The sequence below is a fragment of the Mesorhizobium sp. CA14 genome (genome assembly GCF_020165195.1).
Taxonomy (GTDB): Bacteria; Pseudomonadota; Alphaproteobacteria; order Rhizobiales; family Rhizobiaceae; genus Mesorhizobium.
Genome location: NZ_JAIUHR010000029.1, coordinates 1 through 89739, shown reverse-complemented (window position 1 = coordinate 89739; position 89739 = coordinate 1). Strand labels below are relative to the sequence as shown.

The 89739-nt window shown below is 64.4% G+C and carries 78 protein-coding genes; 53 read left to right on the top strand and 25 right to left on the bottom strand.

Annotation, left to right across the window (positions count from 1 at the left end; all coding sequences use genetic code 11):
- Window positions 1-89: 89 nt before the first annotated feature.
- Genes LB565_RS24670 through LB565_RS24660 form a run of 3 tightly spaced genes read left to right on the top strand, consistent with a single transcriptional unit; the run spans window position 90 to window position 3707 of the window.
- Window positions 90-1466 carry an aspartate aminotransferase family protein gene (locus tag LB565_RS24670; RefSeq protein ID WP_224588522.1) on the top strand — a complete coding sequence of 459 codons (1377 nt, stop codon included), beginning with the start codon at window positions 90-92 and terminating at the stop codon, window positions 1464-1466.
- A gap of 11 nt (window positions 1467-1477) precedes the next feature.
- Complete coding sequence (locus LB565_RS24665) at window positions 1478-2884, top strand: glutamine synthetase family protein (protein WP_224588521.1); 1407 nt, start codon at window positions 1478-1480, stop codon at window positions 2882-2884.
- A 49-nt stretch (window positions 2885-2933) separates the two neighbouring features.
- Window positions 2934-3707 carry a UdgX family uracil-DNA binding protein gene (locus LB565_RS24660; protein ID WP_224588520.1) on the top strand — a complete coding sequence of 258 codons (774 nt, stop codon included), beginning with the start codon at window positions 2934-2936 and terminating at the stop codon, window positions 3705-3707.
- A gap of 275 nt (window positions 3708-3982) precedes the next feature.
- Here LB565_RS24660 and LB565_RS24655 read toward each other — a convergent pair whose 3' ends face one another.
- The 4 genes from LB565_RS24655 to LB565_RS24640 form a co-directional block, all read right to left on the bottom strand.
- Entirely contained in the window at window positions 3983-5242 is a 1260-nt protein-coding gene (locus LB565_RS24655; protein WP_224588519.1) for a glycerate kinase, read from the bottom strand.
- The gene (locus LB565_RS24650) at window positions 5239-5742 is read right to left on the bottom strand and encodes a heme-degrading domain-containing protein (protein ID WP_224588518.1); all 504 of its coding nucleotides are present in this window, start codon (window positions 5740-5742) and stop codon (window positions 5239-5241) included. The genes LB565_RS24655 and LB565_RS24650 overlap by 4 nt, the downstream gene beginning before the upstream one ends.
- A 79-nt stretch (window positions 5743-5821) precedes the next feature.
- A complete protein-coding gene (gene guaD, locus LB565_RS24645) occupies window positions 5822-7135 on the bottom strand; it encodes a guanine deaminase (protein WP_224588517.1) in 1314 nt (437 codons plus the stop codon).
- A gap of 2 nt (window positions 7136-7137) precedes the next feature.
- Window positions 7138-8364, bottom strand: a complete 1227-nt coding sequence (locus LB565_RS24640; RefSeq protein WP_224588516.1) for a urate hydroxylase PuuD — start codon at window positions 8362-8364, stop codon at window positions 7138-7140.
- Between the two features lie 283 nt (window positions 8365-8647).
- Here LB565_RS24640 and LB565_RS24635 point away from each other — a divergent pair, with 283 nt between their 5' ends.
- From LB565_RS24635 to LB565_RS24625, 3 genes are all read left to right on the top strand, one after another.
- The gene (locus tag LB565_RS24635) at window positions 8648-9568 is read left to right on the top strand and encodes a LysR family transcriptional regulator (protein WP_224588515.1); all 921 of its coding nucleotides are present in this window, start codon (window positions 8648-8650) and stop codon (window positions 9566-9568) included.
- A gap of 303 nt (window positions 9569-9871) precedes the next feature.
- A complete protein-coding gene (locus LB565_RS24630) occupies window positions 9872-10837 on the top strand; it encodes an LLM class flavin-dependent oxidoreductase (RefSeq protein WP_224588514.1) in 966 nt (321 codons plus the stop codon).
- Entirely contained in the window at window positions 10834-12084 is a 1251-nt protein-coding gene (locus LB565_RS24625) for an LLM class flavin-dependent oxidoreductase (protein ID WP_224588513.1), read from the top strand. The genes LB565_RS24630 and LB565_RS24625 overlap by 4 nt, the downstream gene beginning before the upstream one ends.
- A gap of 4 nt (window positions 12085-12088) precedes the next feature.
- Here LB565_RS24625 and LB565_RS24620 read toward each other — a convergent pair whose 3' ends face one another.
- Window positions 12089-12919 carry a PhzF family phenazine biosynthesis protein gene (locus LB565_RS24620; protein ID WP_224588512.1) on the bottom strand — a complete coding sequence of 277 codons (831 nt, stop codon included), beginning with the start codon at window positions 12917-12919 and terminating at the stop codon, window positions 12089-12091.
- 225 nt (window positions 12920-13144) lie between these two features.
- Between LB565_RS24620 and dps the strand changes: the two genes are divergently transcribed.
- Window positions 13145-13633, top strand: a complete 489-nt coding sequence (gene dps / locus LB565_RS24615) for a DNA starvation/stationary phase protection protein Dps (RefSeq protein ID WP_224588511.1) — start codon at window positions 13145-13147, stop codon at window positions 13631-13633.
- 28 nt (window positions 13634-13661) lie between these two features.
- Here the strand turns inward: dps and xdhC are convergent, their stop codons facing one another.
- From xdhC to uraH, 4 genes are read right to left on the bottom strand one after another with little or no spacing between them, the layout of a single operon-like run.
- Window positions 13662-14663, bottom strand: coding sequence for a xanthine dehydrogenase accessory protein XdhC (xdhC, locus tag LB565_RS24610; RefSeq protein WP_224588523.1), 1002 nt, complete (start codon window positions 14661-14663; stop codon window positions 13662-13664).
- A gap of 53 nt (window positions 14664-14716) precedes the next feature.
- Window positions 14717-17080, bottom strand: coding sequence for a xanthine dehydrogenase molybdopterin binding subunit (gene xdhB, locus LB565_RS24605; protein WP_224588510.1), 2364 nt, complete (start codon window positions 17078-17080; stop codon window positions 14717-14719).
- Complete coding sequence (xdhA, locus tag LB565_RS24600; protein ID WP_224588509.1) at window positions 17080-18555, bottom strand: xanthine dehydrogenase small subunit; 1476 nt, start codon at window positions 18553-18555, stop codon at window positions 17080-17082. Before xdhA ends, xdhB begins: the two co-directional genes overlap by 1 nt.
- A gap of 3 nt (window positions 18556-18558) precedes the next feature.
- Complete coding sequence (gene uraH, locus LB565_RS24595; RefSeq protein ID WP_224588508.1) at window positions 18559-18933, bottom strand: hydroxyisourate hydrolase; 375 nt, start codon at window positions 18931-18933, stop codon at window positions 18559-18561.
- A gap of 169 nt (window positions 18934-19102) precedes the next feature.
- Here uraH and puuE point away from each other — a divergent pair, with 169 nt between their 5' ends.
- The 15 genes from puuE (at window position 19103) to LB565_RS24520 (ending at window position 35178) form a co-directional block, all read left to right on the top strand.
- Window positions 19103-20527 (top strand): allantoinase PuuE, encoded by a 1425-nt coding sequence (puuE, locus tag LB565_RS24590; RefSeq protein ID WP_224588507.1) that lies wholly within the window; start codon window positions 19103-19105, stop codon window positions 20525-20527.
- Window positions 20528-20541: 14 nt separating this feature from the next.
- Complete coding sequence (locus LB565_RS24585; RefSeq protein WP_224588506.1) at window positions 20542-21402, top strand: bifunctional allantoicase/(S)-ureidoglycine aminohydrolase; 861 nt, start codon at window positions 20542-20544, stop codon at window positions 21400-21402.
- Window positions 21399-21890: an ureidoglycolate lyase gene (locus tag LB565_RS24580; protein WP_224588505.1), complete on the top strand. Its 492-nt coding sequence runs from the start codon at window positions 21399-21401 to the stop codon at window positions 21888-21890. Before LB565_RS24585 ends, LB565_RS24580 begins: the two co-directional genes overlap by 4 nt.
- Before the next feature lie 15 nt (window positions 21891-21905).
- A complete protein-coding gene (locus tag LB565_RS24575; RefSeq protein WP_224588504.1) occupies window positions 21906-22499 on the top strand; it encodes a nucleoside deaminase in 594 nt (197 codons plus the stop codon).
- Between the two features lie 85 nt (window positions 22500-22584).
- Complete coding sequence (locus LB565_RS24570; protein ID WP_224588503.1) at window positions 22585-24570, top strand: CocE/NonD family hydrolase; 1986 nt, start codon at window positions 22585-22587, stop codon at window positions 24568-24570.
- Between the two features lie 148 nt (window positions 24571-24718).
- The gene (locus LB565_RS24565) at window positions 24719-26308 is read left to right on the top strand and encodes an ABC transporter substrate-binding protein (protein WP_224588502.1); all 1590 of its coding nucleotides are present in this window, start codon (window positions 24719-24721) and stop codon (window positions 26306-26308) included.
- 97 nt (window positions 26309-26405) lie between these two features.
- Window positions 26406-27365 (top strand): ABC transporter permease, encoded by a 960-nt coding sequence (locus LB565_RS24560; protein ID WP_224588501.1) that lies wholly within the window; start codon window positions 26406-26408, stop codon window positions 27363-27365.
- A 58-nt stretch (window positions 27366-27423) separates the two neighbouring features.
- Window positions 27424-28245, top strand: a complete 822-nt coding sequence (locus LB565_RS24555) for an ABC transporter permease (RefSeq protein ID WP_224588500.1) — start codon at window positions 27424-27426, stop codon at window positions 28243-28245.
- Window positions 28245-29900: an ABC transporter ATP-binding protein gene (locus LB565_RS24550; RefSeq protein WP_224588499.1), complete on the top strand. Its 1656-nt coding sequence runs from the start codon at window positions 28245-28247 to the stop codon at window positions 29898-29900. The genes LB565_RS24555 and LB565_RS24550 overlap by 1 nt, the downstream gene beginning before the upstream one ends.
- 40 nt (window positions 29901-29940) lie before the next feature.
- Entirely contained in the window at window positions 29941-30102 is a 162-nt protein-coding gene (locus LB565_RS24545; protein ID WP_224588498.1) for a hypothetical protein, read from the top strand.
- An 81-nt stretch (window positions 30103-30183) separates the two neighbouring features.
- A complete protein-coding gene (locus tag LB565_RS24540) occupies window positions 30184-31023 on the top strand; it encodes an alkaline phosphatase family protein (RefSeq protein ID WP_224588497.1) in 840 nt (279 codons plus the stop codon).
- A gap of 280 nt (window positions 31024-31303) precedes the next feature.
- Window positions 31304-31870: a sigma-70 family RNA polymerase sigma factor gene (locus LB565_RS24535; RefSeq protein WP_224588496.1), complete on the top strand. Its 567-nt coding sequence runs from the start codon at window positions 31304-31306 to the stop codon at window positions 31868-31870.
- The gene (locus LB565_RS24530; protein WP_224588495.1) at window positions 31867-32532 is read left to right on the top strand and encodes an anti-sigma factor; all 666 of its coding nucleotides are present in this window, start codon (window positions 31867-31869) and stop codon (window positions 32530-32532) included. Before LB565_RS24535 ends, LB565_RS24530 begins: the two co-directional genes overlap by 4 nt.
- On the top strand, window positions 32522-33967 hold the full coding sequence (locus LB565_RS24525; RefSeq protein WP_224588494.1) for a S8 family serine peptidase: 1446 nt from the start codon (window positions 32522-32524) through the stop codon (window positions 33965-33967). Before LB565_RS24530 ends, LB565_RS24525 begins: the two co-directional genes overlap by 11 nt.
- Window positions 33968-34167: 200 nt before the next feature.
- Window positions 34168-35178: a hypothetical protein gene (locus tag LB565_RS24520; protein ID WP_224588493.1), complete on the top strand. Its 1011-nt coding sequence runs from the start codon at window positions 34168-34170 to the stop codon at window positions 35176-35178.
- 143 nt (window positions 35179-35321) lie between these two features.
- Here LB565_RS24520 and LB565_RS24515 read toward each other — a convergent pair whose 3' ends face one another.
- Window positions 35322-36668, bottom strand: a complete 1347-nt coding sequence (locus LB565_RS24515) for an NAD(P)/FAD-dependent oxidoreductase (RefSeq protein ID WP_224588492.1) — start codon at window positions 36666-36668, stop codon at window positions 35322-35324.
- A 141-nt stretch (window positions 36669-36809) separates the two neighbouring features.
- A complete protein-coding gene (locus LB565_RS24510; RefSeq protein ID WP_224588491.1) occupies window positions 36810-37832 on the bottom strand; it encodes a substrate-binding domain-containing protein in 1023 nt (340 codons plus the stop codon).
- A gap of 363 nt (window positions 37833-38195) precedes the next feature.
- Between LB565_RS24510 and LB565_RS24505 the strand changes: the two genes are divergently transcribed.
- From LB565_RS24505 to LB565_RS24485, 5 genes are all read left to right on the top strand, one after another.
- Window positions 38196-39551: an ABC transporter substrate-binding protein gene (locus tag LB565_RS24505; RefSeq protein ID WP_224588490.1), complete on the top strand. Its 1356-nt coding sequence runs from the start codon at window positions 38196-38198 to the stop codon at window positions 39549-39551.
- Between the two features lie 243 nt (window positions 39552-39794).
- Window positions 39795-40808 (top strand): carbohydrate ABC transporter permease, encoded by a 1014-nt coding sequence (locus LB565_RS24500; RefSeq protein ID WP_224588489.1) that lies wholly within the window; start codon window positions 39795-39797, stop codon window positions 40806-40808.
- 1 nt (window position 40809) lies between these two features.
- The gene (locus LB565_RS24495; RefSeq protein ID WP_224588488.1) at window positions 40810-41964 is read left to right on the top strand and encodes a carbohydrate ABC transporter permease; all 1155 of its coding nucleotides are present in this window, start codon (window positions 40810-40812) and stop codon (window positions 41962-41964) included.
- Between the two features lie 4 nt (window positions 41965-41968).
- Window positions 41969-43633, top strand: a complete 1665-nt coding sequence (locus tag LB565_RS24490; RefSeq protein WP_224588487.1) for an alpha-glucosidase — start codon at window positions 41969-41971, stop codon at window positions 43631-43633.
- Window positions 43634-43667: 34 nt separating this feature from the next.
- Window positions 43668-44780 (top strand): ABC transporter ATP-binding protein, encoded by a 1113-nt coding sequence (locus LB565_RS24485; protein ID WP_224588486.1) that lies wholly within the window; start codon window positions 43668-43670, stop codon window positions 44778-44780.
- A gap of 84 nt (window positions 44781-44864) precedes the next feature.
- On the opposite strand, the gene LB565_RS24480 is transcribed toward LB565_RS24485, so the two are convergent.
- From LB565_RS24480 to LB565_RS24445, 8 genes are all read right to left on the bottom strand, one after another.
- Complete coding sequence (locus tag LB565_RS24480) at window positions 44865-45098, bottom strand: DUF680 domain-containing protein (RefSeq protein ID WP_224588485.1); 234 nt, start codon at window positions 45096-45098, stop codon at window positions 44865-44867.
- Window positions 45099-45168: 70 nt separating this feature from the next.
- On the bottom strand, window positions 45169-45372 hold the full coding sequence (locus tag LB565_RS24475) for a DUF680 domain-containing protein (RefSeq protein ID WP_224588484.1): 204 nt from the start codon (window positions 45370-45372) through the stop codon (window positions 45169-45171).
- 467 nt (window positions 45373-45839) lie between these two features.
- Window positions 45840-46580 (bottom strand): ferredoxin reductase, encoded by a 741-nt coding sequence (locus LB565_RS24470; RefSeq protein ID WP_224588483.1) that lies wholly within the window; start codon window positions 46578-46580, stop codon window positions 45840-45842.
- Window positions 46581-46604: 24 nt separating this feature from the next.
- The gene (locus LB565_RS24465) at window positions 46605-47216 is read right to left on the bottom strand and encodes a sulfite oxidase-like oxidoreductase (protein WP_041003913.1); all 612 of its coding nucleotides are present in this window, start codon (window positions 47214-47216) and stop codon (window positions 46605-46607) included.
- Window positions 47217-47331: 115 nt separating this feature from the next.
- A complete protein-coding gene (locus LB565_RS24460) occupies window positions 47332-48870 on the bottom strand; it encodes a DegQ family serine endoprotease (protein WP_224588482.1) in 1539 nt (512 codons plus the stop codon).
- A gap of 188 nt (window positions 48871-49058) precedes the next feature.
- Entirely contained in the window at window positions 49059-49820 is a 762-nt protein-coding gene (locus tag LB565_RS24455; protein ID WP_224588481.1) for an MBL fold metallo-hydrolase, read from the bottom strand.
- Window positions 49820-50986 (bottom strand): diphosphate--fructose-6-phosphate 1-phosphotransferase, encoded by a 1167-nt coding sequence (locus tag LB565_RS24450; RefSeq protein ID WP_224588480.1) that lies wholly within the window; start codon window positions 50984-50986, stop codon window positions 49820-49822. Before LB565_RS24450 ends, LB565_RS24455 begins: the two co-directional genes overlap by 1 nt.
- Window positions 50987-51098: 112 nt before the next feature.
- On the bottom strand, window positions 51099-51869 hold the full coding sequence (locus LB565_RS24445; RefSeq protein WP_224588479.1) for a L,D-transpeptidase: 771 nt from the start codon (window positions 51867-51869) through the stop codon (window positions 51099-51101).
- 223 nt (window positions 51870-52092) lie between these two features.
- Here LB565_RS24445 and LB565_RS24440 point away from each other — a divergent pair, with 223 nt between their 5' ends.
- The 3 genes from LB565_RS24440 to xylB all read left to right on the top strand — a co-directional run bounded on the left by LB565_RS24440 (window position 52093) and on the right by xylB (window position 55576).
- On the top strand, window positions 52093-52716 hold the full coding sequence (locus LB565_RS24440) for a LysE family translocator (protein ID WP_224588478.1): 624 nt from the start codon (window positions 52093-52095) through the stop codon (window positions 52714-52716).
- Between the two features lie 4 nt (window positions 52717-52720).
- Window positions 52721-54040: a tetratricopeptide repeat protein gene (locus tag LB565_RS24435; protein WP_224588477.1), complete on the top strand. Its 1320-nt coding sequence runs from the start codon at window positions 52721-52723 to the stop codon at window positions 54038-54040.
- An 81-nt stretch (window positions 54041-54121) separates the two neighbouring features.
- Window positions 54122-55576, top strand: coding sequence for a xylulokinase (gene xylB / locus LB565_RS24430; RefSeq protein WP_224588476.1), 1455 nt, complete (start codon window positions 54122-54124; stop codon window positions 55574-55576).
- A 197-nt stretch (window positions 55577-55773) separates the two neighbouring features.
- Here xylB and LB565_RS24425 read toward each other — a convergent pair whose 3' ends face one another.
- The gene (locus LB565_RS24425; protein ID WP_224588475.1) at window positions 55774-56136 is read right to left on the bottom strand and encodes a nuclear transport factor 2 family protein; all 363 of its coding nucleotides are present in this window, start codon (window positions 56134-56136) and stop codon (window positions 55774-55776) included.
- A gap of 111 nt (window positions 56137-56247) precedes the next feature.
- On the opposite strand from LB565_RS24425, the gene xylA reads away from it, so the two are divergent.
- The 4 genes from xylA (at window position 56248) to LB565_RS24405 (ending at window position 59384) form a co-directional block, all read left to right on the top strand.
- The gene (gene xylA / locus LB565_RS24420) at window positions 56248-57573 is read left to right on the top strand and encodes a xylose isomerase (RefSeq protein ID WP_224588474.1); all 1326 of its coding nucleotides are present in this window, start codon (window positions 56248-56250) and stop codon (window positions 57571-57573) included.
- A gap of 171 nt (window positions 57574-57744) precedes the next feature.
- Window positions 57745-57948, top strand: coding sequence for a hypothetical protein (locus LB565_RS24415; protein WP_140647174.1), 204 nt, complete (start codon window positions 57745-57747; stop codon window positions 57946-57948).
- A 106-nt stretch (window positions 57949-58054) separates the two neighbouring features.
- Window positions 58055-58840, top strand: a complete 786-nt coding sequence (locus tag LB565_RS24410; protein ID WP_318012189.1) for a TIGR01458 family HAD-type hydrolase — start codon at window positions 58055-58057, stop codon at window positions 58838-58840.
- An 85-nt stretch (window positions 58841-58925) separates the two neighbouring features.
- Complete coding sequence (locus tag LB565_RS24405) at window positions 58926-59384, top strand: cupin domain-containing protein (protein ID WP_224588472.1); 459 nt, start codon at window positions 58926-58928, stop codon at window positions 59382-59384.
- 26 nt (window positions 59385-59410) lie between these two features.
- On the opposite strand, the gene LB565_RS24400 is transcribed toward LB565_RS24405, so the two are convergent.
- The gene (locus LB565_RS24400) at window positions 59411-60391 is read right to left on the bottom strand and encodes a GlxA family transcriptional regulator (RefSeq protein WP_224588471.1); all 981 of its coding nucleotides are present in this window, start codon (window positions 60389-60391) and stop codon (window positions 59411-59413) included.
- Between the two features lie 136 nt (window positions 60392-60527).
- Between LB565_RS24400 and LB565_RS24395 the strand changes: the two genes are divergently transcribed.
- From LB565_RS24395 to LB565_RS24335, 13 genes are all read left to right on the top strand, one after another.
- Window positions 60528-61451, top strand: a complete 924-nt coding sequence (locus tag LB565_RS24395) for a 3-keto-5-aminohexanoate cleavage protein (protein ID WP_224588470.1) — start codon at window positions 60528-60530, stop codon at window positions 61449-61451.
- 70 nt (window positions 61452-61521) lie between these two features.
- Window positions 61522-62145, top strand: a complete 624-nt coding sequence (locus LB565_RS24390) for an HD domain-containing protein (protein WP_224588469.1) — start codon at window positions 61522-61524, stop codon at window positions 62143-62145.
- A gap of 2 nt (window positions 62146-62147) precedes the next feature.
- Window positions 62148-63287: a carnitine 3-dehydrogenase gene (locus tag LB565_RS24385; protein ID WP_224588468.1), complete on the top strand. Its 1140-nt coding sequence runs from the start codon at window positions 62148-62150 to the stop codon at window positions 63285-63287.
- Window positions 63288-63291: 4 nt separating this feature from the next.
- Complete coding sequence (locus LB565_RS24380) at window positions 63292-64455, top strand: acyl-CoA dehydrogenase family protein (protein ID WP_224588467.1); 1164 nt, start codon at window positions 63292-63294, stop codon at window positions 64453-64455.
- Between the two features lie 64 nt (window positions 64456-64519).
- Window positions 64520-66598: an acetate--CoA ligase family protein gene (locus LB565_RS24375; protein WP_224588466.1), complete on the top strand. Its 2079-nt coding sequence runs from the start codon at window positions 64520-64522 to the stop codon at window positions 66596-66598.
- A complete protein-coding gene (locus LB565_RS24370; protein ID WP_224588465.1) occupies window positions 66591-67373 on the top strand; it encodes a carnitinyl-CoA dehydratase in 783 nt (260 codons plus the stop codon). Before LB565_RS24375 ends, LB565_RS24370 begins: the two co-directional genes overlap by 8 nt.
- 216 nt (window positions 67374-67589) lie before the next feature.
- Entirely contained in the window at window positions 67590-68531 is a 942-nt protein-coding gene (locus LB565_RS24365; protein ID WP_224588464.1) for an alpha/beta hydrolase, read from the top strand.
- Window positions 68532-68879: 348 nt separating this feature from the next.
- Complete coding sequence (locus LB565_RS24360) at window positions 68880-70844, top strand: hypothetical protein (RefSeq protein ID WP_411970689.1); 1965 nt, start codon at window positions 68880-68882, stop codon at window positions 70842-70844.
- Between the two features lie 11 nt (window positions 70845-70855).
- Window positions 70856-74692 carry a DUF11 domain-containing protein gene (locus LB565_RS24355; protein WP_224588462.1) on the top strand — a complete coding sequence of 1279 codons (3837 nt, stop codon included), beginning with the start codon at window positions 70856-70858 and terminating at the stop codon, window positions 74690-74692.
- Between the two features lie 290 nt (window positions 74693-74982).
- Complete coding sequence (gene rpe / locus LB565_RS24350; protein ID WP_224588461.1) at window positions 74983-75660, top strand: ribulose-phosphate 3-epimerase; 678 nt, start codon at window positions 74983-74985, stop codon at window positions 75658-75660.
- 261 nt (window positions 75661-75921) lie between these two features.
- Complete coding sequence (locus LB565_RS24345) at window positions 75922-76659, top strand: GntR family transcriptional regulator (RefSeq protein WP_224588460.1); 738 nt, start codon at window positions 75922-75924, stop codon at window positions 76657-76659.
- Between the two features lie 107 nt (window positions 76660-76766).
- Window positions 76767-78284 (top strand): malonate--CoA ligase, encoded by a 1518-nt coding sequence (locus LB565_RS24340; protein WP_224588459.1) that lies wholly within the window; start codon window positions 76767-76769, stop codon window positions 78282-78284.
- Window positions 78285-78644: 360 nt separating this feature from the next.
- Complete coding sequence (locus tag LB565_RS24335) at window positions 78645-78833, top strand: hypothetical protein (protein ID WP_224588458.1); 189 nt, start codon at window positions 78645-78647, stop codon at window positions 78831-78833.
- 159 nt (window positions 78834-78992) lie between these two features.
- Here the strand turns inward: LB565_RS24335 and nagA are convergent, their stop codons facing one another.
- Genes nagA through LB565_RS24315 form a run of 4 tightly spaced genes read right to left on the bottom strand, consistent with a single transcriptional unit; the run spans window position 78993 to window position 82835 of the window.
- Complete coding sequence (nagA, locus tag LB565_RS24330) at window positions 78993-80150, bottom strand: N-acetylglucosamine-6-phosphate deacetylase (RefSeq protein WP_224588457.1); 1158 nt, start codon at window positions 80148-80150, stop codon at window positions 78993-78995.
- Window positions 80147-81181, bottom strand: coding sequence for an SIS domain-containing protein (locus LB565_RS24325; RefSeq protein WP_224588456.1), 1035 nt, complete (start codon window positions 81179-81181; stop codon window positions 80147-80149). The genes nagA and LB565_RS24325 overlap by 4 nt, the downstream gene beginning before the upstream one ends.
- A complete protein-coding gene (locus tag LB565_RS24320) occupies window positions 81178-81957 on the bottom strand; it encodes a GntR family transcriptional regulator (protein ID WP_224588455.1) in 780 nt (259 codons plus the stop codon). The genes LB565_RS24325 and LB565_RS24320 overlap by 4 nt, the downstream gene beginning before the upstream one ends.
- A complete protein-coding gene (locus LB565_RS24315; RefSeq protein WP_224588454.1) occupies window positions 81954-82835 on the bottom strand; it encodes a BadF/BadG/BcrA/BcrD ATPase family protein in 882 nt (293 codons plus the stop codon). The genes LB565_RS24320 and LB565_RS24315 overlap by 4 nt, the downstream gene beginning before the upstream one ends.
- A gap of 200 nt (window positions 82836-83035) precedes the next feature.
- Between LB565_RS24315 and LB565_RS24310 the strand changes: the two genes are divergently transcribed.
- From LB565_RS24310 to LB565_RS24285, 6 genes are all read left to right on the top strand, one after another.
- Window positions 83036-83974: an N-acetylmuramic acid 6-phosphate etherase gene (locus LB565_RS24310; RefSeq protein WP_224588453.1), complete on the top strand. Its 939-nt coding sequence runs from the start codon at window positions 83036-83038 to the stop codon at window positions 83972-83974.
- A 125-nt stretch (window positions 83975-84099) separates the two neighbouring features.
- A complete protein-coding gene (locus LB565_RS24305; RefSeq protein WP_224588452.1) occupies window positions 84100-85359 on the top strand; it encodes an ABC transporter substrate-binding protein in 1260 nt (419 codons plus the stop codon).
- 256 nt (window positions 85360-85615) lie between these two features.
- On the top strand, window positions 85616-86545 hold the full coding sequence (locus LB565_RS24300; RefSeq protein ID WP_128259962.1) for a carbohydrate ABC transporter permease: 930 nt from the start codon (window positions 85616-85618) through the stop codon (window positions 86543-86545).
- An 8-nt stretch (window positions 86546-86553) separates the two neighbouring features.
- Window positions 86554-87393, top strand: coding sequence for a carbohydrate ABC transporter permease (locus LB565_RS24295; protein WP_224588451.1), 840 nt, complete (start codon window positions 86554-86556; stop codon window positions 87391-87393).
- A gap of 127 nt (window positions 87394-87520) precedes the next feature.
- Window positions 87521-88534, top strand: a complete 1014-nt coding sequence (locus LB565_RS24290) for a Gfo/Idh/MocA family protein (protein ID WP_263488634.1) — start codon at window positions 87521-87523, stop codon at window positions 88532-88534.
- Between the two features lie 17 nt (window positions 88535-88551).
- Entirely contained in the window at window positions 88552-89550 is a 999-nt protein-coding gene (locus LB565_RS24285; RefSeq protein ID WP_224588449.1) for an ABC transporter ATP-binding protein, read from the top strand.
- Window positions 89551-89739: the final 189 nt, after the last annotated feature.

The window sequence follows — 89739 nt, the reverse complement described above, 5'->3', positions numbered from 1 at the left end:
ACTGCCTACTGCCTACTGCCTACTGCCTACTGCCTACTGCCTACTGCCTACTGCCTACTGCCTACTGCCTACTGCCTGAGGGGGACTTCATGCATTCAATCCACCGGACTTCCATCGGCGGCATCGACATCGCCCGAATCGCCGAGTTGCGCGAGGCGGAAGCGGCCGCCTTCCGCAAGGCGCGGCCGAAATCCGAGGCGAAGCTCGGCAACGGCATTGCCGGCTTTCTCGGTGGCGTGCCGATGCACTGGATGACGGACTGGCCGACGCCGTTTCCGATCCTGGTCGACGGCGCCAAAGGCGCCACCATCACCGACATCGACGGCAACAAGCTCGACGATTTCTGCCTCGGCGATACCGGCTCGATGCTCGGCCATTCGCCGCCGGCCGTCGCCCGCGCCATCCGCCGGCAGTCCGGGCGTGGGCTGACCTATATGCTGCCCAGCGAGGACGCGCTGGCGATCGGCCCGCTCCTGCAGCAGCGCTTCGGACTGCCCTACTGGCAGATCGCCACCACCGCCACCGATGCCAACCGCTTCGCGCTGCGCGTCGCCCGCGCGGTGACCGGGCGCGAGAAGATCCTGGTCTTCAACGGCTGCTATCACGGCTCGGTCGACGAGACGATGGTGCGGCTGATCGACGGCAAACCCGTCAACCGGCCTGGGCTGGCCGGCGAATTCCGCGACCTGACGCGAACAACGAAGATCGTCGAGTTCAACGATGTTGCCGCATTGGAAGCAGCGCTGGCGGGCCGCGACGTCGCTTGCGTCATCACCGAGCCGGTGCTGACCAATTCCTGCATGGTGCTGCCGGAACCCGGCTTCCACGACGCGCTGCGGCGCCTGACCCGCGCGGCCGGCACGCTGCTGCTGATCGATGAGACGCACACCATTTCGACCGGCCCCGGCGGCTACACGCGCAAGCACGGGCTGGAGCCGGACCTGTTCGTGCTCGGCAAGCCGGTGGCCGGCGGCGTGCCGGCGAGCATCTGGGGCATGAGCGAAGAGGTCGCCACGCGCTACGGCGCCTACAACCGGGTGAAGGAGCCCGGCTATTCCGGCATGGGCACGACGCTGTCGGCCAACCCGCTGCAATTCGCGGCGATGCGCGCGACGCTGGAAGAGGTGATGACCGAGGCGGCCTACGCCCATATGGACCGGCTGGCGCGCCGGCTCGATGCGGGGCTCTCCGCCGTCATCGAGCGAAACAAGCTGCCCTGGCATGTGGCGCGGGTCGGCGCCCGCGTCGAGTTCATCTGCGCGCCCGGACCGCTCGGCAATGGCGGCGAGGCGGAGAAGGCGCATGCGCCGGAGCTGGAAGCCGCCATCCATGTCGCGCTGGTCAATCGCGGCGTGCTGATCGCGCCGTTCCACAACATGATGCTGATTTCGCCGGCAACGACTTCCGCGCAAGTGAGCCGGCTGATCGCCGCCTTCGCCGCGGTTGCGGCCAGGCTTGCGGCATGAGAAAAGCGGCGATGGACAATCTGAACGCCGTTACCACGTCTCCTTCCGGCTCGACGCCCGCCGAGGCGAAGGCTTTTCTCGACACGCATCCTGAGATCGAGGCGTTCGACATCGTGCTCACCGACGCCAACGGAATCGGCCGCGGCAAGATCGTGCGCCGGCACGAGCTCATGGGCATTTTCGAGAACGGCCGGCACCTGCCGATCTCGATCCTCGGCCTCGACATCACCGGCGAGGATGTGCACGAAACCGGACTGGTGTGGGACACAGGCGACGGCGACCTCAGGGCATGGCCGATCCCCGGCACGCTTGTGCCGCTCTTCGGCACCAACCCGCCGCGCGGCCAGGTGCTGATGTCGATGCACCATCTCGACGGCCAGCCGATGACCTCCGACCCGCGGCTGGTGCTGGCAAGGCAGGTGGAATTGCTGGCGGCGCGCGGACTGCATCCGGCGGGCGCCTTCGAGCTTGAATTTTTCCTGCTGTCCAATGAGCGCGACGCGGATGGCAAGGTTCAGCCTGCCCGCGCGGTGCTCGACGGCCGCCGCTCGGCCAAGACCGAGGTCTATTCGGTCGACCATCTGCATGGCATGGAGCCGCTGTTTTCCGACATCTATGCCGCGGCCAAGGCGCAGGGCATTCCGGCCGAAACCGTGATTTCCGAATACGCGCCCGGCCAATACGAGCTGACGCTGAATTACCGCAAGGACGTGATGCGGGCGGCCGACGACCTCGTCATGCTGAAGCGGCTGGTCCGGGCGCAGGCGCGCCGGCACGGTGTCACCGCCTGCTTCATGGCCAAGCCCATCGAGGCCTATGCCGGCTCCGGCATGCATTTCCACGTCTCGCTGCAGGACGACGCCGGCCGCAATGTCTTCACCGAGGGCGCCGGCGAGAAATGGTCATCAAAGCTGCTCAACGCGCTTGGCGGCCTGATCCACACCATGGCGGAATCGATGCTGGTGTTTGCGCCGCACGCCAATTCATGGCGCCGCTTCGTCTCGCAATCCTACGCGCCCGTGGCGCCCAGTTGGGGCGTCAACAACCGGTCGGTGGCGCTGCGCGTGCCGGCGGGCGACACCAAGAACCGCCGCATCGAGCATCGGCCGTCGGGCGTTGACGCGAATCCCTATCTTGTCGCCGCAACGGTTCTGGCCGGCATCGTCAAGGGCCTTGACGAGGGTCTGGACCCTGGTCCCGAGACGACCGGCAACGGCTACGAACAGGCAGCGGAGAAGTCGAGCATGCCGGCCGACTGGCGCGCCGCGATCGAGGCAGCCAGAGGCTCCGATTTCCTGAAATCGGCGCTCGGCCCCGACCTGCACCGGACCTTCGTGGCGATCAAGCAAGCGGAATATCTGCGCGTCGCGCGGACGGTCAGCGAACTGGACTATCATCTCTACCTGCATGAGGTTTGAGCACAGCGCCTGACAGGCGCGGCGATCTCGTTTTGCCCGACGGAAGGAGATGCCGAAGAAATATTGGCGGAACCTTCCCGAGGCCTCGCTCATTCCACATTTGATAGCAGGAGCAGACAGAGCCGCGTCAGAGATGATCGACCGGATGCCAACCACCCCAGCACCGCGCCATGCCAAGGTGAAGGCCAAGAATTGGCCGACGCCCGAGCCGGCCGATGTGGTGGCGCCTGAAGCCGAAGATATTCCGGAGTTGCGCGAAGAGGCGAAAGGCTGCCGCCGCTGTCCGCTTTGGCATGACGCAACGCAGACCGTGTTCGGCGAAGGACCGGAGAGCGCGGACGTAGTCTTCGTCGGCGAACAGCCGGGTGATCAGGAGGATCTGGCCGGCAAGCCTTTCGTCGGCCCGGCCGGCAGAATATTGGACGGCATTTTGGACGATGCCGAAGTCGACCGCCGCAAGGTCTACGTGACCAATGCGGTCAAACATTTCAAATTCGAGCCGCGCGGCAAGAGGCGCATCCATTCCAAGCCCAATGCCGGCGAAATCCAGGCCTGCCGCTGGTGGCTGGACAAGGAGCTAGACCTCGTCAAGCCGAACCTCGTCGTGGCGCTCGGCGCGACGGCGGCGCAGTCGCTGCTCGGCAAGGCGGTGCCGATCACCAAGATGCGCGGCGATCTGATAGAGCGCGAGGATGGCTTGCGCGTGTTCGTGACCATCCACCCGTCCTTCATCCTGCGCATCCGCGATCGGGAGGACAAGGAGGCCGAGAAGGAGCGGTTTTTGCAGGATATGCGGAAGGTGAAGCAGCTGATGGGGGCGTGATCAATTTAGGCGCCCGAACGAGCCTCGCGTAGACGCACGTATCCTGCGACTTAGATTGGCGGAAACGCTCGTCGCGTCGTCATCCACGGGCGGAGCAAGGAGCGAAGCGACGCGCGCAGACCCGAGGATCCATTCCGTGACATACGAGCGCCGCAACGGTGCAGAGTTCTGCTCCGCTGCATCCTACGGCTCAGGTCACGGAATGGATTCCAGGGTCTTCGCGACGGAGCTTCGCTCCTGCTTCGCCCTGGAATGACGACCTTTAAGCTTTGCCGCTAGCGGATGAGAATCGCCCTCAGATCATTCACATTCGTGCCTGTCGGCCCGGGCACGAACAGATCCCCGACCGCGTTGAACGCCGTCCAGGCATTGTTGCCGGCAAGCATCGCCTTGGCATCGACGCCTGCCGCGCGCATGCGCGCCACGGTCGAGCCGTCCGCGAAGGCGCCGGCGTTGTTCTCCGAGCCGTCGATGCCGTCGGTGTCGGCAGCCAAGGCATCGATGCCATTCACGGCGTCGATGCCGATCGCGAAGGCGAGCAGGAATTCGGAATTTCGGCCGCCCTTGCCCTTGGCGCGCAATGTCACCGTCGTCTCGCCGCCGGAGAGGATCAATACCGGCTTGGCGAAGGGGCGGTTGCGCGTCGCCACCTCGCGCGCGATCGCGGCATGGACGCCGCCGACTTCACGCGCTTCGCCCTCGATAGCATCCGACAGGATGACAGCCTCGATGCCTTGCCGCTTCGCTTCGGCGACTGCGGCTTCCAGCGACACGCCGGCCGAGGCGGTCAGGTGCACCTCGTTGCCAGCAAAGCGCGGATCATTGGGACGCGGCGCGTCCGCGGCCGAAGACTGGATATGCGCCATTGCCGAGGCCGGCAGCTTCATGCCATAGGCGGCGATCGAGGCCAGCGCATCCGCGCGGCTGCCGGTGTCGGGAACAGTCGGTCCTGATGCGACCAGCGCCGGATTGTCGCCCGGGATATCGGAGACGACCAGCGACACGACCCGGGCCGGGTGCGCCGCGGCGGCCAGGCGTCCGCCCTTGATGGTCGAGACATGCTTGCGGATGGTGTTCATCGCCGCGATCGGCGCGCCGGAGGCAAGCAGCGCCTCGTTGACGGCGATCTCATCGGCAAGCGTCAGCCCGGAAGCGGGCGACGGCAGCAGGGCCGAGCCGCCGCCGGAAATCAGCGCCACGACCAGATCGTCCGAAGTCAGCCCGCGCACTTTCTCCAGCAGCCGGCGCGACGCCTCGAGACCGGCGGCATCCGGGACCGGGTGCGCCGCCTCGATGATCTCGATGCGCTCGCATCTGGCGCCATAGCCGTAGCGGGTGACGACCAGCCCGTCGATCGGCCCGTCCCAGACCTTCTCGAAGGCCGCCGCCATCTGCGCCGAGCCTTTTCCCGCGCCGATGACGATGGTGCGGCCCTTCGGCTTTGCCGGCAAATGATTGCGGATCGTCTTTTCCGGGTCAGCAGCGGCGACGGCGGCGTTGAAGATCGATGTGAGGAAGCTTTTCGGGTCGGTCATTTTTCTTCCGGCGGCAGTGCGAGCCCGCTCGGGTCGATGCCAAGATGGGCGCAAAGCGCATCGACCACGACGCCATGGTCTTCGCGCTCCGGCAGGCCAGAGACCGCGATGACACCGATGACGCCGGCACCTTTCACCGTGACCGGAAAGCCGCCGCCGGCGAGCACATAATCGGCGATGTCCAGTCCTTCACCGACCTTGAAGGTGCGGTCGGGCCGTTGCTGCTCAAGCACAAGACGATAGGTGCTTCCGAGATAGCGCCTCACGACATTGATCTTGCGCCGCGCCCAATCGGGATTGGACGCGTTGGATCCCGGCATCGCGGCATAGAAGAGCGGCCGGTCGAAAGTCCTGATGTCGACGATGATCGGAAGATCTTCCTTCAGAGCCCGGTCCCTGATGGCAGAGCCGATCTTGAAGGCGACGGCCTCATCGAAGGCCGCAAAGACCAGCGTGGCTTCCTGTTTCTTGATCAGAGCGATGTCGTCGGCGAAGGCCATGGCGTTCCCCTGTCAAATGTCGACGCACGCTTTGGCCGATGGCTGACGCCGGGTCAAGCGCCGAGGGCATGGAATGGCGTTATGCCACAATGGCGCTCTTCGCCGGCCGGCCCGCCACATAGACCTCACGCACGACGCGATCGTCGCCCAGCGTCTGCAGCAGGAAGAGCTCTTCCGCCAGCGTCTCCACAGTCTCCATCCTAAGCCGCATGCCGGGCGTCGCATGAGCATCGAGCACGACGATATCGGCATCAGTGCCTTCATCCAGCGTACCGACCCTGTCAGCCACGGAAAGCGCCTCGGCATTGCCGCGCGTCAGCTGCCAGAAGGACTGGTACGGGTTGAGCTTCTCGCCGTTCAGCGCGATCACCTTGTAGCCCTCGTCCATGGTGCGCAGCATCGAATAATTGGTGCCGCCGCCGACATCTGTGGCGGCAGCGATCCTGAGCGGCTTCTCGCGCCGGCGGTAGCGCTGATAATCGAATAGGCCGGAGCCGAGGAAAAGGTTGGATGTCGGGCAGAACACGGCCACGGAGCCCGATTGCGACAGCGCATCCGCCTCGCGTTCCGACAGATGGACGCAGTGGCCGAACAGGCTCTTCTTGCCGAGCAGGCCGTAATGCTCATAGACGTCGGTGTAGTCGCGCGACCAGGGATAGAGCTCCTGGGTGAAGGCGATCTCGGCGTGGTTTTCCGACAGATGCGTCTGCATGTGGAGATCGGGATGGTCGCGGCAGAGCACGCCGGCCATCTCCATCTGCTCGGGCGTAGAGGTGATGGCGAAGCGCGGCGTGATGGCATAAAGCTGGCGGCCCTTGCCGTGCCATTCGGCGATCAGCGCCTTGGTATCGTCATAGCCGGTCTGCGGCGTATCGAGCACGCCGTCCGGCGCGTTGCGGTCCATCATCACCTTGCCGGCAATGTTCAGCATGTTGCGCTCATGCGACTCGGCGAAGAAGGCCTCGGCCGAAGATTTGTGCACTGAGCAATAGGCGACGACGGTCGTCGTGCCCTGGCGCAGCATCTCGTCGAGGAAGACCCTGGCGATGCGGCGGCCGTGCTGCGCGTTCTGGAACTTCGACTCTTCCGGAAAGGTGTATTTGTTCAGCCAGTCGAGCAGCTCGGCGCCGTAGGAGGCGATGATCTGCATCTGCGGCACATGAACGTGGGCGTCGAGGAAACCCGGCAGGATCAGATGCGGGCGATGGTCGATCGTCTCGACGCCGGCGCCCGCCTTCTTCAAGACCTCGGCATAGGAGCCGGCTGCGGCGATCCTGCCGTTGTCGACCAGCAGCCCGCCGTCTTCCTCGTAGCGCCAGGCGGAATGGTCGTCGATCGTTTCGGGCCAACGCAGGAAGGAGAGCGTGCGGCCGCGCAGAATTTTCGCTGTCATGCTTACTTTCCGGCGCCTTCGAACCAGGCGACCAGAAGGGCCCTTTCCTGGTCGGTGATCTGGGTGACGTTTGCGGGCGGCATGGCATGCGCCCGGCCGGCCTGGATGTAGATTTCGCGCGCATGCTCGGCGATGCGCTCGTCGGTGTCGAGCAGCACGCCTTTCGGCGCATGGTAGATGCCTTCATAGACCGGCTCCTCCGTATGGCACATGGAGCAGCGGCCAACCACGGTGTCGCGCACGGCCGGGAAATGCGCCGAGGCGATGTAGACCTGCGCGGCGGCGGTTGCGGCGGAGGTCTTCGGCTCGCCGGTCAGCACCTTCGGCACGGTCGACAGCCAGATGATGATCATGAACAGCACGGCAGCGCCGAGCCAGGTCCAGGTCGGGTTGCCCTTCCTGGCATGCACGGTGTTGAAATAGTGCCGGATCAGAACGCCGATGATGAAGACCAGCGAAGCGATGACCCAGTTGAACTGGGTGCCAAAGGCCAGCGGGTAGTGGTTCGACAGCATCAGGAACAGGACCGGCAAGGTCAGATAGTTGTTGTGCAGCGAGCGCTGCTTGGCGATCTTGCCGTATTTCGGGTCGGGCTTGCGGCCGGCTATCAGGTCGGCGACGACGATCTTCTGGTTGGGGATGATGACCATGAAGACATTGGCCGACATGATGGTGGCGGTGATGGCGCCAAGATGCAGGAACGCGGCGCGGCCGGTGAAAAGATGCGTCAGCCCCCAGGCGATGAACACCAGCACGCAATAGAGCACCAGCATCAGCCCGGTGTCGCTTTTGCCCAGCGGCGAGCGGCAGAGCAGGTCATAGACGATCCAGCCGACGCCGATGGTGGCCAGCGACAGGAGGATGCCGACCGGCACCGAGATGTTGAGCACGTTGGGATCGATCAGGAAGAGGTCGGCACCGGCGTAATAGACCACGCAGAGCATGGCGAAGCCCGACAGCCAGGTGGCGTAGGATTCCCATTTGAACCAGGTGAGGTGCTCCGGCATCTCGGCCGGAGCGATCAGATATTTCTGGATATGGTAGAAGCCGCCGCCATGCACCTGCCACTCCTCGCCGAAGGCGCCGGCAGGCAGGCCGGGCCGCTGGCGCAGGCCGAGGTCGAGCGCGACGAAATAGAAGGACGAGCCGATCCAGGCGATGCCGGTGATGACATGCAGCCAGCGGACCGCGAAGCTCAGCCAGTCCCAGAAAATCGCGAAATCCATCATTGCATTCGTCCCTGCCGATGAGAGCGACTTTACGGTCTGGCGCGCAAACGAAAAGAGGCGAGGTGCGCGATGACTTTCAAAAAAAAATGGAAAATACTAGGGTTGCCTAAGGTGTGTGAGGATTCAGGTCAGGCCGAGCCGAAAACAGCGGGTTCCGAGAACCGGAGCGGAGCGTACTTGAAGTAGGTGAGCACCGGAAGCGCAGGAACCCGGCGTTTGCAGGCCGGCATCACCTGAATCTCCACACAGCTTCGCGCAGCCGCTCAAGAGCCACGAAACCCGCATGGCCTATCTCGACAACATCGCTGTCTTCGTCCGTGTCGTCGAGCTGGGAAACCTGTCGGCGGCGGGGCGCGACATGCGAATCTCGCCCGCTGTCGCCTCCAACCGCATCAAGGAGCTGGAAAAACATCTGGGCGTCCGGCTGTTCAACCGCACGACCCGTCAGTTGATGCCGACGGAGCACGGCACGGTGTTCTACACCGGCGCCAAGCAGGTGCTGGATGCGATCACCGAGGCGGAAGCCGCGGTCGCAGCCCTTTCCGGCCAGCCGCGCGGCACGATCAGGGTTACGGCACCGCTCGGCCTCGGCCGCCGGCTGATCGCTTCCGGCATTCCGGACTTCCACGACAAATACCCCGATATCGAGGTGCGGCTGAGACTCTCCGACCACAATGTCGACATCATGAAGGAAGGCATCGACGTCGCCTTCCGCCTCGGCATCATCGAGGATTCCAGCCTCAGGATGCGCGGCATCATGGAATGCGAGCGCGTGCTGGTGGCCGCGCCGAAATATCTCGAAGCACGCGGCGAGCCGGCCGAGCCGCAGGAACTGGTCGGCAAGAAGCACGATTGCCTGATGCTGCGCTATGCCGGCGCGCGCGAATTCGTCTGGACCCTGCAGACGCCGGGCGGCGTGCAGAAATTCGAGGTGCACGGCCCTTACGACACCGACGACGGCGACGTGCTGACCGGCTGGGCGCTGTCGGGGCGCGGCATCATCAACAAGCCGCGTTTCGAGGTCGAGCCCTTCATCCGCGACCGGCGGCTGAAGGTGATCCTGGCCAAGACACCGCCGACACCGGTGCAATTCGCCGCCGTTTATCCGCACAAGAAGCTGCAGGACCCGAAGGTGCGGCTGCTGCTCGACTTCATGGCCGAGCGCTGCCAGCGGCTGATCAAGGATATCTTGGCGGGGAAGTAGCGTTGCACGGCTTGGGGACTGGCCGAAGGTTCCGTGACGTCGTCATCCACAGGCGGAGCGAGGCGAAGCGCTCCTTGCTCCGCCATAGAATGACGACGAGAGGGCGCTTCGGGCTAATCGCCAAAATTTATGACCGCCAACGCAACATTCGGGCCGTCAAGACATCTACGCCGAGGTACGCGACGCTGGTTGGCAAGTCACAGCCCGGTGGCCCACTTGTTCCCGTTGCCTTGCGCGAAAGCGCGCCTAGGTTGGTAGCCAAAGCGGCTGCCCCGATTTCAAAGGCAGCCGAAGGGCCACACGATGCATCTTGCCGTTTCGCTCAACATTGCCGCCGCCAACGGACAAGACATCCTGGACTTCGGCCAGATCAGCGCCTTCGTGCGGAACCTGGAAGCGGCGGGCGTCGACATGGTCATCATCTCCGATTCCGCGGATGCGCCATCGAACAGCCCGTTCGAAGCGACGACGTTGCTGGCCGCGCTGGCGACTGTGACTGACAGGATCGGCCTCGTCGCAAGCGCCTCGACGCTCGCGCATCAGCCCTACAATCTGGCGCGCCGGCTTGCTTCGCTCGACATCATCAGCCATGGCCGCATCGGCTGGAACGCTACGCTGAGGCAGAACCCGCGCGAGGCAGCGAACTTCAGCCGACCCGAAGGTTTCTCGGACGATGATTTTCGCCGTCGCGCGGAAGAATATATCGACATCGTTCAGGGCCTATGGCGCGGCTGGGATGCCGACGCCTTGCTGTTCGACAAGGCGGGCGGACGGTTCCACGATCCCGACAAGATGCATGTTCTCGACCATAAGGGCGAGTTCTTCGCGGTGCGCGGGCCGCTGAACATCGCCCGCTCGCCGCAGAACACGCCAGTGCTGGTCATGTCCGCCTCAGGCGGAGCTGATCGTGATTTTGCGAGCCGTGTCGCCGACGTCATCCTGATCGAGGAACAGTCGGCCGAGGCTGCCAATGCTGTTAGCGCCGACCTGAGACGCCGGGCGCTTGCCGCAGGCCGCAAACCGGCGGCCGCGAAGGTGCTGCTGACGGTCGCCATCGGATCCGAGCCCAATGTCGACAGGCGTCGAGCCTTGCCGGGCTCGAGCGGCTGCGATGGCCTTCATCTTGCTTTGCCGGCTGACGTTCAGGGGCTTCAGAGTTTTACTGACCGCGTTCTGCCGGAGATCCGCCGCCACGAGCTGGCCAGCCAGAGCCGGGAAGGCGCGACGCTGCGTGCCCGTCTCGGGCTCGGCGAAGGAGGCGCAAAATGAGCGCGCGCCAGATGAAGCTCGGCCTGTTTTTGTGGGCGACGGGCCATCACATCGCCGCCTGGCGTCATCCGGACGCGCATGTCACGGCTGGCACCGACATCGACCACTACGTACAACTTGCCCGCACGGCCGAAGCGGCGAAGTTCGACATGGTGTTCTGCGAGGACGCCGCCGGCCTGCGCGAAGCCGATGTCCAGATCGCCAGCCAGACGTCGCGCTCGATCGGCTTCGAGCCGATCAGCCTGCTTTCCGCCCTTGCCATCCAGACGGAGCGCATCGGTCTCGTGTCTACCGCATCGACCAGCTACAACGAGCCCCATGGCCTGGCGCGGACGTTTGCTTCGCTCGACAATCTGAGCGGCGGCCGGGCCGGCTGGAACCTGGTGACTTCGGCGAGCCCGATCGAAGCCGCGAATTTCGGCGCGACGGGTTTGAAGCCGCATGCGGATCGCTATGCGCGGGCACGCGAGTTCGCCACGGTGGTCACCGGCTTGTGGAATCGGCGCGTTGCGGGCCATGACGGCGAGAGCTTCTCGGTGCGCGATCCGCTCGACATACCGCCCTCGCCGCAGGGAGTGCCGGTGATGGTGCAGGCCGGCGCCTCCGACGACGGCAAGGACCTTGCCGCCCGCACGGCCGATGTCGTGTTCTCGGCGGCGCAGACTTTCGACGAAGCCAAGGCCTTCTATGACGATCTCAAAGGGCGGCTCGCCGCTTACGGACGCCAGCCGGACGATGTGAAGATCATGCCCGGCGTCGCGCCGATCGTCGCGGCAACGAAAGCCGAGGCGCAGGCGAAATATGATGCGCTGCAGGAATTGATCCCCGACGATGTCGGCGTGGCGCTGCTCTCCAGCTATCTCAGCATCTCCGACCTCTGGCGCTATCCGATCGACGGGCCGCTGCCTGAACTGCCGGAGAGCGAAGGCATGAAGAGCCGGCAGGCGCTGGTCATCGAGCAGGCGCGCCGGGACGGGCTCTCGATCCGCGAGCTCGCGCGTTACTTTGCCGGCGCGCGCGGCCATTGGCGCGTCGTCGGCACTCCCGAACAGGTCGCCGACGAGTTGCAGGCCCGTTTCGAAGGCGGCGCGGCAGACGGCTTCAATGTGATGCCGTCCTGGTTCCCGGGCGAGCTCGACGCCTTCGCGATGCTGGTGGTTCCGGAGCTGCAGCGGCGCGGCCTGTTCCGCAAGGAGTATGAAGGCCGTACGTTGCGCGAGCATCTCGGCCTCAAGCGGCCGATTTAGGGCTTTAGTCCATCAGCCGCGCCGTGCCGGAAACCCTGATCGAGCTGCCGGGAGCCGGTGGAATATCGGCATGAAGGCGTGAGCGCATGCCCATATCCTCGCCCTGGACGATATCGATGGCGCCGCCATGCGGCCAGCCGAGATCGCGTAGATAGCCGGCAAAGGCAGCGGTCGCGGCACCCGTCGCCGGGTCCTCGTAGACGCCGCCGGACGCGAAGGGATTACGCGTGTGAAAGAGGCGCGGTGTCTCGGCACAGGCGAGCAGGATCGTGACCAGGCCTTCGCGCCGCATGAAGGACTGGCCTTGCTTCAAGTCATAGGCCATGGCGGCCAGCGCCTCGCGCGACTTCAGCGCCAGCACGAGATGATCGGCGCCGCCATGGATGAGCGCCGGTGGAAGCGCGGGATCGAGATAGCCCGGCTGATAGCCAAACAAGGCGAGAGCCTCCCCGGCCAGTTCGGCCGACGCAGGCCTGCTGCGCGTCGGTGGCGACTGCAACGCGGCGGCAAAGTTGGCGCCATCGCGAAAGCCTTCGACGGTGATGTCCGCCTGATTGAGGGTCAGCTTGAAAATGCCGTCGCCGAATTTCCTGACCAGCGCCGCGCCGAGCGCGATGGTCGCATGGCCGCAGAACGGCACTTCCGACTCCGGCGAAAAGTAGCGCATGCGCCAGCCGTCGCCCTCGGGCGCCGCGAAGGCGGTTTCGGAAAAACCGACTTCGGCCGCGACACGCTGCATGTCGGCGGCGTCGGGCAGCGTCTCGCCGATCACCACGCCGGCGGGATTGCCGCCGGTGTTCCCGTCCGAAAAGGCTGCGATCCTCAATACGTCCATGTTCGTGGCCTCGTTGTCGCGCGAGGCGCAACAAACACGTTTCAAGCCGCTTTGGGAAATGAAGAAAGCGGCGAGCAGCGGTGAGCGCCAGTCACACCTGCAATCGGAATGATGCTATTCAATCCGATGAGGAACGAAATTCGACCCACCGCCGTTCTGACGGTTGGCGGTCGTTCGGGCCGCCTTCAGCTTTCATCAAGCGACGCAGCGGGACAGGAGCCGACCATGGACGCCATCGTCACCAAGAACGACCTCAAATCCGATGCCAAGAAGGAATCGATCGATCTGCTCAACGCCAGGCTTGCCGACGCCATCGACCTGGCGCTGATCACCAAGCAGGCGCATTGGAACGTCAAAGGCCCGCAATTCATCGCCATCCACGAGATGCTCGACGAATTCCGCGAGGAGATCGACGGCCATGTCGACATCATCGCCGAGCGCGCCGTGCAGCTCGGCGGCACCGCGCACGGCACCTCGCAGGAGGTGTCGAAGGCGACGAGGTTGAAGCCTTATCCGACCGACATCCACAAGACCAAGGATCATCTGGCAGCGTTGATCGACCGCTATGCCACGGCCGCCAAGCTGGCGCGCGAAGCGATCGACGAAGCGGACGACGCCGGCGATCGCGACACAGCGGACATCTTCACCGCCTATTCGCGCTCGCTCGACAAATTGCTGTGGTTCCTCGAGGCACACACGCAGGAAAAGGAATAGCCAGACTTTCCTTGCCCGGCCGGCTGGATCAGCCGGCCATCGCCTTGTCAACGCTGGCTGAGCTTGGCACTTCCGCGGCGTGCGACACCAGCGCCGTCATGATCTCGGCGGCCGCAAGTGCTGCGATCACCGATGGGCGCTTGTCCTTCACCGCATTGCCGCCGATCGGCGAGATAAGCCGGCCGAACTGCGCTTCGCTGCCCTCTGCGGATTTCAGGAACCAGCTCCTGAAGGTTGCCTTCTTGGTCTTCGAGCCGATCATGCCGACATAGGCGCTGTCGTCGCGCTTCAGCGCCTCGGCGACGATCAGGAAATCTAGCGCATGATCGTGGGTCAGGACAGCGAAGGCCGCGCCCGCCGGCGCATCGCGCACCACGGCTTCGGGCATTGGCGTCAGCCGCGTCTCCACCGTTTCCGGCATGCCTTCCAACGCCTCGGATCGGGTCTCGACGACGACCACATGGATCGGCAGCAGCGCCAGCGACGCGGCCAGCGCCTGGCCGACATGGCCGCCGCCGAAGAGATAGACATGCGGCAGATGCGCCTCTTCCGATTCAGCCTTGGCGATCAGTTGCTGCTCCAGCGAAGCATCGACGAGGCGGATCAGCACCTCGACGCGGCCGCCGCAGCATTGGCCGATTTCTGGCCCGAGGGGGACATCAAGCGTGGCGCAGACTTCATCAACCTCGATGCGGACCCCCCTCCCCCTCGAGGGGAGGGTGGCGGCGGAGCCGCCGGGTGGGGTCGCCCGCGCAGTGCTCCGCGCTTTGGCGGTGCCTTCTGTGGCGTCCCCCTCTGGCCGCTTCGCGGCCATCTCCCCCTCACGGGAGGAGAGCATCTGCCGCGCCTTGTCGATCGCCATATATTCGAGCTGGCCGCCGCCGATGGTGCCGAAAATCGACGATGCCGAGACAAGCATGAACGCACCGGCTTCGCGCGGCGTCGAACCCTTCGTCGCCGCCACTTCAACCAATACAGCCTGGCCGACCCGGCCGAGGAATTCCTTCAGCTGTTGTGCTTTCGAGTTCATCATCTGCATTTCCACTTGGGAAATATAGTGTTTTTCGGCCCGAATTGCACGTTTCAAGCCGGCTTCGCGGCTTCCCGCTTCAATCGCTCGATCGCCATCAGCACCCGTTCCGGCGTCGCCGGAGCATCGAGACGTGGACAGATCTTGTGATCCGCGACGCTCGCGACAGCATCCGAAAGCGCATGCAGCACTGACATGCCATGCGGCAGGGGCGGCTCGCCGACAGCCTTGGAGCGGTGGATGGTCGGCTCATAGGCCGAGGACCAGTCGGTCAGCTTGACGTTGAAGATTTTCGGACGGTCGGACGCGAGCGGGATCTTATAGGTCGACGGCGCGTGTGTGCGCAGCCGGCCGCTATTGTCCCACCAAAGCTCCTCCGTCGTCAGCCAGCCCATGCCCTGTATGAAGCCGCCCTCGACCTGTCCAAGGTCGATCGCCCGATTCAGCGAACGGCCGGCGTCGTGCAGGATATCGGTGCGCTCGACGACATATTCGCCGGTCAGCGTGTCGACCGAGACCTCCGAGCAGGCCGCGCCGTAGGCGTAATAGTAGAAGGCATGGCCGCGGCCCTTGCTGCGGTCCCAATGGATCTTGGGCGTCTTGTAGAAGCCGGCCGCCGACAACTGGATGCGGTTCATATAGGCCTGCTTGACCAGATCGTTGAAGGCCACTTCCTGATTGCCGATGCGCACCCGATTGGGCAGGAACACGACCTGGTCGTGCGGAACCTGATATTTGTCGGCGGCAAAATCGGTCAGCCGCTTGCGGATCTGGCGGGCGGCGTCCTGCGCGGCCATGCCGTTGAGGTCGGCGCCGGAAGACGCGGCCGTCGGCGAGGTGTTCGGCACCTTGGCGGTGGTGGTCGCGGTGATCTTTACGCGGTAGAGATCGATCTGGAACTCTTCCGCCACGACCTGCGCCACCTTGAGATGCAGGCCCTGGCCCATCTCGGTGCCGCCATGGTTCATATGAACCGAGCCGTCGGCGTAGACATGCACCAGCGCGCCGGCCTGATTGGCCTCCGTCTTGGTGAAGGAAATGCCGAACTTGACCGGCGTCAGCGCCAGGCCGCGCTTGATGAAGCGGCTGTTGTTGTTGAAGGCGCTGATCTCACGGCGGCGGCGCGCATAGCTCGCGCTTTCCTCCAACTCGGCCACGATGCGCTGGATGATGCAGTCCTCGACCTTCTGGTGGTACGGCGTGATGCTGCGCTCGCCGATGGCCTCCATCGGGTCGTAGAAATTGAGCTTGCGGATTTCGAGCGGATCCTTGCCGACGGCGAAGGCCACCTCGTCAATCACCCGCTCCGCGCCGACCATGCCCTGCGGACCACCGAAGCCGCGGAAGGCGGTGTTGGAGACGGTGTTGGTGTAGAGCGGCGCCGATTTCGCATGCACCGCAGGATAGAAATAGGCATTGTCGCAGTGGAACAGCGCGCGGTCGCCGACCGGACCGGAGAGGTCGGCGGAGAACCCGCAGCGCAACGCATAGGTGAAGTCGACGCCCAGGATATTACCCTCGTCATCGAAGCCGACCTCGTAGTCGATGGCGAAGTCGTGCCGCTTGCCGGTGGCGGTCATGTCCTCGTCGCGGTCGAGCCGGATCTTCACCGCGCGCTTCAGCTTCTTGGCGGCGATCGCCGCGATGGCCGCGCACTGGTTGGCCTGCGTCTCCTTGCCGCCGAAGCCGCCGCCCATGCGGCGCACTTCGACCGTGACCGCATGGCTCGGCACGCCGAGTGCATGGGCGACCAGATGCTGCGTCTCGCTCGGGCCCTGCGTCGAGCAATAGACGATGACCTCGTCGTCCTCGCCGGGGATCGCCAGCGAGACCTGGCCTTCGAGATAGAAATGGTCCTGGCCGCCGAGCCACATGCGGTTCTTGATGCGGCGCGGGGCGGCGGCGATCTCCGCGGCCGCATCGCCGCGCTTCAGGATCAGCGGCGTGGTGACCTGCTTGTCGTTGACCGGGTCGAGGTTCCAGATGTCGATGACGGCCGGAAGCTCGTCATACTCGATTTTTGCGAGACGCGCCGCGCGGCGCGCTTCCTCACGCGTCTCGGCAACCACGGCGAAGATCGGCTGGCCATAAAACTCGACCTTGCCTTCGGCAAGCACCGGATCGTCATGCATGTTGCTCGGCGAAACATCGTTCTCGCCGGGCACGTCGGCATAGGTCAGCACATCCACCACGCCCGGCGCCGAGCGCACGGCAGACAGGTCGACGCTCTTCAGCGTGCCGTGTGCGACCTTCGACAGGCCGAGGCCGATATGCAGCGTGCCGGCAGGCTCCGGCATGTCGTCGATATAGACGGCGGCGCCGCTGACATGCTTGTGCGCGGAATCGTGCCGCTGGTCGGTGGCGACACCGCCGGCGATTTTTTCCGCCTTGAGGTTGGGAGTGGCGTGCTTGTTCATCAGGCTGCCTCGTTGCGCGAGACCTGGAAGGGCGCCTTCGTTCCGGTCGTCTCGATATAGAAGCGTAGCAGAAGGTTCTTTGCCGCCAGCGCCCTGTATTCGGCGGTCGCGCGCATGTCGGTCAGCGGCGTGAAGTCGCTAGCGTATTCGGCCATCGCGGCCTCCACCGTTGCTTCGTTCCAGACCTTGCCGATAAGCGCCTTCTCGACCGCAGTGGCGCGCTTCGGCGTCGCCGCCATGCCGCCATAGGCGATGCGGATGTCTGCCACCGTGCCGTCCCTGGTCAAGATCAGGTAGAATGCCCCTAGCGTCGCCGTGATATCCTCGTCGCGCCGCTTGGTGACTTTATAGACGGCAAACTTTTCGCTCCGCGTCGGCACCGGAATATGCAGTGCTTCGACGAATTCGCCGGGCTGACGATCCTGCTTGCCATAGGCGATGAAGAAGGTTTCAAGCGGTATCGTGCGGCGCGCCTTGCCCTTGCGCAGCGTGAGCTGCGCCCCGAGCGCGATCAGCGGCGGCGGCGTGTCGCCAATCGGCGAGCCGTTGGCGATGTTGCCGCCGATGGTGCCCATGTTGCGAACCTGTTCGCCGCCGATGCGGTCGACCAGCGGTCCCAATGCCGGGATGCGCTTCGACAGCGTCTCGAAGGCTTCGGTGTAGGTGACGCCGGCGCCGATGGTGACGACGCCGTCTTTCTCCGAGGTCGCACGCAAGCCGTCGAGGCCGCCGATGAAGATCGCCGGCGAGATGTCGCGCATATGCTTGGTGACCCATAGGCCGACATCGGTTGAGCCGGCGACGATGGTGGCGCCCGGCGCTTTCTCGAGCAAGGCGGCGAAATCGTCGACGCTGGCCGGCACGATCAGCCGCGCCTTGCCCGACCCGATCTCGAGCCTGGCGCCATCGCGCAGTGCCTTCAGCCGCGCGGTAATGTCCTCGCGCTCCACGGCCAGCGGATCCTTGGCCGCCGTGCCATAGCTCGAAATGGCATGCGCGGCGCGCATGATCGCCTCATAGCCGGTGCAGCGGCAGAGATTGCCCTGCAGCGCCTTTTCGATCGCCGCGTTCGACGGGTCGGGCGTTTTCATCCAGAGCCCATAGAGCGACATGATGAAGCCCGGCGTGCAGAAGCCGCATTGCGAGCCATGGAAATCGACCATCGCCTGCTGCACGGGGTGCAACTTGCCAGGCTCGCCGCGCAGATGCTCCACGGTGACGACGTGGGTGCCGTCGAGCGAGCCCATGAAGCGGATGCAGGCATTCACGCTCTCATAGACGAGACCTTCGGCGGAGAGCTTGCCGACCAGCACCGTGCAGGCGCCGCAATCACCCTCGGCGCAACCTTCCTTGGTGCCGCGCAGCGAGCGGTTGAGCCGCAGCCAGTCGAGCAGGGTCGCATCGGGCGCGACATCGGTCAGCGCCACGTCGGCACCGTTCAGGATGAAGCGTATCTCGTTGCGGATCTCTGCCATGTCTCAGCTCCCCCGATAGGTCGAGTAGCCATAGGGCGAAATCAAGAGCGGGACATGGTAGTGGCGCGCTTCCGCCATGCCGAAGCGGATCGGCACGATGTCCAGGAAAGCGGGCTCAGGCAGGTTGATGCCCTGGCCGCGCAGATAATCGCCGGCGGCGAAGATCAGCTCATATTCGCCGGTGCGGAAATCGGCGCCGGCAAGCAGCGGCGCATCGCAGCGGCCATCATCGTTGGTGGCGACCGTCTTGAGATGCGTGCGGTTCTGGCCCTCGATGCGGAAAAGCCCGATCGACAGGCCCTTTGCCGGCCGGCCGGTCGCGGTGTCCAGCACATGGGTCGTCAGGCGCCCGCCATCGGCTTTCGACGTTTCTGCCACTGGCCGCCTCCCATCCCGGTTCAGTTTCAGGTCAATTGTGCGCCAATTAAAGGCGACGCATAAGCCCGGGTCGAGCGGAGTGCGGCAAAAAGCACTTTCAAAAATTTTCGGGGGAATGCAGCAGCACTCCTTTCGATATCTTCAATGCAGCAATCGGGCAGGAGCGGCAATGCGTTACGAACGGGACATGCGCGGTTACGGGGCTAATCCGCCGGATCCGAAATGGCCCGGCGGGGCCTATGTCGCGGTGCAGTTCGTCGTCAATTACGAAGAAGGCGGCGAGAACTGCGTGCTGCATGGCGACAAGGCTTCGGAGGCTTTCCTGTCGGAGATCGTCGGCGCGGCGCCCTGGGTCGGCCAGCGCCACTGGAACATGGAATCGATCTATGAATACGGCGCCCGGGCCGGCTTCTGGCGACTCCACCGGCTGTTCACCGAAGCGCACGTGCCGGTGACCTGCTATGGCGTCGCCACCGCGCTCGCGCGCTCGCCCGACCAGGTCGCGGCGATGCAGGAGGCCGGCTGGGAAATCGCCTCGCACGGCCTGAAATGGATCGATTATCGCGACCACGCGGCCGAGGATGAGAAGCGCGATCTCGAAGAGACCATCAAGCTGCATTACGAGGTGACCGGCGCGCGGCCGACTGGCTGGTACACCGGCCGCACTTCGGTGAACACCGTGCGGCTGGTCGCCGAGGAAGGCGGCTTCGACTATGTCTCCGACACCTATGACGACGAGCTGCCCTACTGGTTCGACCGCGACGGGCTGGAGAAGCCGCAGCTCATCATCCCTTACACGCTCGACGCCAACGACATGCGCTTCGCGACGCCGCAAGGCTTCAACTCCGGCGACCAGTTCTTCGCCTATCTGAAGGACAGTTTCGATACGCTCTATGCCGAGGGCAAAGCGGGCAGGCCGCGCATGATGAATATCGGCCTGCATTGCCGGCTGGTCGGCCGTCCAGGCCGTGTGGCAGCGCTCAAGCGCTTCGTCGACTATGTGAAATCGCATGACAAGGTTTGGCTGACGCGGCGCATCGACATCGCCAAACACTGGCGCGAAACGCACCCCTATGAGGCGCCGGCGCTGCGGCCGTCGCGGATGGGGTTCGAGGAATTCGTGCATGCCTTCGGCGGCGTTTTCGAGCATTCGCCCTGGATCGCCGAGCGCGCCTACGAGCTGGAACTCGGGCCCGCACATGACAGCGCCGGCGGCCTGCACAACGCGCTCTGCCGCATCTTTCGCGCAGCGACGGAGGCCGAACGGCTTTCCGTGCTCAACGCCCATCCGGACCTTGCAGGCAAGCTGGCGGCGGCCAAGCGGCTGACGCCGGAATCGGCCAAGGAGCAGGCCTCCGCCGGGCTCGACGCGCTGACCGACAAGGAGCGCGAGCTGTTCTCGAAACTCAACGCCGCCTATGTCACCACCTTCGGCTTCCCCTTCATCATCGCGGTCAAGGGCAAGACCAAGGACGAAATCCTGGCGGAGTTCGAGGCGCGGATCGGCAACAGCCGCGGCACCGAGTTGGAAACCGCCTGCAAACAGGTCGAGCGCATCGCACTGCTTCGCCTGAAAGACATGCTCCCGCAATAACGCCAGGGATCCCCATGGATATGATCAAGACTGCCGAGCGAACCTATTACGCCCCGCATGGCGGCCATCCCGGGCAGAACGAGCTTTTGACCGGCCGCGCCGTCTTCACCGAAGCCTATGCGGTCATTCCCAGGGGCGTGATGCAGGACATCGTCACCAGTCCGCTGCCCTTCTGGGACGAGACGCGGGCCTGGATCATCGCAAGGCCGCTCTCGGGCTTCGCCGAGACCTTCTCGCAATATATCGTCGAGGTCCTGCCGGGCGGCGGCAGCGACCGGCCCGAACTCGACGCCGAAGCCGAGGGTGTGCTGTTCGTCGTCGAGGGCGAGCTCACCGTTTCGCTTGCCGGCCAAAAACATGTGCTTGCCGCCGGCGGCTTCGCCTTCCTGCCGCCGTCGAGCGGCTGGACGGTGCGCAACGAAAGCGGCGCTGCTGCCCGCTTCCACTGGATCCGCAAAGCCTATGAGGCTGTCGAAGGCCTCGACGCGCCGGAAGCCTTCTTCTCCAGCGACCAGGACGTGGCGCCGAGCCCGATGCCGGGCACAGAAGGGCGCTGGGCAACGACCCGCTTCGTCGACCCGGCCGACATGCGCCACGACATGCATGTCACCATCGTGACGCTGAAGCCCGGTGCGGTCATCCCCTTCGCAGAGACCCATGTCATGGAGCATGGGCTCTATGTGCTGGAAGGCAAGGCGGTCTACCGCCTCAACCAGGACTGGGTCGAGGTCGAAGCCGGCGATTTCATGTGGCTGCGCGCCTTCTGCCCGCAGGCCTGCTATGCCGGCGGCCCCGGCAATTTCCGCTACCTGCTCTACAAGGACGTCAACCGGCATGCCAGGCTTGGCGGCTATCTTGGGGGCAAGGCGCGGTGAGCCGCATCGTCGCCCGACCGCTGACCCGCGAGAACTTCGCGCCCTTCGGCGACGTCATCGACATGGGCGGCGACAACCGCTACCCGATCAATGGCGGCAAGGCGATGCGCTATCACGACCTCGCCACCGCCGAGGCTGCGGGCCCGAATGCGCGCGTGCTGATCTCGATGGTGCGCGGCACGCCTTATGAGATGCCGCTGAAGCTCACCATGGTCGAGCGCCATCCGCTCGGCAGCCAGGCCTTTATCCCGCTGTCGCCGCGGCCGTTCCTGGTGGTCGTCTGCCATGATACCAAGGATGGCCCGGGTGAACCGCATGCCTTTCTCGCCGGCCCCGGACAAGGCATCAACTACCGCCGCAATCTCTGGCACGGCGTGCTGACGCCGATCGGCGAGGAACAGGATTTCCTCGTTGTCGACCGCGGCGGCGACGGCTCCAATCTCGAAGAGTTCTATTTCTCGCATCCTTACGAGATCCACCTTCCCTGAAAGCTTGCGATTGATATGACCGACATTTCGCTGATCGACCGCCTGCTCGATGTGATCGAGCACGACATCGTGCCGAAGACGGTGCAAGGCGTTGCCCATGGCAACAAGCTGTTCGGCGCCGCGATCCTCAGGAAGGACGACCGGTCGCTGGTGCTGGCCGAGACGAACAACGAGATGGAAAATCCGCTCTGGCATGGCGAGGTGCACTGCCTGAAGCGCTTCTACGAAATGCCCAAGGCCGAGCGCGTCGACACAAAGGAAGCGCTGTTTATAGCCACGCACGAGCCCTGCTCGCTCTGCCTGTCGGCGATCACGTGGACCGGTTTCGACAATTTCTACTACCTCTTCAGCCATGAGGATTCGCGCGACAGTTTTGCCATCCCGCACGATCTGAAAATCCTGAAAGAGGTCTTCACCCTGGATCCGGGCGGCTACAGTGCGGAGAACGCCTATTGGAAGAGCTTTTCCATCCGCCGGCTGGTCAGGGCTTTGCCCGAGGCTGAGCGCCAGCGGCTGGAGGCTCGGATCAGGAAAATCGGGGCGCGCTATGACGAGCTCTCGAACGCCTACCAAGCCGGCAAGGCCGAAAACGACATCCCGCTGAACTGACGTAGATTGACCAGCCGATTTCGTCGGCTGGCCCATGACGCGCTGTTGGTCGCCGCATCATGTGGCGACGCTTGGAGCGCGCCCTATGAAAACCGTCACCGAATTCCCCCGCAAAGTCGTCGAGTTTCCTGATATGGGCATCGTCATGCCGGATGGCTGCCGGCTGTCGGCGCGTATCTGGATGCCCGAGGACGCGACTGACGATCCGGTGCCGGCGATCCTCGAGCACCTGCCCTACCGCAAGCGCGACGGCACTATCTTCCGCGACCAACTGACCCATCCCTATTTCGCCGGCCACGGCTACGCCTCGATCCGCGTCGACATGCGCGGCAATGGCGATTCCGAAGGGCTGATGGATGACGAATATTCCGAGCAGGAATTGCAGGATGCCTGCGACGTCATCGCCTGGGCGGCCGCGCAGCCCTGGTGCAACGGCAATGTCGGCATGATGGGCATTTCGTGGGGCGGCTTCAACTGCCTGCAGGTGGCTGCCAAGCAGCCGCCGGCGCTGAAGGCAGTGATCAGCCTATGCTCGACCGTCGACCGCTATGCCGACGACATCCACTACAAGGGCGGCTGCCTGCTCTTGGAAAATTTCGGCTGGGCCTCGACGATGCTGTCCTATTCGTCGCGGCCGCCGGATCCGGCGATCGCCGGCGGCAACCGCTGGCGGGATTTGTGGCTTAGCCGGCTGGAGAGCCAGCCTTTCCTTCTGCCGCTCTGGCTCAGCCACCAGCATCGCGACGCCTATTGGAAGCGCGGCTCGATCTGCGAGGATTTTTCGGCTGTTCAGGCGGCCGTGCTGTCGATCGGCGGCTGGCATGACGGCTACCGCAACACGATCTCCAATCTCGTCACCAGTATCCAGTCGCCGGTCAAAGGCATCGTCGGCCCCTGGATCCACAAATACCCGCACTACGCCGGCCCCAAGCCGGCGATCGGCTTCCTGCAGGAGGCGCTGCGCTGGTGGGACCGCTGGCTGAAGGGCGCGGAGACCGGCGTCGAGGCCGATCCGGCCTACCGCGCCTATGTCATGGACAGCGTGCGGCCGGCGCGCTGGCACCCGGAACGGCCGGGCCGCTGGGTGGCGGAGCAGGAATGGCCGTCGCCGAACATCAAGATCGAGGCGATCGGGCTCATCCCCGACGGCGCCGACCCCTCGATCGTCGCTTCGCCGCAGACCTGCGGCCTTGCCGGCGGCGAATATTTTCCCTTCACCTTCGGGCCGGAACTGCCGGGCGACCAACGCCCCGACGATGCGCTGTCGGTGTGCTTCGACCAACCGCAGCTCGGCGAGGCGATCGACATCGTCGGCGCGCCGGAGCTCGAGGTCCGGCTTGCCTCCGATCGGCCGCAGGCCAACATCGCGGTGCGGCTTTGCGACGTGCATCCCGACGGCGCCTCGGAGCTGATCTCCTATGGCGTGCTCAATCTGACCCACCGCAACTCACATGAATTCCCCGAACCGTTGGTTCCCGGCGAGATGGTTTCGGCGCGCGTCGCGCTCGACCAATGCGCCTATCGGGTGCCGGCCGGCCACAAATTGCGCATCGCCGTTTCGACCGCCTACTGGCCGATGATCTGGCCTTCGCCGGAGCCGGCGCGGCTTGATCTCGCGCAGGCGACGCTGAAGCTGCCGCTGCGTCCACCGGCGAAAGGCAATGAGGCTTCGTTCCCAGAGCCGGAAGGCGCGACGCCTTGGGCGACCGAGACGATCCGGCCGGCGAATTCCGAACGCCATGTCGATCGCGACGATAAGACCGGTCTTGTCACGCTTTCCATAAGCGACGATTTCGGCGAGGTGCGCGACCTCGACCACGGGCTGGTCAATGGCAGCATCGTGCGCGAGACATGGACGATCCATCCCGACGACCCGCTGTCGGCTACCGGAGCCACGCATTGGACGCAGACCTTGTCGCGCAATGAATGGTCGGTGCGGACCGAAACCTTTGCCGGGATGCGATCGGACGCCGCAAACTTCATCGTCAGCGCCAGAATCGAAGCCTATGAGGGCGAAAAGCTGGTCTTCGAACGCGACTTCGAGCAGACGATTCCCCGCTCCATGGTTTGAGCCGAAGCAAGATTGGTCCAATTGCGACGTGCGATTTACGCCACCGTATGTCGCATTCGGTCTTGCCTGCCGCTTTCCCTTACGGTCATTATCTCCTCCAATAGCAAGAAACGACCATAAGGTCGGATACCCAGAGTGAGGAACCATAATGTCTAACGAACTCGACTATCTCAGCCGGCGAGTCGCGGCCGGAAAACTTAGCCGTCGCGACTTCCTCGGTCGCGCCGCGGCGCTCGGCATCACCGCGACCTTCGCCAATTCGCTGCTCTCCAGCGCCGTGCGCGCTGCCGGCCCGGTCAAGGGCGGCACGCTGAAGGCCGGACTGCAGGGCGGCGAATCCACCAACAGCCTTGATCCCGCGACCTTCCTTAGCCAGGTTCCGTTCGCCTTCGGCAAGTGCTGGGGTGAGACGCTGGTCGAGCTCGCGCCGGGCGGCGGCGTCGAATATCTCATCGCCGAGGAGATCGGCAGCTCCAAGGACGCCAAGACCTGGACGATGAAGATCCGCAAGGGCGTCCAGTTCCACAACGGCAAGGAAGTGACGCCGGACGACGTGGTGGCGACGCTGAAGCGCCACAGCGACGAGAAGTCCAAGTCGGGCGCGCTGGGCGTCCTGAAGAGCATCGACACCATCAAGGCCGATGGCGGCAATGTCGTGGTCACGCTGAAGGACCCGAACGCCGACATGCCGTATCTGATGGCGGACTATCACCTGATCATCCAGCCGAATGGCGGCATGGACAAGCCGGACGCCGGCATCGGCACCGGCCCGTACAAGGTCACCGTCAACCAGCCCGGCGTGAAACATGGCGGCGAGCGCTTCGCCAATTACTGGCAGGCCGACAAATACGGCCATGCCGACCAGGTCGAGATCGTCGTCGTCAACGACCCGACCGCGCGCATGGCGGCGCTGCAGGGCGGCCAGGTCAACATGATCAACCGCGTCGAGCCGAAGATCGTCGACCTGGTCAAGCGGCTGCCCGGCGTGAAGATCCGCGCCGCCTCTGGCCGCGGTTTCTATCCCTTCAACATGTTCTGCGACACCGCGCCCTTCGACAACAACGATCTCCGCATGGCGCTGAAGCTCGCCATGGACCGCGAGGAGATGCTGACCAAGATCCTGCGCGGCTACGGCGAGGTCGGCAACGACATGCCGGTCAACAAGGCCTATCCGCTGTTCGCGGGCGATTTCGAGCAGCGCAAGTTCGATCCGGAAAAGGCATCTGCGCATTACAAGAAATCCGGCCACAGCGGCTCGATCCTGCTGCGCACTTCGGACGTCGCCTTCCCGGGCGCCGTGGACGCCGCGCAGCTCTATCAGCAGAGCTGCGCCAAGGCCGGCATCAAGATCGAGATCAAGCGCGAGCCGGGCGACGGCTACTGGACGGAAGTCTGGAACAAGCAGCCCTTCTCGCTCTCCTACTGGGGCGGCCGCCCGACCCAGGACCAGATGTACTCGACCGCCTATCTGTCGACCGCCGACTGGAACGACACCCGCTGGAAGCGCCCAGATTTCGACAAGATGGTGCTTGCGGCGCGCGGCGAGCTCGACGAAGCCAAGCGCAAGAAGATCTATCGCGACATGGGCGAGATCATGCGCGACGAAGGCGGCCTGATCGTGCCGTTCTTCAACCAGTTCGTCGACGCGACCGGCAAGGGCGTCGAGGGCTGGGTCGACAACCCGGCGCAGGAACTCAGCAACGGCCATGCCCTGATCGAGTGCTGGCTGCAGGCTTGACGAAGGATAAGGAAGGGCCGGCGCGAGCCGGCCCTTCCCGGCTTCATGGCCCGCCCGAAGGCGGGCGTAATCCCTTCTTCACCATTGCAGGTAGCCGATGTCGTCTCCGATCCTGAGATTGGTCGCTCAGCGCATCTTGCTGGGCCTGGTTCTTCTTTTGGCCGTTTCGGTGCTGATCTTCGCCGGCACGCAGATCCTGCCGGGCGATGTCGCCCAGGCGATCCTCGGCCAATCGGCGACGCCGGAGGCTCTGACGAACCTGCGCGAGCAGCTCGGGCTCAACGACCCGGCATGGCTGCGCTACGTGCACTGGCTGTGGGGCATCCTGCATGGCGATTTCGGCACGGCTCAGTCGAGCGGGCTCGACATTGCGAGCTCGATCGGCACCCGGCTGAAGAACACGCTGTTCCTGGCCGCCTGCGCAGCAGTCGTGGCAGTGCCGCTGGCAGTCATTCTCGGCCTGATCGCGGTGCGCTATCGCAACGGCTTTGTCGACAAGCTGATCTCCGGCCTGGCGCTGGCCTCGACATCGTTCCCGGAATTCTTCATCGGCTATGTGCTGATCTTCCTGTTCGCCGTGCACTGGCAGATTTTCCCGAGCATCTCGACGGTGGATGATTCCACGCCTTTCCTCGAAAGGCTGCAGGCCGTGGTGCTGCCGGCCACGGCGCTCACCTTGGTGGTGCTCGCTCATATGATGCGCATGACGCGCGCGGCGATTCTCAACGTCATGCAGTCGGCCTACATCGAGACGGCCGAGCTCAAGGGGCTGAAACCCTTCGACATTATCCGCAAGCATGCTTTCCCGAACGCGATCGCGCCGGTCGTCAACGTCGTCATGCTCAACCTCGCCTATCTCATCGTCGGCGTCGTGGTGGTCGAGGTGATCTTCGTCTATCCCGGCATGGGACAATATCTGGTCGACCATGTCGCCAAGCGCGACGTGCCGGTGGTGCAGGCGGTCGGCCTGATCTTCGCCGCGGTCTACATCACGCTCAACATCGTCGCGGACATCGCCGCCATCGTGGCCAATCCGCGGCTGAGGCATCCGAAGTGACGGGAGCATCCGAAATGACGGGCCGGATGCAAGACGACCAGAAGGGGAACTGAGGCGAATGGCGCTACGACAAATCCCAGTCACCGCCTGGATCGGACTGATCCTGACCGGCGCTTTCGCGTTCTGCGCCATCTTCGCGCCCTGGGTCGCGCCGCATGGCAATGGCGAGATCGTCGGCGACGTATGGGAGCCGATGTCGGCGGTGCACTGGCTGGGCACGGACAATCTCGGCCGCGATCTTATCTCGCGCATGATCTACGGCGCGCGCATCACCATGGAGATCGCGGTGGCGGCGACGGCGCTGTCCTTCTCGCTGGGCTCGATCCTCGGCTTCACGGCGGCGGTGTTCGGCGGCTGGTTCGACACGCTGCTGTCGCGCTTCGTCGACCTTCTGATGTCGATCCCGACGCTGATCTTCGGTCTCGTCGTGTTGTCCGTGCTGCCGACGAACACGCTGACTCTGATCCTGGTGATGGGCATCCTGGATTCCACCCGCGTCTATCGCCTCTCGCGCGCTGTCGCCGTCGACATCAACGTCATGGATTTCGTCGAGGCGGCGAAATTGCGCGGCGAAGGCAAGGGCTGGATCATCTTCCGCGAGATCCTGCCCAATGCGCTGTCGCCGCTGGTGGCCGAGCTCGGCGTGCGCTTCATCTTCGCGGTGCTCTTCCTGTCGGCGCTGTCCTTCCTCGGCCTTGGCGTGCAGCCGCCGGATTCGGATTGGGGCGGCATGGTCAAGGAGAACAAGGACGGCATCGTCTTCGGCATTCCGGCGGCGCTGATCCCGGCGGCGGCAATCGCTGTGCTGGCAATCTCGGTCAACCTCGTCGCCGACTGGGTGCTCAACCGCACGACGAGCCTGAAGGGAGGGCGCGGCTGATGGCCGACACCAAGGCAAATTCAGGCAAGCTCCTCGACATCCGCAATCTGCGCATCGAGGCGACCGTCTACCCGCCGGGCGAAGCACCGAAGACGATCACGCTGGTCCATGACGTCTCGCTCACGCTTGAGAAGGGCAAGGTGCTCGGCCTGATCGGCGAATCCGGCGCCGGCAAGTCGACCATCGGCCTGTCGTCCATGGCCTATGGCCGCGGCGGCGTGCGCATTACCGGCGGCGAAGTGATCCTCAATGGCCGCGACATCCTGAAAGCCGGACCGAAAGGCGTGCGGGCGTTGCGCGGACGCGAGGTCTGCTATGTGGCGCAGTCGGCGGCCGCCGCGTTCAATCCGGCGCACAAGCTGATCGACCAGGTGGTCGAGGCGGCCATGCTGCATGGCACCGCGACCCGCGCCGAGGCCGAGAAGCGAGCCGTTGCGCTGTTCAAGAAGCTCAGTCTGCCCAATCCCGAAACGATCGGCGAGCGCTACCCGCACCAGGTCTCCGGCGGCCAGTTGCAGCGCGTGATGACGGCGATGGCGCTTTGCTCGGAACCCGACCTCATCGTCTTCGACGAGCCAACCACGGCGCTCGATGTGACGACGCAGATCGACGTGCTTGCGGCGATCAAGGACGCTATCCGCGACACGCATGTGGCGGCCCTCTACATCACCCACGACCTTGCCGTCGTCGCCCAGGTGTCGGACGAGATCATGGTGCTGCGCCACGGCAGGCTGGTCGAGTGGGGCGGCACGCAGCAGATCATCAAGGAGCCGCGCCAGGAATACACCAACGCGCTGGTTTCGGTGCATGAGATCGAGCACCAGGAACAGCAGCCCGGCACAACGCCCTTCCTGTCGGTGAAGAATGTGACCGCCGCCTATGGCGGCGGCCACGTCAAGGTTCTGAAGAACGTCTCGGTCGACATCTATCCGGCACAGACGTTGGCCGTCGTCGGCGAGAGCGGTTCGGGCAAGTCGACGCTGGCGCGCGCCATCACCGGCCTGCTGCCGCCCGAGCAGGGCACCGTCACCTTCGACGGCAGGTCGCTCGCCAACAGGCTGGCCGACCGGCCGAAGGAGGATCTGCGCCAACTGCAGATGATCTATCAGATGGCCGACGTGGCGATGAACCCGCGCCAGACGGTGGGCACCATCATCGGCCGGCCGCTGGAGTTCTATTTCGGCATGAAGGGCCGCGAGCGCGACAAGCGCGTCGCCGAGCTGCTCGACGAGATCGAGATGGGCAAGGGCTTCGTCGATCGCTATCCGGCCGAGCTGTCCGGCGGTCAGAAGCAGCGCGTCTGCATCGCCCGCTCGCTCGCCGCCAAGCCGAAGCTGATCATCTGCGACGAGGTGACCTCAGCGCTCGACCCGCTGGTCGCCCACGGCATCCTCAAGCTTCTGCTGAACCTGCAGCAGCATGAAAAGGTCGCCTACCTGTTCATCACCCACGATCTGGCGACGGTTAAGTCGATCGCCGATTCGATCGCGGTGATGTATCGCGGCGAGGTGGTGCGCTACGGATCCAAGAGCAAGGTGCTGACGCCGCCCTTCGACGCCTACACCGACCTGCTCCTCTCCTCCGTGCCCGAAATGGAAATCGGCTGGCTGGAAAAGGCTATCAGGGGCCGGCGCATGGAAAGCGCTGGAAACTGAGGCACCAGACTTTTCGCGGCAATGCTGCCATGCGACTGCAATGCGAAGCGGAAAAGATGCGCGACGAAGCGCCTTGATCGTGCCGTTCTTCAACCAGTTTGTCGATGCCGCCAACACCAAGAAGGTCGGTGGCTGGGTGAAGAACCCCAATGGCGAGATGATGGACGGCTACGCGCTCTGCGAGTGCTGGCTGAACGCCTGATATCAGGCTATCCAAAGGAGCGCCGCGTGTCCGCGCGACACGCGGCGCTTCTGTTTCGAAGAACAACCACAGGGACGTTCCGTGGCGCTCAAATCCAAACTGCTGCTCATCATACTCGACGGCGTGCCCTACCGGAACTGGCGCCGGCTGATGGGCAATCTCGAAGGCTGGGCGCAATCGGGCGAGGCGCGGGTGTGGAAGATGCGCTCGGTGCTGCCGTCGACGTCCGCCTGCTGCTACGCCTCGATCCACACCGGTGTCACGCCGCAGGTGCACGGCATCCTTTCCAACGAGAACCGCTTTCGCGTCACGCAGCCGGACATTTTTTCGGAAGTGAGCAAGGCCGGCGGCAAGACGGGCGCGGTGACCCATTCCTACTGGTCGGAGTTCTTCCGTTCGTATCCGTTCGACCTTGTCGAGGACATGGAGTTCGACGAGCCGGGCGGGCCGATCACGCATGGCCGCTTCCACACCATGACCGGTTACAATCTCAAGAACCAGATGACGCCAAGCGACGTCGACCTGTTCGCGACGCTGACGATGCTGACCAAACGCCATGGCATCGACTACGGCATCCTGCACACCTGCACGCTGGACTCGATGGGCCATCGCTTCGGCCATGACTGCCACGAGATGGATCACGCCTGCTACGCGATGGACGGCATGCTCGCCCCCTTCCTGCCGCAATGGCGCCAGGCCGGCTATGAAGTGATCGTGACGGCCGACCATGGCCAGACCGATCGCGGCCACCATGGCGGCCATGACGACGAGATGCAGGATTTCGCGCTTTATTATTTCGGACCGGCGAAAGGTCCCGAGGCCGGCACGCAGCTCGACCAGCTGCAGCTCGCGCCGACAGTGCTGAGCCGGCTTGGTGTGGAAATACCGGAGACGATGAAGGCCAAGGCGTTTTTGGGGTAAGCGCGGCCTTTCTTTCTCCCCTTGTGGGAGAAGGTGGATCGGCGCGCCAGCGCCGAGACGGATGAGGGGTGTTCCAGCGGAGTGAGACGTCGGCTCTCCCTGGAACACCCCTCATCCAGCCGCTTCGCGGCCACCTTCTCCCGCAAGGGGAGAAGGAGAAACCCTGCCCTCTGGCAACACTCACTTTCTTCGGTTAGCCTCCGAAAATCCTTGGCGGAGGGTGAACCTTTTTGGACCGATCAGCGACAGAGCTTCGAGGAGCCAGGCGGCTCGACCGGCCATGAATGCGGCGACCGAAACCGATCGCGCGCTCGTAGACCGGGTCGCGAAGGGCGACCGGGCTGCCGTTCGGCTCCTGTTCATGCGTCACCACGCGCGGATCTACCGCTTCGTGGCGCGCCAGACGGGATCGGAAATGATGGCCGACGATATCGCGAACGAGGTTTTTCTCGAACTGTGGAAGCAGGCGCCCGGCTTCGAGGGCCGTTCCGAAGTCTCGACATGGCTGCTCGGCATCGCCCGCTTCAAGGCGCTCTCCATGCTGCGCAAGAAGAAGGAAGACTGGATCGACGACGACGATGCGGCGCAGGTTCCCGACGCCGCCGACACGCCGGAAGTCGTGACCATGAAAGAGGACAAGGCAGCCGCCTTGCGCCGCTTCGTCGACGCCTTGGCCGAGGAACACCGCACGGTGATCGACCTTGCCTATTACCACGGGCAGTCGGTGAGCGAGATCGGCGAGGTGCTCGGCATTCCGGTCGCCACCGTCAAGACCAGGATGTTCTATGCCCGCAAGAAACTCGGCGAAGCCCTCAAGGCCGCCGGTTACGACAGGGGGTGGCCATGAGCGCCGCTGAAAAGATGTCGCGCCGCGACGAGATGGAAACGCTGCTGCCGTTCTATTTGAACGGCTCGCTGGAAGGCGCCGAGCTGGAGGCCGTCGAGGAATGGCTAGCGACCGATCCGGCGGCGCTTGCCGCCCTTGGCGAGGCCGAGGCCGAATTCTCCGGCACCGCCGCCGCCAACGAAGCGATCCGCCCGCCCGCCGATGCGCTCAGCCGTTTCACCAGGGCGCTCGACGCCGAGGCCGGGCCGGTGCGCGCGCCCGGCCAATCCTGGCTGGCAAAGGTCTTCGGCCGGGTGACGGCAATGCCTGCCGGCGTCGCCTGGGCGGCTGCCGCGGCGCTGCTTGCGCTGGTCATCGTGCAGTCCTTCGAACAGCTGGGCGGCAGGGGCAACAACTTCGAAGTGGCCGGCACCCAAGACGATCTGGCGAAGCTGCCTTTTGTGCTGGTCAAGTTCAAGCCGGATGCGAAGATGGCCGATATCGCCACCTTCCTCGGCCAGAACGGGTTGAAGATCGCCGGCGGCCCGACCGCGGACGGCGTGTTCCACCTGACGATCCCGGCCAGCACGGCGGCCGATTACGACAAGCTCGTCGGCCTTATTGCCGCCCAGCCTTTCGCTGAGGCTGTGGTGCAGGGAAGGAAACCGGCCGATGGCGGCTAAGGCGGTCATTCTTCATGCGGTGATCCTCGCGGCGGCTTTTGTCGCCGCGCCTGCATTCGCGCAGACCAACGACCCCAACCTGACGCAAAAGCAGCTCGATTGCCTGAGCCGCACGACGGCGGCCGGTGGCTGCGACAGGGACGGCGGCGCCAAGAACGGTGCTGGGACGCCGGGCCCGGCCGCGGGCGGCGCGGTGATCCTGCCGGCGCTGATCGTCGATCTCTTTCCGAACTCGCCGGCGCCCACGGTCCCGCAAACGCCAGCACCGCCCAACGGAACACCGTCGTCGAACGGTTCGAACAACACGCCGCCACCCGCTCCGGCGCCGAGCGGACCCGTCACGGTGCCGCAAGGCCTCAACCTGGCGGAGCCGCCGCGCGCGATCGCCGGCGAGTTCGTGCCCGACGAGGTGCTGGTGACGGTCGACGGCGGCGCCAGCGTAGTACAGCAGATCGCCAATTCCTTCGGCCTGCAGGTGCGCTCGCAGCGCCAGTCGCGGCTGCTCGGCACCACCCTGGTGCGCTTCGGCATCACCGACGGGCGGCCCGTCGGCGTGGTGCTGGCGCAGCTTGCCGCGGACGGCCGCACGCGGCGCCGCGAGCCCAACCATATCTACACGCTGCAGCAGGCGGCCGGCATCGTGAACTATGCCTTCGACCGCATCGCGCTCGACGCCAGCCAAGCAAGCGGCGAGAATGTGCGCGTCGCGGTCATCGACACCGGCATCGACGATACCAATCCCGCGCTGGCCGGCGTGATTGCCGGCCAATACGACGCCATGCCCAATGTGCCGATCGAGAAGCGCGACCACGGCACCTCTGTCGACGGGCTTATCGCCGGCGTCGGTCCGCTGGAAGGCATGGCGCCGGGCGCCAGGATCTATCACGCGCGCGCTTTCGAAGGCGGCAAGTCGACCATGGACGTCATCTTGTCGGCGCTCGATTGGGCGGCCGAGCAGAATGTGCGCATCATCAATATGAGCTTCGTCGGGCCGAAGAACGACCTGCTCGGCACCGCCTGCCGCAATGCGCGGGCGATGGGCATGGTGCTGGTGGCCGCCGCCGGCAACAACGGCCCGAAAGCGCCCTATGGCTATCCGGCCGCCTTCGACGGCGTGATCGCGGTGACGGCCACCGACGCCAAGGACGGGCTGATGCCGCAGGCCAATCGCGGCGCCTATGTCTTCATCTCGGCGCCGGGCGTCGAGATGGTGGCGCCGAGCGGCGCCGGATCGGACGTGGTGACCGGCACCTCCTTCGCCGCCGCAATCGTGTCCGGCGCCATCGCCAACCTGCTCCACGCCGCGCCGGACCGCACGGCTGACGAGATCGAGAAGGCGCTCGCCGCCACGGCCAAGGATCTCGGGCCCAAGGGGAGGGACAATGATTTCGGCTATGGGCTGATCGATACGAAGGCGGCCGAGGCGACGAAGTAGAGAACTTTGGACACTTGCATTAGGGTCAAGACTAGGCAACTTGCCGCCGACGTCTGTCGGTCCGCGATCGAAATCGAATTCAGTGGATTGCTGCATTCAGCAACCAACCTTTTATGAAACCTTCGGCTCTCCGCAAAAATGCCCGCTTCGAACCTGTATAGGAGATGGCCTTAGACAACGCGGCTGTGTATTTAAGGACTATGGCGGTTCCAGATTTCTCCAAATCAACGATTGATACTCTTGCCAGACGAGCACGCTTCCAGTGTTCGCATCCTGATTGCGGCGCTCTGACCGTCGGTCCGAACAGCGATCCCGCGAAAGCGACGACGATTGGCGAGGCTGCCCATATCATGGGCGCACAGCCGGGAGCGGTGCGCTACGATGCGACCATGTCAGACGTGACACGTGCGGCGATCACGAACGGCATTTGGCTCTGCCGAAATTGCCATGGACAGATTGATCGGGACGCGGCGAAGTATCCTGCCGAACTGCTCTTCGCTTGGCGGAAAGACCATGAGGACCGTGCCGCTCGCGAGCTAGGGACTCGCGGAGATCGCATTCGATACGAGACAGAGATGGCGTCCCTCGACTTCCTTGCGCGTTATCCACCTATCATTCAACGCATCGTCATCGACAAACCTGACGGGTGGGAGTGGCGCTTCGTCGCGGAGCTGATGAGGCATCTAAACAAGCCGCAGTTCAAGCGCCTTAAGAACCTCCAGTCCGGTCACTACTACATCCCGCAGGCTCGAGTACAACGCGACCAGTTCCTTAATTGGGTGACGGAACGCACACACATTATGTCGAACCTCGTCGGCCCTCTCGCAGCGCTTGTAGACCGGCTGACCGCAAGCTGGGGGGCCCCCGGGCAGCCCGCCGATATAGAAGAAATGCACGACGTCTGCGTCCTGATCCGGGACGCCGTTACTGCGATCGTCGATTGCGAGGAATCTCTGCATTTCGCGCATATTCCCGAGGAAGGCGAAGCCATACGAACGGTCCTGACGAACGCGCTCGGACGCAACGCAGCCAGGTTAGCTGAGATTCCTGGGAAGCTCGATGAGATGGTGGCGATGATCGGCACGGACCACGGAGGAACAGTCGAAGAGCCGCTAATTATCCATTGGACGCTCACCTTCGATCTTCCCGACGACTTCAGCGAACGCTTCAATGAAGCCTTAAAGCAGTACAAACGTGAAAGCTTGCAGTAATCCAAGGTCGACCGGCCGGACCTCGCCGCCCGCGCCTTCTTCCAACCCCGATGTACGAGCCGCCAATTGTTCAGCGACGCAGGCGTCGGCGAGGCGGATCGAGCAAATCCAAGACTGATCGGATAAAGCCACACGCGACCTATTCAAAGAGCCGGCCCTAACCGTACCGGGCTTCCATCGTAGAAGCGCGGCAGCCGGAAGCGGCTTAGATCGTGCCCGATGGCGTTTCCCCGGATCATGTCGGAGACGACGCGGCCGATGCCAGGCCCAATGCCGAATCCATGGCCGCACATTCCCGTCGCGACGAAAAGACCACCGATCGCCTGGACCCGATCCACCACGGGAACGACGTCGGGCATGGCGTCGATCATACCGCCCCAGCCGGCCTTCAGGCGAACCGTTTCGAACCGGGGGAAAAGCTGCTTGAAATTGCGCTCGATCGATCGAAGCTTTGCCGGCTCAGGGGCCGGACTGAGCACCCGCATTCTCTCGAATGGGCTCTCTGAATCCGGCGCCCAATCGCGCGGCGTCGACCAGCCATCGGGATAGCCCGACGGCGCGAAGGGGAAATAGCGCGTGCCGAACGGATTGTCCCTGAGGGCGGGAAGATATTGGGTGAAGTGCCGGAACGCGTCGGGCCCCAAATAAAGCAGGTGGCTGCCGCCGGCGGCGAGCGTGTATCCACCATCCTGCCTGCACCGGAAAGCGATGTGATCGTCGGCGGCCGCGCCTGCATAGATCTCGGGCAGGGGTTCCGTCGCGGCCACGGTTACCCGGACGCTCAGCTGGGGGATGGACACGCCGTGCCTCGCCAGGAACAAGGAAGACCACGCGCCGCCGGCGACCAGCACGGTGGAGGTCTCGATATATCCCGCCTCGGTCCAAACGCCCTTGATCCTGCCGGCCGCGATGTCGAGGGTGCGCGCGGCGCAACTCTCCACGATCCTGACGCCCTTTCGCACGGCAAGCCTGGCCAGCGCCGGCACCGCCAGCCAGGGTTCCGCGCGCATATCGGAGGGTGTCGTCATGGCGCCCGCGAATCTACGCGACATGCCGGTGATGAGTTTCGCGGTCTGGTCGGTGTCCAGAAGGCGCGTGTCGAGCTCATGGATCGCGGCGATCCTCATGAACTCTTCGAACTTGGCCATGTCCTTGTCGGCGTTCGCCAGGTAGGTCACGCCGGTCTGGTTCAGGCCGATGTCCTCGCCGCATTCGTCGGCGAGTTGCCGCCACAGGCGACAAGCCTCGATGACGATCGGCAGCTCATCCGCGTCCCGCCCCTGCTTTCTGATCCAGCCCCAGTTTCGCGAGGACTGTTCGGCCGCGACACGGCCTTTTTCCAGCAGCGTCACCGGAATGTTGCGGGAGGCAAGGAAGAGCGCCGTGGTTACGCCGATGATGCCGCCACCGACGATCACCACCTCCGAAGCCTTGGGCGGCGGCCCAGGGTGTTGGATTGGATCCGCTTCGGTGAACGGGAATGTCGGCAAGTGGCGCACCCGGCAGGATTGATTGACGGTTCTGGCTTACCGGTTGTCATCGCCCAAGATCAGGAGCAGCGGAAGGCGGACCGTTGTCCCACGACAGCAAAGATGGGCTTGAAACGGTTGGCGAAGCTGTTGGGTCCGGCCCTATACCGGCGCCCCGGCCACGGACCCTCGCACCACCAGATCGACCGGCCATACCTCGCCGCGCGCGCCCTCTTCCAGCCCCGATATGCGCGCCGCCAGCCGTTCTGCCACACGCGCGCCGGCGAGGCGGATCGAGGAGCGTGTCGTCGACAGCGGCACCGGGAAATTCTCCGGACGCAGCCAGGGGAAGACGTCGTCATGGGCAATCAGCGAGAGGTCGCCCGGAATGGTGAGGCCGAGATCGCGCACGGCGCGCACGACGCCCAGCGCCATGATCAGGCTGGAGCAGACGATCGCCGTCGGCGGCTCAGCCTCCTCGAGCAGGCGGCGGGCGGCGCGGTAGCCGTTTTCCTCGGTCATGGCCACCGAGCGGATGTGGCGCTCGCCGAGCGTCAGCCCGCTCGCGGCAAGCGCGCGGCGCATGCCGCGCTCGCGGTGGATGGCGAAGGTCTCGCGCTCGTTGCCGTTGATCAGCGCCAGGCGCTTGTGGCCAAGCTGAACCAGCAGGCGCGCCGCTTCGTGGAAGGCGCCCTCATTGTCGATGTCGAGATAAGGATAGTCGAAGTCGAAACCCTCGCTGCGGCCATGGACGATGAAGGGAATGCCGAGTGTGTTGACCAGCGCCAGCCGCTTGTCGGCCGGACGCGGCGAGGAGATGTAGACGGCATCGACCTGGCGGTTGGCGACGATGCGCCGGTAGGTCGTTTCCTCATCGTCGGCATCGGCGGGCGACAGCGCGAGGTCGAGCTCGTGCGAACGGGCATAGTCGCCGAGGCCGGAGAGGAATTCGACGAAGTGCGGATCGATGTCGACGGCGGCACCCGTCGGCATCACATAGCCGATCATTCCTGACTTGCCGGTGGCGAGCCGGCGCGCACTGGGGTTCGGCCGGTAGCCGTGGCGCTTGGCGGCATCCATCACCCGGCGCCGGGTTTCCTCATTGACCTCAGGATAGCCGTTCAGCGCCCGGCTGACCGTGGTTTGCGAGAGCGACAGCATGTGCGAGAGTTGCTTGAGGTTCATCGGAGGCCTCCAGCCTCAAAGCGCTTTCAAATATGGATCGATCCGATGATTGTTGGCAAAGCCGCCAAGCACAACTGGACTTTAGAGGTCTGCCTACGTTGTTTGAAGTAAAATTGCTGCTGCAGCGCCAAAAAAGCATGCTGCGGCGCACCCTTCTCGCAGCCGATTCCGTGAGATTTAAATCGATTAACGAACTCTCCCCCTTGACTCTCTGGCGATTCAATGGCGAGATCAAAATAGCCAAAGCGCTTTGGAAGCCTCTTCGAAAGGTTGCGGTTGCCCTTTCGTTGAGTCACAGTTCCGCGGGCGTCGGCGGACGAAATGGAGGTTTCGTCCTGTTTGTGACCACTGGGAGGACTTGCGATGAAGAAAATGCTTCTCTTGGGTGCGGCATTCGCGGCACTCACCCTCAGCCTGCCGGCGCAAGCCGAACTGAAGTTCAAGCCGGGCGAGGATCCGAAATTTCATTGGGCGAACTACGACGACCTCAAGAAGGTGGACCTCAAAGGCGAGACGCTGACCATCTTCGGGCCGTGGCGCGGCGAGGACGAGGCGCTTGTCCGTTCCGTTCTCGACTATTTCCAGGAAGCGACCGGCGCGGACGTGAAATATTCCTCGTCCGAGAACTATGAGCAGCAGATCGTCATCGACACCCAGGCCGGCAGCCCGCCCAACATCGCCGTCCTGCCCCAGCCCGGCCTCATCCAGGATCTTGCTTCCAAGGGCGTGCTCACCCCGCTGGGCGACGACGTCGCGGCCTGGATCAAGGAAAACTACGCCGCCGGCGACTCCTGGGCCAAGCTCGGCACCTATAATGGCAAGGACGGCAAGCCGGGCTTCTACGCCTTTCCCTACAAGATCGACGTGAAGGGGCTGGTCTGGTACTCGCCCGACAATTTCGACGAGGCCGGCTACAAGGTGCCGAAGACCCAGGAAGAGCTTGCCGATCTCGAAAAGAAGATCATCGCCGACGGCGGCAAGCCCTGGTGCATCGGGCTGGGTTCGGGCGGCGCCACCGGCTGGCCGGCGACCGACTGGGTCGAGGACATCATGCTGAGGACGCAGCCGCCGGAGGTCTACGACAAGTGGGTCAAGAACGAGATCCCGTTCACCGATCCGGCCGTGGTCAACGCCATCGACATCTTCGGCAAGATCGCCACCGACGACAAGATGGTGGACGGCGGCGCCAAGGCGGTCGCTGCGACCGACTTCCGCGACAGTCCGAAAGGCCTCTTCACCGTACCGCCCAAGTGCTACATGCACCATCAGGCATCGTTCATCCCGTCCTTCTTCCCCGAAAACGTGAAGCTCGGCCAGGACGCCGACTTCTTCCCCTACCCGCCTTACGCCTCCAAGCCGGAACTGGGCACGCCGCTGGAAGTGGCCGGAACGCTGGTGATGATCACCAAGGACTCCAAGGCCTCGCGCGAGTTCATCAAGTTCCTCGAGATGCCGCTCGCGCATGAACTGTGGATGGCGCAGAAGAGCTTCGTCACCCCGTTCAAGGCAGCCAACAAGCAGGCCTATGGCAGCGAGGCGCTGAAGAAGCAGGGCGAGATCCTGGTCGGCGCCACGACGGTCCGCTTCGATGGTTCCGACCTGATGCCCGGCAAGATCGGCGCGGGCTCGTTCTGGACCGGCATGGTCGACCTGGTCGGCGGCAAGTCCGCGAAGGACGTCGCCGCCGACATCCAGAAAAGCTGGGACGGCATCAAATAGGCCGCCGCGCGCGACCCAATTCCGGGCGAAAGGCTACGGCGCTGTCGCCCAACCTGGCCGTTACCGCTTCTCCTGGAATTGCTCTGAAATCCTCTTCATCCTCCACCTGGATCCGGGCCACGGCCCGGGTCCGACCGGCGGCCACGCCGGAAGCCTTCGCGTTTCGATTGTTCCGAATAACCGAAAGTCAGTGCATCCGATCGCCAGCCCCGGCTGGGCGGTCATGCGCAGGGAGAGGGACCAATGGCGGCTCAGATTTTCTCGGCCATATTCGTCATCATCATCGGCGTCGGCGGCTGTGTCGCCTATTTCTGGGGCGCAAACAGACTGCTCGACCTCATCTTCCCCTCACGCGGGGTATCCGGCGCCGCCGCCATCAACAATCTGCGCCGGCAGGGATATGTGCGGCCGTGGCTGTTCGTCGGCCCGGCGCTGATCATCCTTGCCGTCTACCTGATCTACCCGGTGGTCGCGACGCTGTGGCTCTCCTTCTTCGACCGCGGCGGCACCAGTTTCGTCGGGCTCGCCAACTATGAATGGGCGGTCGGCGATCACGACCTGCGCAACTCGATCTTCAACAACATATTGTGGCTGGCCGTGGTGCCGGCCGCTTGCACCTTCCTCGGCCTGATCATCGCCGTGCTCACCGACAAGATCTGGTGGGGCACCATCGCCAAGAGCCTGATCTTCCTGCCGCTGGCGATCTCCTTCGTCGGCGCCAGCGTGATCTGGAAATTCATCTACGAGTATCGCGGCGAGGGTCAGGTGCAGATCGGTCTGATCAACGCCATCATCCAGTATTTCGGCGGCCAGCCGCAGGTGTGGATATCGCTGCCGTTCTGGAACAATTTCTTCCTGATGGTGATCCTGATCTGGATCCAGACCGGCTTCGCCATGGTGATCCTGTCGTCGGCGCTGCGCGGCATTCCCGAGGAAACGCTGGAGGCCGCGGTGATCGACGGCGCCAATCCCTTCCAGATCTTCTGGAAGATCATGGTGCCGCAGATCTGGGGCACGATCGCGGTGGTGTGGACCACCATCACCATCCTGGTGCTGAAGGTGTTCGACATCGTGCTGACCATGACCAACGGCCAGTGGAACACCCAGGTGCTCGCCAATCTGATGTTCGACTGGATGTTCCGCGGCGGCGGCGATTTCGGCCGCGGCGCGACCATCGCCATCATCATCATGATCGCGGTCATCCCGATCATGGTCTGGAACATCCGCCAGGCCAACAAAGAGACGGGAGGGCACTGAGATGGCGACCAAGACCGGAAAGTCCTTTATCGGCCGCTTCGGCGTCCATATCGCCGTGCTCGTCTTCGTGGCGATCTGGACCATCCCCACCCTCGGCATCCTCGTCTCATCGCTGCGCGACAAGGACCAGATCGTCGCGTCGGGCTGGTGGAACTCCTTTGCCAGTTCCAGCCAGAGCGAAGCGGGACGGTTGCCGGGCGCGTCGGCGCAAACTCAGAAGGACGGCAAATACGTCATCGAGGGCAACATCTTCGGCGATGGCCCCAAGCGCGAGATCAGCGCATTCGGCGTAAAATCTTCGGCGCCGACGCAATACAAGGCGGGATCGGTTGCCGACCTCAATGACGGCGTCACGCTGCAGATGAATGCCGACGGCGGCTTCGTGCTGTCGTCATCGAAGGCCTTCGAGGGCGACCGCGGCCAGCGCGTCTATTTCGCTTCCTCAGCGCCGCCGAAATTCACCACGGACAACTACGATGCCGTGCTGTTTTCCGAAGGCATCGGCCGCTCGTTCATGAACTCGCTGACGGTGACCATTCCGGCGACCGTGATCCCGATCCTGATCGCCGCCTTCGCCGCCTACGCGCTGGCTTGGATGCGCTTTCCCGGCCGGGCGCTGCTGATCGCGGTCATCATCGGCCTGCTGGTGGTGCCGCTGCAGATGTCGCTGATCCCGCTGCTCAGGCTCTATAACGGCGTCGGCGCCTTCTTCGGCGTGCCTTCCAAGACCTATCTCGGCATCTGGTTGGCGCATACCGGCTTCGGCCTGCCCTTCGCCATCTACCTGCTCAGGAGCTATATCGCGGGCCTGCCGCGCGAGATCATGGAATCGGCACGCATCGACGGCGCCAGCGACTTCGAGATCTTCGTCAAGATCGTGCTGCCGCTGTCCTTCCCGGTGCTTGCCTCCTTCGCGATCTTCCAGTTCCTGTGGGTATGGAACGATCTGCTGGTGGCGATGGTTTTCCTCGGCACGGGGCCCGATCAGATCGTGCTGACGGCCAAGCTCAACGCGCTGCTCGGCTCGCGCGGCGGCAAGTGGGAGATCCTGACCACATCGGCGTTCATCACCATCATCGTGCCGCTGTTCGTGTTCTTCTCGCTGCAGCGCTATTTCGTCCGCGGGCTGCTTGCCGGCTCGGTGAAAGGAGGTTGAAGACATGCAATCGGCTTTGAAGGCGACGTCGCAACCAGACCCCGCCGTCGACCGCGACTGGTGGCGGGGCGCGGTGATCTACCAGATCTATCCGCGTTCCTATCAGGACTCGAACGGCGACGGCATCGGCGATCTGAAAGGCATTGTTCAGCGCCTGCCCTATGTCGCCTCGCTGGGGGTCGACGCCATCTGGATCTCGCCCTTCTTCAAATCGCCGATGAAGGATTTCGGCTACGACGTGTCGGATTATTGCGACGTCGACCCGATGTTCGGCACGCTGGCCGATTTCGACGCGCTGGTGGCGGAAGCCCATCGCCTGGGCCTCAAGGTGATGATCGACGAGGTGCTGTCGCACACCGCCGACATCCACCCCTGGTTCAAGGAAAGCCGTTCCAGCCGCAACAATCCGAAGGCCGACTGGTATGTGTGGGCCGACGCCAAGCCCGACGGCACGCCGCCCAACAATTGGCTGTCGATCTTCGGCGGCTCGGCCTGGCAGTGGGACACCAGCCGCCAGCAATATTACATGCACAATTTCCTGGCCGAGCAGCCGGACCTCAACTTCCACAATAAGGAGGTCCAGGACGCGCTGCTCGACATTACCCGCTTCTGGCTGGAGCGCGGCGTCGACGGCTTCCGGCTGGACACGATCAATTTCTACTTCCACAGCCAGGGGCTGGAGGACAATCCGCCGCTGCCGCCGGAAGAGCGCAACGACCAGACGGCGCCGGCGGTCAATCCCTACAATTACCAGGACCATCTCTACGACAAGAGCCGGCCGGAGAATCTCGGCTTCCTCGAGCGTTTCCGCGCGCTTCTCGACGAATATCCGGCGCAGGCCGCCGTCGGCGAGGTGGGCGACTCCCAGCGCGGTCTGGAGGTGGTCGCCGCCTATACCGCCGACAGCAAGCGCGTGCACATGTGCTATTCCTTCGATTTCCTGGCGCCGGAGAAGATCAGCGCCGCCAAAGTGCGCGCGGTGCTGGAGGCCTTCGGCCGGGTCGCCAGCGACGGCTGGTCGTGCTGGGCCTTCTCCAACCATGACGTGATGCGGGTCGCATCGCGCTGGGCCGCCAACGAGGCGGATCCGACCGCCTATCTGAAGGTGATCTCGGCGCTTTTGATGTCGCTGCGCGGCTCGGTATGCATCTATCAAGGCGAAGAACTCGGCCTTGGTGAAGCGGAGCTGAAGTTCGAAGACCTGCAGGACCCCTACGGCATCCGGTTCTGGCCGGAGTTCAAGGGTCGCGACGGCTGCCGCACGCCGATGGTGTGGGATGCGGCCGCCAAGAATGGCGATTTCTCGACCGCCAAGCCCTGGTTGCCGGTGCCGGGCAAGCACCTGTCGCAGGCCGTCAACGTGCAACAGGGGGATGCAAGCTCGCTGCTTGAGCACTATCGCCGCTTCCTCGCCTTCCGGCGCCAGCATCCGGCGCTGGCCAAGGGCGACATCGACTTTATCGAAAGCGATGGCGACACCGTCGCCTTCACCCGCCGCGAGGGCAATGAGCGGATCGTCTGCGCGTTCAACCTCGGCAGCAAGCCCGCCGAGGTCGATCTCGGCAAAGGTGCGCTGCAACCCTTGCCGGGACATGGCTTTTCGGGACAGACTGGCAGCGGGCCGGTCCGCCTCGGCGGCTACGGCGCCTGGTTCGGACGCATCGACTGAACTTGCAAACAGAGATCAACGGGAGAGGAAAAACATGGCCGATGTCACGCTCAACCAGGTGAAGAAATCATACGGCAACCTCAACATTCTCCATGGCATCGACCTCGATATCAAATCGGGCGAGTTCATCGTCTTTGTCGGGCCGTCGGGTTGCGGCAAGTCGACCTTGCTGAGGTCGATCGCCGGCCTTGAAGAGATCACTTCGGGCGAGCTGAAGATCGACGGCGAGGTGGTGAACGACGTGCCGCCGTCGAAGCGGGGCATTGCCATGGTGTTCCAGTCCTATGCGCTTTATCCGCATATGACGGTTTACGACAACATGGCCTTCTCGATGAAGATCGGCAAGGAAAGCAAGGCCGAGATCGACAAGCGCGTGCGCCAGGCGGCGGAGATCCTGCAGCTGACCAAATATCTCGACCGCCTGCCCAAGGCGATGTCGGGCGGCCAGCGCCAGCGCGTCGCCATCGGCCGCGCCATCGTGCGCAACCCGAAAGTGTTCCTGTTCGACGAGCCGCTGTCGAACCTCGACGCAGCACTTCGCGTCGCCACCCGCATCGAGATCGCCAAGCTGAAGGAATCAATGCCGAACACGACGATGATCTACGTCACGCACGACCAGGTCGAGGCGATGACGCTGGCGGACCGCATCGTGGTGCTGAAGGAAGGCGTTGTCGAGCAGGTCGGCACGCCGATGGAACTCTACAAGCGTCCAGGCAATCTGTTCGTCGCCCAGTTCATCGGCTCGCCGGCGATGAACATATTGCCGGCAAAGATCGAGAAGGCCGGCAATCCGACCGTGGTCAGCCATGTCGGTGGCCGCAAGGCGACGGTGCCGATTGCGACGCCCGTCTCGGCGAATGGCGCCGCGGTCAGCTTCGGCGTGCGGCCGGAGGATCTCGCGATCGCCACAGGTGCGGACTATCTGTTCGAAGGCAAGGTCGACTATATCGAGCAGCTCGGCGAGGTTCAGCTCGTCTATGTCGATATCGGCCGCACCGACCTGCCGCTGGTAACCAAACTGCCGGGCAATGTCGAGGTCAAGCGTGGCGAGACGCTGCGGCTCAACGCCGGCGCCGGCGATCTGCACATCTTCGATGCCGACGGCCATTCCTTCACGCTGCATCGCGAGGAAGCGAAAGCGGCCTGACGCCATCGGCAGACTGGCTTTCCCGGCAAATAAAAGAGCGGCGGGCCAAGCCCGCCGCTCTCTCCTTCAAATCACAGTCGGCTGTCAGCGGTTGCCGAAGTGGTCGCGGTCGCTGCCCTGGGGGGCCGACTTCTGTACGTCGCGCGACGAGTTCAGCAGCTTGTAGACAGGCGAGTCGGCGCTGATCGACGACGTAGGGGTTGTGTCGACCGCCGGGGCCGGATGGTTGACGCCACTGTGGTTGTAGTTGTCGCTGCCCGCAAAAGCGGCGCCGGAAACAGCCAACAGGGCGGCCGTAACAAGAACGATCTTCTTCATTTCAGTGCTCCTGAATCTTGTGATCCGACCGATGCGGCGGGCGAGCCCGCCGCCGGTTCAAGGCCGGTTGTTAGTTGTTGCCGAAAAGGTTGTGGTCGGCGCCCGTGGTGACAGGCTTCTGGTCGGCCGGTTCGGACTTGTGAACCGAAGCGGTGTACGACGAATCAACCGTGGCCGGCGGATTTGCTGCCTGCGAACCATAATTGTCGCTGCCAGCGAAAGCGCTGCCGGAAATTGCCAGAAAGGCTGCGGCAGTGAGAACAATCTTTTTCATTTTTGCTACTCCAGTATCTTTATATTCCGTCCGTCTAGCGGCGTGTCTTGGGAATGAAATCGCGTCGTTCGGACAGCGCTGATTTGGGTGAGCCGAGTGCCGGATTCCAATCACGAAGTTTTTCCGTCTGGACCATGAATCCGCCTCTTGAAGTTTTCATAAGCATGCCTATGACTTTATTTTTATCTAACTTAATCAATGTGTTATTCTGATCTGACAGTTGGCTCACCAAATGTATCTGAGCACCGGCGTTCACAGTGTCCTGCACGCACCGTCAACAGAAACGAACCGTTCAGTTCGATTTTAGAATCCGCTAATAGTCACTTTTCGATACTATTAACCATCCAACCCAGTTCCAAGGGGCGAGTCGGCTCGCTTCAATCCGCGTTCTGGCTGATAACCGAGGGGCTTCCTGCCGGATGGGGCAGCGGCGTGGCGCTGGGGGGTCGGCAGTCCAAGCTCTTCCATCAAACCCCATAGCGCTCGGTGCGGATAGTCCCTGCCGGAACGCCGGCGCCGATCAGGGCATCGGCGGCGGCCGAGACGAACGCGTTCGAACCGCAGACATAGGCGAGCTTCGGAGCTTTCGGCAGGCGCTCGACGGCCTGCGCCATCATGCGGGCGTCGATGCGTCGGGAATAGTCGGACGGCCGCCTTGCCGGTTCGCGGGTCAGCGTCAGCACCAGATCGAATCCGTCGCGGCGATCGTCGAGACCGATCAGCTCGTCGCGGAAAATCACCTCGTCCCAGACCCGCGCCGAGAACACCAGCGCAACGGGCACCGCCGTGTTGCCCAGCATACGATGGCGCACCATCGCCATCAGCGGCACGACGCCCGAGCCGCCGCCGACCAGAAGGACCGGCCCGCCGTCGCTCTCCTCCCAGATGAAATGGCCGCCCAGCGGCCCGCGCAGCTCGATCTCGTCGCCGACGGCAGCGACATCGTGGAAGAAGGGCGAGACCTCGCCGTCGTCGAGCCGCTCGATCGCCAGCTCGACGCCGCCACCCGGCGCCGAGGCGATGGAATAGGAGCGGCGCGCCTGATAGCCGTCCGGCGCCGTCAGCCTGACGTCGACATGCTGTCCGGCCAGATGGACGAAGGGCCGCGACGGTTGGAACCAGAAGCTGGTGACGCGCGGCGTGCGCTTTTCGATGCGGGTGATCGTGGCTGCCTGCCAGGGCGATTGCGGCGATGGCTCGGCACTCATCGATTGCTGCTCACAAATCGCCTCTCACGGGTCACTGGAATAGCGCTGCTCGCGCCAGGGGTCGCCATACATATGATAGCCGCGCAGCTCCCAGAAGCCCGGCTCGTCGCGCTCGGTGAACTGCAGCCCGTTCACCCATTTGGCCGATTTCCAGAAATAGAGATGCGGCACCAGAAGCCTCGCCGGCCCGCCATGATCGGGCGTGATCGGCTTGCCTTCATAGAGCAGCGCCACCATCGCCTTGCCGGTGACGAGGTCCTTGGTCGGCACATTGGTGGAATAGCCGTCAAAAGACAGCGCCAGCGTGTAAGCCGTCGGCGGCTCGATGCCGGCATCGGCGAGGATGTCGTCGATCATCACGCCCTGCCAGGGCGTGTTGAACTTGGTCCAGGCCGTGACGCAATGGATGTCGCGCGTCATCTTGCTTTGCGGCAGGGCATTGAACTCGGCCCAGTTCCATTTCTTGATCGGTCGCGGCCCCTGCTTCAAGGTGAAGGACCAATCCTCGGTGCGCACGCGCGGCGTCGGCCCGGCCGAGAGAACCGGGAAGCCTTGTTCCAGGTACTGGCCCGGCGGGATGCGCGCATCGGTGTCGGAAGGAGGACGCCGTCCGGAAAAGAAGCCGCGCGTGACCATCGAGACGTCTCCTGCACCGGATTTGGTCGATCGCGGGGAGTGTTCTCGAAGACGCCTTCCGGGGCAACAAGAATCTTGGCGACCCGCCTTGCACCGATAGGTCGCCACGAAGTCGTCAGCCGGCCGCGAAAGGCACTGCGACGAAGATCTGCTGGTCGCCGCGATCGACAAGCAGCAGCACCGACTTCTTGCCCGACTTGGCTGCCTCGGCGATCGCCTGGTTCGCCTGTCTGGCGTTCTTTACGGGCGTCTGGTCGACGCCGACGATCACGTCCCCCGGCTGGAGGCCCGCTGCCGAGGCCGCCTTGTCCGGATTGACACGCTCAATCACGGCGCCGTGCTGTTTGTCGGCAAGATTGAGCTCCTGCCGGATGTCGGGAGTGATATCGGTCAGCCCGAGGCCGAGCGACGGCACGCCCTGGCCCGCCGACGGCTTGCTGCCTTCGCCATTCGAGGCGGTCTGCACCTGGTCGGTGTTGCGGCCGACGTCTGCGGAGACCTGAACCGCCTTGCCCTTACGCCAGATATCGACCGTTTCCTTGTTGCCAGGCGGGACATCCGCGACGGCACGCGACAGGTCCTTCGGATCCTTGATCTCCTGGCCGCCGAAGCCGGTGATCACATCCCCGACTTCGATGCCCGCCTTGGCCGCCGGCGAGCCCGGCGTGACCGACGAGACCAAGGCTCCGGCAGGATGGTCGAGGCCAATGGCGCCGGCAACATCCGGCGTGACCGGCTGGATCTGCACACCGAGATAGCCGTATTCGATGTCGCCGCCCTTCATCAGCTTGGCCACGACTTTCTGGGCCTGGTCCGACGGGATGGCGAAGCCGACGCCGACGCTGCCGCCATTGGGCGAGTAGATGGCGGTGTTGATGCCGATCACATTGCCATGGATGTCGACCAGCGGACCGCCCGAATTGCCGTGGTTGATCGGCGCGTCGATCTGGATGAAATCGTCGAACGGCCCGCTATGGAGATCGCGGCCGCGCGCCGAGACGATGCCGGCGGTCACCGTGGTGCCGATGCCGAACGGGTTGCCGATCGCCAGCACCTGGTCGCCGGTCATCAGCTTGCTGGAATCGCCCCACTTGACGGTCGGCAACGGCTTGTCTGCCTTGATCTTGAGCACAGCTAGGTCATGCTTCGCATCGTGGCCGACAAGCTTTGCCGGAAGCTCGGTGCCATCGTCGAGCGTCACCTTGATCGAGGTGGCGCCGTCGATGACGTGGTTGTTGGTTACGATTGTGCCATCCGCGCTGACGATGAAGCCGGAGCCGAGCGCCTCGCTGCGTGGTGCTCGCTGAGGCGGGGTCTTCGGCATCGGCATGCCCTGGTCGCCAAAGAATTGCCGGAAATACTCGTCGAAAGGTGAGTTGCCGTCGAAGGGCGAACCCTCATTCATGGCGTCCGCCGGGCCCTTCATCATTGTCGTGACTGTCACGACCGCCGGCTTTGTGGTGGCAACGATGGGAGCGAAGGAGCCGTTAGGCGCAGTGACGCCGGCGGCGGGAGTTTGCGTGGTGGCGACGGCGTTGCTCAATCCGGCGTTGTTCGTGCTCTCGGCAAAGGAACCAATAACGGGAGAAATGATCAGCGCAGCGCCCAACAGGGCCGCGACGCGATGTCTGCGAAGAATGTTCATGGGTGACATGGTCGTTTCTGTCCGGGCGAGAGGTTGATCCGGCGCCCCGGATGGCTCTCGAAGCACGCATCCGTTGGCGTGTCGGCGACCGGATTGCCTGCCTCGCCTTGCATGGCAGCCGGCCGGATCGACAATCAAGATTTAGGGTGCGGAATGGCCTGAATCAGGGCCTTTGGATGACCTTACGAAGATTTAATTCAGAGAGCGCTTACGAACCGCTCTCTCCGGCGCAGATAAGCGGAAGCGATCTCACGCATTCGCTGGCCGGTAAAACTCGGGCCATGGCCGCCATGGCCGATGCGTACCGGCAGGTCGAGCAGCCGCCGCATGGTGCGGCAATAGGCGGCGCGGTCCGAATCCGGCAGATCGTCGATCAGCATGCCGTCATAGATGGCGTCGCCGGCGAGGAAGAGGCCATCGGCCTCGTCGAAAAGCGCGATCGAATCCGGCGAGTGTCCAGGCAGATGCAGCACACGGAACTTGCGGTCGCCGAGATCGACTTCATCGCCTTCGTCGAGCGTGCGGGTCAGCGGCGCGGATGGAATGCGGTAATCGGCAGCCCTCCAGTCCGGCGCCGGCAGCTTGGAGACCGCGCCGTCGAGATTGTGAAACATGTAGGCGTAGGTAGCGGCATCGTTCATGCCGTCGAACTGCGCCGCGCTCATCTTCGGCCCCATACGCAGCGGGAATTCATGCAGCGAGCCTACATGGTCGAGATGGATGTGGGTCGCGACGACAATCAGCGGCTTGCCGGGCGGAGTGTCGATCTCAGGCGCCAGCGGGCGGATACCCATGCCGGTGTCGACCAGCAGATCGGCGTCGCGGCCCTTCAGATGCCACATATTGGCGCGCACGAAATCATGCACGAAAGGCTCGGTCAGCATCGTCGTACAGGCATCGACTTTCGCCTTGCCGAACCAGTCGCCAACCGCAAGCTCGGGGATCGAGCCGCCGCCCATCAGACGAACGGCTTCCCGACCTTGTATTTTTCCGGCACCAGCCGCTTCAGATAGGCCATGCCGGCGTCCGAAAGCTGGTTGGCGTCCGGCTTCATGAAATCGTCGGGCATATGGCGGGTCTTGCCGGCCACCGCCTTCAGCGGCACCTTTTTCAATACCGTCTTCGACCCGTCATATTGCAGCGCGACCGAGCCGCCGCCTTCGCCCGCGACAGCAACCGCGAAAGCGCCGGCATCGAAGGCTTCCTTGGCGTCCACGGCGCTGATCGCGCCGACATAACCGCGCGGCATGTAGCCCAGCGCGTCGACCCGCGCGCGCTTGCCGGGCAGGCCTTCGGCCAAGGCCCGTTCGAGCGCCGCCGGCAGGTCGCTGCCCGACAATTTGACGTTACCGTGCTGGTCGCGCTCCAGCTTGTCCGGCGGCACCAGGCTTTCGACCAGCGCCTTGCCGTCGGCAGTGCTGACGCCCTCCGAGACGGCAACGATGCAGCGCTTGTGGCGGTCCAGCTTTTCGCGCACTTCCTCGATGAAGCGCTTCGCCGAGAAGGCGCGCTCGGGCACGTAGACCAGATGCGGTCCGCTGTCGGGATCGAGCTGCCATGCGGCCGCGGCGGCGGTCAGGAAGCCGGCATGCCGGCCCATGACGATGCCGACATAGATGCCGGGCAGGGCGCGGAAATCGAGGTCGACGGAGAGGAAGGCGCCGGCGACGAATTCGGCAGCCGAGATGAAGCCCGGCGTGTGGTCGTTCTCCTCGAGGTCGTTGTCGATGGTCTTCGGCGCATGCACGAACGCGATCGAGCCGCCGGCGGCATCGGTCAGGATCTGCTGCGTGCCCGAGGTGTCGTTGCCGCCGATATAGATGAAGGCGTCCGCGCCGACCTTCTTCAGGCCGTTGAGGATGACCTCGCAATAGGCGGCGTCCGGCTTGTCGCGGGTCGAGCCGAGGGCGGCGCTCGGCGTGCCGGCGATCAGCCGTAGCCTGTCCTCGGGGATGGCGGAGAGATCGACATAATTGCCGTCGCGAATGCCGCGCACGCCATGGAGCGAGCCCAGCACCTTGGCACCTGGATGACGCTTGCGGATTTCCAGCGTGGCGCCGACGACCGTCTGGTTGATGACGGCGGTCGGGCCGCCGCCTTGCGCGATGACGAAGGTTCCAGCCATGCTCGATTTCTCCCGAAGCGAAGGTTTTCAGGTACCTTGGCCTGTCTTGCGACCTCGCGCAACGGAAGAAACGGGATCTCGAAAAGGCGGCCGCACAGGTCGCCTGGAAAGATCAGACCACGACAACCGGGTTCTTCTTGGAAACGCGGCTGTAGAGGTCGATGATGTCCTGGTTGATCAGGCGCACGCAGCCCGACGACATCGCCTGGCCGATGCTCCACCATTCGGGCGAGCCATGGATGCGATAGCCGGTGTCCTTGCCGTTCTGGTAGATGTAGAGCGCCCGGGCGCCTAGCGGATTGGTGAGCCCGCCGGGCTGGCCGCCCTGCCATTTCACCAGTTCCGGCTTGCGCTGGACCATCTCCGGCGGCGGCGTCCAGACCGGCCATTCGCGGCCATACTGGATATTGGCGCGGCCAGACCAGCGGAAGCCGTCCTTGCCGATGCCGACGCCGTAGCGGATGGCATCGCCGCCCGGCTGGACGAGATAGAGCATGCGCTCCTCAAGATGGACGACGATGGTGCCGGGCGCCTCGCCGGTCTTGTCGACGACGATCTGGCGGCGGAACTGCGGCTTGACCTTCTGCCACGGCACGGCCGGAACCTGGAAGCCGCCATCGGTGAGCGAGGCGTACATCACATCGGGGCCGGTGACGTTCTTGTCGACGCTGATCGCCGGACGCATCGGGGGAACGGAACCGGTGACGGTGTTGTCGAGCTGCATCTGCGGCAGGTCGAGCGTGTCGGTGGTGCTGCAGCCGGCCAGGCCGAGCAGCGCGATGGCGCCCGCGCCGGAAAACACGGCGCGGCGGGAAAGCTGAATTTCGGTACCGATTGCGGCGCCGTCGGAAGGCGGCGTCAGACGTTGCGGCAACTCGCGCATGCACCAAACCCTACGCTGCCGGCGGGAAGCACGGTCCGGCCGGATGTGCGCATTTTCGCGATTCATGGTTGAAAAAGGGTGAAAGACCGGAAGCCCGGCTTAACCGCCGTTGCGACGGTCGATGGGCCCTAGGCCCTGGGCGTCGAAGATTTTTCCAGCGGCCCCTTTACATTCCCGACGACCCCAGGATTTATCCTTTTCTTTGCGCTCAAGGAGCAGGGAAATGTCCTTCGAAAACTGGGCCGCCTTCGCTGCCGCCTCTTCTATCCTTCTCGTCATTCCGGGCCCGACGATCCTCCTCGTCGTCTCCTACGCGCTGGGCCAGGGCTGGCGCACCGCGCTGCCGATGGCGGTGGGCGTGGCGCTGGGCGACTTCACCGCCATGACGCTGTCGATGCTGGGTATCGGCGCGCTGCTCGCGGCTTCGGCCACAGTGTTCACCGTGCTCAAGGTGATCGGCGCCGGCTATCTGATCTATCTCGGCATAAAGCTGTTCCGCGCCGGCGGCGCGCTGAAGGCGGAACCCCGCACCGACGCGGTCTCGGCAGCAAGGATGATGGCGCATGCCTGGCTGGTGACGGCGCTCAACCCGAAGAGCATCACCTTCTTCGTCGCCTTCCTGCCGCAGTTCCTCGACCGGCATGCCGATTTCTGGACGCAGATGCTGATCTTCGAGACGACCTTCCTGACCCTGGCCTTCCTCAACGCCTTCGGCTACGCGCTTGTCGCGTCCAGGGCCCGGGCGATCGTGCGCAACCCGAAGGCGATCCGCATCTTCAACCGCACCGGCGGCACGCTGCTGGTCGGCGCCGGCATCGCCACGGTGGCGATGCGGTCGGCCAACTGACGCTATGAAGGACGCATTCGGCCTGACTTACTCGGGCGCGACCGAAGCCGGATTTTCCTCCTACGCCCGCGCCGTGCATGAATTGCAATGCTTCATCGGCGATCCGGTCGGCTCCATCGACCGCGCCATTGCCGATGACCCTACGTTTGTCATGGCGCATGTGTTCAAAGGCTATCTGTTCGGCCTCGCCACCGAGCGGGATGCGATGGCGGTCGCCAGGTCAAGCCATCAGGCCGCGTTGCCCCTTGCCGCCACCGCGCGCGAACAGGCGCATGTCGCGGCGCTTGGCCATCTCGCCGAAGGGCGATGGCATGAAGCCGCCCGTATCCTGGAGGATATCGCGATCGACAATCCGCGCGATGCGCTGGCGCTGCAGGTCGGGCATCAGATCGATTTCTTCACCGGCAATGCGCGCATGCTGCGCGACCGCATCGGCCGGGCGCTGCCGGCCTGGCAGAAAGGCATGCCGGGTTACCACGCCATTCTCGGCATGCAGGCGTTCGGGTTGGAGGAAATGGGCGATTACGCCCGTGCCGAATCCCTGGGCCGAGAAGCCATCGAGATCGAACCGCGCGACGGCTGGGCGCAGCATGCGGTCGCGCATGTCATGGAAATGCAGAGCCGGCAACGAGACGGCATCGCCTGGATGCGGGCCAATCCCGACGCGTGGTCGACGGACAGCTTCCTCAAGATCCACAATTGGTGGCATCTGGCGCTGTTCCACTATGATCTCGGCGAGACGAACGAGGTGCTCAAGCTCTATGATGGGCCGATCTACGGCGACCGCTCGACGTTGGCGCTCAACATGGTCGATGCCTCGGCTATCCTGTGGCGCCTCACTCTCGGCGGTGTCGATGTCGGCGACCGTTGGGCGACGCTCGCGGCCAACTGGATGCCGAAAGCCGCCGCCGGCAATTACGCGTTCAACGACGCGCATGCGATGATGGCCTTTGCCGGCGCAGGGCTGGAAGCGCCGGCGAAAACGCTGATCGAGACGCAGCGTGAAGCGATGCGCGGCAGCGACGACAATGCGGCCTTCACGCGCGATGTCGGGCATCCGCTGACGCTTGCGATCAAGGCCTTTGGCGAAGGGAACTATGGCGAGGCTGCGCGGCTGATCCGGCCGATCCGCTCGATCGCGCACCGTTTCGGCGGCAGCCATGCGCAACGCGACGTGATCGACCTGACGCTGATCGAGGCCGCGTTGCGCGCCGGCGACACGGCGCTGGCGCGGGCGCTGACGGCTGAACGGCGGCTCGCCCGGCCCGACAGCCCGCTGTCGGCGCTGTTCTTACGCCGCGCATCCGATTTGTCCGAGAATTGACCCCAAGCGGATCTTGTCTTAAAAACTGCCGAGCCAGATTTTTTCGAGATCCGAAAAAATTAATGGCAATGGGAGGAAATCATGTATCTCGGCCTCGACCTGGGCACTTCGGGCGTCAAGGCGCTGCTGATCGACGACGGCCAGAAAGTCATCGGCTCCGGCCATGGCTCGCTCGACGTCTCGCGGCCGCATCCCGGTTGGTCGGAACAGGATCCGGCGCATTGGATCGAGGCCTGCGAGACGGCGATTGCCGAGCTCAAGGCTTCGCACCCGAAGGAGCTTGCCGCGGTCAAGGGTATCGGCCTTTCCGGCCAGATGCATGGCGCCACCCTGCTCGATACCTCGGACAAGGTGCTGCGCCCCTGCATCCTGTGGAACGACACGCGCAGCCATGTCGAGGCGGCGGCGCTCGATGCCGATCCGCGCTTCCGCAAGCTCACCGGCAACATCGTCTTTCCCGGCTTCACCGCGCCGAAGCTTGCCTGGGTGAAAGAACACGAAGCCGGGACCTTCGCCGCCATCGCCAAAGTGCTGCTGCCCAAGGATTACCTGCGACTCTGGCTGACCGGCGAGCACATTTCCGAAATGTCGGATTCGGCCGGCACCTCGTGGCTCGATGTCGGCAAGCGCCGCTGGTCGCCGGAACTGCTGGCGGCGACATCGCTCGACGAGAAGCACATGCCGTCGCTGGTCGAAGGCACGGCCAAGGCCGGCGCCTTGCGCGGCGAGCTCGCGTCGAAATGGGGGATCGCGGCGGGAATTCCAATTGCCGGCGGCGCCGGCGACAATGCGGCCTCCGCCTGCGGCATGGGCACGGTCGGCGCCGGGTATGCTTTCGTCTCGCTCGGCACGTCGGGCGTGCTCTTTGCGGCAAACGCCTCCTATCTGCCCAATCCGGAAAGCGCGGTGCACACATTCTGTCATGCGCTGCCCGACACCTGGCACCAGATGGGCGTGATCCTGTCGGCCACCGATTCGCTCAACTGGCTGTCGGAGATCACCGGAAAGGACGCCGGCGACCTGACCGGCGAGCTTGGCGACAAGCTCAGGGCGCCGACGGGCGTCACCTTCCTGCCCTATCTCTCGGGCGAGCGGACGCCACACAATGATTCCGCCATCCGCGGCTCCTTCACTGGCCTCGCGCATCAATCGAGCCGGGCCGTGCTGACGCAGGCCGTGCTCGAGGGCGTCGCCTTCGCCTTCCGCGACAGTCTCGAAGCGCTGAAGACGGCCGGCACGATACTGAGCCGGGTGACCGCGATCGGCGGCGGCTCGCGCTCGCGCTATTGGCTGAAGGCGATCGCCACCGCGCTGCAGGTGCCGGTCGACATCCCGGCCGATGGCGATTTCGGCGCCGCCTTCGGCGCGGCGCGGTTGGGGTTGATCGCCGCGACCGGCGCCGATCCGCTTGCCGTCTGCACCGCGCCGGCGACGGATGCGACGGTCGAGCCGGATGCCGGGCTGGGCAGCGCTTATGCCGATGCCTATCAGAGGTATCGGGCGCTGTATCCGGCAATAAGGGCTGTTACTGCGTGAGTATGCGCGAGGCCCCCCTCTCTGCCCTGCCGGGCATCTCCCCCTCAAGGGGGGAGATTGGCAGCTTCGGCGCTGCCGCGCTTTTTTCAATGCTGGCGATTGGCGAAGGTCCGCGTGACAGTCAATCTCCCCCCTTGAGGGGGAGATGCCCGGCAGGGCAGAGGGGGGTGCCTCGCGCCCCTCTTACCCATTTAGCCTCATTGCGCCGGCACCTTGTCCAAAAACCCGGTGACGCTCTTCAGCCGACCATCCTCGATGACGCCGATGTCGGTGCCTTCGATGACGGACTCGCTGCTTTCCGGTCCCAGATTCCACGAGAAGCGGATATTGTCGGCGAAACCGTCCGGCTCGCCTTTGAGCGAGAAGCGGAAGCCGGCGAAACGCTGCTGGACGCCGTCGATCAGCGCCGCGATGCCGTCACGGCCGTCGCCCTGCATGACCGGGTCGCGATAGCTGACATCCTTGGTGAACGCCGCGTCGAGCAGCGCCTTGCGGCGGGTCGCATCGCTCTCGTTCCAGGCGGCGATGTAGTTACGGGCGATCGTGTTGAGGTCGGTCATTGTCATGTTCCTTCGTTGTATCGTTTCGACATGACGCTTTTCGCGCCCCGCAAGAGCGAAACCAATTACGCCTGAGGTAATCAGGCAAAGCACCCGGAGAGGAAGGAAACCATGAGCAGCGGATTTTTCGGCGATATCAAGAAGATCAAATATGAAGGGCCGGATTCGACCAATCCGCTGGCCTACCGGTTCTACAATCCCGACGAGGTGGTAGCCGGCAAGCGGCTGGAAGACCATTTGCGCTTCGCCGTCGCCTATTGGCATTCCTTCGCATGGCCGGGCGGCGACCCGTTTGGAGGCCAGACCTTCGACCGCCCTTGGTTCGCCAAGCCGGGCGGCGTCGACACGATGGAGCTGGCCAAGCTCAAGGCCGACGTCGCCTTCGAAATGTTCGCGCTGCTCGGCGCGCCCTATTTCTGCTTCCACGATGCAGACGTGCGCCCGGAAGGCAAGGATTTTTCGGAGAGCGCCGCGCGCCTCGACGAGATCACCGACTATTTCGCCGACAAGATGAAACAGACCGGCGTCAAGCTGCTCTGGGGCACGGCAAACCTCTTCTCGCACCGCCGCTTCATGTCGGGCGCGGCTACCAATCCCGATCCGGATGTGTTTGCCTATGCGGCGGCGACGGTGAAGAGCTGCATCGACGTCACCAAGAAGCTCAAGGGCGAGAACTATGTGCTGTGGGGCGGCCGCGAGGGCTATGAGACCTTGCTCAACACCGACCTTGCCCGCGAGCAGGAACAGGCCGGCCGCTTCCTCAGCCTCGTCGTCGATTACAAGCACAGAATAGGCTTCAACGGCACGATCCTGATCGAGCCGAAGCCGCAGGAGCCGACCAAGCACCAGTACGACTATGACGTCGCCACCGTCTATGGCTTCCTCAAGCGCTTCGGGCTGGAGAAGGAAGTCAAGCTCAACATCGAGCAGGGCCACGCGATCCTTGCCGGCCATTCCTTCGAGCACGAGCTGGCGCTGGCCAACGCGCTCGGAATCTTTGGTTCGATCGACATGAACCGCAACGACTACCAGTCGGGCTGGGATACCGACCAGTTCCCCAACAACGTGCCGGAAATGGCGCTGGCCTATTACCAGGTGCTGCAGGGCGGCGGCTTCAAGACCGGCGGCACCAATTTCGACGCCAAGCTCAGGCGCCAGTCGCTCGACCCGGACGACCTCCTGATCGGCCATATCGGCGGCATGGATGCCTGCGCGCGCGGCCTCAAGGCGGCGGCCAAGATGATCGAGGACAAGGCGCTGTCCGGCCCGCTCGCCGAGCGCTATGCTGGCTGGAACACCGCCGAAGGCAAAGCGATGCTCTCGGGTGAGCGCACGCTGGAGGAGATCGCCGAGCGCGTGGTGAAGGACAAGATCGAGCCGCAGCCGCGCTCCGGCCGGCAGGAACTGCTGGAGAACATCGTCAACCGCTACGTCTGATCGCTCAGGCGGAACGCCCGACCGTATTGCATTCGCGCGGGGCAGAACTTCACGACAAGGTTTTGCCCCGAGCCGCCCCTTAATCGCCCCGCTCTTGCCTTCAAACAGCCGTCACGGAACTCGTATAAACGTGGCTCCTGTGGCGGGTGAAGAAGAAGGAGGCGAACCGATATGCAGCATGAACGCGAAATCGACGCCCTGCTTTCGTCCGGCGAGGCCGGATCGATCATCGACCGGCTGATGGCGTTGCCGCATTCGAAAGACGGCGGCCGCAAGACAAATGAATGGGACCGCGCGGTCGCCGCGCGGTTGGAAACGGCGCTGGCCAAAAGCATGCGCACGCGCATCGTCGGCGAAGGCCGCGACGCCGCCTGATTCTTCCGCGACTGATTCTTCCGTGGCCTGATTCTTCCGCGGCCCGATTCCTCCGCGGTTTGACGAACGCAGACTGTTTCTCCATCCTGCGTCTATGATACGCGCGGTGCTCCTGGATCTTCTAGGTGTCGTCTGTGATGGCGACACCCCGATAGCGGGAGCGGCGAAGGCAATTAAGCGTCTGCGCGATGCCGCCTTGCCGCTGCGTTTCGTCAGCAACACGACACGTTCACCGCGCAGCAAGATCGTCGCGCAACTTGCCGCCATGGGCATCAAAGTTGCGGACGAAGAATTGCTGACGCCGGCGCAGGCTGCGATCGAATGGTTGCGCAGGCACGGGTGCCAGCCGCATCTGCTCGTCCATCCCGATCTCGAAGCAGAGTTTTCGGGCCTGGAGGGAGGAAGCAGCAAGGCGGTCGTCGTGGGCGACGCCGGCGAGGCATTCGGCTATGCCAGCCTCAATCGTGCTTTCCGCGCGTTATCCGCCGGTGCCGATTTTGTGGCTTTGGCCACCAACCGCATCTTCAAGGATGCGGATGGCCAACTCAGCCTCGACGCCGGCGCCTTCGTTGCGGCCCTCGAATTCGCCAGCGGCCGAAGTCCCGTCGTGCTCGGCAAGCCGTCGGCGGACTTCTTCCTTTCGGCGCTCGCCGATTTGAACTGCCCTGCGGCCGATGCGGTCATGGTCGGCGACGACGCGGAGAGCGATGTCGCCGGCGCGCTCAGCGCCGGTCTCGGCGCGGCGCTGCTCGTGCGGACCGGCAAATACCGCCCCGGCGACGAAACGCGCTTCGATCCGGCTCCGACGGCGTTGGTCGACGATCTCACCGCCGCGACGGACTGGATACTTGAAGCGCGCCGTACTGAGACGTATCCGGCCGATGCGCTTTGAGTTTCATCTGACGCATGCCGTCCAGCGAGCGCGCTCGCATCGGCGGCACGGGAGCCGCTACAGCGACCCGAAAGGATGTGAGGCCATGCCGAAGATCAACGCAACCGCCTTGCCGTTCGTCGCGCGCGGCGGTTATCCGCCGCCGCACGACAAACTGGTCGCCGGCCGTTCGCGCAAGCGTCTCGGCGATGAGGCCGGCCTGACCCAGTTCGGCGTCAACCTGGCGAAGCTCGTGCCTGGCGCTTTCTCATCGCTTCGCCATTGGCACGAGAATCAGGACGAGTTCGTCTTTGTCATTGAAGGCGAGCTGACGCTGATCGAGGACGAAGGCGAGACCGTGCTGCGGCCGGGCGACGCGGCCGGCTTCAAGGCGGGCGTCGCCAACGGTCACCATCTGGTCAACCGCTCCGACAACGACGCCATCTATCTCGAGGTAGGAACGCGCACGCCGCGCGAACACGCGCACTTTTCCGACGTCGATCTGGTCGCCGTCGCCGACGAGACCGGCGTCCACTACAGCCGCAAGGATGGAGGGCGGCTATGAACGCTTCACTTTTTCCTGGAATTGCCCTAGCCGCGCCGCAGCCTGACCGGCGCCTCGCCGAAAGCTCTTGAAAATGCCCTGGAAAATGCCGCGGCGGACGAAAAGCCTGTACGCCCGGCAATATCCGCCATGGCGATGCGCGTGTCGACCACCAGGCGGCGAGCGGCGCTGAGGCGCAGCCTCAGATAATAGGCGCCGGGCGTCTCGCCGATCGATCTGCGGAAAATGCTTTCCAGCGTTCTTGCCGTGACACCGGCGCGTTTGGCGACGGCGTCGATGGTGAGCGGCTGGTCGACATGCGCTTCCATCAGCCGGATCGCCTGGGCAAGCCTAGGATCGTAGCCGTCGAGCCGGCCAAGCGAGACCAGCGGCTGCGCGTCGGTCGCGGCACGCGCCTGGTCGTAGATGAAGACGCTCGCGACATCGAGCGCGGCGGCCATGCCGAGCCTCGTGCGGATGAGATGCAGCATCAGGTCGAAGGTCGGCGAGGCGCCGCCGGAGGTGAAGACCGGCCCATCGATGACGTAGCGATCCGGCCGCACATCGACGCCCGGGAACGCGGCGGAGAAGTCCTCCATGTCCTCCCAATGCGTGGTGGCGCTGCGGCCCTCAAGCAGGCCGGCGCGCGCCACTAGCCAGGTGCCCGCCTCCACGCCGCCACAGGCGCGCGCGGCGCGAGCAGCGCGGCGCAGGCCGGCAAGCAGCGCCGACGTGGCGTAGTTCTGCGTGCCGAAGCCAGCGACGACGACCAGCATGTCGGTGGCTTCGGCCGCGTCGAAGCGGCCGCTGACGGCCACGGGAAGGCCGCATGTCGTGACCGGAGCCTCGCCGGTGAGCGAGACCAGCTTGAAATCGAACAGCGTCTCGCCCGAGATGCGGTTTGCGGCGCGTAGCGGGTCGACCGCCGAGGCCACGCACATGATCGAGGATCCCGAGAACACGAGGAACGTCACCTTGAGCGTCTCGCGTTCGGACCGAAAGATGGTCGGCTTTTCGCTTTTGATCATGAGGTCTTCGTAAAACGCAAAACAGTTTCCGACAAGTCGGTCATTCTTGGCCAGCTTCGGCGCATGTCGTCATACCAAAGCCGGTTTCCGACTTTTTGGTCGACATGGATGGCTGATCTAACTGGGAGGAAAGACTATGCCGCTTGCGATGAACCGCGAGGTCTTCATTACCTGTGCCGTGACCGGCTCCGGCGGTACGCAGGACCGCAGCCCGCATGTGCCGCGTTCTCCCAAGCAGATCGCCGATTCGGCGATTGACGCCGCCAAGGCGGGTGCGGCGATCGTCCATTGCCATGTGCGCGACCCCGAGACCGGCAAGCCCAGGCGCGACGTGCATCTCTACCGCGAGGTGACCGAGCGCATCCGCGAGGCCAATGTCGATGTGGTGCTGAACCTCACTGCCGGCATGGGCGGCGACATGGTGTTCGGCTCGCCGGAAGCGCCGCTGCCGCTGAACGAGAAGGGCACCGACATGGGCGGCGCCTCCAACCGCATGGAGCATGTGCGCCAGTGCCTGCCGGAGATCTGCACGCTGGATTGCGGCACGATGAACTTCGCCGAAGCCGACTATGTGATGACCAACACGCCCGGCATGCTGCGCGCCATGGGCGGCATGATGACGGCGTTGGGCGTGAAGCCCGAGATCGAGGCCTTCGATACCGGCCATCTGTGGTTCGCCAAGCAGCTGGTCGAGGAAAAGGTGCTCAACCCCGACGCGCTGGTGCAGCTCTGCATGGGCGTGCCGTGGGGTGCGCCGGACGACCTCAACACCTTCATGGCGATGGTCAACAACGTGCCCTCGACCTGGAACTGGTCGGCCTTCTCGATCGGCCGCAACCAGATGGCCTATGCGGCGGCGGCCGTGCTTGCCGGCGGCAATGTCCGCGTCGGCCTAGAGGACAATCTGTGGCTCGACAAGGGTGTGCTCGCCACCAACGCGCAGCTCGTCGAGCGCGCGGCCAGCATCGTCACCAATCTCGGCGCCAGGATTCTTGGGCCGGAAGACGTGCGCAAGAAGCTCAACCTCACCAAGCGGGCGCCGATCGCTGCCGCGGCTTAAGCATGATCCCGAAAAGTGGGTACCGGTTTTCGGACAAGATCATGCTCAAACAAGACACCGGGAGTTGAGCATGGCTACCGTCAAATTCACGGCGATGAAGGACGGCGACAGGGAAGACTACGAATTCCTGACCGCCCATGAGATCGACTATGCCGCCAAGACCGGCGACCGGCTGCTCGACGCGCTCGTGCAGCTGGACGAAGGTCTGTCGGGCTATAAGATCACCCGGCTCGGCCATTCGCTGCAGGCGGCGACGCGCGCCTGGAAGGATGGCGCCGACACCGACTGGGTCGTCTCAGCGCTGCTGCACGACATCGGCGACATCTATGCGCCCTACAATCATGACGAATATGCGGCTGCGATCCTGAAACCCTTCGTGCGCGAGCAATGCACCTGGGTGGTGGAAAAGCACGGCGACTTCCAGCGCCTCTATTACGCGCATCATCTGGGCGGCAACCGGCATGCCCGCGACCGCTTCGCCGGCCATCCGTATTTCGACGATTGCGACCAGTTCTGCGAGCGCTGGGACCAGTCGAGCTTCGACCCCGGCTACGAAACGCTGCCGGTCGAGTTCTTCCGGCCCTTCGTGCTCGAAGTGTTCGCCCGCAACGCCTACGATCCGGCCGTGATCCGCACCGGCGAGCGCGTGGCCCTCACAGATCCCGAAACAGCCAAGACGAGAACCGGAGCCTGACCATGAGCATCATCAACAAGGCGGCCGCCATCGGCGGCGGCGTCATCGGCGCCGGCTGGGTGGCGCGGCTGCTGCTGAACGGCATCGACGTCTCGATCTTCGATCCGGATCCGGAAGCGTCGCGCAAGGTTGGCGAAGTGATGAAGGGCGCGCGCCGCGCCTACAAGCAGATGCTGCCCGGCGGCCTGCCCAAGGAAGGCAAGCTGACCTACGCCAAGACCATCGCCGAAGCGGTCGCCGACGCCGACTTCATCCAGGAGAGCGTGCCGGAGCGCCTCGACCTCAAGCACAAGGTGCTGGCCGAGATCGACACGCATGCGCCGGCCAACGCCATCGTCGGCTCGTCGACTTCCGGCATCAAGCCGACCGACATGCAGGTTGCGATGAAGAAGCACCCGGAACGGCTGGTGGTCGGCCATCCGTTCAACCCGGTCTACCTGCTGCCGCTGGTCGAGATCGTCGGCGGCGAGCAGACCTTCCCCGAGGCGATCGAGGTGGCCAAGGAGCTCTACGCCTCGATCGGCATGAAGCCGGTGATGGTGCGCAAGGAGATCGAGGCCTTCGTCGGCGACCGCCTCCTGGAAGCGGCCTGGCGCGAGGCGCTGTGGCTGGTCAAGGACGGCATCTGCACCGTCGAGGAACTCGACGACATCATGCGCTATTCCTTCGGTCTGCGCTGGGCGCAGATGGGCATGTTCCAGGTCTATCGCGTCGCCGGCGGCGAGGCCGGCATGCGCCACTTCATGGCGCAGTTCGGACCCTGCCTGAAATGGCCCTGGACCAAGCTGATGGACGTGCCGGAGTTCAACGACGAGCTGGTCGACCTGATTGCCACGCAGTCGGACGAGCAGGCGCATGGCCTGTCGATCCGCGAGCTGGAGCGCATCCGCGACGACAATCTGGTCGCGATCATGGAAGCACTGTCGAAGCAGAACAAGGGCAAGGGCTGGGGCGCCGGGGCGCTGCACAAGGACTATACCCGGCAGCTCGCCAAGCTGGCGGCGAAGAAGACCTCCACCAAGGCTCCCGCAAAGGCCAAGCCGGCGAAGAAAGCCGCGAAGCCGGCAAAGGCTGAAAAGCCGACAAAGACTGGGAAGCCAGCCAAGGCCGATAAGGCGAAGAAGGGCAAGAAGAAGGGTTGAGGCGATGAATTTCGGTCTTTCGGAAGAACAGAAGCTCATCGTCGAGACGACCCGCGCCTTCGTCGAGAACGAGCTCTACCCGCATGAGCGCGAGGTGGAGCGCACCGGCGAGCTGCGCCGCGAGCTGATCGACGAATTGAAGGCGAAGGCGATCGGGGCCGGGCTTTATGCTGCTAACATGCCGGCCGATGTCGGCGGTGCCGGCCTCGATACGGTGAGCTGGCTGCTCTACGAGAAGGAGCTTGGCCGCGCCAATTACGCGCTGCACTGGACCTGCGTGGCGCGTCCGTCCAACATCCTGCTTGCCGGCACGCCGGAACAGCGCGAGAAATATCTCTTTCCCTGTATCCGCGGCGAGAAGTGGGACTGCCTGGCGATGACGGAGCCCGGCGCCGGCTCCGACCTGCGCGGCATGAAGGCGACGGCGGTGCAGGACGGCTCGGACTGGGTGCTCAACGGCACCAAGCACTTTATCTCGCATGCCGACATCGCCGACTTCGCCATCGTGTTCATGGCTTCGGGCGAAGAGGATTCGCCGCGCGGCAAGCGCAAGAAGATCACCGCCTTCTTCGTCGACAAGGGCACCAAGGGCTTCGCGGTGCGCGACGGCTATCGCAACGTCTCGCATCGGGGCTACACCAATTCGATCCTCGAATTCGACGACTGCCGGCTGCCGGCTTCCCAGGTGCTCGGCGAAGTGCATAAGGGCTTCGACGTCGCCAACTCCTGGCTCGGCGCCACGCGTCTCCAGGTTGGCGCCACCTGCCTCGGCCGCGCCGAACGCGCGCTGTCGCACGCCATAGAATATGCCGCGCAGCGCCAGCAGTTCGGCCAGCAGATCGGCAAGTTCCAGGGCGTGTCGTTCAAGCTCGCCGACATGGCGACGGAATTGAAGGCCGCGGACTTGATGGTCTTCGAAGCCGGCTGGAAGTACGATCAGGGCACCGTCACCGACCAGGACATGGCGATGGCCAAGCTGAAGGCCACCGAGATGCTGGCCTTCGTCGCAGACGAGGCCATCCAAATCCATGGCGGCATGGGGCTTATGGACGACCTGCCGCTGGAGCGCATCTGGCGCGACGCTCGCGTCGAGCGCATCTGGGAAGGCACGTCGGAGATTCAGCGACATATTATTTCGCGGGCGCTGCTGCGTCCGTTCGGAGCTTAGAGCATGATACGCCAAGGCCCGGATCCGGCCTTGGACAAGATCGCGCTCGAACGAAAAGATGGCCATGCATAAACTCGAACGTCTCCTGCGCCCGAAATCGATCGCCGTGTTTGGCGGGGCGCAGGCCGCCGCCGTCGTGGCGCAGTCGATCAAGATGGGCTTTGCCGGCGAAATCTGGCCGGTGCATCCGACCAAGGACGAGGTCGCGGGCCGCAAAGCCTACCGCTCCGTTGCCGACCTGCCGGGCGCGCCGGACGCCGCCTTTGTCGGCGTCAACCGGCATCTCACCATCGAGGTGATCAAGGCGCTGGCCGAGCGCGGCGCCGGCGGCGCCGTCTGCTTTGCGGCCGGCTTCCTCGAGACCGAGGCCTATGACGAGGACGGCGAGCGGCTGCAGGCCGAGCTCGTCGCCGCCGCGGGCCAGATGCCGATCATCGGTCCAAACTGCTACGGCCTGATCAACTATGCCGACGGCGCGTTGCTTTGGCCCGACCAGCATGGCGGGATCAGACTGGCCGAGGACGGCAAGGGCGTCGCCATCATCACCCAGTCGTCCAACATCGCCATCAACATGACGATGCAGAAGCGCGGGCTGCCGATCGCCTTCCTGATGACAGCCGGCAACCAGGCGCAGACGGGGCTTTCCGAAATGGCGCTTGGCCTGATCGAGGACGAGCGCGTTACCTCGCTCGGCCTGCATATCGAGGCCTTCGATTCGGTCGCCGGCTTCGAGAAACTGGCGGCCCGGGCGCGCGAATTGAAGAAGCCAATCATCGCCATGAAGGTCGGGCGGTCCGAACAGGCAAGGCAGGCGACGGTGTCGCACACCGCTTCGCTCGCCGGCTCGGACGCCGCCTCCGGCGCGTTCCTGAAGCGGCTCGGCATAGCGCGTGTCGATTCCATTCCGGCCTTCATCGAGGCGCTGAAGCTGCTGCACATCACCGGCCCCCTATCCGGCTACAAGCTTTCATCGATGAGCTGCTCGGGCGGCGAGGCTTCGGTGATGGCCGACAGCGCCGAGGGGCGCTGGGTGCATTTCCCGGCACTGACGGCCGAGCACCGCGCACATGTCAAATCGACGCTCGGGCCGCTGGTCGCCGTCGCCAATCCGCTCGACTACCACACCTTCATCTGGAACAACGAGCCGGCGATGACGGCCACCTTCACCGCGATGGTGTCGGGCGGCTTCGACCTCAACATGCTGGTGCTCGACTTTCCGCGCCCGGACCGCTGTTCCGACGTCGACTGGTGGGCGACGCTGCGCGCCTTCGAGGCGGCGCTGAAGACCAACAAGGCGCAAGGGGCGATCGTCTCCTCGCTGCCGGAAAACTTGCCGGAGGAATACACCGCCGGCCTGATGGCGCGCGGCATGGTGCCGCTGTTCGGCATCCCGGAAGCCATGGACGCCGCCCAGGCCGCCGCCTTCATCGGCTGGGCCTGGCGCGAGCCGCAGGCGCAGCCGGTCGACACCACGGCGGCAGGCGTATCCGAAGCCAAACGCGTGACACCGGACGAGGCCGAGGCCAAGGAAAGGCTGATCAAGGCCGGCCTGCCAGTGCCAAGGGGCGAGCGCGCCTCCAATGCGGTCGAGGCGGTGATCTCGTCCATGACGCTGGGCTTCCCGGTGGCTCTCAAGGCGCTCGGTGTCACGCACAAGTCGGAAGTCGGCGCTGTCAGGCTGAACCTCAAGGACGCCGAATCCGTCAGCGCCGCCGCGCATGACCTTTTGCCGCTCGGCACAGGGCTCTATGCCGAGCGCATGGTGCGCGACGGCGTCGCCGAGCTGATCGTCGGTTTCACCCGCGACCCGATGTTCGGCGTGGTGATGACGCTCGGCACCGGCGGCGTGCTAGTCGAGCTTTTGCGCGACAGCGTGACCCTGATGCTACCGGCAACGCGCGACGACATCGAGGCGGCATTGCGTGGGCTCAAGCTCTACCCGCTCCTCGAAGGCTATCGCGGCCGGCCCAGGGCCGACGTCGACGCCGCCATCGACGCCATCGCCGGCATTGCCGACTTCGTGCAGAAGAACGAAGGCGAGATCGAGGAACTCGACATCAACCCGCTGATCGTCTGCGCTAAAGGCAAGGGCGCCTGGATCGCGGATGCCCTGCTCGTGCTTGGAGAAAAGAAGAATGGCTGACGTCATCACCACCCGCCGCGAAGGCGCGATCCTCGAAGTCACGCTCGACCGGCCGAAGGCCAATGCGATCGACCTCAAGACGTCGCGGCTGATGGGCGAGACCTTCAAGGCGTTCCGCGGCGATCCCGAGCTGCGCGTCGCTATCGTCAAGACCGCAGGCGACAAGTTCTTCAGCGCCGGATGGGACCTCAAGGCGGCGGCCGCAGGCGACGCGGTCGACGGCGACTACGGCGTCGGCGGCTTTGCCGGGCTGCAGGAGTTGCGCGACCTCAACAAGCCGGTGATCGCCTGCGTCAACGGCATGGCGGTGGGCGGCGGCTTCGAGCTGGCGCTGTCCTGCGACCTCATCTACGCCTCTGACCATTCCTCTTTCGCGCTGCCCGAGATCCGCGCCGGCACGCTGGCCGACGCTGCGACCATCAAGCTGCCGAAGCGCATCCCCTACCATATCGCCATGGACCTTCTGTTCACCGGCCGCTGGATGGATGTTGCCGAGGCGCATCGCTGGGGCCTGGTCAACGAGGTGCTGCCCAAGGACAAGCTCGAGGAGCGCGTCTGGGAGATCGCAAGGTTGCTAGCCAGCGGCCCGCCGCTGGTCTTCGCCGCAATCAAGGAGACCGCGCGGGTGGCCGAGGCGCTGACCTTCCAGGACGCCATGAACAAGGTGACGCGCCGGCAGTTGCCGACGGTCGACAAGCTCTACGGGTCGGAAGACAACATGGAAGGGTTCCGGGCGTTCGCGGAGAAGCGCGAGCCGGTTTGGAAGGGCAAGTGATTCTGCGGAGATGACGGAGCGAGGCCCCCCTCTCTGCCCTGCCGGGCATCTCCCCCTCAAGGGGGGAGATCAGATGTCACGCCCGCTTTCGCCAATCGCCGACGTTGGGAAAGAAGTGCCGTCGATGAAACTGCCAATCTCCCCCCTTGAGGGGGAGATGTCCGGCAGGACAGAGAGGGGGGCCTGGGCGCAATCATCCAAAGTTGGTCATCCGGCATGACCGACTACAAAACCCTTATCGACGCAGAAACCTGGGCCTTCATCGAGAAGACCAATTCCTACTATCCGCCGGACACGATCCACTACACGATCGAAGAGCAACGCGCGGTCTACGACCGGATGTGCCGGGAGTTCTTTGCCGGATATCCGCAAGGGGTGACGGCGGAGACGACTGCCGTTGCCGCAGCAACCAACAGCATCTCGATCCGCATCTACCGCAACGCCGCCCCGAACAACGCCGCGACGGTGCTCTACCTTCATGGCGGCGGCTTCATCCTTGGCGGGCTGGACAGCCATGACGATGTCTGCGCCGAGCTTTGCGCCCGCACCGGCTTCGATGTGGTTTCGCTCGATTACCGGCTTGCGCCGGAGCATCTGCATCCGGCGGCCTTCGACGACGCCATGGATGCCTTCGAATGGGCCGCCGAAACCTATGACCGCGCGATCGTGCTCTGCGGCGACAGCGCCGGCGGCAATCTCTGCGCGGCGGTAGCGCATGCCACGCGCGGTCACGCCAAGAAACCTGCCGGCCAGATGCTGATCTATCCTAGCCTTGGCGGCGACCATTCGCGCGGCTCCTACGTGACCCATGCCGAGGCGCCGATGCTGACGGCGCGCGACCTCGACTTCTACAAGCATATCCGAACCGGCGGCGTGGACCGGACCGGCGACATCACGCTCTACCCGCTCGCCGACGCCGATTTCGCAAACCTGCCGCCAACGGTGCTGATCACCGCCGAATGCGACCCGCTGTCGTCCGACGGCGAGGCCTATCGCGACCGCATCGTCGCGGCCGGCGGACACGCAACCTGGTTCGAGGAGCCTGGGCTGGTGCATGGCTACCTCAGGGCCAGACACATGGTCGGCCGGGCGCGGACGAGCTTCACGCGCATCGTCGAGGCTGTTTCGGCGCTCGGCCGGGGCGACTGGATCTGGTAACACCCGACGGCGCTTTCCGCTTCGCCCATGAACCTTTCCCCGCCAGCCGGCGACTGACGGTCAGGCGCCGCAATGGCGCGGCCCGGAAAGGAAGCCGCCATGACCAGAAACCCAGAGACTTCGCAGTCTCCGGGAACAACGCGAACCCGGCGCGATCACCGCCTTCGGGAAGGGGTCGACGCGCTGGGCTTCCGGCTGATTCCGTTGACCCTGCCCAGCAGCCGGCGTATCGTCACAAAGAGGAAAACAGACACTACGATCGGGGAAGAACGTGCTGGAACGCCGCGCCTTGCCCTGGTTGGCGCGGTAGAGGCGGACGTTCCTTCCAGCGGCTTCGGGGGGAGTTCAATGTCTGGCGTTCGCGGCTCGTTCCTGCGTTCCCGTGGCCGCCGTTTGAGCCGCGCGATCGCAACAAGCAGCGGAATTCTCGCTTTCGCGCTGTCCGCCGGCTTGTGGCTCGGCGGCGCGGCGAAGGCGCAGGAAGCCCAGATCATCCATCCCGGTTCGATGGCGGTCACCGGCTTTCCGGGCACCACCATTCCCGATTTCGATCAGGGATTGCCGCCCGGCGCCGACCCGGTCGACGAGACCTTCATCGATACGTCCCGCGCCTCCTTGCGCATTTTCGACGTCTCGCATCTCGGCGGGCCGGCCTCCGGCCAGCTCGTCAACACGCGCCCGCCCTTCGAGGTGACGGCCGGGCAGATCGGCGAGGTGTTCGGCCTGACCTATGACGATGGCGTGCGCGACGGCGTGCCGTCAGGCGCTCCCAACCTCTACGCAGCTGCGACCTCGCTGCATGGCATCGAGATCGTCACCCCGGACGCCGACAGCGACGGCAGGCCGGAACGGCAGCGCCGCGGCGCCGCGGGCGCCACCTTCATGGACGGCCAATTCGGCACCGAGAATGGCGGCGGCCCAGGCACGATCTGGAAGATCGACGGCATCACGGGCGCCGTTTCCAAATTCGCCGACATCGACACCAACAGCGGGCCGGGCATCGGCAATCTCGCCTTCGATCCGACCCATCGCGAGTTCTTCGCTTCGGATCTCGACACCGGGCTGATTCACCGCATCGATATCGAGGGCAATCTGATCGACAGTTTCGACCATGGCGTTGCCGGGCGCCCGGTGCATGGGCTCGCCCCGGTCGCCGACGACGGCGCCGTGATGGACATCCAGGCTGCCGCTTTCGATAGCGAACACCCCGAGACCTGGGGCTATACGCAGGATGCGCGCCGCGTCTGGGCTGTCGCCTATCATGGCGGGCGGCTCTATTATTCCGTCGGCGAGAAGGCCGAAATCTGGTCGGTCGGCATTGCGAGCGACGGAAGTTTTGCCGGCGATCCGCGCTGGGAACTGACGGTCAGGGCAGACAAGGATTATGCCGTCACCGACATCGCCTTCGACAATAAAGGCTTCATGTATCTCGCCCAGCGCGGCCCGGTCGAGAACCGCTACGATTACAGCCGTTTCGCCGATTCCGGCAAAGGCGAGCTGATCCGCTACTGGCGCGAGGACCCGGACGATCCGGCGACGGAATCGGCTTGGGTCGAGGTGCCGCAGGAATATGCCGTCGGTTTTCCGCAAGGCAATCGCCAGTCGGCCGGCGGCGTCGACCTGCAATATCGCTATGACGCCGAAGGCAATCTCGACACTTCCGTCTGCACCGACACCGTCGTCAACACCGGCGACAAGTTGCGTGACAATCCCGAGCTTGCCGAGCGGCTTGCCGCCGGCGGACCGCTCGGCGTGCAAGGCGTGCAACTGACGCCGAGCGCGCTGGTCAAGCCGGCCAACGTGCCGCCTTTCGGCTCCTGGTTCGTCGATTTCGACGGCTATTTCGAGGACCCGGACGTCCAAGGCCATGTCGGCGACGTGAGGGTCTGGCGCCCCTGCGAGGGCCGCGCCGGCTATTACGAGGAAATCCCCGGCGGCGGCTATCTGCCTCCGTTCTATCCGCCCGACTTCCCGCCGCCCGGCAATCTGCCGCCCTGCGTGGATGTCGAGGACGTGCATTACTACTGCACGCCGCGCGGTCTGCGGGCCGAACTCTATCTCCATGACCATGCCGGCTTCGGCGGCGATTCGATCAAGGCGCAGTCCCAGACGCCCGGCGTCGGGGTGACAACCCCCATGTCGCATGTCCCGGGCAAGCCCTACACGGTCGACATCACCGGCCATGATCCGGGCGACACCGTCAATGTCGGGCTCTGCTTCTACCGCAAGTCCGACCAGGACAAGGGTGGCTACTATCCTTGCTGCAAGATGACGCTGCCGCTGAGAACGCCAGCCGTCAGCTGCGAACGTTGAGGGAGGGACAGATGACAAATCTCGCCCTTTCCCGCTCCGTCTCGAGCCGTTCGAAAACCGTCATGGAGACGATCATGAAGCCCCTGTCATATGCCAGGCGCGGCGCGCGCTGGCTGATGGCGGCCGGTATCGCGGTCGCCATGCTGCCGGCCTTGCCGGCGCTCGCCCAGGACCAGGCTCCGGCCACGACCAATCAGGCCGCCAATCCGGCGTCACGCGGCATCAATGCGGAACTCGCGCGGATCGTGCCCTTCTTCACCAAGAAAGGCAGTCAGAAAAGCTGCGATTCCGTCGAGTATGTCCTGAGCTTCGGCATCCATGGCGACCCGCAGGACTTCGACCGGCCAAGCGTGGCCGCCCTGCTCAAGGCGACAAGGCTCGATTTCAAGGACCAACTGCCGCACGGCCTGCAGATCGTCAGCGTCGATGTCTCCGGCGACGGCACCAGCGCCTCCGGCGGGCCGCTGCCTGCTGCTTCAATCGGCATGTCGGCCAGCCCGAACGACACGGCCAGCGTTTCCAACTTCCGCATCAGCGCTGCTAACCTCGATGGCGTCGGTGCCGCGAACGAACGCGTCATCACCTTCCGGATCACCGCCAAGATAGACCATGCGACCTTTCCCGTGCCGACGACGGTCGATAACCAGGGTGAGATAGAGGTGGCCTTCAGAGGCGGTCCGGCAACAACGATCCACTCGCAGGATCCGAACAGACCAGACGACGGCGATTTCCTGACCGGCGTGAAGACCTCGATCAACATCGACCTGACCAAATGCAACCCGCCGCCTCCGCCTCCCGGCAAGGAATGCTTCAAGGTCGAGCATGGCACGGTCGACTGCGTGCCCGGCGGCGGCGCCTTCATCTACCATATGCCGGTCGGACCCGAGATGGGCGGCAAAGGGGTGCAGGTGTCGACGACTACGCCCGGCATCAGCATCGTTCCCGACATGCAAAAGGTGCCGGTCGGCGGCGGCGTGCTGAACTGGAAGATCATCGGCGCTTCGCCGGGCGAGACCGTCCATCTCGTCGTCACCGGCATCGAAACCTATGCCGGGCCGAAGGAAGGCTGGGCGCTCTGCTGCACGCAGGTCATCGACATCGTCATTCCGCGTGATCTCAGATGTCCGCCGAAGGACAAGGAGCCGGACCTCAAGGTCGAGAAGCATGCCGACGTGCCGCGGTGCACGATGGCCGGCGGCTGCGACTTCACCATCACCGTCACCAATGTCGGCGACGCGCGCTATAACGGCAAGATCGTGCTCGACGAGGTGACGCTGCCGGCAGGCTCGGTGCTGACCTCCGGGCCGAACGCGCCCTGGGTCTGTGTGCCCGGCACGACGCCGATGACCTGCACCTATCCGGCGACGACGCTCAATCCCGGCGCCTCGGTCAACCTCAAGCTCGGCTTCAAGCCGGCGGGCGGCTGGCAGGGCGGCGCGCTGCGCAACTGTGCCGCCTATGACTACCAGGCCAGCGGCAAGCCGCTGTTCGGCAGCCAGCAGAACGACCGCGGCTGCGCCTCGATCCCGATCTGCCGCCGTGGCGATCGCGATCCGCAGTGCAATCCGCCGGTCGAGAAGAAGGTCGACCTGATCCTGAAGAAGCGTGCGCGCAGCCCGGTCTGCACGCCGGACGGCGCCTGCACTTTCGTGATCGATATCATCAACAACGGCACCGGCACCTATAACGGGCCGCTGACGGTGATCGACGCCTATCCCGGCGGCGCGCCGACCTCGTCGACCTTCGGGCCGAGCCCGCCATGGGCCTGCGGAACGAACGGCCCCGGCCAGTTCCGCTGCGACACTGCCGGCATCTCGCTACCTCCGGGCGCCTCGACGCCGATCGTCGTCAGAGCGGTGATGCCCGCAAACTACCGCGCGGACACGGTGGAGAACTGCGCCGAGGTGAAGGGCATTGCCGGCGAGGTCGACCTTGCCAACAACAAGACCTGCGCCACCGAGCGCATCCGCCATCCAAATGGCGGCCAGCCCGGCCTGCGCATCACCAAGACCTGCGACGGCTCGCTTGCCGGTGCCGCGGTTTCCTGCCGCATCACCGTCACCAATGCCGGCACCGCCGCCCCGACCGGCCCGGTGCGGGTCAGCGATGCCGCGACGCTGGTGTCGGGCGGAGCGCCTGTCCAGATTCAAACCGTCACCCCGGACAGTGCGGACTGGGCTTGCGGACCGGTGCCTGCCAACACGCTGTCGTGCCAGATTCCAGGCGCCGTGATGACACCCGGAACCAGCCAGCACGTCGACGTGACGGTGAGCGGCAATGGCGCGTTCGATAACTGCGCGCGCGGCTCCTACGGGCCGGCGCCGGGCGACGACATCGTCTACCCGATCGGTCAGGCCTGCGCGAAGGGCGGCGCCTCGACCATCCGTGTCGAGAAGACCGGCGATGCCGAATGCCGGCCGGGAGAACCATGCTCGTTCGAGATCACCATCACGAATGATGGGCCGAACCCCTTCTCCGGCCCGGTCCGCATCGGCGATGCGATCGGCATCGACGGCATCGGCAGGCTGGAAGGCGTCCGGATCACCGCGATCGAGCCGCCCTTCGGCTGCTCGCCGGAGCCGGCGATGCTGCCGGCGTCCTGCATCGCCAATCTGACGCTGGGTGCTGGCGAAAGCCGCAAGCACCATGTCACCGTGACCCTTCCCGGCGACGGGCGGCTTGCCGATCTCAAGGGCGCGGTCAGCGGGCAGAACTGCGTCGGCGTGCTCTCGCCGAACACTCCAGTGCAAAGCGGCGGCGACGTGCTGTCACGCATGCCGAGCGGCGTGCAGGGCGATCGCGGCAAGGCCTATGCGTGCCATCCCTTCACTGTCAGCCGAGAGGTTAAGAACCAGTGCTTGTATGGAATGGTGCTGAACTCGGCCGGCCGCTGTGTCTGTCCGGAAGGCACCACCTTCCGTGACGGCCAATGCTCGTCCGGCGGCAGCAAGCTTCTGCCGCTGCCGCAGCGTTGCGTCCTGCTGCAGGGCCAGATCCGCACCGAGGACGGACGCTGCGTCTGCCCGCGCGGCACCGAACTGGAGAACGGCAAATGCGTGCGGGGCGAAGAGCCGCAGGAGCCACAATGCACGCTGCGTCCCGGCCAGTACCGCGACCAGAACGGCAATTGCGTCTGCCGCCGCGGCGAGCTGGTGAACGGCGTGTGCCAGGTCGTCCCGCCGAAATGCACGATCCGTGGCGCAGTGCTGACGACAGACGGCTGCGTCTGCCCGAAAGGCACGCATCTCGACCGTGCCGCCAAGGCTTGCGTGCCTGACAGGGAGCCGCCCCCCCAATGCCGTATCCGCGGCCAGTCCCGCAATGCCGATGGCGATTGCGTCTGCCCGAGCGGCATGGAGGTGCGCGGCGGCGCCTGCCGGCCGATCGTGTCGAAGCAGTGCCCGGTCCGCGGCCAGGTGCGCGACGCCGACGGCAACTGCGCCTGCCCGGACGGCCTGGTGGTGCGGGGCAAGGCCTGCCAGCGGCCGAAGCCGAGCCAGGAGCAGTGCGCCATCCGCGGCCAGGTCCACAACAAGCGGGGTGACTGCGTCTGCCCGCGCGGGACCGAAATCCGCGACGGCGCCTGCCGCAAGGCGCCGCTGGAATGCGCACCGGGTGCGGAGTTCATCGATGGACAGTGCCAGCCGGTCTTCACCCGGCGGCGCTGCCCGGCCGGAACGGCCGGACAGTATCCGGATTGCTACCCGATCCGCAGGCGGCCGGACATCGAGATCAACCCCGGCATCCTGCTCAACCCGAATGTGCTGCAGCAACTGGTGCCGCAGCGCCAACCGCGGCGCATGCTGCAGGATCCGGCGGGCGCCAACATCCAGAACTTCAAGCCGTAATCTTGCGGCTGAAGATCGAGACCCGCCGGAGCGATCCGGCGGGTTTTCTTTTCCACATCGAAGAAAGCCTTACGGCAGGCGGGCCAATGCGCCCGTCGAAAGTTGCTTCCCCTTGGCCGGATCATGGTCCGGGGCGTTTCACCGTTTCACGGAAACGGTGAACGCCCTATCTCTTTGTTTTTACGCAATTCCGGACGGAAAAGCGCTCGCACTTTTCCTGGAATTGCTCTAGGCAATCGCCCTGACAGGCGCGCGACCACGCGCACAGGACCGCCGGGAGAATTTGCGCCATGAGCAAGAAGACCCTGATCGCGCCATCGGTGCTGGCGTCGGATTTCTCGAAGCTGGGCGATGAGGTCGAGGCCGTCGTAGCGGCCGGCGCCGACTGGATCCATCTCGACGTGATGGACGGCCATTTCGTGCCCAACATCACCTTCGGCCCGCCGGTGATCAAGGCGATCCGCAATCGCACCAAGGCCTTCTTCGACTGCCACCTGATGATTGCGCCGGCCGATCCCTACCTGGCGGCCTTCGCCGAAGCCGGGTGCGACGGCATGACGGTGCACGCCGAAGCCGGGCCGCATCTCGACCGCTCGTTGGAGACCATCAAGAGCCTCGGCAAGAAGGCCGGCGTCTCGCTCAACCCGGCAACGCCGGAAACGGCGATCGAATATGTGCTCGACCGGCTCGACCTGATCCTGATCATGACGGTCAATCCCGGTTTCGGCGGACAGGCCTTCATCCCGGCGATCATCGACAAGGTGAATCGGGTGAAGGCGCTGATCGGCAGCCGGCCGATCCACATCGAGATCGACGGCGGCGTCTCGGCCGAGACGGCACCGCTGGTGACCGCGGCCGGCGCCAATGTGCTGGTGGCGGGCGCCGCCGTCTTCAAGGGCGGCAGCGTCGAAGCCTATAAGGCGAACATCGAAGCAATTCGCACCGCTGCCGACAAGACCGCCAGTTGAACGCATAGCAGTCCGATCTCTCGCGGAAGTTGCGCAACCGAGGTAGAGATTGAACGACTGTTCAATATGTGAAGCAGTGTGGGAATATCAGCTTTTTTTATCGAGATTCTACTTCGTTCAATAAATAGACGGCCCGTCTTGTCTTAAAGTCGAATATCGTCATCTTCCGCTTGAGGCGCCATTGCCCGGATGTATGATACATGTACGGAATTGCTTCGCCGAGGGACCCTGGCAAACCAGGGGCAAGCAACAGGAGTTTGATTGGCAAACGGAAGCACCGAGCCGGGCCAAAGCAAGGGCGGCAAAAGCACGCTTGCCAGCTCGGTCTACCAGCAATTGCGCGACGACCTGCTGCGCGGAGCTCTGGAGTCCGAAACGAAACTGCGTGTCGAATGGGTCGTTTCCCGCTACGGCGCCGGCGCCTCGCCGGTGCGTGAGGCACTCAACCGCCTGGCCGCCGAAGGCCTGCTCGGCCGTCACGACCAGCGCGGCTTCTTCCTGATGCCGGTCAGCGCCGCGGAGCTGGAGGAATTGACGCGCACGCGCTGCTGGCTGGAGGAACGGGCGCTGCGCGAATCCATTGCCCACCGCACCGCCGAATGGGAAGAGCAGCTGGTGCTGGCGCTGCACCGCCTTGCGCGCGCCGAGCGCCGCCTGCCGGACGACCCGACAACCAACAATCCGGAGTGGGAGAAGCTGCACCGGGCCTTCCATCGCGCGCTGATCGCGGCATGCCGGTCGCATTGGCTGATCGGCTTTTGCGATCAGCTTTCCGATCAGGCCTCACGCTACCGCCTGATCGCGCAAAACGCGCCAGGCGCGGGGCGCGACGATCTCGGCGAGCACCGCATCATTGCCGAGCGCGCGCTGGATGGCGACGCCGACGGCGCGGTCGAGGCGCTTCTCAATCACTACCGCATCACCGCGGCGATGTGCATGGAACGCCTCGCCCAGGGCTATGACCCGAGGGCGGGCAAGTCCCAACGCGGCCGCAAATAGCGGATTGAAAAATCAACGTAGTTTTTGCTCCGGACGCCAAATCTGGTATTCGCTCAGGCGAGCGCAAGCATGTGCCATTCGGCCTTCGTCCGCCCTGAGGACATTTCATGACCAATCATCTCTTCAGCGCTTTTCGTTCCCGCATGCCGGCGCCCGGCCGGCTGCTGATGGAGACGGATGACGGCCGTTCGATCACCTATGGCGACATGCTGGCGAAATCGGCGCAGCTGGCGCATGCCCTGGCGCAGGCGGGCGTCGAGCCCGGCGACCGCGTCGCGGTCCAGGTCGAGAAGAGCCCGGAGGCGGCGCTGCTCTATCTCGCCTCGTTACGCGCCGGCGCGATCTTCCTGCCGCTCAACACCGCCTACACGCTGCCCGAGCTAGACTATTTCTTCCGTGACGCCGGGCCGAAGCTGATCGCTTGCGATCCGGACCGTCTTTCGGGCGTCGAACCGCTTGCCGCGGCGATCGGCGCCACGGTGCTGACGCTCGGCCGCGACGGACAGGGAACGCTGGCCAGCCAGGCTTCGCGGCAGGCGACGGATTTCAGCGATGTCGCGCGCGGGCCGGACGATCTTGCCGCAATCCTCTATACTTCCGGCACGACCGGCCGTTCCAAGGGCGCGATGCTCAGCCACGAGAACCTCGCCTCCAACGCCCGCGTGCTGGTGGAGCAATGGCGCTTCGGCGCGGACGACGTGCTGATCCATGCGCTGCCCATCTTCCACACGCATGGCCTGTTCGTGGCCACCAACGTCATCCTGATGGCCGGCGCGAAAATGCTATTCGAGCAGAAATTCGATCCGGCGCGCATCATTTCGCTCTTGCCGCGCGCGACCGCGCTGATGGGCGTGCCGACCTTCTATGTGCGGCTGTTGCAACAGGACGGCCTGACACGCGAGGCGGCGAAGACGATCCGGGTCTTCATCTCCGGCTCGGCGCCGCTCTTGGCCGAGACGCACAAGGCCTGGCGCGAGCGCACCGGCCACGCCATCCTCGAGCGCTACGGCATGACCGAGACCAACATGAACACGTCCAACCCCTATGACGGCGAGCGGCGCGCCGGCACGGTCGGCTTCCCCTTGCCCGGCGTTTCGCTGCGCATCACCGATCCCGAGAACGGCAAGTCGCTTGCCCAGGGCGAGATCGGCATGATCGAGGTCAAGGGCCCGAATGTCTTTGCCGGCTATTGGCGCATGCCCGACAAGACCAGGGCCGAGTTCCGCGACGACGGCTTCTTCATCACCGGCGACCTCGGCCTGGTCGATGCCGACGGCTATGTCCACATCGTCGGACGCGGCAAGGACCTGATCATCTCGGGCGGCTACAATGTCTATCCGAAGGAGATCGAGAGCGAGATCGACGCGCTCGACGGCGTCAGCGAAAGCGCGGTGATCGGCGTGCCGCATCCCGATTTCGGCGAAGGCGTCACCGCGGTGGTGGTGCGCAAGCCGGGCTCGGCGATCAGCGCCGCCGACATTGCCGGCGCCATCGCCGGACGGCTGGCGAAATACAAGCATCCGAAGCAGGTGATCTTCGTCGACGAACTGCCGCGCAACACGATGGGCAAGGTGCAGAAGAACGTACTGCGTGAGGCGTATAAGGATATCTATACGGCAAAATAGCGCCGGCTAATAACTATCGAGCCGCAGGCCTCGGCGACGGGCCAAGACGCCCATCGCCTCGTCATTCTAGGGCGTAGCAAGGAGCGAAGCGACGCGCGCAGACCTTAGCATCCATTCCGTGACGCTAAGGCGCTGCTAACCTTGCAGAATTCTTCATCGTTGCACCCTGTGACGTTGCCGATATTTTGAAAGGAGCGTTAACGGACGGGGAACCGCCGGGCAACGATAGCTTATTCTTCTATTGCCTAGGCGCTATTATTCCGATCATCGCGATTGTTGCACTATTTGCTTTGCAGACCATGTCGCGATGACATACATCTCTCGTGAGCGCTCTAATTTCGTGTTCATCGGAAGGCAAAGATGTCAGGGATCATAATCGATCAACTGGAACGCCTTAAAACGGCAAGAGGAAAGGAACTTCTAGCCGAGGATCGCCTGGAGGATGTAAAAGTTGCCAGTGTGGCACCTCCACCTATCCCTAGCGATGAACGCATCAAAATCGAGGTCGGCGAAGATGGCGCACCAAAGGTCACGGTACGTAAGCCTTAGCATTTCTATCTTCCGCGCATCTCTTTTGTCGCGAAACTCTCAAAAACTCTTTTGTCGCGAAACTCTCAAAAACCCGCGACACATTTTAAGGCCCGATAAGTAGCAGGCCTCAAATGTCTGTCCCGGTCAAACCTGCCCGAATATGACGAGAGGATGGGCCTACCCGCCGAAGACCTTCTCGCCGCCGATCCAGACGTTCTTCACATCCAGCCCCTCCGACAGCCTCACAATGTCGGCCGCTGTCCCGTTGGCGAAGCGGCCGAGCCTGTGGGCCTGGCCGATCACCTCGGCCGGGTAGAGCGAAGCCATGCGCAAAGCCTCGTCGAGCTCCAGGCCGACGACGCGATGGACGTAGCGCACGGCGGAAATCATGTCGAGATCGGCGCCGGCCAGCGTGCCGTCGGCAAGCCGCAGACTCCCGTCCTTGCGGTAGATGGTGCGTCCGTTGAGCGCGAAGGAGGTCATGCCGGTGCCGATGGTCGCCATGGCGTCGGTGACCAGCACGATCTTGCCAGGACCCTGCTTGCCGCGCAGCGCAAGGATCATCGTCGCCGGATGGACATGGATGCCGTCGGCGATGATGCCGGCGTACAAGCCGGTGTCGATCGCCGCGCCCGCCAGGCCCGGCTCGCGGTTGCCGATCTGGCTCATGGCGTTGAAGAGGTGCGTGACCACCGTCGCGCCGGCTTTGGCGAAGGCGGTGGCGGTCGCGTAATCGGTATCGCTATGGCCGAGGCTGACGACGACGCCGGCTTTGGCGAGCGCCGTGACGCGGGCCGGCTCGACCGATTCCGGCGCGATCGTGGTGAGCAGGACAGGAAGCTCGCTGCGCGCCGCGATCAGGGCCGCCTGGTCGGCGTCGGTCATCGGCCGGATCAGCGCCGGATCATGCGCGCCTTTGCGGACGATGGAGAGATGCGGACCTTCGAGATGCAGGCCGAGGAAGCCCGGCACCTGTTCTCTGGCCGCCTCGGCGCCGGCTGTGACGGCGGCGGCGGTGATCGCCGGCGTGTCGGTGATCAGCGTCACCAGCAGCGCCGTGGTGCCGAAAGGCGCATGCGCCCGGCAGATGGTCTCGATCGAGGCGACGTCGGGATGGTCGTTGAGCATCACGCCGCCGCCGCCATTGACCTGGATGTCGACGAAACCGGGCACCAGCATGCCGCCACCGGTCTCGACCGTCGCAACGCCGGACGGAACCGCCCCGGCGGGCAGGATGGCCTCGACGACGTCGCCCTTGACGACAAGGGCGGCGTTGTCATGCCAGTCGGCACCGTCGAAGATGCGGGCGCCGGTGAGTGCGAAACGGTCGCTCATAAGGTTTCCGTCACCTTGCGCAGGTTGCGCGGCGTGTCGGGGTCAAGGCCGCGATGGCGCGCGAAAGCCTCGACGAAGCCGTAGAAGGACACGATCAGCGGCAGGGGATCGGTCAGCGGATGGCCGGTGGCGACATGCGGCAGAAGACGCGCGGCTTTTGCCTTGTCGGAGGTGATGAAGGCGGCGGCGCCCTTGGCCGTCAGACCGTCGGCCGCTTCGGCGACCGAAGGTTCGGACGCATCGCGCGCGGCAAGCGCCAGGACCGGGAACCCCGGCCCGACCAGTGCCAGCGGCCCATGCATGACCTCGGCGGCGCTGTAGGCCTCGGCGTGCATGGCGCAGGTTTCCTTGAATTTCAGCGCCGCCTCGCTGGCGATCGCGAAGGACGGGCCGCGGCCGAGGATGAACAGCGATTGCGGGTTCTCCAGCGCGCCGGCGAGCGCCATCCAGTCGCAGGCGATGGCCTTCTCGAAATGGCCGGGCAGGCCGGCGAGCGCCTTAAGCAGTGCTTGGTCATCGGTGGCATGCGCCATCAGCGCAAGGCCGGCAACAGCCGAATTGACGAAGGTCTTGGTGGCCGCGACGGAGCGCTCCGGCCCCGCCAGGATGTCGATGGCATAGTCGGAGGCGCGCGCGAGCGGCGAGTCGGCCGTGTTGGTGATGGCGACGGTCAGCGCGCCGCCGGCCCGCGCGGTTTCGGCCATGGCAACGATGTCGGGGCTCTTGCCCGATTGCGAGACCGCCAGACAGGCCGAGCCCCGGAGTTTCAACCTGGCGCCATAGATCGACGCGATCGACGGACCAACGGAAGCCACCGCCAGGCCGGCCGTCAGCTCGACGGCATATTTCATGAATGTCGCGGCATGATCGGACGAGCCGCGCGCCACGGTGACGACAAAATGGGGGTCGCGCTCGCGCAGGCCGCGCCCCGCTTCGGCCAAAGCCGAGGCCGAGCCGTCGAGAAGGCGGGCGGCGGCTTCAGGGATCTCGTCGATCTCGCGCCGCATATGGGTAGCGGTGTTGGCGCTCATGGCCGGATCTCCTCTCCCGGCCCGGTCAGCCGGAGTTCCGCGACGAAATCATAGGCGTCGCCCCTGTAGACCGAGCGGGTGAACTCGATCACCTTGCCGCTCGCCAGATAGGAAATGCGCTCGATCTGCAGTCCGGCAACCCCCGGCGGCACCTCCAGCAGGCGCGCATCGGCGTCGCCGAGATTGGTGGCCGAGATGCGCTGCACGGCGCGGACCGGGCGATTGCCGGTCATGCCCAGCGCCGCATAGAGCGAGGAGCCGATCGCTTCGGGATCGGGCAGGACGCTGGCCGAGAGCGCCGCGCGCTCGATCGCCAGCGGCGTGTCGTTGGCGATGCGCAGGCGCGCGACGCGCGCCACCAGCTCGGTCGAGGAGAGGCCCAGCACCATCATCTCGTCCGGCGACGGCGCATAGAGGCCGCGGTCGAGCCACACCGAACGCACATTCATGCCGCGGCGCGCCATATCCTCGGTGAAGGAGGTGAGCCGCGACAGGGACTGCTCGACGCGCTCCATGCGCGGCGCGACGAAGGTGCCCGAGCCATGACGCTGGACGAGGATGCCGCCCTTGACCAGGTCCTGCACCGCCTTGCGCACGGTGACGCGCGAGATATCGGCCTTGCTGGCGATGTCACGCTCGGACGGCAGCGCGTCGCCCGGACCGATCAGGCCGCGATTGACCGCTTCCTCGATGCTGCGCCTGAGCTGCAGGTAAAGCGGCGCGCCGCTCTGCGAGGATTCTTTCAGCATGGCGAAGATCTGGTCGGCGGCGCTCATCGCGACGCCTCAGAGCCACCTGCGAAGATGCGCAGGGCCATCCGCACGGCGCCGCCCAGCGCGTCGTCGAGCGGGGCTTTGAGCAGCGCCTGATAGCGTGCCGACAGGCGCGGCGCATAAAGCGGCGCCAGGCCGCCGAGCAGGCAGAGCGGAGCATTGTCGGCAAGATCGAGCGCGCCGAGCGAGGCCTCGACATCGGCGACAGCCTTGTCGAGGATAAAATTGGCGACGAGATCGCCCTTTTCGGCATGCTCGAAAACCTTTGGCGCGAAGCCGCCGAAATCGCCGGGCTTGGCGTTGGTGGTGAATTCGACGACGTCTTCGGGATTGTTGCGGAAGACGGCGAGCATGGCGTCGGTCAAGGGCGAGCCCGGACGGATGCCGTCATAGGCAAGCAGCGTCTGTTCCAGCAGGTCGCGGCCGATGCGGGCGCCGCTGCCCTGGTCGCCGACCTGGAAACCCCAGCCGCCAATCGCTCGCGACTTGCCCTCTTTACGCGCCATATAGGCGGTGCCGGTGCCCAGGATCGCCATGGCGCCGTCACTGGGCCCGACCGCGCCCTCGAGCGCGATCTCCGCGTCGGTCTCGACGCGGCTCTTGCTGAAGGGCAGGATCGCTTCGAGCTGCTGCCGGTAGGTGCCGACATTGGCGCCGGCGAGGCCGAGAACGGCCGGTGTTTGCGGGATCAACTCCGGATCCTCGCCCGCGGCCAAGAAAGCCTGCCTGGCCGCCTCGACAATGTTGGCGCGGGCGCCAGTGAGGTCGGTGCGAATATTGGCGGCGCCGCTCTTGGCGCGGCCGAGGACGGCGCCGTCGACGGTCGCAAGGGCCGCCCTGCAGCTGGTGCCGCCGCCATCGATGCCAAGCACGAATTTCACGCGATTTCTCCTCGGGGCCGGATAATACCAATAAAATACCAATAGCCAAGAGTTAATTTAGGCTCAAAAAAGGTTAAGCCGTATTTTATTGAAAACCCACGCTAATTTGCCAACGAGCGAAGTCCGCAGCCGGAATTTCGTTAATGCGTGTGGACAAGTGGTATTTTTTTGGTATTGTTCGCTCAGTTGGAGGAAAATGGATGGCCGAGACGCGCACCGAAGCGCTCCACCAGAATGCCGAGGGGCTGGATGTCCAGGCCCCGGAAGCCATTCTGGCATTCCTGGCCAATGCCCAGATCGAGGCCAGCAAGGCCGTGCATGGCGCCATCCCGGCGATTGCCGTAGCCGCCGAACTCATCGCAAAGCAATTGAAGGGCGGCGGCAGGCTCGCCTATGCGGCGGCCGGCAGCTCCGGCCTGATGGCGGTGGCCGACGCGCTGGAACTGCCGGGCACCTTCGGCATTGCGCGCGACCGCATCGCCGTCCTGATCGCCGGCGGCGACGAGGCCTTCCGCACGCTGGCCGGCGGACCGGAGGACGACACCGAGGAAGCGGCGGCGGCGGTTGCCGCGGCTGCTATCGGCAAGGGCGACTGCCTGATCGCCATCTCCGCCAGCGGTTCCACGCCCTATGCCGTGCGGGCGCTCGAAGACGCGCGCAGCCGGGGCGCCGCCACCATCGCCATTGCCAACAACCGGGACGCCGTCCTGTTCAAGCAGGCGGACGTCGCCATCCTGCTCGAAACTCCGCCTGAGCTGATCGCCGGCTCGACGCGCATGGGCGCGGGCACCGCGCAGAAGATCGCGCTCAACATGCTGTCGACGCTGACCGCGATCCATCTCGGCCATGTCCATGACGGCTACATGGTCAATCTCACCGCCGACAACATCAAGCTGCGCGACCGCGCCGTGCGCATGGTCGCCGCCATCAGCGGCAAGAGCCGCGACGACGCCGCCCGCCTGCTCGAGGAAAGCGGCGGCGTCGTCAAAACCGCCATTCTGCTCGCCGCGGGCGCCGCCAACGCCGACGCGGCCGAGAAGATACTGGAAGGAGCCGGCCAGAAGCTTCGGCCGGCGCTTTCCGCGCTGGGGCATGATCCCGAAAGTGGAACCCGCTTTTCGGAAAAGATCATGCCCTAACAAAGAGGTAGGGCCTGTTTCATCCCGATTTCCATCGGGGTGAAACGGGCTTGCGAGGGGAGCAAGGGGCGCTGAGCCCCTGTTCTCAAAACCGAACCTGCAAAAGGTCAACAGGGAGACTGAAGATGAAGACCAAACTACTGACGGCCCTTCTGCTCGGCACAAGCATCCTCGGCACGACCGGGATGGCGCTGGCCGAGGACGTGACGCTCAACATCGAAAGCTGGCGCGGCGACGACCTGACCATCTGGAAGGACAAGCTCATTCCGGCCTTCGAAGCCAAGAACCCCGGCATCAAGGTGGTGTTCGCGCCTTCGGCCCCGACCGAGTATGACGCGGCGCTGGGCGCCAAGCTCGCCGCCGGATCGGCCGGCGACTTGATCACCTGCCGCCCCTTCGACAAGTCGCTCGAACTGTTCAAGAAGGGCAACCTTGCCGATATCAGCTCGCTGCCCGGCATGGAGAACTTCTCGCCCGTCGCCAAGGCCGCCTGGCAGACCGACGACGGCAAATCGAGCTTCTGCGTGCCGATGGCTTCCGTGATCCACGGCTTCATCTACAACAAGGACGCCTTCGACAAGCTCGGCATCAAGGTGCCGCAGACCCGCGACGAGTTCTTCGCGGCGCTCGACAAGATCAAGGCCGACGGCACCTACATTCCGATGGCGATGGGCACCAAGGACCTCTGGGAAGCCGCGACCATGGGCTACCAGAATATCGGCCCGAACTACTGGAAGGGCGAGGAAGGCCGCCTGGCGCTGATCAAGGGCAAGCAGAAGCTGACCGATCCGCAGTGGGTCGAGCCCTTCAAGGAACTGGCGAAGTGGAAGCCTTATCTCGGCGACGGCTTCGAGGCGCAGACCTATCCGGACAGCCAGAACCTGTTCACGCTCGGCCGCGCCGCCATCTATCCGGCCGGCTCGTGGGAGATCGGCCTGTTCAACACGCAGGCGCAGTTCAAGATGGGCGCCTTCCCGCCGCCGGTCGAGAAAGCCGGCGACACCTGCTACATCTCCGACCACACCGACATCGGCATGGGCCTGAACGCGGCCTCGAAGCATCAGGCAGAAGCCAAGAAGTTCCTGGAATGGGTCGCCTCGCCTGACTTCGCAACCATCTACGCCAATGCGCTGCCGGGTTTCTTCAGCCTGAACAGCAAGCCGGTGAAGATGGAGGACCCGCTGGCGCAGGAATTCGTCTCCTGGCGCGGCAAGTGCAAGTCGACGATCCGCTCGACCTACCAGATCCTGTCGCGCGGCACGCCGAACCTCGAGAACGAGACCTGGGTTGAATCGGCCAATGTGATCAACGGCACCGACACGCCGGAGGCCGCGGCCAAGAAGCTGCAGGACGGCCTCGACAGCTGGTACAAGCCGGCGAAGTAAGAGCATCGATCGCGATGCCGGTCGGGCACGCCCCGGCCGGCATTCGAACAGTTCCAGATAGCGATTGTCGGCGCAGCCTCCCGGTCTTACCCTCAGCTTGCGGGGAAGACGGAGCCGATCTGTCGCTGGTCCTGTTGTTCCTCGGTAGGGACGGGCGGGCCGTGCATCGAGGCGTCAGCTAGCATCACCTGAACTGGAACCCAGAGACGGCGGGGGAACCGAACTCATGGCTACCAAACTCATGGCTACCAAACTTATGGCTGCAGAAACGCGAGCGAAAAGACCGATCCGCTGGCATGTCGGCGTGTTCCTGGCGCCGGCGGTGCTGGTCTACACCGCATTCATGATCCTGCCGCTGTTCGGCACCCTCCAGCTCTCCTTGTTCCGCAACATCGAACAGTCCCAGGTCTTTGTCGGCCTCGGTAATTTCCGCACGCTGTTCGGCGATCCGAACTGGTCGGTGAATTTCTGGAATGCGCTGCGCAACAATGTCTGGTTCTTCATCATCCACATGCTGGTGCAGAACCCGATCGGCATCCTGCTCGCGGCCCTTCTTTCTAGCCCCAGGCTGCGCTTCACTGCGTTTTACCGCACGGCGATCTTCGTGCCGACGATCCTGTCTTTCGTCATCGTCGGCTTCGCCTGGAAGCTGATCCTGTCGCCGATCTGGGGCGTGGCGCCGCATCTGATGGATTTCGTCGGGTTGAAGAGCTTCTTCACGCCGTGGCTCGGCAAGGAGCAGTATGCGCTGACCGCGCTCAGCCTGGTTTCGGTCTGGCAGTTCGTCGGCATTCCGATGATGCTGATCTATGCGGCACTGCTGTCGATCCCCGACGAGGTGATCGAGGCGGCCGAATGCGACGGCGTTACCGGCATGGCGCAGTTCTGGAAGATCAAGCTGCCGCTGATCCTGCCCTCGATCGGCATCATCTCTATCCTGACCTTCGTCGGCAATTTCAATGCTTTCGACCTGATCTATACGGCGCAAGGGGCGCTCGCCGGGCCGAACTATTCGACCGACATCCTCGGCACCTTTCTCTACCGCGCCTTCTTCGGCTTCCAGCTGCAGGTCGGCGATCCCAACATGGGCGCCGCGATCGCCACGATCATGTTCCTGATCATCCTCGCCGGCGTCTGCGTCTACCTGTTTCTCGTGCAGACGCGCCTGCGTCGCTACCAATTCTGAGGCGCGCCATGAGCACAGCTACCCGTTCGCTTCCCCGCGCCCTCGGCGCGCATGCGATCCTTTTGACCTACACTGCGATCGCGCTGTTTCCTGTGATCCTGGTGGTGATGAATTCGTTCAAGTCGCGCGCGGGCATCTTCGGCGCGCCGCTGACACCGCCGACACCAAAGACCCTCGATCTGATCGGCTACACCACCGTGTTCGGCCAGGGCGACTTCATCCACTATTTCCAGAACAGCCTCGTCGTCACCGTCGCCTCGCTGTTCTTCGTGCTTCTGTTCGGCGCGATGGCCGCCTTCGCGCTCTCGGAATACCGCTTCCGCGGTAACACGATGATGGGACTCTACCTGGCGCTCGGCATCATGATCCCGATCCGCCTCGGCACCGTCGCCATCCTGCAGCTCATGGTGGCGACCGGGCTGGTCAACACGCTGACGGCGCTGATCCTGGTCTACACCGCGCAAGGCCTGCCGCTGGCAATCTTCATCCTGTCGGAATTCATGAAGCAGGTGTCCGACGATTTGAAGAACGCGGGCAGGATCGACGGACTGTCGGAATACACGATCTTCTTCCGGCTGGTGCTGCCGCTGGTGCGTCCGTCCATGGCGACGGTTGCCGTCTTCACCATGATCCCGATCTGGAACGATCTATGGTTCCCGCTGATCCTGGCGCCTTCGGAGGATACGAAGACCGTGACGCTCGGCGCACAGCTCTTTCTCGGCCAGTTCGTCACCAACTGGAACGCGATCCTGGCCGCGCTGTCGCTGGCGATCCTGCCGGTGCTGATCCTCTATGTCATCTTCTCGCGGCAGCTGATCCGCGGCATCACGTCGGGAGCGGTGAAGTGAGCGGAGCCCTACAACTCTCCGTCGGCGCATTCACCCTCTCAGGAAAAAGTGGAGCAGTCAGGTGAGCGATAAAACCCCTCTTCGTGTCCCAAATCCTCTACGGGTAATCGTCGCCGGCCTCGGCAATATGGGGCGCAGCCATGCGCTGGCCTATCATACCAATCCGGGGTTCGAGATCGCCGCACTCGTCAACCGTTCCGATGTGCCGCTGCCGGACGGGCTCGGGAGCTACGGCATAAGGCGCTCCTTGGATGACGCGCTGCGCGACGAGAAGCCTGACGTCGCGGCGATCGCCACCTATTCCGACAGCCATGCCGACTATGCGGTGCGGGCGTTCGAGGCGGGATGCCATGTCTTCGTCGAAAAGCCGCTGGCGACGACGGTTGCCGACGCGCAGCGCGTCGTCGACGCCGCCAAGGCCAACGGCAGGAAACTGGTGATCGGCTATATATTGCGCCACCATCCGTCCTGGATGCGGCTGATCGCCGAGGCGCGCAAGCTCGGCGGCCCCTACGTGTTCCGCATGAACCTCAACCAGCAATCCTCCGGCCATACCTGGGAGACGCACAAGCAATTGATGCGGACGACGTCGCCGATCGTCGACTGCGGCGTGCATTATCTCGACGTGATGCTGCAGATCACCGACGCGAGGCCGGTCGAGGTGCGCGGCATGGGTGTGCGGCTCAGCGATGAAGTGGCGCCCTCGATGTACAATTACGGCCACCTGCAGGTGCTGTTCGAGGATGGCTCGGTCGGCTGGTACGAGGCGGGCTGGGGACCGATGATCTCGGAGACGGCCTTCTTCGTGAAGGACGTGATGTCGCCCAAGGGCTGCGTATCGATCGTCATGAAAGAGGGCGTGAAGTCCGACGACATCGACACCCATACCAAGACATCGACCATCCGCCTGCACAGCGCGGCGACCGGACCGGACGGCAAATTCGCCAAGGAAGACCAACTGCTGTCGATGAAAGGCGAGCCGGGCCACCAGGAGCTCTGCGATCTCGAACAGGCCTTCCTGCTCAAGGCCATCCGCGAAAATATCGACCTCACCCGCCACATGGACGATGCCGTGAAGTCGCTCGCCGTCTGCCTCGCCGCCGACGAGAGCGTGCGCAGCGGCAACGCCGTCAAACTCTAGAGAACAGGAACGAAGCCGTGGGCTCGCTGAAGATCGAGAATGTGAAGAAGGCTTTCGGGCCGGTCGAGGTGCTGAAGGGCATCGACCTCGAAGTGACGGATGGCGAGTTCGTCGTCTTCGTCGGCCCGTCGGGTTGCGGAAAGTCGACGCTGCTGCGCGTGATCGCCGGGCTTGAGGATTCGACTTCCGGCCGCGTGCTGATCGATGGCGCGGACGTCTCGGTCACGCCGCCGGCGAAACGCGGCATCGCCATGGTGTTCCAGACCTATGCGCTCTACCCGCATCTGACGGTGAAGAATAACATGGCGCTGGGCCTCAAGCAGGCCGGCACGCCTGCGGCCGAGATCGAGCGCCGCATCAAGATCGCTTCCGCCATGCTGTCGCTCGAGCCCTATCTCGAGCGCCGGCCGGCGGAGCTGTCGGGCGGGCAGCGCCAGCGTGTCGCCATCGGCCGCGCCGTGGTGCGCGAGCCGAAGCTTTTCCTGTTCGACGAACCGCTGTCGAACCTCGACGCGGCGCTGCGCGTCAACACCAGGCTTGAGATCGCGCAGCTGCACCGCCGGCTGAAGGCGACGATGATCTACGTCACTCACGACCAGGTCGAGGCGATGACGCTGGCCGACAAGATCGTGGTGCTCAGTGCCGGCCGCATCGAGCAGATCGGCAGCCCGATGGAGCTCTATAATTCGCCGGCCAACGAATTCGTCGCCGGCTTCATCGGCTCGCCGAAGATGAATTTCATCGACGGCGCCAGGCTGGGCGAAACGGCCAAGACCATCGGCGTGCGTCCGGAACATCTCACCGTCGACGCGAAGTCCGGCGCCTGGAAAGGCACGGTGGTGCATGCCGAGCATCTCGGCGCCGACACCAACCTCTATCTCGACTGCGAGAAGGCGGGACTGGTCACCGTGCGCATCTTCGGCGTCTACAATGCCGAGCCGGGCGCGACGCTCTACGCGACCCCGGATGCGGCGAAGACGTATAGGTTTGGGCCGGATGGGAAGGTGCTGAAGTAGGCGCCGCTTCTTTCCTCTCCCTCCGGAGGGGGGAGAGGTGGCGCCGCGAAGCGGCGACGGAGTGGGGGAAGACCTAGACCCAAGTCGAAGCCGTGGAGCAGGAACCGCGGCGCTAGAGCGTTTCACTGCTCGATAGAATCGGAAGGGATTCCCGCTCGGTTGGATTTGTGATTCAAGATGCTGGCTGGA

Bases quoted from the DNA above. Each gene is read 5' to 3' on its own strand.
- LB565_RS24670 (WP_224588522.1), top strand. From the start codon at position 90: ATGCATTCAATCCACCGGACTTCCATCGGCGGCATCGACATCGCCCGA.
- LB565_RS24665 (WP_224588521.1), top strand. From the start codon at position 1,478: ATGGACAATCTGAACGCCGTTACCACGTCTCCTTCCGGCTCGACGCCC.
- LB565_RS24660 (WP_224588520.1), top strand. From the start codon at position 2,934: ATGCCGAAGAAATATTGGCGGAACCTTCCCGAGGCCTCGCTCATTCCA.
- LB565_RS24655 (WP_224588519.1), bottom strand. From the start codon at position 5,242: ATGACCGACCCGAAAAGCTTCCTCACATCGATCTTCAACGCCGCCGTC.
- LB565_RS24650 (WP_224588518.1), bottom strand. From the start codon at position 5,742: ATGGCCTTCGCCGACGACATCGCTCTGATCAAGAAACAGGAAGCCACG.
- guaD (WP_224588517.1), bottom strand. From the start codon at position 7,135: ATGACAGCGAAAATTCTGCGCGGCCGCACGCTCTCCTTCCTGCGTTGG.
- LB565_RS24640 (WP_224588516.1), bottom strand. From the start codon at position 8,364: ATGATGGATTTCGCGATTTTCTGGGACTGGCTGAGCTTCGCGGTCCGC.
- LB565_RS24635 (WP_224588515.1), top strand. From the start codon at position 8,648: ATGGCCTATCTCGACAACATCGCTGTCTTCGTCCGTGTCGTCGAGCTG.
- LB565_RS24630 (WP_224588514.1), top strand. From the start codon at position 9,872: ATGCATCTTGCCGTTTCGCTCAACATTGCCGCCGCCAACGGACAAGAC.
- LB565_RS24625 (WP_224588513.1), top strand. From the start codon at position 10,834: ATGAGCGCGCGCCAGATGAAGCTCGGCCTGTTTTTGTGGGCGACGGGC.
- LB565_RS24620 (WP_224588512.1), bottom strand. From the start codon at position 12,919: ATGGACGTATTGAGGATCGCAGCCTTTTCGGACGGGAACACCGGCGGC.
- dps (WP_224588511.1), top strand. From the start codon at position 13,145: ATGGACGCCATCGTCACCAAGAACGACCTCAAATCCGATGCCAAGAAG.
- xdhC (WP_224588523.1), bottom strand. From the start codon at position 14,663: ATGAACTCGAAAGCACAACAGCTGAAGGAATTCCTCGGCCGGGTCGGC.
- xdhB (WP_224588510.1), bottom strand. From the start codon at position 17,080: ATGAACAAGCACGCCACTCCCAACCTCAAGGCGGAAAAAATCGCCGGC.
- xdhA (WP_224588509.1), bottom strand. From the start codon at position 18,555: ATGGCAGAGATCCGCAACGAGATACGCTTCATCCTGAACGGTGCCGAC.
- puuE (WP_224588507.1), top strand. From the start codon at position 19,103: ATGCGTTACGAACGGGACATGCGCGGTTACGGGGCTAATCCGCCGGAT.
- LB565_RS24585 (WP_224588506.1), top strand. From the start codon at position 20,542: ATGGATATGATCAAGACTGCCGAGCGAACCTATTACGCCCCGCATGGC.
- LB565_RS24575 (WP_224588504.1), top strand. From the start codon at position 21,906: ATGACCGACATTTCGCTGATCGACCGCCTGCTCGATGTGATCGAGCAC.
- LB565_RS24570 (WP_224588503.1), top strand. From the start codon at position 22,585: ATGAAAACCGTCACCGAATTCCCCCGCAAAGTCGTCGAGTTTCCTGAT.
- LB565_RS24565 (WP_224588502.1), top strand. From the start codon at position 24,719: ATGTCTAACGAACTCGACTATCTCAGCCGGCGAGTCGCGGCCGGAAAA.
- LB565_RS24560 (WP_224588501.1), top strand. From the start codon at position 26,406: ATGTCGTCTCCGATCCTGAGATTGGTCGCTCAGCGCATCTTGCTGGGC.
- LB565_RS24555 (WP_224588500.1), top strand. From the start codon at position 27,424: ATGGCGCTACGACAAATCCCAGTCACCGCCTGGATCGGACTGATCCTG.
- LB565_RS24550 (WP_224588499.1), top strand. From the start codon at position 28,245: ATGGCCGACACCAAGGCAAATTCAGGCAAGCTCCTCGACATCCGCAAT.
- LB565_RS24545 (WP_224588498.1), top strand. From the start codon at position 29,941: ATGCGAAGCGGAAAAGATGCGCGACGAAGCGCCTTGATCGTGCCGTTC.
- LB565_RS24535 (WP_224588496.1), top strand. From the start codon at position 31,304: ATGAATGCGGCGACCGAAACCGATCGCGCGCTCGTAGACCGGGTCGCG.
- LB565_RS24530 (WP_224588495.1), top strand. From the start codon at position 31,867: ATGAGCGCCGCTGAAAAGATGTCGCGCCGCGACGAGATGGAAACGCTG.
- LB565_RS24525 (WP_224588494.1), top strand. From the start codon at position 32,522: ATGGCGGCTAAGGCGGTCATTCTTCATGCGGTGATCCTCGCGGCGGCT.
- LB565_RS24520 (WP_224588493.1), top strand. From the start codon at position 34,168: ATGGCGGTTCCAGATTTCTCCAAATCAACGATTGATACTCTTGCCAGA.
- LB565_RS24510 (WP_224588491.1), bottom strand. From the start codon at position 37,832: ATGAACCTCAAGCAACTCTCGCACATGCTGTCGCTCTCGCAAACCACG.
- LB565_RS24505 (WP_224588490.1), top strand. From the start codon at position 38,196: ATGAAGAAAATGCTTCTCTTGGGTGCGGCATTCGCGGCACTCACCCTC.
- LB565_RS24500 (WP_224588489.1), top strand. From the start codon at position 39,795: ATGGCGGCTCAGATTTTCTCGGCCATATTCGTCATCATCATCGGCGTC.
- LB565_RS24495 (WP_224588488.1), top strand. From the start codon at position 40,810: ATGGCGACCAAGACCGGAAAGTCCTTTATCGGCCGCTTCGGCGTCCAT.
- LB565_RS24490 (WP_224588487.1), top strand. From the start codon at position 41,969: ATGCAATCGGCTTTGAAGGCGACGTCGCAACCAGACCCCGCCGTCGAC.
- LB565_RS24485 (WP_224588486.1), top strand. From the start codon at position 43,668: ATGGCCGATGTCACGCTCAACCAGGTGAAGAAATCATACGGCAACCTC.
- LB565_RS24480 (WP_224588485.1), bottom strand. From the start codon at position 45,098: ATGAAGAAGATCGTTCTTGTTACGGCCGCCCTGTTGGCTGTTTCCGGC.
- LB565_RS24475 (WP_224588484.1), bottom strand. From the start codon at position 45,372: ATGAAAAAGATTGTTCTCACTGCCGCAGCCTTTCTGGCAATTTCCGGC.
- LB565_RS24470 (WP_224588483.1), bottom strand. From the start codon at position 46,580: ATGAGTGCCGAGCCATCGCCGCAATCGCCCTGGCAGGCAGCCACGATC.
- LB565_RS24465 (WP_041003913.1), bottom strand. From the start codon at position 47,216: ATGGTCACGCGCGGCTTCTTTTCCGGACGGCGTCCTCCTTCCGACACC.
- LB565_RS24460 (WP_224588482.1), bottom strand. From the start codon at position 48,870: ATGTCACCCATGAACATTCTTCGCAGACATCGCGTCGCGGCCCTGTTG.
- LB565_RS24455 (WP_224588481.1), bottom strand. From the start codon at position 49,820: ATGGGCGGCGGCTCGATCCCCGAGCTTGCGGTTGGCGACTGGTTCGGC.
- LB565_RS24450 (WP_224588480.1), bottom strand. From the start codon at position 50,986: ATGGCTGGAACCTTCGTCATCGCGCAAGGCGGCGGCCCGACCGCCGTC.
- LB565_RS24445 (WP_224588479.1), bottom strand. From the start codon at position 51,869: ATGCGCGAGTTGCCGCAACGTCTGACGCCGCCTTCCGACGGCGCCGCA.
- LB565_RS24440 (WP_224588478.1), top strand. From the start codon at position 52,093: ATGTCCTTCGAAAACTGGGCCGCCTTCGCTGCCGCCTCTTCTATCCTT.
- LB565_RS24435 (WP_224588477.1), top strand. From the start codon at position 52,721: ATGAAGGACGCATTCGGCCTGACTTACTCGGGCGCGACCGAAGCCGGA.
- xylB (WP_224588476.1), top strand. From the start codon at position 54,122: ATGTATCTCGGCCTCGACCTGGGCACTTCGGGCGTCAAGGCGCTGCTG.
- LB565_RS24425 (WP_224588475.1), bottom strand. From the start codon at position 56,136: ATGACCGACCTCAACACGATCGCCCGTAACTACATCGCCGCCTGGAAC.
- xylA (WP_224588474.1), top strand. From the start codon at position 56,248: ATGAGCAGCGGATTTTTCGGCGATATCAAGAAGATCAAATATGAAGGG.
- LB565_RS24415 (WP_140647174.1), top strand. From the start codon at position 57,745: ATGCAGCATGAACGCGAAATCGACGCCCTGCTTTCGTCCGGCGAGGCC.
- LB565_RS24405 (WP_224588472.1), top strand. From the start codon at position 58,926: ATGCCGAAGATCAACGCAACCGCCTTGCCGTTCGTCGCGCGCGGCGGT.
- LB565_RS24400 (WP_224588471.1), bottom strand. From the start codon at position 60,391: ATGATCAAAAGCGAAAAGCCGACCATCTTTCGGTCCGAACGCGAGACG.
- LB565_RS24395 (WP_224588470.1), top strand. From the start codon at position 60,528: ATGCCGCTTGCGATGAACCGCGAGGTCTTCATTACCTGTGCCGTGACC.
- LB565_RS24390 (WP_224588469.1), top strand. From the start codon at position 61,522: ATGGCTACCGTCAAATTCACGGCGATGAAGGACGGCGACAGGGAAGAC.
- LB565_RS24385 (WP_224588468.1), top strand. From the start codon at position 62,148: ATGAGCATCATCAACAAGGCGGCCGCCATCGGCGGCGGCGTCATCGGC.
- LB565_RS24380 (WP_224588467.1), top strand. From the start codon at position 63,292: ATGAATTTCGGTCTTTCGGAAGAACAGAAGCTCATCGTCGAGACGACC.
- LB565_RS24375 (WP_224588466.1), top strand. From the start codon at position 64,520: ATGCATAAACTCGAACGTCTCCTGCGCCCGAAATCGATCGCCGTGTTT.
- LB565_RS24370 (WP_224588465.1), top strand. From the start codon at position 66,591: ATGGCTGACGTCATCACCACCCGCCGCGAAGGCGCGATCCTCGAAGTC.
- LB565_RS24365 (WP_224588464.1), top strand. From the start codon at position 67,590: ATGACCGACTACAAAACCCTTATCGACGCAGAAACCTGGGCCTTCATC.
- LB565_RS24360 (WP_411970689.1), top strand. From the start codon at position 68,880: ATGTCTGGCGTTCGCGGCTCGTTCCTGCGTTCCCGTGGCCGCCGTTTG.
- LB565_RS24355 (WP_224588462.1), top strand. From the start codon at position 70,856: ATGACAAATCTCGCCCTTTCCCGCTCCGTCTCGAGCCGTTCGAAAACC.
- rpe (WP_224588461.1), top strand. From the start codon at position 74,983: ATGAGCAAGAAGACCCTGATCGCGCCATCGGTGCTGGCGTCGGATTTC.
- LB565_RS24340 (WP_224588459.1), top strand. From the start codon at position 76,767: ATGACCAATCATCTCTTCAGCGCTTTTCGTTCCCGCATGCCGGCGCCC.
- LB565_RS24335 (WP_224588458.1), top strand. From the start codon at position 78,645: ATGTCAGGGATCATAATCGATCAACTGGAACGCCTTAAAACGGCAAGA.
- nagA (WP_224588457.1), bottom strand. From the start codon at position 80,150: ATGAGCGACCGTTTCGCACTCACCGGCGCCCGCATCTTCGACGGTGCC.
- LB565_RS24325 (WP_224588456.1), bottom strand. From the start codon at position 81,181: ATGAGCGCCAACACCGCTACCCATATGCGGCGCGAGATCGACGAGATC.
- LB565_RS24320 (WP_224588455.1), bottom strand. From the start codon at position 81,957: ATGAGCGCCGCCGACCAGATCTTCGCCATGCTGAAAGAATCCTCGCAG.
- LB565_RS24310 (WP_224588453.1), top strand. From the start codon at position 83,036: ATGGCCGAGACGCGCACCGAAGCGCTCCACCAGAATGCCGAGGGGCTG.
- LB565_RS24305 (WP_224588452.1), top strand. From the start codon at position 84,100: ATGAAGACCAAACTACTGACGGCCCTTCTGCTCGGCACAAGCATCCTC.
- LB565_RS24300 (WP_128259962.1), top strand. From the start codon at position 85,616: ATGGCTGCAGAAACGCGAGCGAAAAGACCGATCCGCTGGCATGTCGGC.
- LB565_RS24295 (WP_224588451.1), top strand. From the start codon at position 86,554: ATGAGCACAGCTACCCGTTCGCTTCCCCGCGCCCTCGGCGCGCATGCG.
- LB565_RS24290 (WP_263488634.1), top strand. From the start codon at position 87,521: ATGGGGCGCAGCCATGCGCTGGCCTATCATACCAATCCGGGGTTCGAG.